Source organism: Hymenobacter terricola (assembly GCF_017921975.2).
In the GTDB taxonomy this organism is placed as follows: Bacteria; Bacteroidota; Bacteroidia; order Cytophagales; family Hymenobacteraceae; genus Hymenobacter; species Hymenobacter terricola.
The window spans coordinates 173,014-287,680 of the sequence record NZ_JAGEMO020000007.1 but is presented as its reverse complement, the minus strand read 5'-3'; the positions used below and the strand labels follow the sequence as shown (position 1 = coordinate 287,680).

The window sequence follows — 114,667 nt, the reverse complement described above, 5'->3', positions numbered from 1 at the left end:
TGCCTTTGCCGTAGGCTTTGTCCAGCTTATCCAGCGTGAGCTGGAGCGCTTTCATCTTTTCGGCCGCGACATTCATATCGCCTTTCTCAGCCTTTTCAACTTTTTCGACTTTCGGGGCCGATTTGGTAGCTAGTGCCATGTGGGGGTGTTTGAGAAAAAGGAATTAGGTTTGGTAAAGTTAACGGTTTTGGCCGGGTCGCAATCGAATAAATCTATTCCTCAGTAAAACCTCGGATTAGGCCCTTTTACGGCGGCTTTTTCTAACACAGTGCTCGGCGGTTTGGTGCCGTTGAAAGGCGAAATATATGCGGAATTATCTAAAAATATTAGTTGCCCTTGTGGGTGTGCTAATTAGAGTGGGAGAAGCGCGGGCGCAAGTGGATAATCGGGCGTTTATTGGCAGCCGCCCCGGCCAGTTAAAGTATACTTACATCTTGCGGAATCCTGATGGGCCCGATACCAAATTGGATGATTCGCTCGACAGAGAAAAAAGACAGCTCCTACTAGAGGAAACCATTTCGGCTGGCGATATGCGGCTTGCGGTGAACTCCTTCACCTTCTTTAAAGACAACGAATACTTCAACAAGATTGTGGACGGCTACACGCTGTTTGGCACGCAGCTAAACCCGGAACTGGTTTATTATCCCACCAAAGACCTGCGCCTCGAAGCCGGTGTACTCCTTTGGAAGGACTTCGGCAACCCCGTGCTGAAGCAAGTGCGGCCCACCTACCGTGCTACCTGGACGAAAGGCCACAACCAATTCATTCTGGGGAATGTCCGCGCCAATCTCAACCATAATTACATTGAACCGCTCCTCAACTTTGAGCGCGTGATACTAAACCCGCTGGAAGAAGGCTTGCAGTACCGCTACCTCGGAAATAAGCTATTTCTGGACGTGTGGGTGGACTGGCAGCGCCAGCAATACCGCTACAGCAACTACCAGGAAGAAATAACGGGCGGCCTCAGCAGCAGCTACCGCCTCAGCAGCGACGAAAGCAAGTGGCGGGTTTCAATTCCGTTCCAGTTCACGGCCCAGCACCACGGCGGGCAGATTGATACGCTCAACAAGCCCCTGCAAACGCTATTTAATGAAGCGGTAGGAATTGAAGCCCGTCGCTCGTTCAGCAGCTCTGAAATTCAGGCTTTCCGCTTCAACGGCTACGTGCTCGGCTTCAATGATAATTCCCCCACGCAGGGCCAACTGCCCTTCAAATACGGCCGGGGCCTGTACCTGAACACGACTCTCGAAACGCGCTACGCCGATGTAATGCTGAGCTACTGGCAGGGCTCGCGCTTTATTTCGCCGCTGGGGGGCGACTTGTTCCAGAGTGCCTCGCGCACGGTATCGAACCCCGATTACCTGGACCGCCAGCGCAAGATTCTGCTGGTGCGGCTGCTGCGCGACTTCCGCATCTCGGACGCGGCCGCTCTCACCGTGCGCGTCGAGCCACTCTACGATTTCAACGCCCAACTGCTGGATTTCTCGTTTGGGGTGTACCTCAACTTCCGGCAGGAGTGGCTACTGGGCAACGTGGCCCGGCGCGTGCGGGTGGGGCAGTAGTGTAGCTGCCCCCAAGCCGTTACGGATTGCAGCAGATGGTCCGGGGCGGTCCCGGAGCCTTTGTTGCAACCCGATATGCCCTCCGGGATGGTCCCGGAGCCTTTGTTGCAACCCGATATGCCCTCCGGGGCGGTCCCGGAGCCTTTGTTGCAACCCGATATGCCCTCCGGGGTGGTCCCGGAGTCCTTGTTGCAACCCGATATGCCCTCTGGGGCGGGCGCGGCAGCCGGGCTACTCCCCGTCGCGGGAGAGCCAGAAGCGGCGGATGTTGCCCACTGCGTCGGCGTTGCGGAACCAGTGCGGGCGCTTGGGCGGGGCTTCGGGCTGGAAGCCGGCGGCGCGGGCCACGGCCTGGCCGCGGGTGTTGTTGGCGTAGCAGCGAATGAGCAGACGCTGGCTGCCCACCGGCCCGAACCCAAAGCCGATGACGGCCGCCAGGGCTTCGCGGGCGAAGCCCTGGCCCTCGGCGGCGGCGGCCAGGTAGTAGCCGATTTCGGCCTGGCCCTTGGCCTGGGGCATGAGGCAGATGTCGCCGAGGTAAGCGGCCGTAGCGCGGTGCCAGATGCCAAACACGTAGAAGCGGCCGGTGCGCCAGTCGTTCGCAAAATCGTGGAGGGCCGCGTGGGCATCGGTGGGGACGCGCACGGCCTGCAGGCGGTCGGGGAAGGAGGTTTGGAACCGGGCGCGGTCGGCGTGCAGCAGGGTGAAAAACGCGTCCGCATCGGCCGTTTCGTAGGGGCGCAGGCAGAGGCGGGAGGTAAAGAGCGGAGCGCGGGGCAACATGGTTTCGTAATACGGCGAAAATGCCCGCGATGGCAGGGGAGTTTGGGAGAAAGCGTTAGTTTGGCTTAACGTGGTCAAGCTAATGCAAAAAGGCCGCTTCTGAGCTCAGAAGCGGCCTTTCGTAAAGTAACAGCCGGGTTATTTGTTCACGCCCACGTACTGGCTGGGGCTGCCCAACGACTGCTGGGTGCGCATTACGTTCACCTGCCGGGCCGCTTCGTTGAAAAATTCGAGCCGGCGAATCAGCATTTCTTTCACCAGCACGCGGCCTTCGGGGGTGCGCATGGTGCCGCGCTTGTCGGCCAGCACGCGCTGCAGGGCGGCCAGCGTCTGGCCCTCGTGCTTCATAAACTGCTGCTGAAACTCCGCCAGCCGCGCCACGCCGGTGGCGGTGAGGGCAAAGTCCTCGCCCGCGCCCTGGTTCAGCACCTCGCACAGCACGTACACCTCAATGGGCAGGCTGGTTTCGAGGGCCGTGGTACGCAGGTCGAGGCCGGCGGCCAGAGCGTCGAGGATGATGCGCACGTTGCGCTCAAATTGCTGGTAGTAGGCTTGGGCTTCCATATTGGGTAGGGGCAAAAAGAACGTCATGCTGAGCTTGCCGAAGCATCTCTACCACGAGAGTAATTCACTTGATGAGATTAGTTGCGCAGTAGAGATGCTTCGGCTAGCTCAGCATGACGTCCCCGTAAATTTCATTCTTATAACAGCTCTTTTACAATCTGCTCCACGCCGATGCCTTCGGCTTCGGCTTTGAAGTTGCGCACGAGGCGGTGGCGCAGAATGGGCACCGCCACGGCGCGCACGTCTTCAATATCGGGCGAATACTTGCCGTTGAGCAGGGCATTGCACTTGGCCCCCACGATGAGGTGCTGCGAGGCGCGCGGCCCGGCTCCCCACTCCAGCAGCTGGGTGGCGCGGGGGGCGGCGCGCTCAGTGCCGGGGCGGGTTTTGTGCACGAGGCTCACGGCGTATTCCACCACGTTATCGGCCACCGGCACGCGGCGCACCAACTCTTGGAAAGCCTGGATATCGGCCGCGTGCAGGACTTTATTAACGGTTTGCTTGCGGTCGGAAGTCGTTTGCTTCACGATGTTCAATTCCTCGGCATACGTGGGGTAGCCCAGCTCAATGTTGAACATGAAGCGGTCGAGCTGCGCCTCGGGCAGGGGGTAGGTGCCTTCCTGCTCGATGGGATTTTGGGTGGCCAGCACAAAAAACGGGCGCTGCAAGGGGTAGCGCTGCCCGGCCACCGTCACAGCGTATTCCTGCATCGATTCCAGCAGGGCCGCCTGGGTTTTGGGCGGCGTCCGGTTAATTTCATCGGCCAGAATGATGTTGGCGAAGATGGGGCCTTTCACGAAGTGAAAATCCCGCTGCTGGTTCATCGTTTCCGAGCCCACGATGTCCGAAGGCATCAAATCGGGCGTGAACTGAATGCGGTTGAACGACAAGTCCAGCGAGTCGGCAATGGTCTGAATCAGCAGGGTTTTGGCCAGGCCGGGCACGCCCACCAGCAAGCTGTGGCCTTGCGAAAACACGGCGGTGAGCACCAGCCGCACCACTTCGTCCTGCCCCACGATGACTTTGCCGATTTCCTGGCGCAGCTTCTGGAAGGAGGCGGCCAGGGCATCGGCGGCTTCTTTGTCGTTCGTCATTTGGTTGTCAGTTGTTCGTTGTCAGTTGGTAGTCAAAGCAGCTCGAAATTCAACTGTTAGAACAAACTGACAACTGACAACGAGCAACCAACAACTAATCTACTTCTCCGCCACGTCCAGCACCTTGCACTGGGCATATTCCGGGGCGATTTCGAGGTACACCGTGCCCCGGTTCTTCAGAAACCACTCATCCAGCGCCTTGTTGCGCTTCTCGTTCAGGGCAGCGGCGGCAATTTTCTGGTAGTCCTGGTTCAGGTTGGCCTGGTGGGGCGGGGTGTTCGATTTCAGCCAGAGAATGCGCATGGCGTCCTTGCCGTCGTCGGTGCGGTAGGGCAGGGGTGGCGTGATGTGGCCCACCTTCATGGTGTCGATGGTGAAGAAGATGGCCGGGTCGAGCTTGTCGAGGGGCAGGCGCGAGCCGTTGTCCTGGCGGTTCTGGAGCAGGCCGCCGTTGCTGCTGCTGCTCTTATCCGAGGAATTGTCCTTGGCCGCCTTGGCAAAGCTGATGCTGTCGGACAGGATTTGGCGGCGCAGCTTGGTGAGCAAGGTGGCCGAGGCGCCGGCATCGGCGGTGCCGGTTTCGGGCTTGAGCAGGATGTGGCGCGTCGAATACGTGTTGCCCTTGCGCTCAATAAACTGAATCAGGTGGAAGCCGAACTGCGACTGCACCACGGGCGACATCTGCCCCGGCTCCAGCTTCATCGACGCCGCTTCGTACTCCGGCACCAGCTCGCCCCGCTTGAAAAAGCCCAGGTAACCGCCTTCCTTCGCCGAGCCCGGGTCTTCCGAATTGGCCTTGGCGAGAGTGGCGAAATCAGCCCCGGCCAGCACCTGCGCCCGCAGGTCGTTCAGCTTGGCAATGGCGGCCTGTTTGGCCTTCTCATTCACCTGCGCCGGTACCACAATCTGGCCCACTTCCACTTCGGTGCTGAAGTAGGGCAGGCTGTCCTTGGGCACTTTGGTGAAGTACTGGGCCACCTCGCGCGGGGTCACCGTCACCTTGCCGGTGATGGTTTCCTGCATTTTCTGCTGCGTGAGCTGGTCCCTGATTTGCGGCCGCAAATCATCTTTCAGCGACTTAATTGGCTTGTTGTACTGCTCTTCCAGGCGTTTTTCTGAACCGATTTGCTGCACGAAATAGGCCATGCGGCGGTCAACTTCGCTGTTCACCTGCTGGTCGGTCACGGTCACGGAGTCAACTTCGGCGCGGGCCAGCATCAGCTTGTTCAGCACCAGGCTTTGCAGGATTTTGCATTTCAGGTCCGGCGGCAAGGGTTTGCCCTCCGCGCGGGCTGCTTCCTGAGCGTAGATGAGCTCCACTTCGGAGCGGAGCACAATCTGGTTGTCCACTTTCACAATAATACCGTCCAGCAGCTGCTGGCCTTTGGGCCGGCTAATGCCCAACTGGGCCCGGGACGCGGGCGCAAAGCCCAGTAGCAGCAGCAACGTAAGCAGGGCCAACGCCGCGATGCGATTCACTTTAACAAGCATAGAGTAGTTCTATATAAACCCAATGGCACGGTGCCGGAGTTTGGTCCGTGCGTGCTTAACACACAACCGGGCCCACAAATTTCACGATAAATCCGTTGGCAGACAAAAACAAGGAGCATCGCCCCGCCCGGAAGGTTGCAGGCTCAAAACAGTTAACAGTGAGCACCTATCAGTGAGCAACCCCTTTCGGCCTCTTGCTCACTGATAGGTGCTCACTGTTAACCGCAAGCTGATTACTTCGTTATCAGCTTATTCACCTCGGTTTCGTTTACCTTCACCGGGCGGGCGGCGCGCATCTGGCCAATCCATTCCTTTTCCAGATAGGTTTGGTAGTCAGAAGTGGCCTGGCCGCGGGCTTCGGCCAGCGATTTGGGGCCGGCGGGCAGCACTTTATCGATGGTTACGGCGTAGTAGCGGCCGTCTTTCTGCACATTGTACGTGCCAGGACCCTTGGTCATCAGGTCGTCCACGGCTTTGTTGTCACCTTTCTGGAAAACCTTCTGGGTGATTTGCACCGACAACGGGTTTTGCTCGTTCAGTCCGGCTTCGATGGCGGTAGGGCTGCCACTCACCAGCGCAATCTGGGCGCTGGCATCGGCGGCCGACGTCTTTTGCACCACTTTGCTGATGCGGCGGGCCGAAACGCCGCGGCGGCGCAGATAGCGCGCAACCGAATCGGCGCGGGCGGCGGCCAGGCCGGCTTTTTCGCCTTTCCTGGCCCGGCCCGTGAAGGTGACGCGGCTCAGCGTATCCTGCAGCATGCGCTTGGCCATCTCATCCAGGGCCATGTTGCCAAGCTTGCTGGGAAAGGCCGTGCCCGAGGTAAACTGTACCGCTTTCGAAACGCCTTTGGTGACCGCAAAGCGACCAGCTTTCAGCTCTTTCTGAGCGCGGGCCAGCAGCGCAGGCGTAGCGGCGCTAATGACAGTGCCCTGCACACGCTGGTCCCACTGGTACTTGGCCTGGTTGTCGGCGAAGTATTTCTTCAGGCCCACGGTGTCCTCAATGGCTTTGCTCCACACTTTCTCGTCCATCAACTGGAAGAGCAGGATGCCGTCGCGGTACTCCTTCACCAGCATGCGGTAGTCCTCGTATTTGGTTTCGAGGCTGTTCTTTTCGAACTCGGTCAGCGACTGCTCCACGTACTGGTCGTAGAGCTGCTGCATAGCGAAGCTGGGCTGGGCGCCCGTGCGGGGCCGCTGGTTCTGCTGCACATACGTCAGGTAGTCTTTTACCGAATACGGCTTGCCTTTGATGGTGAACAAGGCCGCATTGTCACTTATGGCACCTTTTGCGGGCTTGGCCGTGGCGGCCGGAGCCATGTACTTATAGCGGCCGGCTACCAGCGCGGTGTCGGCTTTGCTGAAGGCGTAGGTTTTGGCCGCCGGCACTTCCACGAACTGGTCTTCCTGGCGCACGCGCTTCAGGAAAGCCGCTTTGTTCAGCTCCGAGCGCGAATCCTTGGCTACTTTGCTTTTCAGGGATGATTCCACATCGGCGAACTTGGCCACCGGCTGGCGCTCAATCAGCTTGATGATGTGCCAGCCGTACGGCGTCTGCACCGGCGCGGCGATGTCGCCGGGTTTTTGGAGCTTAAATGCCACTTCCTCAAACGAGGGAATCATGCGGCCCGTGCCGAAGGGCGGCAATTCCCCGCCATTGGCCGCCGAGCCGGCGTCTTCCGAGAACTGCGCCACGAGCTTATCCCAGTTCTCGCCCTTCTTCAGGCGGCTGTACAACTCGTCGATTTTTTTCTTGGCGGTGAGCGAGTCGGCCTTGGCGGCGTTGGCATTCATCCGAATCATGAGGTGGGCCACCTTGATTTCGCCCTGCGCGGCCCGCTTATCATTCACCTTGATGATGTGGTAGCCGAAACGCGTGCGAATGGGGGCCGAAACCTGGCCCACCGGCGTTTTGTAGGCCGCCGACTCGAACGGGTACACCATCTGCATGGCCGTGAAGTAGCCCAGCTTGCCAGCGTTTTCTTTGGCCGAAGGGTCTTCGCTTTGGGTGCGGGCCAGCTGGGCAAAATCAGCCCCGGCCAGCACCTGTTGGCGGATTTTATCAATCTTCTGGTAGGCGGCCAGCGTGTCCTGCGGCGTGGCATCGGGTGCTACCCGGATGAGGATGTGCGAGGCATTCACCTCCTGGCTCATGCGGTCGTAGGCCTCGCGCACCAGCTGGTCGGTCACGCTTTTCTCGGTCAGGTACGGCTGAGCCAGCTGTTGGCGGTAGCCGTCCAGTTCCCGCTTAAAGGCCTGCGTGGTATCGAGGCCTTTCTGCTCTGCTTCCAGCACCTTGAGGCGGAAATTCGTGTACAGGTCCAGGTAATCGGTCACGCTTTGGCGGGTGCCGTAGTCGGCCGCAGTGCTGTTGTTCTTGCGGTACACGTAGGCAAACTCGTTGGCTGGCACCGGGTAGGTGCCCAGCGTTTCGACAGCGGGGCCGGAGGTGGTAGCGGTCGAAGCAGTGGTTGCGGCGGGTTTAGAAGCCTGGCAGCCAGCCAGCAGCGTGACGACGGCAGCGCCGGCGTACAAAATGCGTTTGTGCATATAACGATGAAGGAGACGAGCGCGCCGGGTAAGAAGAAGCAAGCGACGCGGGCATAAAATTACCGGTGCGAAATTAACTAATTTCCGGGGGGAAATAAGCAAATGAACGGTCAGATGGTCAGGCCAAAAAAAAGGACGCCCAACTGCGCACAGCCGGACGTCCTTTTGCTACTGTTCTGCTTCTGGTTTTTTTACGCCAAATGCTTGCTCAGGTGGCAAACGGTGTGGTTGCCACGCGTGAAGAATTCGACCCGGTCCATGAGTCGATTCACCAGGGTCATGCCCATGCCGCCTTTGCGGCCCTGGCGGATGTAGTCGCGCAGGTCGGGGCTTTGGTGGGCCCCTGGCAGGAAGATGGTGTCGCCGTGGTCGGCAATTTCCACGTTCAGGTCGTGCTCATTAATGGCCAATTCCAAATCCAGAAACTGGTTTTCGTCCTCGCCATTGGCGTGAATGATGAAATTGGCCACCACTTCGTCCACAGCCAGCACCACTTGGTTCACCGTCACTTCGGACAACTGCCGGCTGCTGAGGTAATTCCGCACGAAGTCCCGCACCTGCTGGAGGTGGCGACGGGAACAGGCAATGCGGAGGACCGACTTCATAGAGGAATTATGAATTATGGGGTATGAATTATAAGTTGAAAAAGGAGTTAAAGACAGCCGGTAGGCAATTTCAACTCATAACTTATAATTCTTAACTCATAATTAAATTAAGCGGCTTCGGCTTCGGTGGCGCTGGGAACAATGGTCATCAAGGCATCCAGACCCAGAATTTCGAACACGTTGAACACTTTTTCCTGCATGTTAAAAAACACCAGCTTCACGTTGGCATCCTGGAAGCGCTGGAGGTGCGAAATAAATACGCCCAGGCCCGCCGAGGAAATGTAGCTGAGCTTGGCGCAATCGATGAGCACCTTGTGGAAATTTAAAATGTCGGGTTTTGCTAATTCAGTATCAAGGACAATGGCGGAACTAGCGTCCAGCTCACCATCGAGCAAGAGGGTGAGGGTATCGGCGGAGGGTTGAGCGGTAACTTTCATAATGAGGGCGATACGTCAGGCCAACGGTGGGGGTTGGGCCGATTTGAATTTAATGACGAGCAGCGTCTGGTCGTCGTGGATGGGAAAGCCCTGCGTGAAGGCGTTCAAGTCCTCGAGGATGAAGTTTTTGATGTCATCGGCTTCCTGAAAATAACTTTCTTCGAGGCGCAGTTTGAGGCGGTCCTCGCCGTACTCGTCAGTGCCGGTGCCGCCACGGGCTTCCACGATGCCGTCGGTGTAAATCACCATCACGTCGCCGGGGCTGTAGTCGTAAAACTGGTTTTTGATGTGCTTCTCGTAGCTCTCGTTGCGGATGATGCCGAGGCCGAGGCCCTGCGATTCGAAGTAGAATACTTCCTCGCGCAGGGCGTGGTAGTAGAGCGTGTGGCAGTGCCCAGCGCGGGCAAAGACGAAGCCTCCCTGCTCATAATCAATGATGTAGAGCGAAGAGGTGATGAACGACGACTTTTCCAGGCAGTGGATGAGGGCCGTGTTGGCCTGCGCCATGAACTTGCTGGGGACCGGGAATTTGTCGCGCTCGTTCTTGGCCAGGGGATTTTCCTGCATCAGCGAGTGGAAAATTCCTTTCATCTGGGCCATGTGGAAAGCGGCCGTCACGCCCTTGCCACTCACGTCGCCGATGATGACGGCCAGCCGCCGGCCCGGCAGGTGCAGAAAGTCGTAGAAGTCGCCGCCCACTTCCTTTGCTGCCAGCGAATGCGAGCTGATGTCAAACCAGTTATCCGTCGGCAGATTCTTCGGGATGAGGCTATCCTGGACCTGGGAGGCAATCTTGAGTTCCTCCTGGGTGCGTTGGTTGGCCAGCGAGGTGCGCACCAGCTCCAGGTTTTCGATGCTGAGCACGGCCTGGCTGGTGAATGTTTGCAGAACGCTGAGGTCTTCGGTAACGAAGGTGTGCGGCTCAACTTTGAGCAGGTGCAGCATACCGTAAGTGAAGTGCATGCCGCGCAAGGGCAGCTGCAGCAGCGAACGAAATTTCTGCGGCAAGCCTTCGAACCCAGCCCGGAGGTTTAGGTCATTCGTAATGAATTCGCCCTCAGGCAGGTTGTGGAGATTGAGGAGCTTCCGCAACTCGTCGGCCTGGCCCGGCGCCAAATTGACGTATTGCGTGGCGTTGGGCGTTTCCGCTTCGGTGTGGTCGGGTGCGAGGTCGAGCCAGGCGGCATCGGCCTGCACCGTTTGCACCGCCGATTCGAGGAGAATGCGGTAAACTTCCCCCGACGTTTGGCCGCGCTGGATGATTTGGACCAGGTGCTGCAGACTCTGGATTTCGGTGCGGCGCAACGAGGTTGCCTTTTCAATTGACACCGCCGGGGGCCGGAACAGCAGCGCGGCCAGCAGGCCCAGCACGCCCAGGTCGGCGGCCAGCATCAGCCAGGTTATCCACTGGGGAGCCCCGGCGCCGCCAAGACCCAACAGGTTGACCATCACCAAGCCGCCGCTCAGCAATGCCAGCAAAAAACCAAGATACAGGAGCGGATGACGCACAGACAGAAACTAGGAATAACACAAGCATACCAGCCCGTCGCGTCGTTGCCAACGCTCAACCGGCATGCAAGATACAATCACGCGCCCAAAACCAATGAGGGGGTTACCGTCCGGTTTCAAGAAAAAACGTCAGCATTCGCTGACGTTTTTTCTTGAGAAACAGCCCGTGACGGAAGCCGCCTACCGGCTCGAATAATTGGGAGCTTCGCGGGTGATTTGTACGTCGTGCGGGTGCGATTCGCGCAGGCCGGCCCCGGTGATGCGCACGAACTGCGCGGCTTGCAGCGCCTCAATATTGGCGGCGCCCACGTAGCCCATGCCGGCGCGCAGCCCGCCCGCCAGCTGGTAAATCACCTCCGATACATTGCCCTTGAACGGTACGCGGCCCACGATGCCCTCCGGCACCAGCTTCTTCACGTCGTCCTCGGCGTCCTGGAAATACCGGTCCTTGCTGCCGTCTTCCATGGCTTCCACCGAGCCCATGCCGCGGTACGACTTGTACTTGCGGCCTTCGTAAATAATGAGCTCGCCGGGAGCTTCCTCGGTGCCGGCCAGCAGCGAGCCCACCATCACGGCGGCGGCCCCGCCGGCCAGCGCCTTCACCAGGTCGCCGGAGAATTTGATGCCGCCATCGGCCACCAGCGTCACGCCGGTGCCCTCCAGGCCGCGGGCCGCTTCGAGCACGGCCGAAAGCTGCGGCACCCCAATGCCGGCGATGATGCGCGTGGTGCAGATGGAGCCCGGCCCCACGCCCACCTTCACGCAGTCGGCCCCGGCGTCGGCCAGGGCGCGGGCGCCAGCAGCGGTGGCCACGTTGCCAGCCATCACGTCGAGGTTCGGGTAGGCGGCTTTGATGGCGCGCACGGCGTCCATTACGCCCCTGGAGTGGCCGTGGGCAGTGTCGAGGCTGACAATGTCAACCCCGGCCTCAACCAGCGCGGCTACGCGCTGAAGCAAATCGGGCGTCACGCCCACAGCGGCGCCGACGCGCAGGCGGCCCTGGCTGTCTTTGCTGGCGTGGGGGGCGCGGCGGCGCTTGCGGATGTCCTTATAAGTCATGAGGCCGGCGAGGTGGCCGTTGCTGTCCACCAAGGGCAGCTTGTCGACTTTGCTGTCTTGCAGCAGCTCCTCGGCGGCGGTTTGGTCGATGCCGGCGGGGGCGGTCACGAGGCGGGCCAGGGGCACCATTACGGTGGTTACGGACTGGGTGAGGTCGCGCTCGAAGCGTAAATCGCGGTTGGTGAGGATGCCTTCGAGGCGGCGGTCCTCAGAAATAATCGGAATGCCGCCGATGCCGTGCTTGCGCATCAGGTGGCGGGCGTCGCCCAGGGTGGCGGAGGGCGGCAGGGTGAACGGGTCCTGAATCAGAGCCGACTCGCTGCGCTTGACGCGCCGCACCTGGTCGGCCTGGGCCTTGATGGACATATTCTTGTGAATAATGCCCAGGCCGCCTTCCTGCGCCAGCGCGATGGCCATGTCGGACTCCGTGACGGTGTCCATGGCCGCCGAAATGAGCGGGGTTTGCAGCCGGATGTTGGGGGTGAGGCGGGTGCCGGTGTCGCAGTCTCGGGGCAAAACCTCGGAGTACGCTGGCAGCAGCAGTACGTCGTCGTAGGTTAGCGCCTCGAAGGCAATTTTTGGGGTTGCGGAATCCGCCATGGCAAAAGGGGTTGGGGGTTGGTGCCTTTTGCCAGTCAAAGGTACGGCGGGAAGTTGGGTTAAAAATCTGTCAATAGAAGGCGTGGGGTTATTCTTTAATGAACTTCACGGTGCTCACTTCACTGCCCGCCTCAATTCTGGACAGATACAGCCCGCGGGCCAGAGCCGGCAGCACCACGGCTTCGCCGTGGTGCACAGTCGTTTGGAGTACCGTGCGCCCCTGCACATCGCTGATGCTGAGCTGGGCCTGGGCCAGGTTTTGCGGCAAACTCACGCGCAACTCCCGGGCGACTGGGTTCGGATACAGACTCACCGCCAGGCGTTGGCTCGGGCGGGCGGCGGTGGCAGTGGCCGGGGCATACAGCCACGAATACCCGGCCGGAAACTCGCGCCGCCAGAACCATTCGGCGTGCTGGCCATCGGTGCGGGTGTTGAAGTTGAGGTTGGCCGTGGGCACGCCGCCGCGCCGCAGTGAGTCGCGCATGGCGGCCATCTGGGGCACCATGGTGGTGCTTTCGGTGGTGCCGCTCACAAAGTAGAAGCGGGTGTTGGGGTTGGCGGGGTGCTGGTGGACGTATTGAAACAGTTGGGTGTCGGCAAACCAGTAGGCCGGCGAAAACACGCCCACTTTGCCAAACACGGCGGGTTCGCGCAGGGCCGCGTAGGTGGCAATAAGTGCGCCCATGCTGGAGCCGCCGATGCCGGTATTCTCGCGGCTGGGCAGGGTGCGGTAGGTGGCGTCGATGTAGGGCTTGAGGGTCTGGACCAGGAAATCGACGTACAAATCGCCCTGGCCGCCGCCGTACTGCGGGTTGTTCCAGGGCGAGTATTCGTCGAGGCGGTTGGGGCCATTGTCCACGGCCACCACGATGCAGCCGGTGGGGTCCTGGCCGCTGGCGGCTAGCTGGTTCAGGGCTTCATCCACGCCCCACTCGCCGGCAAAGGAAGTGAGGTTGTCGAACACGTTCTGGCCGTCCTGCAGGTACAGCACCGGATAGCGGCGGCCGCTGCTGGCGTAGCCGGGCGGCAGGTACAGCCACACGCGCCGGGTGCGCCCCAGCTGCGGCATGGCAAACGTGGTAGAAATCACGCTCACGTTGGCGGCCGCCGTGGAGGTGCCGGTGGGAGTACCGCCGGCCAAATCCTCCCAGTTCAGCACCTGGCACAGCACCGGCCCGCTACTGCTCCCCACAGTGTAGCTGCGGTTGGACACCGCGCCATTGGTGGCATTGGTTTCGACGGCGGCCCAGGTGCCGCGCGTGAATTTGTATTCGATGATGCCCGTCACGCTGGCGGGCAGGGTGATGGAGTAGGTGCCATCGGTGGCATTGTAGGTGAGGGCATGGGCGGCGCTGCCGGGGGCCCAGTTGTTGAAAATGCCGGCAATGTAGAGCGTGGCATTGGCCGGCGTGTTAGCCGGCACGGCCGTGATTTTGAACGTGACCTGAGCCTGGGCGGTGAGGCCCAGTAGGGTCAGCAGCAGGGAGAAAAGCTTTCTCATCGAATAAACGGAGCAGTGGGTGGGAAGGGAAAAATTTGCGGAGCGCGAAGGTACGGCAAAGGCAGTAAGCCAATGTTTCGGGCCCAAAACGCAAACAATTTCCTGCTTCAGCCCGTCTTAGCACCTACCATTTCACAGACTGATTTTATGCCTGATTCCACTCCCCAAACCTGGTTTATCACCGGGGCCTCGTCCGGCTTCGGCGAAGCCCTGGCCGAATACGTGCTCGAAAAGGGCGGCCGCGTGGTCGCCACCTTCCGCAAAGCCGAGCAAGCCGACGAATTTACCGCCAAAGCCGACGGCCGCACTCTGGGCGTGGTGTGCGACGTGACCGACGAAGCCCAGGTGAAAACGGCCGTGGCCGATGCCCTGGCCCATTTCGGCCAGCTCGACGTCATCGTCAACAATGCCGGCTACGGCTCCATGGGCAGCATCGAAGAAGTGCCCGCCGAAGAAGTGCAGCGGCAATTCGACGTGAACGTGTTTGGCGCCTTGCACGTGCTGCGGGCCGTGCTGCCGCAGCTGCGCAAGCAGCGCTCGGGCCACATCCTCAACATCACCAGCATCGGCGGGCTGAAAACTTTCCCCGGCGTGGGCATCTACAATGCCAGCAAATTTGCCCTAGAGGCCATCGGCGAAAGCCTGAGCCAGCAGGTGGGGCCGCTGGGGATTAAGGTCACCAACATCGAGCCTAGCGGCTTCCGCACCAAATGGGCGGGGGAATCGGCGACCATCGCCAATACCAAAATCGACGATTACCAGCCCACGGTGGGCGAAAACCTGCGCGGCATTGAGGGCTACAGCGGCCGTCAGCCCGGCGACCCGGTGCGCGCCGCCCACGCCATGTACGACGTGGTGCAGATGGAAAACCCGCCCCTGCACCTGCCGCTGGGCAAAGCGGCCGTGAAAGGCGCCCGCGACAAGTTTGCCACCCTCACCAAAGAGCTGGAGCAATACGCCGAAGTGGGCAATGCGGCCGACTTTCCGGCGGGCGAATAGGAAAGCATCTTTTGTTGCCGACTACTAAAAACGGTCATGCTGAGCCTGTCGAAGCATCTTTACTGCAATAGTAAATCAAATTACTTGTGCGGTAGAGATGCTTCGACAGGCTCAGCATGACCGTTTTTTAACATTGGCTAGCCTGCCGACCGGCGTATCTTCGCCCCATGCCGCTATCCGCCAACGACTACGAAGCTACCTCTTGGGAAGACCTGCAACGGCTGCTGTTTCAGGACACCTGGGATGCGCGCATTGGGCGGTTCCGGTCGCCGTTTGTGTACCGGGGCGGCCGTTCGCGCCATTTTCAGCTCGAAACCAGCCTGCAACGCCTTGGCGGCGAGTACCACCAGCTGGAGCACCACTTGCTGCGCAACTTCCGCAAGTATGCCCGCGACACGCCCAGTCCCGTGCCCACGCAGGCGGCCAGTACCTGGGACTGGCTGGCGCTGGCCCAGCACCACGGCCTGCCCACGCGCCTGCTCGACTGGACCTACTCGCCCTACGTGGCCCTGCACTTTGCCACCGACGACCTCGACGCCTACCACGAAGATGGCATCATCTGGGCCCTGAACTACGTGAAAGCCGCCGAGCACCTGCCCCAGCGCCTGCGCCAGGCCCTGCGCCAGGAGGGCTCCAACGTCTTCACCTCCGAACTGCTGTTGCCTGTGAGCAGCAGCCTGCGCGAGCTGGAAGAGCTGCAGGCCGAGCCCTACGTGCTGTTTCTGGAGCCGCCCAGCCTCGACGCCCGCATCGTGCATCAATACGCACTTTTCTCCTTGATGAGCACGGCCCAAAGCGTGCTGCACGACTGGCTGGCCGACCGGCCGGAGCTCTACTTCCGCATCATCATCCCGGCCCGCCTGAAGTGGGAAATCCGCGACAAGCTTGACCAGGCCAACATCACCGAGCGGGTGCTGCTGCCGGGCCTTGGCGGCCTCAGCCGCTGGCTGCACCGGCACTACTCCCCGCGCAGCAACGGCCGCAGCTTCCTGGATGACAACGAGATGCGCTAACTGGTGGCGTGAGCCGCTAATCGGGCTTTTTTACAGGCGCACCAGGGCTACGTGGGTGGGAAGGGCTACTGCCACACTCAGTTGCACGGCATTGCGGGACAACGCCATTCCGGCCGCGCCAGCGGCTTGGCTTTGGTGCAGGTAGCTCATTTCCAGCATGGTGCGACGGCTGGCGCGGTAGCCCAGGCCGGCACTGGCGCGGTTTTCTTCCAGAAAGCTGCGGCCCTCCTGCCGCCCCAGGCCCGCAAAAACTTCATCGGCGGCTACTATAAATAAGCTGCCTACTGGTAGCTGGCCGCCCGAATGCAGCGGCACCACCAGGCGTAGCTGGTAGCGCAGGCGCGGGGCAAACCGGAAGGCCGTTTCTGGCGACGAGCGCAGCCACCGCTCCTCGGCGCGGAGGCGGTGGCTGGCGCGCACCGGGCCGGTGGCATCGGCAATGGCTACTTCCTGGTAGAAGCGGTGCTCAGGGGCGGTGGCGCCGTTGGGGCGGCCGCAATCGTTGGCGGCCAGCACGTAGCCGGTGGTCAGGCTAAAGCTGGGCCCTACGTGCAGGCGGAAGCCTACGCGCCCCAGGTGCTGGGCCGTTAGCAAGGCATTGCTCTGGCGGGACTCTACTTCCGAATACAGGCTCCAATGCCCGCGCAAGGGCGAATCCAGGCTCAGCTTTACCCAGCCCACGGGGGCACCCCCGCCCTGGCCATAAGCGGCAGGGCCTGAGGCACACAGCAAAGCCAGCAGCAGCAGGAAGAGGTGTTTCACCTCCTCAAGTTACGGAATTGTTACCTAGTATTATGTAATTGTTACCTTGAGTTGGCAAAACTTAACATTGGCCGGTTCTGCTGGCCCGCTTCTCTGCTACTGCCCCAGCCGCTTTTTGGTGAGTTTGGTCGGGATGTGCTCCATTGGTTTGTCGGGCCAAGGGTGGCGGGGGTAGCGGCCCTTCAAATCCTTGCGCACTTCAAAATAGCCCTTCTCCCAAAAGCTGCGCAAATCGCGCGTGACCTGGGCGGGTCGGCCGCCCGGCGACAGCAGGTGCAGCAGCAGCGGCACGCGCCCGGCAGCCACGGTGGGCGTTTCGGTGAGGCCGAATAATTCCTGGAGTTTCACGGCCAGCACGGGCGCGGCGGGGTCGCTGTAATCCAGGGTGATGTGCGAGCCGCTGGGCACTTCCAGCGCGGCCGGTGCGAAACGGTCGAGGGTTTGGCGCTGGCTCCAGCCACCGGGCAGGCGCGCTAGCAGCGGCTCGCAGAGGTCGAGGCGCTGCACCTGGTCGAGGGTTTTGAGGCCGGAGAGGTGCGGCCCGAGCCAGTCGGCTAATTCCTGAATCAGCGTCTCGTCGTCGAAGGCGGGCCAGATGTTCGTTGCTGGTTGTTCGTTGTCGGTTGTTAGGTCTGAAGAGGCCGGAGTGGGGAAGTGCTGCCGCAGAAACTCCAGCCGCTGCTGAAGCTGGCGGGCGCTGGCCGTCCAGTTTAGCTTGCTCAGGCCGGCTTCCTGCAAATAGGCCAGCAGGGCGCGGGCCACCAATGCCGGTTCAGGCTGGCCAATTACTTTTTCATCCAATAATAAAGCGCCCAAACGGCGCACGCGGCGGCCGGTCACGCGCTGGGCGCTGGGGTCGTAGCGCACTTCGTCGGTGGTCGTAATCTGGTCGGCAAAGGCCAGCTCCAGCTCCTCCTGGCCCAGTGGCGCAGCCAGCGTAGCGCGCGGCGCCGAGGCCGTGCCCGCCAAATGTGCCACCGCGAAAAACGTGGCCTGTGGGTCTACGTCGGTGGTATTCAGGCTCACCCGCTGGCCGGTTACGAGGCGCAGGCGGTCGTGCGCCTCGCGCTGGGCCAGCCGGTCGGGGTAGGCCAGGGCGGTGAGCAATCCGACAGGGGCTGTGCTGATGGATTGCGGTGTTGCGGTGCTGGTTTTCGAGCCCAGCCGGCCGGTGAGGTTGCGGGCCACGTCGCGCACGCGCTGCAAGGTGGCGTGGTGCAGGGTGAGGCCGGGCAGCGGCGGCCGGCCGCTGGCCAGTGCTTCGAGGCGCAGGCGCAGGTCGGGCGGGGCGGGGCGCGTGTCGGTGGGCGAGGCCCAGCGCACCAGGTCGCGCTCGGCCAGCAGCGCCGCCAGAGAAGCGGCCGCTGCGCCGTGGCCCAGCTCCTGCCCGCGCACTACGAGGTGGCCGAGGCGAGGCGGCAGGCCCAGCGCGGCCAGCTTCCGGCCGTGGGGAGTGGGTTTCAGTGACCAGTTAGCAGTGAACAGGGAATAGTTGCTGGATGACAACTGCTCACTGTTCACTGCTAACTGGTCACTGAACAAAGCGCCCAGGCGCAGGAGCAGTTCCCGCGCCTGGGCAAACGCGGCGGCCGGCGGCACATCCAGCCAGCGCAGGCTGGTGGGCTCGGCCGCACCCCAAAGCGCCATTTCCAGCACGAGGCTGCTGAGGTCGGCGGTGTGGATTTCGGGGGGGCGGTGGGCCGGCAGGTTGTGGTGCTCGGCTTCGGTCCAGAGGCGGTAGCAGGTGCCGGGGCCGAGGCGGCCGGCGCGGCCCCGGCGCTGGTCGGCGGCGGCGCGGGCCACGGGCACGGTTTCGAGGGTGGTGAAGCCGGTGCGCGGCACGAAGCGCGGCACCCGCGCAAAGCCGCCGTCAATCACCACCCGCACGCCCTCAATGGTGAGGCTGGTTTCGGCAATGCTGGTGGCGAGGATGACCTTGCGCCGGCCGGCTTTGGCGGGCCGCAGGGCCGCGTCCTGGGTTTCGAGCGGCAATTCGCCGTGCAGCAGGTGCAGGTCGATATTTTCGGCCAGTGAGTCCGTGAGCTTGCGGGCACTGCGCTGCAAGTCGCCCACGCCGGGCAGGAAAACCAGGATGTCGCCCGCCGGGTGCGTGTTTAGCGCGGCGCGCACCTGGGCGGGCACCAGCTCGGCCAGCCGCTCGTTGGGCTTGTTGGGCAGGGCCGAGGCGCGACGCGGGTCGAGGTAATGCGTGTCAATCGGAAACAAAAAACCGGCCGACGACACCACCGGCGCGGGCAGCCACTGGCCCAGCCGCTGGGCTTCCAGCGTGGCGCTCATGATGAGAATGCGCAGCTCGGGCCGCAGCACGGCCTGCGCATCCAGGGCCAGGGCCAGGCCGAGGTCGGCGTTCAAGCTCCGCTCGTGGAATTCGTCGAACACCACGGCGGCCACGCCTTCCAGGGCCGGGTCGTCCTGAATCATGCGCGTGAGAATGCCTTCGGTGATGACTTCCACGCGGGTTTCCTTGCTCACTTTGCTGTCGAGGCGCACGCGGTAGCCGATGGTGCGGCCCACGGGCTCGCCCAGCAATTGGGCCAGGCGGGCGGCGGCGCCGCGCACGGCCAGCTGGCGGGGTTCCAGCACCAGGATTTTATCGTCGGGCTTGCGCCACTCGGCGGCCAGCAGCTCCAGCGGCACCACGGTGGTTTTGCCCGCGCCGGGCGGGGCCTCCAGCACCACGCGGCTGTGGGCGGCCAGCGCGGCCCGCAGCGCGGGCAACGCCGCGAGGATGGGCAAATCGGGGAGGGGCGGCAGGACGAAGGCGGTTGGCATCGGGCCAAAATTACGCCCATTGCCGCCCGGCGCCGCTCAACCTTCACTTAGCCATAACGTTCGGGTGGTGCGGGCATCGTCGCTTACTGCCGACCTTTAGGGGCCGGCAGCGTTTCGGTGGCCTTATCTTGAAGCAGATAGGAGCCGCCGAACGTGCGTGCCCCGCCCCAACAAAGGATTTACGCCGTAACGAATGCAGTGGTACGAGGATGAAGTAGCGCGGCTGGCGCAACGGCCGGTGGAAATGGCCGACGCGCGGCCGAAAGTGGTGTTCTACGGCAGCTCCACGTTCACGCGCTGGCCGGGACTGGCGCAGTCCTTCCCGCAGGTACAAACGGTTAACCTGGGCTTTGGGGGTTCGACGCTGGCGGCCTGCGCCTGGTTTTTTCGGCAGCTGGTGCCCCGGCAGCAGCCCGATGCGCTGCTGCTCTACGCCGGCGACAACGACCTCGGCGACGGCCGCACGCCCGAGGAAGTGGTGCTGTTTTATGAGCACCTCATGGCCTCCATCACGGCCACGCTGGGGGGCATTCCGGTGTGCTTCATTGGCATCAAGCTGAGCCCGGCGCGGCTGCATCTGCGCGCCAGCGTCACGTACGCCAACGACTGCATTCGCCAGCGAATAGCCGCCACGGGGCCGCCCCATTATTACCTGGACGTGAATGCCGCCATGCTGGACGGGCGGGACCAGCCGCCGCTGGCCCTGTTCGAGGCCGACGGCCTGCACCTCTCGCCGCAGGGCTACGCGGTGTGGCAACGCGAAATCGGGGCCCAGCTCGACCGGCTTTACCCGCCCGCCCCGTAGCGCTGGCTCCGGCCGCCATCTTTCTCTATCACCACCCCCTGAAAACTGCTTTGCCGATGCACCGCGAATACCACGAATGGCTGAGCCCGGCCCTGGGCCGCCGAATGGAGCTGCTTGTGTTTGGGGAAGCCGGGGCGCGGGTGCTGTTTTTTCCCACCCGCCGGGCCCGCTTCTTCGACTACGAGAACTGGGGCGTGGTGGAGGCGCTGCGCCCCAAGATTGAGGCCGGCCAGCTCCAGCTTTACTGCGTGGACAGCATCGACGCGGAAAGCCTGTATTGCCCCGACAAGCACCCCGCCGAGCGCATTCAGCGCCACCTGCAGTACGAGCGCTACATTCTGGAAGAGGTGCTGCCCCTCACCCAGCGCCTCAACCCCAACATGTGCCTGATGGCCGCCGGCTGCAGCATGGGCGCCTACCACGCCGTCAACATCGCCTTTCGGCACCCGGAATTATTTGGCCGGGTGGTGGGCATGAGCGGCCGCTACGACCTGACCCAGCCCATGGCCAGCTTCCGCGATTTGTTCCAGGGCTACATTGACGAAGCCGTGTACCTGAACACGCCCAACCGCTTCATCGCCCACCTCGACCACGATTTTTACCTTTCCCACCTGCGCCGGCTCGACATCACGCTGGCCGTCGGGGCTGAGGATGCCTTCCTGGAAAACAACCTCGTGCTCAGCCAGCAGCTCTGGGACAAAGGCATTGCCAACCACCTCCACGTGTGGGCCGAAGAAGCCCACACGCCCCCGGCCTGGCAGCGCATGGTGGAGCTGTATTTGTGAAATTGAAGGGCGAGGCCAGTCCCCATGGCCCCAGCCATTATACCCGTTGCATGGGCCACAGCTCCACGCTCACGGGGCCGCCGGCGTGCAGCACGGGCGGGCCTTCGGGCGTGGGCAGGCCGTGGCTTTCAATCAGGGTCGACTCGTAGTGCAGCACCTGGGCCGAGCGCAGGGGCCACGGCGCGTGCGCCACCCGGCCCCGGTAGAGCTTGGTGTGGGCCTTGTTGCTGGCGTAGAGGCAGTACCGCTCCGTAAGGAAAAAGGCCAGCGAGCCGGGCGCCGAGGGCGGCAGTGGCGGGCCAATTTTCCAGGTGGCCCGGAACGTGGCGGGCGGGGCCCCCGCGTGGGTGCGCGCGGCGGTGAACTGCCGCAAGTCCGCGCTGGGCATGTCCAGACGCATGGTGGCGCGCAGGTAGGGCAGGTGGAAAAACGTACGGGCCGCCCACACCGCCAGCGCATTGGTGGCATCGAGGGAAAAAAACCACACGCCCGGCACGCCGTCGAGGTGCACGTAGGTGCGCACGTTCAGCTCCAGAAACTCGCTGGTGCCGCGCACCGGCGGGCTGATGCGGGTGCGCACCTTCGACATCTGGAACGGCACCACGGCCAGCCACGCCATGCCGTCGTGGGTGTCGACTTGCAGCCGGGGCGGCAGGTGCGGCTGAATGATTTCGGCCGGCACCGGCCAGTGCATAAACAGCAGCTCGCGCCAGTCCTGCCGCATAATGGGGCTGCCTGCGGGCCGCTCGCGCAGGGCCAGGCGCTGGGCCAGCGTAGGCGCGGCGGGCGCGGTCAAAAAGCTGGCGGGAACGGGGAAATCGGGCATAGTTGCTGGTTGCTGGTGGTTCGTTGTCAGCTGTTCGTTACTAGTCAATCGGGTATAAACAATTGACAACTACCGACGAGCAGCTGACGACGAACAACTAACAACGAAGCACCAGCAACTGATTTCTAATACGTCGGAAACGCCGGGTCGACTCGTGCGGCCCAGGCGGCCACGCCGCCCCGCAGGTTCAGCACGTTGGTGCGGCCCAGGCGGTGGCGCAGGTAGCCCAGGGCCTGGGCCGAGCGCACGCCGTGGTGGCAAATGAGCACCACCGGCCCTTCGGCGCGGATTTCGGGCGCCCGGCGCGGCACCTCGGCCAGGGGCACGAGCAGGCTGCCGGGCAGGTGGCAGTAGTCGAATTCTTCGGGCTCGCGCACGTCCACCAGCAGCAGGTCGTCGCCGGCTTGCAGGCGGCGGTGTAGTTCTTCGGGGCTGATTTCCAGCGTTGCGCTTTCCATTGTGGGAGGATTAGGGGACAAAAATAGGTTCGGGGCGTTTTACCTTGCGGCCCCTCACCCATGCCCGTACTTGTGTTCGCTTCCCTGCTGCTGGATATTTCCGCGTCTTTTGCCCAATACCTGCACACCACCACCCCGCTGGAGCTGGTGGCCGTGGTCACGGGCTTTGCCTGCGTGTGGCTGGCCGCGCGCGAGGCCATCTGGAACTTCCCGGTGGCCCTGGTGAGCTGCCTGCTCTATATCTTCGTCTACTACCGGGCGCGGCTCTATTCCGATTGCTACCTCCAGGTCCTGTTCATCGCCCTGAGCCTGTACGGCTGGTACGAGTGGCTGTACGGCGGGCGCGGCAAAACCGAGTTGGGCGTGACGCCCACCACCGGCCGCGAGTGGCTGGCCGGGGCCGCGTTTGCCGTGGTTTTTACGTTGGGTTTCGGCTACTACCTGCGCCACCATACCGACGCCTCGCTGCCGTACCTGGACAGCTTCACCACGGCCGGCAGCATCGTGGCCCAGTACCTGCTCACCCGTAAGCGCCTCGAAAACTGGCTGCTCTGGATATTGGTCGATATCATTTACGTGCCCGTGCTCTGGTATAAGGAATTATACCCTACTAGCTTGCTCTACGCCCTCTATCTGGGGCTGGCGGCCTACGGCTACCGGGAGTGGCGCCGCGATATGCTGACCACGCTCACCGCCTCGCCGCCAGCCACCGCCTGATACCTAAGCGGGTACTGAAAAAAATGCCTCGCAAAATCACAAACCATTACGACCTTTACCCGATTGCTCCGCTGCGAGGCACCCTCATTATCCACCCAATAATGACTCGCTGACGGTTCCCGCCGCCTTCCCTCTTTCTTTCACCTCCTTTCCGCCCCCACCCAGTTGCTGCGCGTTTCCCTTACCGGCCCCGAATCGACGGGCAAATCGACGCTGGCCATGCGGCTGGCGGCGCATTACGGCACCTCCTTTGCCCCCGAGTTTGCCCGTGAGTATCTGGCCGTTTCCGGGCCCCGCTACACTGCCGGAGACCTCGAGGAAATAGCCCGGGGCCAGTTGGCCGCGGAAGCCGAAGCCGCCGCCCGGGCCCATCGCGTGGTGTTCTTCGACAGCGACCTGCTGGTGATAAAAATCTGGGCCGAGCACTCCTTCGGCTCCTGCCCCGAATGGATACTGAAGTGTATCGACCAGCAGCACTACGACCTCGTGCTGCTCATGGGCGTAGACGTTCCCTGGCAGTCCGACCCGCTGCGCGAACACCCGCACCTGCGCCAGCAGTTCTACGACCTTTACCAGCGGGAGCTGCGGGAGCAAATGTCCAACTTTGCCGAAATTTCCGGCGATGAAGAACGCCGCTTCGCCCAGGCCTGCTTTTTGGTGGATGAGCTGCTGTATAGCGCCACCCACCCGCAACCGCTCCTTGTTGAAGAGCCCAAGGTGTCCTACCATCCCGCCCGCTACACCCTGAACACCCCGCGCTGCCGCGCCACCTTTGCCACCCACGGCGCCGAGCTCACCAGCCTGGTCACGACGGCCAACGGCCTTGAGTACGTGTGGCCCGCCGACCCCGCCGTGTGGGCCCGCCACGCGCCGGTGCTGTTTCCCCTGGTGGGCCGCCTGCCCGATGACGCCTACCAGTACCAGGGCCGCGACTACAAGCTGCCCCAGCACGGTTTCGCCCGCGACCAGGAATTTGCCGTGGTGCACCACAGCCCCACCGAGCTGGTGTTCCGGCTGCAGCACGACGAAACCACCCGCACGGTGTTTCCTTTCGCCTTCGAGCTCACCATTACCTATACCCTGCGCGACGCGCTGCTCACCGTGCGCTGGGACGTGCGCAACCCCGCCCCCGACCAGCCGCTGCTCTTTAGCATTGGCGCGCACCCGGCCGTGCGCTGCCCCCTGCTGCCCGGCGAGCTGTTCGAAGACTATTACTTTGAATTTGACCACCCCGTTACCCTGAAGCGCCACCTGCTGCACGGCGGCCTGCTCACCGGCCAAACGGCCCCGGTCCTCACCGAAGGGCGGGAGCTGCCGCTCACCTACGAGCTATTTGCCGACGATGCGCTCGTGTTCAAGCACTACGACTTCACCAACCTCACGCTGCGCTCGCGCCGGTCGGCGCATTTCGTGCGCTTTCGCTTCGATGGCTTTCCCTACCTCGGCCTCTGGACCAAAGGGCCCGGCGCGGGCTTTGTCTGCGTCGAGCCCTGGCACGGCGTGGCCAGCCCCACCGGCGAGCCCGGCGAGCTGCGCGAAAAAGAAGGCATCCTGACCCTGGAGCCCGGCCAGATTTTTACGGCCGCTTACACCATTGAAGTAGGGTAACGCCAGGCGGCACTGCAAGGAGAAGCGGCGTCAAGCCGTGCCACCCGCAGCACCCACCCCGATAACGCGCCAACCCTTCACCACCACATCAAAAAGCCCCGGCTCTCGAGCAGAGCCGGGGCTTTTTGATTCCGTATTTGGGCGCCAGCAACAGGGCGTATTAGTTCAGTTCAGCGCCGCAATGACGGCTTAAATCTCAACCCGGCGCTTATTATAATCCGGTTCCCAGTCGTTGATGGGGCGCGAGATACCAGGCGGCAGGTCCAGGTCGGGCAGGCCGGGGTCGTGCGGTTCGCCGCCGTCGTCGTCGCCGTCGGAGGGCGGCGGGGGCGGTATCACGCGCCGCCGGCGTGGCAGCGCCAGCACAAACAACAAGAAGGCGCAAAGAGCAACGGCGTAAACGAGGCTGAACATGGCGAATGCGGCTGAAGCGGTGCGGAGTATACAACGTATGGCCCCGGCCCGGCGTTGTGCCGAGCGACGTCCCTAAATTAACTGACGTTGAGCAAACCACCAAGCTGCTGCTTACTCTGTGGCCGGCCGGCTGCGAGGCATTAGGGCCGTAGCGGCCCGCGGGTGTACCTTTGCGTCCTGTTTAGGGGTGCTGATGTTGTGCACGACATCGGCTGAGATGATACCCATCGAACCTGAACCGGGTAATGCCGGCGAAGGGAATAAACAATCCGCGGACGTTTCCGCTGCCGCTCCGACCCCTGGGGCGACGGCGCGTTCCATTTTTTACCTTACTTTTTTGAAAACGAAACTCTTTGCGGGGGCGGCGCTATGTGCGTTGGCCGCCGCGCCGGCATGGGCGCAAGGCCCCGTGTCCGGCCTTGCCTTGGCCGATTTTGCGCACGTTAGCGAACCTGGCCCGGTCAACAAGGCCACCGTGGTGCTCGATGATAAAGTGGTGGGCACCACCGGTTCGGATGGGCGCTTTACTATTCCGGTGGTAGGACCCGGACAGCACCAACTGCAGGTAATCCTCCAGGGCTGGATGCCGGCGACGTTAACAGTCGCCGGTTCGCCCAGTGCTCAGCAACTGCCGGATATCTATTTGGCGACCTATTCATTGCTCACGCCCGAGGCCGTGGTAACCGCCACCCGCGCCACCGACAAAACCGGCACCGCCTACCAGAACGTGAGCCGCGAGCAGCTTCAGGCCCGCAACTTCGGCCAGGACATTCCCTACCTGCTCGACCAAACCCCGAGCGTGGTCACGACCTCCGACGCCGGCACTGGCGTGGGCTACACCGGTATTCGCATTCGCGGCACCGACGGCACCCGCATCAACGTGACCCTGAACGGCGTGCCGGTGAACGAGGCCGAAAGCCACGGCGTGTTCTTCGTCGATTTGCCGGATTTGGCCTCCTCCACCCAAAGCATCCAGGTGCAGCGCGGGGCCGGGCCCAGCACCAACGGCGCGGGCGCTTTCGGGGCCAGCCTGAACGTGGAAACCCTCGGCCTGCGGCCCAAGGCTTACGCGGAGGTCAATAACTCGGCCGGCTCGTTTGGTACCTGGAAATCGACCATCATGGCCGGTACGGGACTGATAAACGGCCACTTTACGGTGGATGCCCGCGCCTCGCGGGTGCAGAGCGAAGGCTACATCGACCGGGGCTGGTCGCGGCTGAAGTCGCTGTACCTGGCCGGCACGTATTCGGATAGCAAGACCCTGCTGCGCGCCCTCGTCCTCACGGGCTACGAGACCACCTACCAAAGCTGGTACGGCCTGGCCGACTCGCTGCTGCACAAAAACCGCCGCTACAACGAGGCCGGCACCGACTACGGCCAGCACCTGCCGGCCTATAAAAACCAGACCGACAACTACCAGCAGGACTACTACCAGTTCCTGATTTCGCGCCAGCTCACGAAAACGCTCAACCTGAGCGTGACGCCCTTCTGGACGCGCGGCGGCGGCTACTATGAGGAGTATAAGGCCAACCAGGATTTCGCCAGATACGGCATCCGCGGGCCGGTGTACCAGCCCAATTCCGCGGGTAGTCTTGATACTTTGACCAGCACTGACGTCATCCGCCGGCGCTGGCTCAAAACCGACCTCTACGGCGCTACCTACGCCTTGCAGCTGCGCCCCACCAGCGGCCGCGTGACCGAGGCCACGCTGGGCGGCGCCTTCGTGGGCTACCGGGGCCAGCATTTCGATGAGCTGACCTGGGCCCAGCGCGGCACCTTCATTCCCGAAACCGGCACCCGCTACTACGACGAGCCCAACGCCCACAAGACGGACTTCAACGTGTATGCCCGCGCCAACGTGAGTATCAATGATGCGCTGGCTGCCTTCGGCGACCTGCAATACCGCACCGTGCGCTACGAGCTGTTCGCCCCCGATGGCAGCCCCAACGGCGGCAAAAGCCAGCAGGGTATCAACTTCAGTTTTCTGAACCCGAAGGCCGGCCTGACCTACCAGGTTCAATCCGACCTGCAGGCCTACGCCTCCTTCGCCGTGGCCCGCCGCGAGCCCACCCGCACCGACTACACCGATACGCCCGCCAACCGCCGCCCCACCGCCGAAACCCTCTTCAACTACGAAGCCGGCCTGCGCCACTCGTCCGAAAAGGTGCAGGCCAGCCTGAACGGCTACTACATGCGCTACCGCAACCAGCTCGTGCTCAGCGGCCACCTCGATGACGTGGGCAACCCCATCCACACCAACGTGGCCGACTCCTACCGCGCCGGCGTGGAAGCCCAAGCGACTTGGCGGCCTGTCACCAAGCTCAGCCTCACGGGCACGGCCACGGCCAGTCGCAACAAAATTAACAACTACACCGACTACCTGACCGACTACGACCAGGGCGGCGAAAAAGCCACCGCGTTCAAGCAGACGAACATCGCCTTCTCGCCCGACCTCACCGCCGCCTACACCGCCGAGTACGAGGCCCTGCCCGGCCTGCGCCTGGCCGCGCTGGCCCGCTACGCCGGCCGCCAGTACCTCGACAACACCAGCACCGCAAGCCGTAGCATCGCGCCCTACTACGTGCAGGACGTGCGCCTGCGCTACCTCTGGCACCCGGCCGCCTTCGCCGGCCTGCGCGAGGTGGAAATGGCCGTGCTCGTCAACAACGTTTTCGCCACCGAGTACGTGAACAACGGCTACACCTACGGCTACGTGAGCGGAGGCCAGGCCCAGTATTTCAACTATTTCTACCCGCAGGCCAAAACCAGTTTCCTGGCCTCGCTGAATCTGCGGTTTTAACCCGCTGATAAGTAAAGAAGCCCCGAATCGGCAGGATTCGGGGCTTCTTTTGGGCCTTAGATTATCAATCGCACGCCGCCGAGCTCCGAAATGTGGTACGGGGCCCAGTCGCCGGTGGAGCCAATGAACATGAAGTTTTTGGGGATGTTCCACTGCTTCGAGAGGTCGTTCACCAGCTCTGGGCCGAGGTGGGCCGTCATCACCACGACGTCTACTGAAATCTGCTCGTAGGCCTGGCTCAGCACCCCGATGTCGGCGAGCAGCTCGGCGGGGTAGTCCTCATCGTACTTGAGCAGGGTCACGATTTTGAGGCGGTTGGTAAACTCGTTGGCCACCACGTAGGCCATCACCTTGTTGAGGTTGACCACGTTGTCATCCTTCGTAAAAAAGATGTATTCCTGCCGGGCCAGCGCCCGCAGCTCGCGCCACACCAGCAGGCGGGTGATGCGGGCGGCCCGGGGCAGGGGCTTGGTGAGGGTTTCGACGGCCATCATCAGCATTTGCAGCACGGTGGTGCGGTTCAGCATGAAGTAGACCAGGAACATGGAGGGCAGGAAGTATTCAAGGAACACCACCAGGTCTTCGGGGTGCAGCTTGATGTTGCCGAACAGGGCCACCAGCACGCCCGTCAGGCCCAGCCCCACGGTGATGATGCTGGCCCGAATCGGCCGGGGCAGGTGCGGCTGCTTGCTCTTGAGCAGGAAGTTGCCGTAGGCGAAAAACGACATCACCGACAGAAACGAGATGGTGTACACGCCCGCCAGCGGCCCCAGCTCGCCGTGGGTGATGAGCAGCACCGACACGCACAGCAGAAAAAAGGTGAGGAGGATGACGTAGTTGCTCTGCCGCCCGTTTTCCCGCAGAAAAAACTCGGGCAGGATGCGGTCCAGGGCCATGCGCTTCATCAGCCCGCTCACGCCCACGAAGGAAGTGAGCACGGCCCCGCTGAGTACGGCCACGGCATCGACCGAAATAAGCGTGCCCAGCCAGTGCCCGCCGGCCACGGTGCCCAGGTACGAAAGCAGCGTTTCGGCGTGCGGCCCCACGGTGGCCAGCGGCAGCACCGCAATGGCCACAAAGGCCAGCAGCGGGTTGAACACCGTGACCACCACCCACATGTTGCGCAGCGTTTTCTGGAACACGCCGGGGGCCTGTTCCTCCACGAAGTTGGCCGAGCTTTCGAACCCCGAAATGCCCAGCATGGCTGCGCTGAATCCGAAAAACAGCGCCCCCACGATGCTGCCACCCTTCGGCGGTACCTGGAAGTTGAGCGCCAGGTGCGGCATGCCGTGCGTGATGATGTACCACCCCGCCACGCCCACCAGCAGCGTGAGCGAAGCCAGGTGGGTAATGAAAATAACCACTGCCACCTTCGCCGATTCGGAGATGCCCAGGATGGTGAGCAGCAAAAACAGCCCCAGTAGCCCCAGCGTGGCCCCGATGATGGGCAGCGCCGCCCACAGCGTGTGCAGGTAGTGCATGGCCTCGTTGGCCGAAAGCACAGCCGTGGCCATGTACGAGAGGATGGTGAGGCAGCCCGCCAGCGCGGCGTTGTGCTTGCTGGTGGTGTTCAGCAGCACGTTGTAGGCGCCGCCGTTCAGGGGCAGGGCACCCACTACTTCGCCGTATATTTTGCGGAACAGAAACAGCACCGCGCCCACCAGCAGCAGGGCCAGCCAGGCGTATTGCCCGGCGTAGGAAATGGCCAGCGCCGACACGTAGAGGCAGGAGGAGGAAATGTCGTTGCCACAGATGGCGGTGGCTTCCAGCTCGGATAGTTTTCTTTTATGGCTCATGAAAGGCCGCGAGGCGGAGGAAAATCAACCGCCGGCCCAGGAGGCGCATTGTCCTCGGGGGTGAAATCCGGTGCTAATAAGTTGGCTGGCGGAATGAAAGGTAAGCCATTGGTACTGCTTATTGGAGAAGTGCCTCCCGAAACGGCACCTCGCCCCAGCCTGTTATCTTTGTGCCAACTCCCACCCCAACCCCCCACCCATGTCTTCGGAAGCCGACGTTCTCTCCCCCCAGGCCAAAGCCCACACTGCCCAGAAAGGCAGCACCAACGCCAACGGCTTCACCGATTATTTCGACCTCGACGGCCTGCTGACCGAGGAGCACCTGCTCATTCGCCAGTCCATCCGCGATTTCGTAAAAAAAGAAATCAGCCCCAACATTGAGAAATGGGCGCAGGACGCGCACTTCCCGAGCGAAATCGTGAAGAAGTTCGGCGACGTGGGCGCCTTCGGTCCCACCATCCCGCAGGAATATGGCGGCGGCGGCCTCGACTACATCAGCTACGGCCTCATCATGCAGGAGATTGAGCGCGGCGACTCCGGCATGCGCTCCACGGCCTCGGTGCAGGGCTCGCTGGTGATGTTCCCCATCTACGCCTACGGCTCCGAAGAGCAGCGCCGCAAGTTCCTGCCCAAGCTGGCCTCCGGCGAGTGGCTCGGCTGCTTCGGCCTCACCGAGCCCGACCACGGCTCGAACCCCGGCGGCATGACCACCAACATCAAGGATATGGGCGACCATTACCTGCTGAACGGGGCCAAGCTCTGGATTTCGAACTCGCCCGAGTGCCAGGTGGCCGTGGTCTGGGCCAAAAACGAGCAGGGCCGCATCAAAGGCGTCATCGTGGAGCGCGGCATGGAAGGCTTCAGCACCCCCGAAATCCACAACAAGTGGAGCCTGCGCGCCAGCACCACCGGCGAGCTGGTGTTTGAGGACGTGAAAATCCCCAAAGAGAACATCCTGCCCAACATCGACGGCCTCAAAGGCCCGCTTTCCTGCCTCGATTCGGCCCGTTTCGGCATTGCCTGGGGTGCCATCGGCGCGGCCATCGACTGCTACGAGTCGGCCCTGAAATACTCGCTCCAGCGCGAGCAGTTCGGCCAGCCCATCGGCGGCTTCCAGCTCCAGCAGAAGAAACTGGCCGAGATGATTACCGAAATCACCAAAGCCCAGCTCATGGCCTGGCGCCTGGGCGTGCTCAAAAACGAAGGCAAAGCCACCAGCGCCCAAATCAGTATGGCCAAGCGCAACAGCGTGGACATGGCCCTGCACGTGGCCCGCGAAGCCCGCCAGATTCACGGCGGCATGGGCATCACCGGCGAGTACCCCATCATGCGCCACATGATGAACCTGGAGTCGGTGATTACCTACGAGGGCACGCACGACATTCACCTGCTCATCACCGGCGCGGACATTACCGGCATTCAGGCGTTCAAGTAGAGTAAGCTTTAGTTCGTAGGTACAGACATCATTGGCTCAGCTATGAAGAACTATGTTTTTGCATGGCTAGTCCTTTGCGTTTTGTTGCTGGTCTGGTTTCGGAGTGTCGATTGGGGCTCGGGTTGCGATGGCGGCTTGTGCATCTTGCCCTATGTAGGGCTCGTGCTAGCCTGGGGCGCGGCTGGGGTTTTAGTACTAGCCATTTACGGGCTTAAAGCCAGCGCAGGTTTTCGGCGTGGCTTACCTGTTTTTTTGCTTCTGGTATTGCTTTATTGGCTGCTGAGCGGCGTTTTTTAACAGAAACAGGAGGCGCTAATCGTCGCCAGGTTGTTTATTTGCTAAAACTCAATCCTATGTCCGCCCCCGACTCCCTGCACTACCTCACCGATGCCAGCGGCAAGCCCGAAGCCGTGGTGCTGCCCATCGCCGACTGGCTGGAGCTAAAGCAATATTACCGCCAGCTGCAAGGCCGCGAATTGGTGCTCAAAGGTATGGGCGAGGCCCTGCTCGAAGTGCCCGAAATCCTGGCCGGCCGCCAGCCCGAAATCACCCTGACCGATTTCCTGGCCTCGTCCTAAATGTTCCCGGCCACTCTTATCACCACGGCCAACTTCCGCCGCGAAGCCAAGCCGCTGCTGAAAAAATACCGCTCGCTAAAATCCGAGCTGGCCCACTTGGTGGGCGTGTTGGAGCAGGATTCTACTCACGGCGAGCCCTTGGGATAGGACTGCTATAAAATCCGCCTCGCCATTGCTAGTAAGAGCCGGGGCAAAAGCGGCGGAGCCCGCCTCATCACCTACCGCCGCGTCGTGGATGCCAGTACGCAAGCGGTGAAGCTGTTCCTGCTGTCGATTTATGACAAGTCGGAAGTAGCTTCCATCGGCCGGGACGAAATAGCGCGTTTACGTCAGGAAGCGGATGAATAATAAGCGTTTTGCCCGCGAAGTCCGCCAGCTGCACAGCGGCATGGGCATCACCAGTCAGGACAACGCACGACATCCACCTGCTGATTACGGGAGCCGATATTACCAGTATTCAAGCATTCGAATAAGCCTTGCAGCATATGCTCTAGCTTGTACCGCGCAGAACGAAAAAAGGCCGCTCCAGCAATGGGCGGCCTTTTCGATGAGATAGGCAGGCAGCTCCGGGCTACTTCCGTTCCAGCACGTAGGTGGTGGTGAGCATGGCGGGCGGCGAAATGGTTTGAGCCGTTGTTTGCACAATGCTCCAGCCTTGCTGCTTCAGCGCATTGAGCTGCTTCAGCTCTGCCTGGTGCAGCACCGCCAGCGACTCCGTTACCTTTTTGGCCGAGCCGTTGCGGGCGTCGACATCCGCCACGGTTACCTTGCCCGTCGGGTCCACCACCGTCACTTCGGCCTTGCTGGTGAAGCCCGCGAACGTGGCGCTGCCAATGACCATCATGTAGCCGGTGGGCTCGGCCGCCTTCGGATAAAAGGCCCACGAGCCGGCCACGGCCAGCGCCAATGCGGCGGAGAGAAATGCTTTTTTCATAAAATGAACGGGTAAGGGGGAACTGAATACCCGCGCAACTTACGCCACTGCGTAGTCTCGTTCCACGGCCGGAGCCAATGCCGGCGTCAGCCGCTTGGTGGCCAAGCAGGCTGCTGCCAAAGAGAAGCGCCCCGGCCAGCCGGCCGGGGCGCTCACCAGAAACCATCACAACCCGCTGGCCCTAGCCCCGCACGCGCCAGCCGCCGGCGGCCAGCTCGCTGGTTTGCATCACCAATAAATACGGTGCGGTGGCGGCGTCGCCGAGGGCCGAATAGTCGGCCAGGGTCACCTTCTTGCCGTTTTTCACCAGCACGCCCTGGCCGGGGGCGGGGCGGCTGGTGGGGGTGGCGCCCAGGTAAAACACCACGTCATGGCCCCGGCCGCCGGTGTTGTAGAGGGTGGGGGTGGGCACGCTTTCGTCCAGGATATTGAAGGCCAGCTGCGGCACGTCGAACGGGGTGAGGCCCTTGGCCCGGAACTGGTGGGCGGCCGGCGTTTTGGGCAGGCGGCGCAGGGCTTCGTACTGGGCCTCCAGCGGGCCCTGCGTGAAGTGCTGGGCGTGCACCAGCCGGTCGAGGCGCACCAAATCGGTGTCTATCGCCCCAAAAAGGGGCACCAGGGCATCGGTGGCGGTTTTGGAGCCGGCCTGCAGCAGCGTGGCCGCGCCGGTGGTTTCGGCCAGGGCCTTGAGGTCGGTGGTGAGGGTGGCCAGCACGTCGGGCTGGTAGCCGGCATCTTCCAGGTCCGACTTTTCCAGGACCGCAACGGCATCTGCCACCAGCTGGCAATAGGCCCGGAACGCCTCGTCGGAGCCGTAGAAATAGCTGCCCACCGGCTTGGCCAGGGCGGCGGTCACCTTGTCGTCGGTGCTGAGCACCAGCACCAGGCCGCGCAGCACCTCGGCCTTTTCGGCGGCTTCCTGCTTCACCGCGAGGCGGGTGCGCGTCACGCCCGTGGTGAGGGCCCCTTGCAGGCCGGCCTGCGCATCGAGGATGGCCACGTCCTTTAGCACCTGCTTCGTAATCGTCCCAATCAGCTTAATGGCCAGCAGTGGCTGCCCCGATTGGACAAACCAAGCCAGCACGGTGCCATACATTTTGCGGTGGTTTTTTTGGTCTTGCGTCATCTGAATGGTAGTGAGAGCAAAGCCGCTGAAAACCAATGGGTATTGCTGCCCGAAATGTAGTGAAATAAAATGGCCCGCCGGCCCGCCCGCGCTGTTTCCCGGCGGCCCCCACCCAGCCGCCGGGCCTCCCCCGCTACCCGCTGGCCACCCCCAGCGTCCTCTTGCGCATCCCCAGGGCCCGGTTGGCACCCCCAGGCAGCTATCTGGCCTGCCCACGAGGCTACCTGGTCCTCCCGGGTTGCCCATTGGCCCTCCCAAGAAGCCACTGGGCTATCCTGAGGCGTCAGTTGGCTACCCTGAGGCGTCAGTTGGCTACCCCAAGAGGCTACCTAGGCATCCAGAGAGGCCACTTGGGCATCCCAAGTCACCACATGTCGCTGGAAACGGCCTTTTTGCCGCCCGCTACACCAGCGCGGCCAGCTCCCGGGCGGTGGCTTTGGCCGCATGGTAGCTGGGCTCGTCGCCAAACAAGTCGTCGAAGAGCATCCCGAAGGCCTCCACCTGGGTGCACACCCAGCGCAGGGTGTTCTGCTGCTGGCGGGGGTCGAGCCAGGGCGTGTCGCCGTCGGGCGTGGGGTTGAGGCGGGACATGAGCACCGGCTGCAGCTCGGCCACGAACAGCAGCGCCAGCACCTGGAGGCTCAGGTAGAGGCGGATGACGTCCGGCCCGCCCAAGTCAATCTTCGGCGCCGCTTCCGCGCCGGCGGCTTTGAAGCGCTGGGCCAGCCCAATGAGCTCGGCCGGGGTGCCCAGGGCCGCCACCGCCGGCAGGGCCCGCCCCAGCGGGTGCGGCACGGCGTAGGAAGCCGTGTGCGTGAAGTAGAGCGCCATGCTGAATAACCGAAGCTCCCGGGGCCGGGGAGTCATGGCCAGCCACACCGCGTCGTCGTCGTCGGGCGGGGAGGCGGGGGGCGGGCCGGGCGGCGCCAGGGCGGGCAGGCAGGCCACCAGCCCGTGTTTTTCCTGGGCAAACAAGGCCTGTAGCTCGGCCACGGTGTCGGCGGTGGGGGTGGGCACGCACCCCGCCAGCAGCCCCACGATGCCTTCGGTCACGGCCTCGGCCAGGGCCAGCGCATGGGGCTCGCCCACGTCGTGCAGCCGCTCCCGAACGGCCTCGCCCAGGGGGCTGTCGTACGCCAGCCAGCCCACCAGGGCGTAGTAGTAAAACCGGGCGGGCTCGTGGCGCAGGGCCTGGTCCAGGGCTTCTGCCGTATCGAACGCCGCGAACCGGCGCACGTCGTCCCGGGTGAGGCCGGTCAGCCGCGTAATGGCCTGGGGCAAGGCATCGCCGGGCAGCGCAAACAGCTGCTGAACGGCCGCCCTCGGCAGCATCAGGCCCGGCCCCAGCGTGGTCAGCAGGGTAGGCGGTTGGGCATCGGCAGGGTCGTCGGTGGGCATGGCGGAGGGGTTGCGGGGGGGAAGGGGAGGCCATAAACAGGCGTACGTCGGCGCGCGCGCGCCTACTCCGCCAGCAGCTCGGCCAGCCGGCTGATTTCGGCTTTGGCTTCGGCCACGTCCTCGTCGTCGGGGTGGTTCACTTCAATGGTTTCCACGAAGCCGGCCATCAGCAGCAGCATCAGCTCGCGGGCGTGGCGGGCCTCCTGGGCCACCTCGTCGGGCGCATCGGCTGCGTGGGCCGGGTCGTGCAGCATCATGTCTTCCAGGCTGCCCGCGCCCACCACGTTCGTGACGGTGCTCAGGGCGCACACCTGGGCGGCCTGGTACAGGCGCAGCAGCTCCGACCAGGTGAGGGCGAACGGCTCGCCGTCCCCGGCCATGGTCAGGCGGTCGGCCAGCCGTTCCAGCGCCTTTTTGCGAAACCGCCTCACCTCGGCCAACGCGCGGGCAAACGGGGTTTCGCCCAGGTTGGTCAGCAGCCAGGGCAGCCGCAGGGCCGTGCTCAGCGTCACGCGCTGCACCTCGTTGAAGTTGACGTGCACGGCGGGCTCTTCCTCATCTTCGGCCTCGTCAACATCGTCCAGGGCCCGGGCCCGGTCCTCGTCGGGCGAGTTGCCGGAGGGGTAAAAGGGCCGCAGCGTCTCGTCGAGGCGGGCAAAGATGCTTTCGGTTTGCAGGCGGCGCATGCGCAGCTCCTCGCGCAGGTCGGCATCGCCGCCGCTGAGGTACTGGCCAATGTTTTCCAGCAACGATTCGCCGGAGGTCAGCACGTACTCGCGCGGCCCCACAAATTCATCGTCGGAGGCGCTGAAGCGGCCCAGGTAAGCCCGCAGGGGCGCATCGAGGCGGCTTTCGAACACCAGCCGGGCAATCGAAATAAAATCGAACAGCTGCAGCGTGTGCCGGGCCATCACGCGGGCCAGGCTGAGGGTGTCCTTGGCATCGGTCACGTTTCTCACGGCCTCCAGGTCGTAGCCCAGCAGCTCTTCCAGGGCCCGGGGCACGGGGTCCTCGTCGTGGCCCATGAGGATGTAGTTGGCCAGGCTGCCCAGCATCAGCAGCGGTTTCATGGTTTCGAACAGCTCGGGGGGCAACAGGTCCGCCTGTCGCCGCAGCTCCGCGTCGAAGTCTTCGTTTTCGTCTGCTGACTGGTCAAAGTTGGTGGCGTCGTCGTTATCAGCCATGTTGAGTAGGCAATTGAGCGCCACACACGATGGCCGCGGTAAATTGGGGGAAAATATCGACTTGCGCCCGGCCTCACCCCAATCCCGCCGCTCATGCCGTAATTTGGCCCCATGATGAAAATCGTCCCTGCGTCCGAACCCCTCGTGCTGCTCGAATGCCTGGTGGCCGGCACCTCGCACCGCCCCAACCTGGAGAAATACGAGCCCAAGCTGAAAGTCGGCCAGGCCCTGCTGCTCACCCGCGAGGCCGATAACCACTACGACGACTGGGCCGTGCAGGTCCACACCGCCCCCGCCACCGACCCCGCCAACGTCTGGCTCGGCTACCTGCCCGAGGGCCGCAACGAAACCGTGGCCCGCCTGCTCGACGCCGGCAAGCACCTCACCGCCCGCCTCAACCACAAGTCCTGGGAAACCGACTGGCTGCACCTCGACATCGAAGTGCTGCTGCACGAGTAGAGGAGGGCGTTGAAGGAAAAAGGAAGAACGTCATGCCGAGCGCAGCCGAGCCATCTCGCGTGCTCAAGTAATCAATCCAAGCGATTGAGTCACTACCCCAAGCGAGATGCCTTGGCTGCGCTCGGCATGACGGCCTAATTATTCCTCCTCAACGGAGCTTTTTTGCCCCCAAAACAGTTACTCATTAGCTTAGCAAGCCCCGACCAATAATTTTAGTAACATTCTTATGCGCGAAGCCTTTCTTTCCGGCGGCACCGACGGCTTTGATGCCACCGACAAGGACATCGACAAAGCCCTCCGGCCGCTCAGTTTCGACGACTTCACGGGCCAGGAAAAAATCCTGGAGAACCTGAAAGTCTTCGTGGCCGCCGCCAAAATGCGCGGCGATGCCCTCGACCACGTCCTGCTGCACGGCCCCCCCGGCCTGGGCAAAACCACGCTCTCCCACATCATCGCCAACGAGCTGGGCTCGGGCATCAAGATGACCTCCGGCCCGGTGCTGGACAAGCCCTCTGACCTCGCCGGCCTGCTCACCAACCTGGAGCCGCACGACGTGCTGTTTATCGACGAAATCCACCGCCTCAACCCCGTGGTGGAAGAGTACCTGTACTCGGCGATGGAGGATTACCGCATCGACATCATGCTCGATTCGGGTCCGAATGCCCGCTCGGTGCAGATTTCGCTGTCGCCCTTCACCCTCGTGGGCGCCACCACGCGCTCGGGCATGCTCACGGCCCCGCTGCGGGCCCGCTTCGGCATCTCGGCCCGTCTGGAATATTATGATTCGAAGCTGCTGACCACGATTGTGCTGCGCTCGGCCGAAATCCTGGGCACGCCCATTCACGAGGACGCGGCCTTTGAAATTGCCCGCCGCTCGCGCGGCACCCCGCGCATCGCCAACAACCTGCTGCGCCGCACCCGTGACTTTGCCCAAATCAAGGGCGACGGCACCATCACGGTCGAAATCGCCCAGTTCGCCCTCAACGCCCTCGACGTGGACGCCCGCGGCCTCGACGACATGGACAAGCGCATCCTGACCACGATTATCGACAAGTTCAAGGGCGGCCCGGTGGGCATCAGCACCATCGCCACCGCTTGCGGCGAGGAAGGCGAAACCATCGAGGAAGTGTACGAGCCTTTCCTGATTCAGGAAGGCTACATCAAGCGCACCTCGCGCGGCCGCGAGGCGACGGAAGCCGCCTACCAGCACCTGGGGCGCCTGCTGCCAAACCATTTGCGCGGCAACAACGGCACCAGCTTGTTTGATGAGATAACCTCGTAGAGACGCATATTTGCGTCTCGGCATTCGCGCCGCTAGCTGCCTGCCCAACTCGTTCAACGACGAGACGCAAATATGCGTCTCTACATCGTTCAACTCTTGGAACGCGCCGCCCCCAGCGGCGCGTTTCCTGTTTCTTTGCAGCTCAGTTTCCCCATTGCCCATGCTCCCTCACTCCCAATGGGCTCCCTTCATCAAGCGCCGCGCGGCCGCCCTGGGCTTCATGGCCTGCGGCATTTCGAAAGCGGAATTTCTGGAGGAAGAGGCCCCACGCCTCGAAACCTGGCTCACGCGCCGCATGAACGGCAAGATGGGCTACATGGAAAACCATTTCGACAAGCGCCTCGACCCGCGCCTGCTGGTGGACGGCGCCAAATCGGTGATTTCGCTGCTGCTCAACTACTACCCCGCGCCCGAAGCCCAGCAGCCCGACGACACGCTCAAAATCAGCAAATACGCCTACGGCCGCGACTACCACTTCGTCATCAAAGACAAGCTGAAAGTGCTGCTGGCCGACATGGAGGCCGAAATCGGCGCCATTGGCGGACGCTGCTTCGTGGACTCCGCTCCGGTGCTGGACAAGGCCTGGGCGAAGAAAAGCGGCTTGGGCTGGGTAGGCAAAAACGCGAACCTGATAACGCCGGGCACCGGCTCGTTCTACTTCATCGCCGAGCTGATTGTGGACGTGGAGCTGCCCGCCGACGGGCCCATCCGCGACTACTGCGGCACCTGCACCAAGTGCGTGGACGCCTGCCCCACCCAGGCCATCACCGAGCCGTACGTGGTGGACGGCAGCAAGTGCATCAGCTACTTCACCATCGAGCTCAAGGACCAGATTCCGACCGAGGTGGCCGGGCAGTTCGGCAACTGGGTGTTCGGCTGCGATATCTGCCAGGACGTATGCCCCTGGAACCGCTTCAGCCAGCCGCACAACGAGCCGCAGTTCAACCCCGCGCAGGGCCTGAAAGACCTGACGCCCGGCGACTGGCGCGAAATCACCCACGAATTATTCACGGAGCTGTTCCGCCAGTCAGCCGTGAAGCGCACGGGCTACGAAGGGCTAAAGCGCAACATCAGGTTTGTGGCCGACGGGCAGGCCTAGGCCATAGCCGCGCACGGGCAACTAGCCGACGCCGGCAATTGGGAAGTCTTCCTGGAAGTTGCCAAACACCCGCTTCAGCACGCTCCGGTAAATGCGGGCAAACTGCTGGTAGCACCAGACGCGGAAATCCGGCACCTCAGTTGGGACCAGTACTTTGAGGGCTTTGCGAAGTTCTTTTTCGAACAGCGCCTTGTTGAAACTGACTTTCAGCAGAATCATTTTCACGTAGTCTAGCATCGGGATTGAGTACGAAGGACGGTGAAAAAATAGGTGGCGGCAGCTGCCAAATTCCAGTGAGGAGCTTGGGCGCTGCCAGGATATGAAAGATACAATAAGAAAGCAGGCCTTGGCAAGCACCCGGACTTGCTAAAAGCCGCCGGGCTGCCCCGATACGCGAAAAGAGCAGCCTGGGCCACTCTTTTGCTGGAAAAAGCCAGAATGTTGCACCACTCGGCTAGACGAACAAATTCAGGGCCGCCTGGGCCACGAAGCTGGTCACCGGCTCGTCGAAAGCTTCGGCCAGCGACGGGTCGTGAATGGCGGTATTGTCGCGGCTGAGCAGGAAGTTGTAGAACGGAATCTTAACGTTGGCCGCCCGGTACTGAACGGCATTTTCTTCGCCGCCGGTAGCGGCCGTGGTGAGGGCCTGCGCACCCGCCGGCCGCACAATGGCGGCATCTTCTTCGCTGGGCCAGGTGGAAACCACCGCGCCCCGGCCCCGGCGCAGCCCGCGCACGTGGGCCGAATGCTCGGCCTCGACCGAGTGGATGCGGAGCACGGCTTTGGACAGCTGCGAATCGTCGCTGATGACGAAGGCCTGGGCTTTGTACATGCGCACGCCCAGGTCTTCCAGCTGCTGGGCCAGCGCCAGGAAATTGTCGTAGTTGGTCAGCACGTTCGGAAACAGCACCGGGTTGGCGGCCACGTTGTGCTGCCCGCTAAAGTCGAAGGCGGGCACTGAGGGCACTGCCGCGCCGGCGCTAACCAACGCCTGCGCCAGAAAGGCCGCGTGTTGCGTCTGGTGGCTCAGCATGCGCTGGAAATCGGCAGCTTGCGCCGCCGGAATCAGACCGGTTACGGCCAGGGCCTGGGTGTAGAGCGTTAATTGCAGGCGTTCGAGCAGCAGTAATTGCGTTACGGCATCAAACGAAGTGTCTTTGGTGCCGGCGGCGGCGGGCAACGCGCCCAGGCCCAGCGGCAGCGCGGCCACGGCCGCCCGGCCCAGCTGCTGGAGCAGCGCGCGGCGCGGCGCCGGGCCAACGGCTGTAACCGAGGGCGCGGCCAAACGGTCGAGAAGGGAAATCAGCTTCATACGGGAACGGCCAGATTGGCCACGGTAATAACGTAGGGGGCGAAATAAGGCGCGAAGGCGGTCATTACCTCGGTAGGGGTTTTGGTGCGCAGCTGGCCGGCCAGGGCGCCGGTGTTTTCCACCACGTCGCTGCTGGCAAACGAGCCGGGCGTGAGCAAGTCACGCACCGTGGCCGCGTGCCGAGCCTGCACCGACGATATTTTCAGCAGCAGGGTGCGCTGTGGAATATTGGCCGAAGTAAACAGCGGCAGGATGGTGGGGTAGGCCGCCGCCGTCAGGTCTTCGAGCAGCTGGGCCGCGGCCAGCACCCCCGCCCGCGTGGTGAGCGTGAAGGAAGTGAGGTTAATCGCAAAGTCGGTGGGCAGCAGCACGGTGGCGCCGGTGGGGTCGATGACGTACTTAATCGTCTCGCGATAAATGACTTCGTGGTCGCGCAGGTCCGCGAAAATCACCCGTTCGGCCGCCGTGAGGTCAGCGGGGGGCGTGTCGGTTACTTTTTGGTAGAGCGCAGCCTGGGTCAGGGCCAGAAAGTAGGCGTAGTACAGCAGGCCGGGGTCGCCGGCGGGGAGGGTCAGCTGGTACGGGTCCACCGCGGTGGGCTCGGGGGTGGAGGTGGAGCAACCCGCGGCCACCAGGGTCACGGAAGCCGCTGAGGCTGCCGAAACGCGTAAAAACAAGCGTCGCCCCAGCGACTGCTCCCGCCAGGCGGACAAAAATGAGTGGTCAGACATTCGGTAATTATTCAGGCCAGCCGCTGGTCCGAAACCTCGGGCCCCAGCCACTACAAAGGTACTCGCTACCTTTCCAATGGTTGCAAAGCCCTCAAAAACAAAGCCGGCCCCGCGTGTGCGGAACCGGCTTTATCCAAATTAAGTGCCTCGAAAGGCCACCGATGGCAATTAGGCCAGCAGGCCACCAGCGCGCGAAGCATCAACTACTTCAGCCGCCTGCAGGTACTCGTCGAAGGCCGCGGCGGCATCGTCTGCAGTGTAAGGGGTGCCCAGGGCGGTGGCCGTGTTCACCGCCGCCGCAGCGGCTGTTGCGCCTTGCAACACGTTGCTTTCGAGTGGGCTAGGCTTGGTGGCGTCGTAGGCGGGGATGGCGAACGTGGCTCCGCCGAGGGTCAGCGAAGTACCGGTCGCATTCCTGACGCCATTAAGGTAAGCGGGGTCCGTTTTTAGGTCGTCGTTGTTATTAATCCACGGCAGCTGGCCGCGCATGGTGCGGATTTGCGCCGCGTGGCGTGCCTCCACCGAGTGGATTTGCAGCGCGATGGTCAGCAAGTCGTTGGGCGCGCCGATAAGTTCGGCGGCGCGGCCTTTGTAAGCGCGCACGCCCGTGTCTTCCAGCACTTGGGCTACCGCCAAATAGTTGGCGTAAGTAGCGCCGGCCGGCAACGCTTTGAACCGGACCCCGGTGGTGGATGTGCCCGCTACCGGCGTAACTCCCAACGTGCGAATAGTGGAAGTGAGCAAGGTGACGTGCGCATCTTCGTGCTGCTTTATTTTGGCAATGGCGGCGGCTGGAGCACCCCCGGGAATCAGCGTAGATGCGATGAACTGGCGGTAAAAGTCCGCTTCGAGCAGCTCCAAAGTCAGGGCGTAGTTCAGGACGTCGGTAGACACCGAAGCGGTGCCGGCGTAGGCTTTCTGGAACAGCGCGCCCATAAATAGTGGCGTAGCGGCCAGGGCCGACCGCCTGGCAAGGGTGCCAAGCGAATTGAATACCGCCCGGCGCGAGTCGAAACGGTCCAGCACGTCGGGGTCGACTTCCGCAAGCTGGTCAATTAGTTGAAAGAAATTCATGCCGAAAGTTGACTACAAGGGATGGAGGAGGATTAATGACCAACGGTGCTGGCGTCGAGCTTCTGGGTGATGAATGCCCCCATGATGGCGATAACCGTGCTTGGGGTCAGGGCCTTGTCGAGGCCGGTGGTGGCATCTACCTGGTCATCAGCGGCAAAGGAGCCGGGCGTAATTAAATTTCGCACGTAAGCCGCGTGGCGGGCTTCCACCGACACAATCTGGCCGGCAATCACAAGGTAAGCAGGCGATTTGATGAGCTTGCCGGCACCGTTGTAGGCCGCCACGCCCAGGTCTTCAAACGCTTTGGCGGCGTCGAGAATACCCAGTTTGGAATCGCCGGCGGCCATGGTACGCTTGGTGAAGTCGATACCCGAGAAGTTCGGGGTCAGGTCTTGCAGCAGCTTGCCGGGAGCATCGCGGTTGATGGCGGCCCTGAGGAAATCGCGGTGAATGGCTTCGTGGGCGGCTACCTGGGTGAAGTAGGTGACTTCAGCGGGCGAGAGGGGCGTAGAAGTCAGACCTTTTACCTGGGCATAGAAAGCGGCTTCGAGCTGCTCCAGAGCGTAAGCGTAGTTGAGGACGCCCACATCGCCGGTGCCCAGGCTGATGGTGGTATTGGTGCTGGCGGGCGTGGTGTCGCTGTCTTTGGAGCAGCCGGCCAGCACGAGGGCCGTGGCCCCGGCCGTGGCGCCGGCGTACATGAAAAAGGAGCGCCGCTTGATGGGCGTATAGCGTGGCTGCGCGAGCTGCGGGGCATCGGAACCAATAGGCCGAGGGGTGTCGGGCATGAGCAGGAGGAACTGAAGAAGCGTACGGAGGAATTGATTCGAAAAGCACCAGCTTTGGCCTTTCCAGAAACTCTGGGCCAGCGCACTGGAGCTGTGGGTTGAATGGGATTCCAAGCGGGGGTGCCGATGCAAAACTAACTCGTTGCAAACGCCGGGGCGAAAGCGGTATTGCGGCCCGGCACAGTACGCAACAAAGCCGGCCCCGCGTGAGCGGAGCCGGCTTTGCCAGAATTAAGCGCCTCGGAAGGCCAATAGGGCTATTAAGCGCCTACCAGGCCGCCGGCACGCGAAGCATCGAGTACTTCGGCGGCTTGCAGGTATTCGTCGAACGAAGCAGCCGCGTCGGCAGTCGTGTAAGTAGCGCCCAGGGCCGTGGTGATTGCCACCCCCGATTGCGTCGTGTTGTTCTCCGTTGGGCTGGCAGTGGTGTACGCCGGGATGCCGTAGCCGAAAGGAGTGGTGGTCGACGTGGGGCCGGTTACGCCGCTGGTATAAGTGGGGTGAAGTACTGCGTCATCACCGGGGTTCACCCAAGGCTTCTGGCCGCGCATCTGGCGGATTTTCGAGGCGTGACGGGCTTCCACCGAGTGGATTTGCAGGGCGGTGGTCAGCAGCGCAGTGCCGAGCAGCTCGCCGGCGCGGCCTTTGTAGGCGCGCACCCCGGTGTCTTCCAACAGCTGGGCAATGCCGAGCTGGCTGGTGCCATAAACCGGGCCGTTGAAGGTGGTGAGCGTAGCAAACACCGCCGCTTTGAACGGCGCAGCAGCTACCGGCGTGCCGCCCAGGCCGGTGATGGCACCGCGCAACAGGGCAACGTGGGCATCTTCGTGGCCTTTGATTTGGTCGATGGCGGCTTTGTCGGTGGCCGAAGCCCCGGCGTACTGCGACGAGGCTTTCACCTTGGCGTAGAAGTCCTGCTCGAACAGCTCCAGGGTGAGGGCGTACTGCAACACTTCTACCGGGGTAGAGGTAGTGCCGGCGTAGGCCTTCTGGAATATTGCACCCAGGAACAGGGGCGTAGCGGCCAAGGCCGTGCGCTTGGCGGCAGTGCCCAACGAGCTGAACACGGCGCGGCGCGAATCGAAGCGACCCATAACATCGGCGTCCACTTCCGAAAGCTGGTCAATTAATTTGAAGAAATCCATAACAGAAATTGATTACAAGTGAAGGGAAGGGAGGTTATTTGCCAACGGTGCTGGCGTCGAGCTTCTCCGTGATAAAGGCTTGAGCCGCTGCAATAACATCCACCGGCATCATGGCTTTGTCGAGGCCATTGGCATCAATCTGGGGCGAAGAAGAGAACGTGTTTATCGCGAGGCGCTCACGGACATAAGCCGCGTGGCGGGCTTCCACCGACACAATCTGGCCGGCGATTACCAGGTAAGCACCTGTTTTGATGAGAATGCCCGCACCGTTGTAGGCGGCCACGCCCAGGTCTTCAAACGTCTGGGCGGTCGTCAGCACGCTGAGGCGCTTCGTGAAGTCGATGCTCGTGAAGTTCGGGGTTAGGTCCTGCAACAGCTTGCCCGGAGCATCGCGGGTGATTGCGGCCTTGAAGAAGTTACGGTGAATGGCTTCGTGGGCAGCTACTTCGGTGAAATAAGCCAGCTCACCGGTCTGAAAGTCGGTGGCGGGCGTTGCCACCACTTTGGCATAGAACGCAGCTTCGAGCTGCTCAAGAGCGTAAGCGTAGTTCAACACGCCCACATCGCCGGTGCCCAGGCTGATGGTGCTGCTGGTGGGCGTGGTGTCGCTGTCTTTGGAGCAGCCGGCCAGCACGAGGGCCGTGGCCCCGGCCGTGGCGCCAGCATACATGAAGAAGGAGCGCCGCTTGATGGGCGTGTACAGCGGCTGGGCAAACGTGGTATCGTCGGCGCCGCGGGGCTGGAGGTTATCGGACATGAGAATGGAGTGGTTAGGTAAAAAAATTAAACTAACTGGGGAAAGACAATAGGGTTCCGCACGGTGCCAGTGGCCCGTTGTATTGAAAACAACCAGAACTATGTGGTGAGTTGGGGGCAGATACGGCGATTGAGGGGGATAAGGATTCATTCGGCCCTCATTTTTAATTATACACGGGTTATTTCTTTGATTGCAAGGAATTGTGATTTTGACTGAAAAGTCGATTCCAGTGTTTGGAGCTACTTTTAGGGGCCGCTAACGAGCCAGCGATTATGGGAAGACTTTTTGGGTGGATAGGGGTGCTGGTGGGGCTGTTGGGGGCAGGGCTGTGCAGTGCGCAGCAGGCCGCGCCGCCGGCTACCCAGCCCGCCCCGGCCGAGGTAGCCCTCGTGCCTGGCCCGGCCACGCTGCCCGTCACGGGCGTGTTCACGCTGGGATTTCGGCTGCGGGGCGGGGCGCTGGAGAAATATTCGGAGTTTCCGGAGCTGGAAGGCTTCAAGAAAAGCGGCAAGACCAGCACCACCACCACCCGCATTGTGCAGGGCCGCCGCTTCACCGACCTCACCATCACGCAGCGCTACATGCCCTACGGCGAGGGCGACTACGTCATCAAGCCCTTCCAACTAACGGTGAACGGCGTGGTGCTGCGCGGCGGGGGCGCCACCGTGCGGGTGAGCGCCGCGCTGCCCGCCAACCCGGGCACCTTCACCAAACCGGCCAATCCGGCCGCGCCCCTGCAAGCCGTGGGTGACCTCGACAAGCTATTTGGCAAGCCCAAGCCCGCGCTTTATCAGGAGCTGCCCGACCACGCCTTCATGGCCGTGGTGGCCGACCGGCCCAGCGTGTACATGGGCGAAGACGTGCGCGTGGGGCTGTATTTCTTCCTCAAGCCCGCCGACCAGGCCATGCTGGCGTTTCACGATTTCGATGACCAACTGCCGCCGTTGCTGCACGAGCTGCACCAGCCCACCGCCTGGCAGGAGCCCGGCCCCGAAGCCAGCGTCACGCCGGACACCATGCGCTGGGCCGGGCAGCTCTACCTACGCTTCCGGCTGGCCGAAAACCTGTATTATCCCCTCACGGCCCAGCCCCTGCACTTCCCGCCTCTGGCCCTGACCATGGTGAAGTTCAAGTTCCTGAAAAAGCCCGAGGCGGGCCAGGACAACCGCCTGGCCGGGTACAAAACGTATTATTCGGCGGGTGCCACGGTGCAGGTGCGGCCCCTGCCGCAGGCGGCCGAGCACGGCGCCGTGGCGGTGGGGAGCTACAAATTGCACGAGGCCATCAGCCGCACCGCGTTCCGGGTGGGGGAGTCGTTCACGTACACGTTTGGGGTGGAGGGGCGCGGGAATCTGTCGGCAATTCTGGCGCCGGCCATGGAACCGCGCGCGGGCCTGGAAGTGTATGGCCCCGAGGTGCGCGAGGAGCCCGCGCCGGGCGGGGGGCGCAAGCTGTTTCGCTACCGCCTGGTGGTGCAGCAGCCCGGCGTGCTGCCGCTCGATAGCCTCCTGCGCCTCGTCGTGTTCAACCCCGCTACGGCCCACTACGACACCCTGCGCCCCGGCGTGCGGCCGCTGGTGCGCGGCGTAATGGCCGCGCCCGCGCCCCTGCCCAAGCCAGAGGATGACCCCTTCTACGGTCCGGCCCTGGCCGAAGCCGATACCACCATCCAGTCGCTCGATGTGTACCGCAACGTGCGCCGCTACGCCGACTGGCTGCTGGTGGGGCTGGCGGGCGTGGCCGGCTTTGGCTGGTGGCGGGCCGGGCGGCGGGGCTAGCTTTGCGGGGCAGATTAGTTGTTAGTTGTCGGTTGTTAGTAGTCAGGAAAAAGAAGTGGCACTAACGACTAACAACTAACAACCGACAACTAACAACAGATACCATGTCCAATACTTTTGGCTCCCTCTTTCGCATCACCACGTTTGGCGAATCGCACGGGGCGGGCATCGGCGTTATCATCGATGGCTGCCCGGCGGGGGTGGCCGTGGACGCGGCCCACATTCAGACGGCGCTCGACCGGCGCCGGCCCGGCCAGTCCGACCTCACCACGCCGCGCAAGGAGGCCGATACGGTCCAGATTCAGTCGGGCCTGTTCGAAGGCTTTACCACCGGCACGCCCATCGGCCTGTTTATTCCCAACGCCGACCAGCGCTCCGACGACTACTCGCATATTGCGCACGCCTACCGCCCCAGCCACGCCGACTACACCTATGACGCCAAGTACGGCCGGCGCGACCACCGCGGCGGCGGCCGCAGCTCAGCCCGCGAAACGGCGGCGCGCGTAGCCGCCGGCGCCGTGGCCGCGCAGCTGCTGGCCCATTTCGGAATCGACACCGTGGCCTATGTTTCGGCCGTGGGCGAAGTAGAAGTGCCGCTGGAGTATGCGGAGCTGGATTTGAGTCTCATCGACAGCAACCCCGTGCGCTGCCCGCACCCCGAAACCGCCGTGCGGATGGAGGCCCGCATTCGCGAGGCGCAAGCGGCGCACGACACCGTGGGCGGCGTGATTACGGGCGTGGCGCGCCACGTACCGGCCGGCCTGGGCGAGCCCGTGTTCGACAAGTTGCCCGCCGTGCTGGGCCACGCCCTGCTCAGCATTAATGCGGTGAAAGGCTTCGAGTTCGGCTCCGGCTTCGCGGGCACCAGGCTGCCCGGCTCGGTGCACAACGACGAATTTTATACCGACGAAACCGGAGCCGTGCGCACCCGCACCAACCACAGCGGCGGCAGCCAGGGTGGCATCTCCAACGGCCAGGATATTTATTTCCGGGTGGCCTTCAAGCCCGTGGCCACGCTGCTCCAGCCCCAGCAAACCATCAACGACCAGGGCGAGGCCATCACGCTGGTGGGCCGGGGCCGCCACGACCCCTGCGTGCTGCCCCGCGCCGTGCCCATCGTGGAAGCCATGACCCAGCTGGTGCTGGCTGATTTGCTGCTGCGCGCCCGCGCTAACCAACTGTAGTTAGAATGATGTAGGTACATTTGCAACCTCTGCGGCCCCCGCGCGGTTGTACCTTTGCAGCCGCCAGTGTCGCGATTGTTCCCCTTGATTTTAAGCACCCCAGCCATGTCTGCAGTTTCCATTTATGCCGAAGCCTCTCCCAACCCGGAGAGCATGAAGTTTGTCCTCAACTCGAACCTGCTGGCCGATGGCGTGAGCGTGGATTATCCCAACCTCGAAGCCGCTGCCAACTCGCCGCTGGCGCAGGAGCTGTTCGGGTTCGACTACGTGGGCCGCGTGTTCATCGCCCAGAACTTCGTCACCGTCACCAAAAGCCAGCCCGAATTGGCCTGGACCCAGCTCATCCCGGAGCTGCGCCAGTTCCTGAAAAGCTACGTGGAGGCCGGTGGCCCCATTTTCCTGGTCGACCCCGCCGCCGAGCAGAAGGCTGCCCAGGCCGCCACCGCCGGCGACCCCACCCAGCAGGAAGGCCAGATTGCCCAGAAAGTCATCGACCTGCTCGATAACTACGTGCGCCCCGCCGTGGAGCAGGACGGCGGCAACATCACCTTCAAAAGCTACCACGAAGGCATCGTGACCGTGAACCTGCAAGGCTCGTGCTCCGGCTGCCCCTCGGCTACGGTTACTCTGAAATCCGGCATCGAAAACCTGCTCAAGCGCATGGTGCCCGAGGTGACCAGCGTGGTGGCCGAAGGCATTCTGGTGTAAGTTAAAAGGGAAGAGTTAAAAGTTGAAAAGGCCCGCCTGACGATTCAGGCGGGCCTTTTCAACTTTTCGAACGTCATGCAGAGCGCAGCGAAGCCTCTCGCGTGCTACCACTAATTTCAATCGGTTGGATTACTACCACATGCGAGATGCTTCGTTGCACTCTGCATGACGTTCTTTATTAGCATAAAGACCTATTTCAGCTGCGACTTGATGGTGAAGTTTCTCGCCACGGTGAAGCCGAAATAAATGTCGCCGTTGAAGAAATTGCCGAAAGTCTGGGGCACGAAGAATTTCTCGGTCATGCCCTGCGCGTTGGTGAAGTGCAGCTGGAAGACGTGCCCGCCGGTTTCGATGTCGACGCCCACGCCCAGGGCGTTGCGGAAGTTGTCGGCCGCGTAGCCGGGCAGCACGTAGAAATAATCGGCGGTGAGGGCGATGCGCTTGCTCACCTTCTGGCGCAGGCCCGCGCCGATGGCGTACACGTCGTTCTGCATGCCGGCCAGGGCCACGTAGTTGCGGTGAATAAGCGTGGGCATGAGCTGCACCGACAGGCCGGGGCTGAACTTGCGGGCAATGAGCACCTGGTAGGCATAATCGACCCGCGAGGCGGTGCTGCGGTCGGGCACATTCGGCACGGTGCCAAACTTGAGCGTGGTGATGGCCGACGACGCAAACAGCGTGACCGACACCGGCACGGGCCGCACGCCGGTGGTTTGCTGCAGGGCCTTGTACTTCACAAAGCCGTCAAACGTCTTCTCGATGTTGGTGCGGCCCACGCCCACGGCCAGCCGGTCGGTCAGGCCGTACTCAAAGCTGAGGCGCAGCACGGCCTGGTCGAGCCCGAAAAAGTTGTACGCACCGCTATTCAGCGTGCCGAAGCGGTGCTGAATGAGGAAGGCCAGCGTGCCCTTGCCCGGCGTCTCAATCGACTGCGAATTGATGATGTGCGTGCCCTTGAAAGTGGCCCGCACCACCTCGCGCGTGGTCGAGTCGGCGGTTTGTTTTTCGAGGTCGCTCAGCAGGTCGGTTTGGGCGTGGGCCGGGCGGGCGAAGGCACAAGCCGCCAGCAGCAGGCCCGCAAAAAAAGGCGAAGAGTACACGTTACGGCTCATGGAAAATAAGTGGGAATACGGCGGACGGAGGGACGTGAAATTAGCGCGGTTCCGTGCTGGCGCCCACTGCGCCCGCCACGGGGTCGCAGGCGAGGGCCACGCGCACGGTCACGGTTTTGGCAATGTTGTTGCGCACCAGCAGGGGGATTTCAATGTTGTAATCGGCCGAGGCCACCGGAAACGTGGCAAAGGCCAGCACTTGGTTGCCCTTCAGCTCCACGCTGGCGGGCACCTGCACGTGGCGCGTCACGCCGTGCAGGGTCAGGTCGCCATCCACTTGCACGTTGTGCGGCCCGGCGGCACCCAGCGTGGCCGCGTCGAACCCCACGAAGTGCCCCGAAAAAGTGGCCTTCGGAAATTTATCCGACTCAATGTAGTTCTCGTTGAAATGCTCCTGCATGAGGGTGCGCCTGAACACGAAGCTCTTGACGGGCAGGGTGAAGGCCAGCTGGCCGGTGCCAAAATCGAGCACGGCCGCCACCTGCTGGGTTTTGGCCTCAATGTCTTCAATCGGGGTGGCCGAAAAGAACGACACGCGGCCCGTTTTGGTCAGGTACTTGCCCTGGGCGTGGGAGTAGCTCAGTCCGGTAAGCAAGAGCAAGGTGGGCAGGAGCAGAAAAAAAGGCCGTTTCATAGCAGGAGGAGGGAGGAGAAGGGTTATTGGGGCTTGCCCAGCGCATACCAGGCCTCAATGCGTTGAATGTCGCAGGTCGAAATCTTGCCGCCGTCTTCGGGCATGGCAATGTAGCCGGGGTCGTGCCGGATGCAGCCCAGCAGGTTGTTTTGCGGGTAGCGGCTCACGGCAGTGTAGGTGCTGAAATCGTTGCCGCCGCCCAGCGTGGCCGCCACGCTGCTGCCGTGGCACCGCAGGCAATTGGCACTGAAAATGGGCGCAATAACCCCGGCGTAGGTGATGGTTTCGTGGGCCACATCGCAGGTTGGGGCGGGGTCGCCGTGCGAGTACGAGCAGCCCGCCGCGAGGCCGAGGACCAGCGCCGCCGCGCCCATGAGCCCGAGCCGGAAAGATGTAGAGAATGAATGGGAAACGAACATATCGGACGTCATCAAAAACTGGAAATGAAAGAAACGAAAGCAGCTCCGCCAGCTAATAGGGCAGCCTGACAGCATGTAAGTTAGGCGGAGGCGTGCGGCTTCGTCCCCTGGCCGTGCCCGCTGCGCCGAAATGCGCCAGCGTTAGAAGCCGTACTTCACCCCGAGGAATACGCCGGCGCTGGTCAGTTTCACCTTGCCCGCGCCCACGCCGCCCAGGGGCAGCTTGTAGTAAGGCTCGGCCTGCAGGCGCCAGTGGCTGCTCAGGCGGCGCTCGTAGCCCACCGACAGGTTGAGGAGGCTGAGCAGGTGCCGGTTTTGGTTGATGATGTCGCCACCGTCCCACACCTTGGACATGTTGTTTTCCCAGTAATCGTAGGTGTACCGTTCGCGCTGCATGAAGAACGAGGACAGGCCGATGCTGCCGAAAAGGTTGTAAGTGGGCCGCGAGAGGAGGTCGTAGCGCAGGTTCAGCGGGATGTCGAGCACGGTGCAGGTGCCGTCCACATCCTCAAAATCGTGCCTGTAAACCATGGTCTTGTAGGTGCCCCAGTCGTAATCATCGCGCCGCGCCATGTACTGCTTTTTCGCCCGTAATACCCCGGTGCTCACGCGCAGGCGGCTGGTGAGGCGGTATTCCAGCGTGATGCCCAGGTTAGGCAGCGGGCTTTCCACGCTGGCAAATTTCACGGTGGTTACATCGGGCGCGGCTACCAGGCCCACGTAAAAGCGGGGTTGCCGCACGGGCGTTGGCACCTCGGCTTTGGCAGGAGTCTCGGCTACGGCCACGGTTGCCAGCGGGGTGGGTAGAGCAGTTGCATCAGCCGGCGCCAGGGCAACGGCCCGCAACGCCGGGGCTGCAAAATCAGTGGCAGCAACGTTGTTCTCAGCGGATATAGTAGCGGATTTGCTGGTTGCGGATGAATTGGCTGCGGTTTTGGCTGCTACTTCGCGCTCCTGGTTGCGTGACCGGCCGGCGGTGCGGCGGCCCAAAGCAGCCGTGCGCACCTCGGCAGAATACGGTTTGCCGTGTGCCAATGCACCGTGGCTCGCTGCGTTTGAGGCGGACAACGCGCCCGCATTAACGGCAGCCGCGGTGGTTGCGAGCCGGGACGTCCCGGCCGCTTTGGTTTCATCCGTGGCCTGATAAAGGCGGGTACGGGTATGCGAAGCCGTCGAGCTATTACCACCCGCTGCCAACGCGGCAGCTACGGCACGGCTTTCGGCGGGGTGTTCTTTTGCCGCCGGGTGCTTGCGGCGGATGTCAGGAATAATGGCGGCAAGCAGCCGGGGCGCAGCAGCGTGCTTGTCAGGGGCAAGTGCTTCCGTAGTCGCAACCGGAGCGGGGGCAGCTGCCGTAACCACGGCCCCAGGCGTGGCCGCCCCGGTAGCTGGAGCTGCGGATGAAGCAGGAGAAACGGCAGTTTTAACTACAGCCGGGATATTTTTGGCATGGTTGACTGGCTCGATGGGGCTGGCAGTGGCGAGCGTGGTGCGGGCGCCAGTTGCCGCTGTCGCGGCTTCCTTCTCCTTGGCAGCCGGTGCGGCAGTGCCTACGGGCCACAGCAGCCAGCCCAGGGCTACCAACGCGACTATCACCACCTCGGCCGCGAAAAACCGCAGCAGCTTCTGCCGCACGGCGCGCTCAATCACTGCTTTGTCCAGCTGCGTTTCGAGGCGCAGCCAGGCATCCAGGGGGAAGGGCGTAGGCTCCGGTTCCGGCGGGTTGAGCCGTTGGAACGCGTTATCTATATCGTTATCGGACCACATAGCGGGCTTTCTCAGAAGTAGTACACTGGGCCAGCATCGTCCGTAAGTGGGCTCGGGCCTTGAATAGGTTTGATTTGGAAGTGCCCACCGAGATGTGCAGCTGCTCCGCGATTTCCTCGTGGCCGAAGCCGTCAATCACCGCCAGGTTGAATACCGCCCGGTAGGCCGGGGGCAGGCGCTGCACCAAGGCCAGCAGCTCGTCGTAGCTCAGGGTGTCGAGGGGCGTGGCGCCCTGGTCGGCCTGGTTCAGGGTCACGTCGTCGAGCTCCTGCTGGTGCTGGTGGCGCTCGTTGGCGCGGTAGTGGTCGATGGCGGTATGAATCATGATGCGCTTGAGCCAGCCCCGGAACGAGCCCAGCACATCCTCGGGATGGCGGGCCGCGTCGAAGCGGTACAGGTCGCGGAACACTTTCAGAAATCCGTCGTTGGCCGCTTCCAGAGCCTGGTCGCGGTCGCGGGCATAGCGCAGGCAAATGCCCATCGCGAAGCCGTGAAACTGCTGGTACAGACGCCGCTGAGCTACTCGCTCCTGCCGCTGGCAGGCCGCCAGCAGCTCAGGCAGCGTCGGCGGGGCAGAATGAAAGGGGGAGACGTGCAGCATAGTGCGGCTGGGGCAGTTGGCGGGCTTCTATAGACCACTCGGAAGATAAGCAAAAAGGGTTGCCTTGTCACGGATTTAGCCGGATTATTCGGATTGCACGAATGATTTGTGTGCCTGTGGGAAAGGGTTTTATGCGTGCCCATCACTCGTAGCTTCATAATAAAAAAGGCCGCCCAATGGGCGGCCTTTTTTGCATAGAATCCGAATAATCAATTAAGGCCAAAACAGCTCAGCCAACAATCCGCGAAATCCGTGATTATACGTTGGCAGTGCTCAACTTGGGAGCGTCGCCGGGCAGGCCCGAAACGTCCTCCCCGGCGGCAAGGCGCTCACGCTCCTCTTTCTTGCCGTAGGTGTCGAGGATGATGGGCGTGGCGATGAACAGCGACGAATACGTGCCGAAAATCACGCCGATAATCATGGCGAAGGAGAACGAGCGCAACGTTTCGCCGCCGAAAATGTAGAGCACCAACACCACCAGGAACACCGTCGTGAACGTAATCATCGTCCGCGAGAAGGTCGAGTTCAGGGCCGGGTTCACCACCTGGGCGAAGGTCAGCTTGGGGTTTTCGCGCAGGTACTCGCGGATTCGGTCGTAGATAACCACCGTGTCGTTCATCGAGAAGCCGATAACCGTGAGCACGGCGGCCACGAAAATCTGGTCCATCTCGTAGTTCGCACCCAAGGCGCGGGCAATCGGGAAGGCCGCGATTACCAGCAGCGCATCGTGGAACAGGGCCACCACGGCCGCCATCGAATACTGCCACTTCTCGAAGCGGAACAGCACATAGACGAAGATGCCCAGTAAAGTCAGGCCCAGCGAGAGCACCGAGGTGCGCTTGATGTCGTCGGCGATGGTGGCGCCTACTTTCGAGGTCGATTTGATGGCCGGCGCGTCGGCGCTGTACTGCTGCAAGCCCTGGTTGAGGGCGTCGGCCACTTTGGCGTCGGCGGCGGGGCTTTCGTCCTCGGCCAGGTAGCCGGTGGTGATGCGCAAGCGCTCGGGCGAGCCGTACTGCTTCACCTCAAGGCCGTTGTCCTTGAAGGCGGGACGGATTTTGTCGGCCACGTCGGAAGCGACCATGGCTTTGTTGAAGTCGACCACGTAAGCGCGGCCGCCTTTGAAGTCCACGCCCAGGTTGGGGCCGCCCTGGAAGTACATCAGCGTGAAGCCCACGATGATGACCACGGCCGAGAAGGTATAGGCAATCTTGCGCTTGCCCACAATGTCGAAGTTCAGGTTCTTGAACAGGTGGCGCGAAATGGCCGTGCTAAAGGTCATCGGGTGGTTTTCGTTGCCTTTCACCAGCCATTCGATGATGATGCGCGACACGAACACGGCCGACAGGAACGAGGTGAGCACGCCAATGCCGAGGGTAATGGCGAAGTTCTGCACCGGGCCCGTGCCGAAGAAGCCGAGGATGACGGCAATCAGCATGGTGGTCACGTTCGAGTCAAAAATGGCCGAGAAAGCGCGCGAGTAGCCTTTGTTGATGGCATCGGTCAGGCTCAGCCCGTGGTCCAGCTCCTCTCGGATTCGCTCAAAAATCAGCACGTTGGCATCCACCGACGAGCCGATTACCAGAATCAGGCCCGCGATGCCGGGCAGCGTGAGCGCCGTGCCAAACTGCGCCAGCACGCCCATAATCAGGAACATGTTGAAGAGCAGCGCCACGTCGGCCACAATACCGGCCCGGCCGTAGTAAGCGGCCATGAAAATCATGATGATAATCAAACCGGCCAGCGACGAGTACAGGCCCTGGTTGATGGCTTCCTTGCCGAGCGACGGCCCCACGACGGCCTCTTCCACAATGCGGGTAGGGGCGGGGAGCTTACCGGCTTTCAGCTGGTTGGCCAAATCCTCGGTGTCTTCCAGCTGGAAGCTGCCGGTGATGCTGGTGCCGCCGCCCGAAATCTCGCTCTGCACCACGGGGGCCGAGCACACGTAGTCATCGAGCACCATGGCTACCTGCTTGCCGATGTTGGCAGCGGTCATTTTCTGCCACTTGCGCGAGCCCGAGGGCGTCATGTTCATCAGCACTTCGGGCTGGCCGTTCGGCCCAATGTCGGAGCGGGCATCGCTCACCACTTCGCCGCCCAGGGGAGGCACGCCGTCGCGGGTTTTGCGCACCGGAATCAGCTCCAGGTATTCCTGCTTGTCGATGGTGGTCGGCTTCAGGCTCCAGAGCAGGGCCAGGGTGGGGGGCAGAGTGGCTTTGGCCTCCGGCGAACGCAGGATGGTGTTCATGGCCGAGGTGTCGCGCAGGTTCACGCCCAGGCGGCCGGGCATGGTGAAGAGCTTGGCCAGCACGCCGCCCTTGGCGGAAGTAGCCGACGAGTCAGCCGCAGCTTTGCCGTCTTTCGATTTCTTGGCCAATTGCTGGGCCAGTGAGGTAGTGGAGTCGCCTTTGGCGGTGCCAAAACCAGTAGTGTCGGCAGCGGCGGTAGCGGTGGCGGGGCCGGCTTTGTCAGCGGCGGCTTTGGCGGCTAGCTGCTTGTCGAGGGCCACGAGGTAGGGGCCGATTTCGTTCTGGTTCCACACTTCCCAGAACTCCAATTTGGCCTGGCCTTGCAGCAGTTTGCGCACGCGGTCGGGGTTGTCCACGCCGGGCAGCTCAATCTGGAGGCGGCCGGTGCCTTTCACGCGCTGGATGCTGGGCTGGTTCACGCCGAACTTATCGACGCGGGTGCGCAGGATGTTGAACGAGCGGTCGATGGCTTCCTCCACTTCTTTGTCGATGGCGCCAATCACCTTCTCATTGCTCGAGTTGATGTTGATGTTGCGGCTCTTGTTGGTGGTGTTGGCGAAGATGGTGGCCAACGGCTTGCCATTGGCGTTCTGCTGGTAAGCCTGCGCAAACAGTGCCGTAAACGGCGTGCCCGAGTTGGTTTTCTGGGCTTCCTGGGCCTGCTCCAGCGACTTCACGAACGCGGGGTCTTTGCTGTTGCCGCTCATGGCGCGCACGATTTCCACCGGCGAAACTTCCAGCGTGACGTGCATGCCGCCTTTCAGGTCGAGGCCGAGGCCGAGCTCGCTCTGGCGCACTTCGCGGTAGGTGAAGGGGCCGAACACGGGCGCCCGCCACACCGAATCGAGGTAGTGCTGGCGCTGGCCTTCGTTGAGCTTGCCATCGTGCGTGGCATAGGTGATGGCCTTCTGCTGCACCCCGCGCGAGACGTAGGTGAAGAACAGGAAGTACGCGCACAACGCCGTGACGACGAGGGTGAGCGCGATGATTAATCCTTTGTTACGCATTGTAAAATCAGTTATCAGTTAACAATTGTCAGTGTGCAGTGAAAACGAGGGAGTGGCAAACAAGCAGCCCTCAGCCAACAGCCCCGGACTATGCCTATGAACTGTTCACTGCTAACTGCTAACTGCCAACTGAAACTAAGGAGCCTGCGGCGACAGCGCCACGGCCAGCAGCCGCGCCCGGAAAACCTCTCCCGCCCGCACACCGGCCCGAAGGCGCGGCACCGCCAAGGCCCGGCGCAGGGCCGGGAGCCACATCGCCGGCACGGCGGCCGGCAGCCAGGCTTCCACCGCCGGCGGGGCCACGAAGTGGTCGAGCGCCGTGGTGGCTTCCAGCAATACTTTCTGCTTCACGACGGTGGCCCGCGTGGGCAGGTTCAGACGCGTTTCGCCCTGGCCCACGGGGCGCAGCACGCTCACGGCACGCTGGTTCAGGCCCAGCACCAGCAGCACCGTGGCGGTGAGCAGGGCAAAGCGGAGCGAGAACCAAAAACGGGCGAGCAAAACCAGCATGGGGATGGACGGGGTCTGCAAAGATACCATTTTGGACGAAACCGAGGCAAGAGCCGCGCCCGTGACCAGGGAAACGGCCGTCGCAAGGCAATAAAGGCCGCTCGCAACCCTATAAATCGAAGTCGCAGCCCTGTAAAGTCCGCTCGCAGACCTATAAACCGAAGTCGCAAGGCTATAAAGTCAGCTCGCAACCCTATGAAGGCTACTCGCAGGCCTATAAACCGAAGTAGCAACCCTATAAACCCAACTCGCAAGGCTATAAACCGAAGTCGCAACCCCATAAACCCAACTCGCAAGGCTATAAATCGGAGTCGCAGGCTGGGAGCAGCCGGTCGCAATGCCAACCGGCATCCCCACGCATCAAAAAAGGCCAGTAACGCATCGTTAGTGGCCTGCTTAGGTAAAAAAACGGGTTAGGAAATCAGTTCTTTTCGACCCGAAGGGTTTGGATGGTGTTGCGACGCGGGTCGGTGACTTGCAGAAGGTAGAGCCCGGCGGGCTGCCCGGCCAGCGAGAGGCGGCAAGAGGCTAGGCCGGGCAGGGTACCGGTCTGCACGGCGCGGCCTAGTAGGTCATACAGCACCCAGTGCCCGGCAAGCAAGTGCGCGTCGGCGGCCATCAGCGTGAGTTCGTCGGCGGTGGGGTTGGGGTAGGCGGCCAGTTGGGCCAGACCTGCGGACTGGGCCGTGCGGGTGGGCAGCAGGCGGTCCCAGTTGCGGTAGGCGAACAGGATTTGGTCGGTTCCGCCGATGGGACCGGGGGCGCTACCCAGGGCCACGACGTAATTGCCGGTCGGCGTGAGGGCCACGCCGGCCACGTTCTCGTCGCCGCCGCGTACGAAGAGCGTGTCGCGCAGACGGGTGCCGTTGCGGTCCACCACCACGAGGCCCACGTCGTGGGTCGGGCCGTTGGCGCGGGTGCCAGCGGCCAGGTAGCGGCCGTTGGGCAACTCCACGAGCCGGCTCAAGGATAGCAGAACGCCGTACTGCTGGTAGGAATGGGTCCAAAGCGAGTCGCCTTGCACGGTAAGCTTGGTGAGGCCGCCCCCGATAGCCAACACGTTTCCCTGCGTATCCAGCTGTAGGCGCACCGGGCCATAGAAGGAAGCAAGCCGTTCAAACCGGTAGAAGCCGACCTCATCGACGGAGATGTACTTGCCCCGGATATTGGTATTGGACGACGCGAATAGCAAATACCCGCCGGGAACGGCGACGAGATTTTGCAGGTACCCCAGTATGCTATTGTTGTACGGCACAAGTTGGGTCCAGAGCAACGCGCCGGTTGGGGAATATTTGAAGAGTGCCGGTAGGGTAGCGGCCAAATTGCCGATGGCGACGTAGTTGCCGTCATTGCCCAGCACGAGCACGTCGAGGGCGGCGTTGCTGGCTGCCTGCACCGTGCGCGTCCAGAGCGTGTCGCCGGTGGGCGTGAACTTAACCAGCCGGCCCCGTGAGACCGGTTGCCTGGTGGGGTTGGCCAAGGGGTTGGACGTGATGACGGTAGCGACGAGGTTGCCACTACGGTCCTCAATGAGGCCCCTGGGATAGAGGATGTCGGCTTGGTTCAGGACCCAACGCTTGGTCCACACCGTGTCGCCGGCGTAGTTGACCTTGCTGAGGTATAATCCTTCGCCAAACTGCTGACCCGACGGATGGAACTTGCCCAGCGTGACGAAGCCGCCGGCGACGGGCACCATGAACTCGGCCGTTTCGTCGCGAGTGGCCGTGCCCACGGCCCGCTGCCAGAGGAACTGCGCGGCGACCGGGGCGGGGCGGCCCAGCAGCAGGGCCAGGCAAGTGAGCGCAGGAAGCAGGAAACTGTAAAATCTTTTCATAGGGATAGTCAAAAGGTTGGATGAGGGAAAATGGCTTGGAAAAACGGCGGGCAATTCGTCCGCCAATTATCGCAGTTGGTGAGCATGAAGAGCCCATGCCCCGGACAAATGAGGTAGCACAGCACAAGTAGCAGCCCAAAAAAGGAAACGTTACGGGTCGGAAGCCGACAGGCAGCGTGCAAACAGTGGCACGAACGCGGAGGGACCTGCCAGTTGCAGGTAAGCCCAGAGCTCGGTAGAAAAACTCAGCAAGGCAAGCGGGCCGTGGAAAGACCCTAGGGGGCAGCCGCAGCGGTGGAGGCGCGCAGCTGAACAGCGCGTCAAATGTAGAATCCAACGGTAATTATCCGCTATACTTAGGTGTTAAGATTTGCGCAGGCAAGCTTTATCCCGTCAAGTCCGGATAAAAGCGGTAACCTTGACGGCCGGCGGCCATTCTACCGGTGCCATCGTTCTAACCCCTTCATTTTTATGGATGCCCGCGAAGAGAAACAATACGCCATGACCACCGTGCTGGTCAAGTTCGTCGCCGACAACGCCGAGGCCATCGGCGCCAGCGAAGTGGCCGCCGCCGAAGCCGCCGACATTGCCCCGGCCTACCAGCTGCTCACCACGGCCGTGGGCACGGCCCCGCTCAGCACCGCCGCCGTCACGCAACGCGCCGCCGACCTGCGCGCCGAGCTGCTGGACGTGCTGCCCGCCGTACTGGGCCCGCTGCGCTCCATTGCCACCAAAACCAACGATACCCCCCTGCTGGCCCGCGCCACCCTCAGCAGCACCCAGCTCCGGAACATGAAGCCCGAAGAGCTGCGCGACGTGGCCGCCGGCCTCTTCCACGATGCCGATGCCCACGCCAAGGCCCTGGCTCCTTACGGCCTTTCGGTCCCCACGCTGGCCCTGCTGCGCGGCAAGCAAACGGCCTTTGCCGCCACCGTGCGCGGCACCAGCTCCCTTATCGACCAGCGCAGCGAAGGCAACCAATCGGCCTCCGACCTGCTGCTCGTGCTCATGCAGCAGGTGTATGAGCTCGACAAGCCCATGGCCGTGTTCCGCTTCCTGAACAAGCCGCTTTACCGGGCCTACAAAAAAGCCCGCCGCGTGGGCAGCACCGGCGGCGGCCAAGGCAGTGCGGCCGGCCCGGCCGTGCCACCCAATGTGTAGCTTTGTGTATGTAGGGTACGTCCCCGCACCCTACATACACAAAGCTGGGAATTGCCCTAAAACCACAAAAAAGCCCTGGTCGCCTGTGCGGTCAGGGCTTTTTTGTGGCTGTGCTTGGAGGCTACTTCAGCGCCTCAAACGCATATTGCGCATCCGCCCAGAACGCATCGAGGGCAATGAGGCGGGGCTTGAAGAACGAAATCAGCGCCGGCCAGTCGTCGCGGCTGAAGAGGTTGGCCGGGCTCAGCTCGGTGTAAATCCGGCTGTAGGGCAGGCCGTGGGGGTCGGTGGCGGCGGCTTCCCAGGTCCAGGTTTCGCTCAGGGCTTCGTGCAGCAGCGGGCGCAGCTCCAGAAACTGCTCCCAGAACAGCTCCCGAATACCGGCGTCCGGGTGGTTCAGCTCGATGGCGATGGTGGCCCGGCGGTTATCGGCCTGCATCCGGAAATACACGTTTTTCAGGCCCGTCTTATAGTTAATCCAGTTCGTCGTGTCGCCCTCGGCCGAGGGCACCGGGGCCATGTACTGCCCAAAGGCCGTCCAGAACGCCTGGCGGAGCTGGGTTACTTCTGCTTTGCTATACATTCAATAGTAGGGTAAAAAAGACGTCATGCTGAGCGGAGCCGAAGCATCTCTACCGCGCAACTAATCCTTTTGACTGGATTACTCCTGCGGTAGAGATGCTTCGGCTCCGCTCAGCATGACGTTCTGAATAAGTGCTGTCCCCAATTAACCGCTACAGCGGGGTGGCCCACCAGCCGGCCTCGTTATTCTGAATGGCCACGCCCCCGGCGGTGTGGTAGTATTCTTCCACGCACTCCCGGAAGCCGGGGTTATTGATGCTGGCGAAGCACACGGCGTGGTCGGCGGTGGGCAATGGGCCGGTGTGCACGGCAAATACGCTGCCCCGCTCGGCCTTGGTGATGATGAGGTAGGTCGTATCGCTGAGCTTGTTGAGCGAGGCGTCGAACACCTCGCTATACTCCTTATCGGGCGTGACGGCCACGCGCAGGGCCGCGCTGCCGGCCGGGTGCTGCAGCACGCCGGTCTGGCCGTTTTTATCGCAGCTCGTGAGCCCTGCCAGCCCCGCGAAGGCCATTACCGCAACCCCTAGAATCGTGCGCTTCATAAGAAATAATGCCGAACAAAAAGTAACTGCCTCCCCCAGACCAAGCACTACTTACGCCGCCCCAAGGCGGGCGGTTCTTCAAGCTTGGTGGTCCAAGATAATCCGTATTTACTCACATTATTATGAAGTTCCCCCAAAAATACGCTTCGGCTCACCCCCGATGAAGTGACCGCGAAGGCCGCCGCCGCCCCACTTCCCTGAGCAGCAGCCCGCTATTTTTCGGCCGTTACCTTGGTTTGCAGAAAGCCAATCAGCACTTCCAGGCCCTTTTCGAAGTGGCGGTTGTTGGGCACCACAATGTCGGCGTAGTGCTTGTAGGGTGCGATGAACTGCTCGTAAGTAGGCGCTACGTGGTGGGTGTAGCGGTACAGCACGTCGGCCAGGTCGTAGCCCCGCTCGTCCCGGTCCCGGATGATGCGGCGGTGCAGCTTCACGTGCTCCTGGGCATCGATGTACACTTTGAGGTCGAGCAGCTTGGCGATTTCCTCGAAGTGAAACACAAAAATGCCCTCCACCACCACAATGGGAGCCGGCCGAAACACCAGCTCCTTCGGCGTGGCCGCCGCGTTATTGAACGTGTACTCCTTGCGCCGCACCTCGTGGCCCTGGCTGATGCTCAGCACGTCGGCGGCATAAGCCGCCGCGTCGATGCTGGCGGGCAGGTCGAAGTTCTCAACCCCTTGGTCGTCGCGGAGCTGCTTTTCGCGCGGGTGGTAATAATTGTCCTGCGAAATGAGGCAAATCTGCTCTTCGGGAAAAGCCGCCAGAAGCCGGCGCAGAAACGTGGTTTTGCCAGAGGCGCTGCCGCCGGTGATGCCAATTAGATACGGGGTTTGCATAGCTGGCAAAGTTAACGCTGCGCTTAATGAAGAATTAATAATGGGGAATGAAGAATCGGCAGAGGTGCCCGAAATCCCTCATCTCTCAGTCCTCATTCAAAAAGGTCAGGAGTCCCGCCACCGCTCGCGCCCGGTGGCTGATGAGGTTTTTTTCGGTGCCGCTCATCTCGGCAAACGTGCGCCCGTCGCCTTCCGCCGGCACAAACACGGGGTCGTAGCCAAAGCCGCCCGTGCCCCGGCCGTGTTCGGCAATGTGGCCCGCCACTTCGCCGGCGAACTCGTGCACTGTGCCATCGGCCCCGGCCAGGGCCACCACCGTCCGGAAGCGGGCCGAACGGTCGGCCGAACCGGCCAGCTCTTGCAGCAGCTTGGCCACGTTGTCTTCGGCCAGCCGCTGGGGGCCGGCGTAACGGGCCGAGTACACGCCCGGCGCGCCGTCAAGGGCCGTTACTTCCAGCCCCGTATCGTCGGCAAAACAGGCCACGCCGTAGTGTTGGCGCACGTATTCGGCTTTTTGGCGGGCGTTGCCTTCCAGCGTGTCCTGGGTTTCGGGCAACTCTTCGTGGCAGCCGATGTCGGCCAGGCTCAGCAGGGCGAGGCTGGGCGGCAGCAGCGGCCGGATTTCATCCAGCTTGTGGGCATTATTGGAAGCGAAGCAGAGCTGGGTGGGAGCCGGCATTTTTGTCAGACGTAAGTTTTAGGGTGCAAAAGAACGTCAGGCAGCGCGCAGCAAAGCTCCGCGTTCTTTTATCCTACTTGCTGCCGGCCTACCGAAACATCGACTTAATGGTGCCCCAGGAGCGGAGCACGGCGCTGGGCGTGCCGGCCAGCACCGTGAGGTAGCTCTGGTCGCCGCCGGGGCCGCGCACCGTGAGGCGGTAGGTGTAGGGGCCGCTGGCATTGGCCGGGACGGGGGCGCTGCCGGCCGTGGTCCGGTACACGTTGGTATCGAGGTACTGGTAGCGCCGCTGGCCGGTGGGCGTCACGCTGTTCACCGTGGTGTAGGTGGTTTCGGAAGCGGCTTTGCGGGCCAGCTCGAAGCCGGTAACGTCGGTTTCGCTGTTTACTTCCCACTCCACCCGCACGTTGGCGCCATCGTAGGCGGCGGTGAACAAGGTGAGCGTGGCGGCATACGCCACGGCAACGCTCCACAGCACCAGCGCCAGCGTGGCAAGGCCGGAACGACGGAACAGACGGCGGATGAGTACAAATTTCAGCACGCGCGACGGACCGGCCCCGAATGAGGGTCGGATTCAAATGTACAACCTTTTCATAGAGTCAACAAGCTCAGCCGCACGCCGTGGCCGCGCGCACTGCCCGGAAAATATTGGACCCATAGTTGGGTATTTCCGAGCTAAGCTGTACTTTTGCAGTCCCTTCCGCAAAATCGGCAGGGTTCAACTGGTAAAACAGGCCCTCGATATGAAAAAAGACACGCACCCCGAGTATCAGGAAGTAGTATTCCAGGATACTTCTTCGGATTTCAAGTTCATCACCCGCTCCACGATGAAGCCGACCGACACCATCACGATGGAAGACGGCAAGACGTATCCGCTGGTGAAAATCGAAGTAAGCTCTGCTTCGCACCCCTTCTACACCGGCAAAAACATGTTCATCGACACGGCCGGTCGCGTGGAGAAATTCCGCAGCCGCTACGCCAAGAAAGAGCAGGCCAGCGCCAACAAAGAATAGCCAATTTAGTTGTCAGTTGCTCGTTTTCAGTTGTTAGGCTGAAGACATGACAACCGAAAGCTCCCGGTAGCCCAGCTGCCGGGAGCTTTTCTTTTTACGATACCCGAACTTTGCAGTCGGCGCTATCTCAGCCTGGTCGTGGGTTTGACCAGACTACCAACAATTATCAACTGACAACTAAGTAGATGCACATCCTGCTTTTCGATGACCCCGCCATCCGGCCGCACTTGTTGCCTTTTACCTTCACGCGGCCGGTGGCGGCGTTGCGCTGCGGCATTCTCACGCTGGCCGAAAAGTGGCAACGGCACCTGGCCGCGCCCACCGTGGGCTACCTCACCCAGCCGTATTTGCAGGCCAAGTTTCCGGTGTGCGCCGACGGCCTGGTGACCGGTCCCGCGCTGGTTATCAACGGGGCCGTGTGCCCCGATGACGTGCTGGTGCGGCAGGTGCAGGCCCTGCGGCCGGGCCAGGGCCTGTATTGCGACGAACTGCTGGTAGCAGCCCACCTGGCCGATGCCTCGCTGATTGCGGAACTGGTGCAGGATGGCCTGACGGAGGAAATCCAGGTGGCGGAGCCGGTCACGGTCATCGACCGGCCGTGGCAGTTGTATCTGCGCAACGGGGTCGAAATCCGTCGCGACTTCGCCCTGCTCACCAAAGGCCGCATCTCGCAGCCGGTCAATGATGCGCACACCATCGTGTACGGGGCCGAAAATATCTTCATTGAACCTGGGGTAAAAATCCGCGCCGCCATTCTCAACGCCGAGGACGGCCCGATTTACCTGGGCAAAAACTCGCAGGTGCACGAGGGCGCCATCATCAAAGGCCCGCTGGCCTTGTGCGAAGGCTCGCACATCAACGCCGGGGCCAAAATGCGCGGCGATAACACGGTAGGGCCGTTTTGTAAAGTGGGCGGCGAAGTCGGCAACAGCATTCTGCTGGGCTACTCCAATAAGGGCCACGACGGCTACCTCGGCAATTCCGTTATCGGGGAGTGGTGCAACCTGGGGGCCGATACCAACACCTCGAACCTCAAAAACAACTACGCACCCGTCAAAATCTGGAGCCACGCCACCCACCGCTTCGTGGACACCGGCCAGACCTTCTGCGGCCTGATGATGGGCGACCACAGCAAGTGCGGCATCAACACCATGTTTAATACCGGCACGGTGGTGGGCGTGGGGGCCAATATCTTCGGAGCCGGCTTCCCGCGTACCTTCATCCCAAGCTTCAGCTGGGGCGGGCCGGCGGGCTTCGAAACCTTCAAGCTGCCCAAGGTGAACGAGGTGGCCGAGCGCGTGATGGCCCGGCGCAACCTGCCGTACGATGCCGTGGAGCAGGCAATAATGAAGGTGGTTTTTGAGGCCACCGAGGCGGACAGGATTTGGGAAAAGGTGAAGTAAGATGAAATCCTACCGCGTCGAATATGTGCAACTAGCTGGTTGGGAAACCGACGTGGTAGGTTTGTGGCTGGCTGAAAACGAGGATTGGCTATTACTACATCATATTCCCGTTGATTATGTAGTAGATGGTTATGTGCTGATTGCGAAGGCGCACATAGTGTCGCGCAAGCCGCATCGCAATCGAAAGCAAGTCGAGCAGGTTTTAAAGCTCAAGAATATCGAAGCAAATGTGCCATCCGGTTTTGCTTTTCTGGACTTGCTGGGAATGATGCGATGGGTGGAGCAGCGATATGGACTGATAGAATTCACTGATAAGGAAGACTGCACGTTCTTTGGTTGGATTAACGAGGTCGATACTGTGCATTTGTGGGTCGATACACTGTCGCCCAATTGCACGGTACGGGTGCGCGACAATGGCAAGCCACCCTTTGTGCTGTCAGAAGTTCAGCTTATTAGTTTCGATAACGATTACTTCAACTCCCTCAAGTTGCTCTGGCAGCATAAGTCGCGTCAGAAACTTTTGAAACCAAGCGACAACTAACTGCCGTGCTTTTCAACGACATCCCCAACCAGTCCGCCGTCAAGCAGCTCCTGCGCCAGTCGGTGCAGCGGCAGCATGTGGCGCATGCCCAATTATTCCGGGGCCAGGAAGGCGGTGCGGCGCTGGCCCTCGCCCTCGCCTACGCGCAGTATCTGAACTGCGAGGCCCGCGCCGCCGACGCCGAGGACAGCTGCGGCCACTGCCCGGCTTGCACCAAGACGGCCAAGCTGGCCCACCCCGATTTGAACTTCATCGTGCCCGTGACCACCACCAAAACGGTGGCCAAGGACGCGGTCAGCAGCAAGTTCATGGCCGAGTGGCGGGCATTCATTCTCGACAACCCCTACAAGGGCCTCAACGACTGGATGCAGCACATCGGGGCCGAAAACAAGCAGGGCAATATCTCCAAGGATGAGGCCGGGCAAATCCTGAAGCTGGTGAGCCTGAAAGCGTTTGAGGCGCGCTTCAAAATCGTGATTCTCTGGCTGCCCGAGCTCATGCACCCCGCCGCCGCCAACGCCGTGCTCAAGCTGCTAGAGGAGCCGCCGCCCGCCACCATTTTCCTGCTGGTGAGCCACGCGCCTGAGCAGCTGCTGCCCACCATCATCAGCCGGGTGCAGCCGGTGGTGGTGCGCCCGTTTTCGGAGGACGACATCACCGCCTACCTGCGCGACGAGTACCAGGTGCCCGAAGTGAAAGCCCGCCAGGTAGCCCAGCTGGCCGACGGCAGCCTGGGCGCCGCCCTGGCTAGTCGCGACGCCAATGCCGACCACGACTACTTCGAGTTCTTCAGCGGCTGGATGCGCCTGTGCTTCAACTACGGCAGCAAAGCGGCCGACATCCTGAGGAAAAGCGAGGAATTCCAGAAGCTGGGCCGCGAAAACCAGAAGGAAATGCTGGCCTACTCCCTGGGCCTGGTGCGCAAAGTATTATTGTTCGGCATCGACCCGAAATTTGTGCCCCACCTCGCCAACGGCGAGCAGCAATTCGTGGCCGGCTTCGCCAAATTTGTGACGCCCCGCAACGCCGATTTGCTCACCAAAGAGCTGACCGACGCCCACTACCATATCGAGCGCAACGCCAACCCCAAAATGGTGTTCGTGGATAGCTCGCTCCGGCTGGGCAGCCAGCTCCGCCTGGCCCAGAGCTAGGGCCACAGGGTTGTTAAATATTAAATGTTACTTGCTAAATGACCTTCCCCATCCGCCTCGCCACCCGCGCCAGCCGCCTCGCCCTCTGGCAAACCGAACACGTGGCCAGCCTGCTGCACGTGGCCGGTTTCGCCACCGAAATCGTGCCCATGCAAACCACCGGCGACGCGGTGCAGGACCGGTCCCTGGCCAAAATCGGCTCCAAAGGCGTGTTCACCGAAGAGCTGGAAGCCAGCCTGCTGCGCGGCGAAACCCACCTCGCCGTGCACTCGGCCAAAGACGTGCAAAGCAGTATCCCGCGCGAGCTGGAGCTGCTGGCCTTCCTGGAGCGCGAGCAGGTGAACGACGTGGTGCTGAGCCTGGACGAGCATTTTTCGCTTACCAAACCCGGCATCGTGCTGGGCACCAGCAGCACCCGCCGCAAGGCCCAGCTGCGCCGCTTCTATCCCCTTGCCGAAACGGCTGAAGCCCGGGGCAACCTCCAGACCCGCCTCCGCAAGCTGGAAGAGGGCCAGTTTGATGCCCTGGTGCTGGCCTACGCCGGCGTGCACCGCATGGGCTACGGGCAACTGGTGCGCCACACGCTGCCCGCCAACCAATTTGTGCCCGCCACCGGCCAGGGCAGCATCGCCATCGAGTGTGCCGCCGACCTGGACGACGACCTCAAAGCCCGCCTCAAGGCCGCCCTCGACCACCCCGCCACCCACACCTGCCTGCTGGCCGAGCGCGCCTTTCTGCACACCATGGAAGGCGGGTGCAGCATTCCCTCATTCGCGCTGGCCACGCTCGATGGCCACGGCCTGCGCCTGCACGGCGGCCTCATCAGCCTGAGCGGCGAGGAATACGTGGAGGAAATTCAGGCCGTCGAAACCGTGGCCGAAGCTCATGCTCTGGGTGTTTCGGTGGCTGATGCTGTGCTGGCCCGCGGCGGCCGCGAGATTCTGGCCAGCATCCGCGAGCACCGAGGGTAAGGACTTCGCCGCGTGGCGTGCGGCCCGTTTGCGACTGGTAAGTGAATCCGCGTAGTTTTGCGGGCATTCCGTTTCACTCGCTTTTCTTCAAATGAAGTTCTATTTTCCTCGCCTCGGGTGGGCGCTGCTGGCCCTGTTATGGCTGGTCAGCCCCGCCTTTGCCGCCGACAAACCCGGCAAACGCCTTAAAAAAAGTCACAAGGACGAAGTCGTCACCCTCACCACTGCCCAGGGTGTCATTCGCCTGGTTTTGTTCGAAGACACCCCGCTGCACAAGGCTAACTTTCTGAAGAAAGCCAAAAGCGGTTTCTACGACGGCACCACGTTTCACCGCATCATCCCTGGCTTCATGATTCAGGGCGGCGATGCCAACTCTAAAGATGCCGACCCCGGCAACGACGGCCTGGGCCAGCCCAACGAAGGCACCATTCCGGCCGAGCTGACTCCCGGCCATAAGCACGAATACGGCGCCGTGGCCGCCGCCCGCATGGGCGGCCCGGCGGGCACCCCCAGTAGCATCACCCAGTTTTATTTGGTCGAAAACCACGACGGGGCTCATTTTCTTGATGGCCAGTACACTGTTTTCGGCCAGGTGATTCAAGGCCTCGACGTCATCGATAAAATTGCCAAGCAGCCCAAAGACGGCCGCGACCGCCCCCTAGCCGACCTCAAAATGACCATGAAAGTGGAGAAGCTGAAGTGCAAGAAAATTGCCAAGCTCTACGGCTACACTTACCAATAAACCGGTGAAAATTCTGCTCACCGGTTCCAACGGCCTGCTGGGCCAGAAGCTTGTGGCCCTGCTCCGGCAGCAGCCGGAGGTTGCCGTGGTGGCTACTTCACGCGGGGCCAACAAGCTGGCCGGCCTCTACCCCGACCTGCAGTTCCGGCCGCTCGACGTTACCGATGCCGCCCAGGTGCGCCGGGTGCTGGCCCAGGAGCAGCCCACTCACCTCATCCACACCGCGGCCTTGACCAACGTGGACGAGTGCGAACTCAACCAGGAGGCCTGCTGGCTGCAAAACGTGACGGCCGTGGAAAACCTCGTGCTGGCCTGCGCTGCCCAGAATATCCACCTCACTCACGTCAGCACGGACTTTGTTTTTAGTGGCGAAGCCGGCCCGCTGTCCGAAGAAGCGGAGCCCGGCCCCATCAATTTCTACGGCGAAAGCAAGCTGGCCGCCGAGCGCCTGGTGCAAGCCAGTGCCGGCCGCTGGGCCATTGCCCGCACGGTGCTGGTGTACGGCGTAGCGCACGAATACGGCCGCACCAACATCGTGCTTTGGGTGCGCGACTCCCTGCGCGCCGGCAAAGCCATCAAAGTAGTGGACGACCAGTGGCGCACGCCCACCCTGGCCGAAGACCTGGCCCAGGGCTGCTGGCTAGTGGCGCAGCAGGCCGCGCAGGGCATTTACCACCTCAGCAGCGACGAACTGCTCACTCCCTACGCCATGGCCCTGCGCGTAGCCGACTATTTCGGCCTCGACCGCAGCCTGATTGCGCGGGTCAATGCGCACACGTTTTCGCAGCCGGCCCGGCGGCCTGCCCGCACCGGGTTCCTCATCGACAAGGCCCGGCGCGAACTGGGCTACCGCCCGCACACTTTTGCCGAAGGCATTGGCGTGGTTGGGGAGCAAAGCAAAACGGCAGCGGGCTAAAAAAAACCCGCCGGGGTAGACGGCGGGTTAAACTCAACAGGGGTAGCCGGTGAGCGGTAGATACAGAATTGGGGGTAGAGTATTACGCCAGATAGAACAGTGTTGGTGGTAGATTAAGGAGCAGGAGAATAGAAAATACGTGGAATAGAAAGGAGGGAAAGCAGGTGCGTGATTTTTAGGATTGGGGCCAGATTCCCACCAACAAGCCGCCTACCAGCACGGCGGTGCGGCCCAGCAAAGCAGCTTCGCCCAAGGCGCGCGGAACAACTGTGCCATCCGGCGTCACAAAATCGATGCCCACAGAAACGGGACGGACCAGTCGGTTTAGCGCTTTGGGGCGGCGAGGGGTACTTAATGAAGGGTAAATGAGTAGATACATACTGGGTTAGGTAGAGGTAAGGAGTTGAAATAGCCACAGCGCAAACAGAAGTTCCGCTAAGGCAATACAATGTTACGGCCCCTCTTTACCTGAAAAAAAGGACACAACGCTTCAGATTAAGACATCAGAAATCAGCCAATCTTAGAGGAAAAGCACAAGTAATTGCCCGTAAAAATCTTTTTTGCAGAATAATACTACAGGAAGAATGGCATTCATTGATTTGATAATCAATGAATTGATTCGTTTAGGTCGTCGAATAATGGGGCTTCTGGTTTTCGAAAAAAAACCCGATTTGCGACATCGGGAACATTCGATTTCCCTGATAATTTCGGCCGAAAACAGGCCATCTCCTGAAGGGCGCGGGAGTGACCAAATCAGCCCAAGATACGCCTTTGGCGCCCCAATGCATTGAGGCTTAACATGCTTATTATTAATAAAATACTCGGGAATAAAAATATCCACCAAGCGGTCGGCTCCTCTCGCGCGGTTGCCAGGAGACGTCCCCAGCTAGCCACATCCGGAGGCAAGCCAATGCCCAAAAACGATAAGGTGCTTTCCAGCGCCAGCAGCCCGGCTATGCTGAGGGGAAGCGTGGTGCGTAGCGGCTGCAATGCCTGTGGCAGGGCATGGCGCAGCCAAATCTGACCAGCGGGAACCCCGGCGGCTCGGGCTGCTTCGATGAAAGGCAGGGCACGCACCCGCAGCATTTGGGCACGCACCAGTCGAGCCGGGTACGGCCACGAGGTGAGGGTGAGCAGTGCCAATAAGACCGGCTGTGATACGGCCGTACTGGCCGCCAAAGCCACCACCAGCACCAGGCGCGGAATGGTGTCGAGGGTGGTTGCCGCGCCCATTACCACCGCATTGATGGGCACTGGCCAAGCGGGCACGGGCCGACGGTACAGCCGGGTGGCCAGCGTCAGGCCCAGTCCGAGCGCCGCCACCACCAGCCCCAGCAAGGGAACGGGCAGCCGTAGCGCCCACCAGGTGCTGCCCACTCCCAATAGCCACCAAGGAGCGGCCAGCCGGGTGGTATTGCCCCAATACCCCGCGGCCCCGCCCGCCGCCGCACCCAGCAGGCCCGCCATTACGGCGGCGGGCAACGTGAGCAGCATGGCGGTGCGTGCACCAAAAACCAGCACGCTTAACACGTCGCGCCCCTGCGGGTCGGTGCCGAGCCAGTGGCGCCCCGGGCCAAAAGGGGCTTGGGCCAGATGAGCTAAATCGGGCACGCCGGGCCGGTAGGGCAGCGGCAATACCGGGGCCAGCCCAGCGGCCAGCACCACCAGGCCTAGCCACAGTAGCGCCAGCTTTTGGGCCCAGGAAAGTGGGGCGAAAGTCAGGATTGCCAACGGATGCGGGGGTCGGCCCAGAAATATAGAAGGTCGGCCAGGAGCAGGGCCAGCAGGCGCGCCGCGCCCGTCAGCAGCACCCCGCCCACCAGCACGGGGTAATCGCGGGCAGCGGCGGCTTCGGCCAATAGCCGCCCCATGCCGGGCAGCGCAAATACCACTTCAACCACCACCGCCCCGGCCACTAAAGCGGGCAATAATTCGGTGACCTGGGCGATGGTGGGCAGCAAGGCATTGCGCAGGGCATGGTGCCTGATAACCGCGGGTTCGGCCAGCCCCTTGGCGCGGGCCGTGGTGGCATAGCCGGTGCGCAACTCCCGCGCCAGGGCCGCATCGAGCTGGAGGGCAAGCTCGGGCATGGCCGTGAGCGTGAGGGCCGCCACCGGCAACACCAGGTGCAGCAGGTAAGTGGCGAGGTGCCCCCATGCACTCGCCTCAACCTCAGGGGATTGGTCGAGCCCATAGGCTGGGAACCACGCCACTACTTCAGGATTGGCAAAGACCAGCAGCAAGGCCAGCGCCACCACGAACAAGGGCAGGGCGTGGACCGCGGTCAGGAGCACTCGCAGGGGCTGCTGCCACCACGGTGCGGCGGCCAGGCGTTGGGCCAGGGCCAGGGCCGCCAGCACCGCCAGCACCGCTGCCGCGCCCGTGAGCGGCAATGTGTAGGCAAGCGCAGCGCGCAACCGGGCCGGTACCGCCTGGCCGGTGCGGAACGACGTGCCCCAGTCGCCATGCAATAGCCCCGCCGCCCAGCGGTGGTACTGATTGCGGCGGCCATTCCAGTGCCATTGCACCCGGCCGATGCGCGGGTTGGCGTTGCGGCTCAAGTAGAAAAGGGGCCGGTCAAGGCCCAGCCGCTGCTGCACGGCGCGTTGGGCCGCCAGCTGTTGGGCCGGGGTAGCGGCGGTGTGGGTGGCCCCCAGGTCGAAAGCAGTTGGGGCCGCCAGCAGCAAGGCCGCGCTGGCGTCCCGGTGGCTCAGCAGGAACACTGCCGATGCCAGGGCCCACACCGCGAGCCCCGTGCGGGCCAGGCGCCAGAATACTAATCGGACCATGCGCTACGGGGTTGGCGAAGAGGATGGGCCGCGCTCCAGGGTAGCAGCAGAATACCCCGGCTTGAGGCTGCTGGCGTGCAAGCCGCGCAGCCGCCGGTCGGCCGCAATGCGATTGGGCAAAAAGAACAGCGGCACCAACGGGGCTTCTTGCTGCATCAGGGCTTGAAATTGGCGCAGGAGCCGCGCCCGGTGCACTCTGGTGTCGGCCGTTGTAATGGCCTCGATAAGCCGGTCGCTGGCCGGAGTGCTGAACCCGGTCGAATTGCTTATTCCGACGCTTGAGGAATGGAGGACCGGCGTAAAATTAAACATGAACGGGTTGCCCTTCAGCACGCGCACGTACATGTCGAAATCGCCGGTCCGCAGCGCCATCGTAAAGGCCCCAGATTCGGTTGGTTGGAGAATTACCGGAATGCCAATTCCCGCAGCGGTAGCCTGAAACTGCAGCGCAATGGTGGCAAATAATGATTCGTCGGCGCGGTATCGCAGCACCAGCCGCAGCTGCTGGCGCCCCCCGTGCAGGCCGGCCGAGCGGAACCAGCCGCTGTCGGCCTGCCCCGCTCGCTGCCAGCCCGCCTGGCGCAGTAGCCAGGCGGCGCCAGGCGGGTCGAACGGCAACAGCGCTAAGCTGTCGTTGTAATTGAGGCTGTCGGCTGGGCTGATGACGCCGGTGCTGCGCTGCCCCGCGCCCAGCTGCGTAGCCCGTAGCAAGCCCGCGGCGTCGAAGCACCGGCTCAGGGCCCGGCGCGTGGCCGCATCGGCCAGGGCCGGATGGCGGGTGTTGAAACCAGCCGTCACGACATCGTAAGAAGGCGTGGAATAAAAGCTCAGGGACGCGCGCGCCGCAGGCGACGCCTGCAGGCGGGCAAATTCGTGGGCGGGCATTTGCGGGTACACGTCCAGGTCGCCGCGTCGCAGCGCCAGGGTTGCGGTTGCGGCATCGGGAATGATGACGTAGCGGAGCAGCCGGGGCCGGGCCTGCAACACAAACGGCACCGGCCGCAGCTGGTCGGCCCACCAGTGCGGCTTGCGTTGAAAAGTGAGGTACCGGTCTTTTTCCCAAGCCACCAGCCGGTAGGGCCCGCAGCCCGGCAATTGACTGGAAATGTGACCGGTGGTAGCGGCCACGTAGCGCCGCGCCAGGGCCTGCAAGGCCGAATCCGGGGGCGCAGCGGCTGGGCGATTCTGCAGGTCGGCCAGGGCAAACCGGCGAAGCTGCCCGCGGGGGTCCAGAGCAGCTTCGGATAAAACGAAGAATTCCCCGGAGGCCTTCTGGTATTCGATGGCTTGCCCCTGGCATACCAGCGCAAAACGCCGCGGGTCCCTGGCGTCAGCCAGCACTGCCCGGATGAAGCGGTACTGGTTGCGGGCAACCTCGTTGGATAGGCCCGGGCAAAACATCAGCTTCAGCGTGAATTCGACGTCGCTAGCCAGCACGGGGCGGCCGGTATCCCAGGCGGCGGCGGGCTTTATCCGGTAGCCAAGCTTCATCAGCGAATCCCCAACAAGCTGAATGGCGGGGAGGGCTTCGGCTAAGGCCGGTGCCAGCTCCTTGGTGAGTACATCTGCCTGAAGCAGGCTGATATTTAATAAATTATTAGCATCAAAGGCTGCCTGATTAGGCAACAGCATCGGGTCCAATGTTTCGGGGTCGTGAACCCAACGAATGCGGATGGAATCCGATTTGTTGGGATTAGACGTGCAGCTGAATATCAGCAAGATAATTGCTGTATAGAGTAATATTCCAACTGCAGGATTTTGCTTCACGCGGCACACCTAAATTGCCCTGTCACAGAGGGCAGGCAATATAGGTATGAAATTTTGCCGCTTGCTTAAGCGGCGATATCGCCACCCCAACCGCCGCTGCCACCAAGCGAAGCAACATCCCCGCCCCAGCCGCCGCTGCCACCTAAAGCAGCCACGTCCCCGCCCCAGCCGCCGCTGCCACCGAGCGAAGCAACGTCACCGCCCCAACCGCCGCTGCCACCGAGCGAAGCAACATCTCCGCCCCAGCCGCCGCTGCCACCAAGAGCAACATCTCCGCCCCAGCCGCCGCTGCCACCTAAAGCAGCCACGTCCCCGCCCCAGCCGCCGCTGCCACCAAGCGAAGCAACGTCACCACCCCAACCGCCGCTGCCGCCAAGAGCAACGTCACCACCCCAGCCGCCGCTGCCGCCAAGCGAAGCAACATCCCCGCCCCAGCCGCCGCTGCCACCAAGAGCAGTCATGTTCGTACCTGCGCTGATTGTAACAACCGGTGCCTTCGAAGCAACACTTTCTTGGGAGGCGCTAGAAGCGAGGCTAGCAAATTGTAACAGGGCGATGGCGAGGATATTTAGCATGATGCTTAGCGATTAAAAGGTGTGTCAGATGTTTGAGTGACACAAAGTTGACGCTTCACGCTCCTGTTCAAAAGGACAATATTTGCCTAAAGTTGACCTGTATAATTTTTATGAGAATAGTAACTATATTGATAAATTGAATTAAAAAATAACCTTATTAGCATCCAGATGGAGTTTTTTTTTGAGTGGTTTGAGAAAAAATAACCAATTTGTGACGTCAAACCATTGAATTGCCCATAAAAAACCACAATACAAAGATTGACGGGATGACACCGATGGAAAAAGGAAACAATACCCATTTTTGTGACGTAGCTTTTACGACCTGCTTTTTGGGGTAAAACGCCATAAACGCATCAATAAGCCGTTTTTGAGATGAATGAAATTGCGAATTTGGCGCGAATTGTGACATCTCGTAGCTTGGCTTCTTTGCCGGTATTGGACCTGCGCAGCCGCCAAGCCAACAAGGAGAATCAATTTGTCGCGGCCCTGACCGATTCTCCCGAGGCTACCCAACTGCAGGTGGTGAAGGCACTGTATGGCAAAGCCACGGCGGCCAACGTGCGGGCCTTGCAAAAACTGCAGTCGCGGGTGCGCACCAAACTGCTCAACCAGCTGTATTTCCTGGACCATTCGGACTCGCGGCATCTGGTGTCGCGCCGGTACGAGCTGGAGTGCCTGGACTTGCTGCATAAAGTAAGCATTCTGTACGCTGAGCGCGAATACAAGATGTCGGAGCGGTTGCTACAGCGTTGCCTGCGGCTGGCCGAAACGGGCGAGTTTACGCAATACGCGGTGCAATGCGCCCGCATGCTGCGCAACCTGTACGCCGAGCAGCGGCAAGTTATTCCATACAAGAAAGTGGTGAAGGTGCTGCTGCGGGCGCAGCAAGTGCTGGCGTGGGAAGACGAGGCCGAGCAGCTGTACACCGATACGCAGCTGGCGCTGAGCGGCACCGTGGCCGCCCGCCGCACGGTGCTGCCGCTGCTGCCCGACCGCATAGCCCACCTCGAAGCCTTGCACCGCAAGGCCCGCAGCTTTACTACTTATAGTGCTACCTACCGGGTGCGGCTGGCTTTTGAAGAGCTGCAGGGAAATTACCAGGAAATTATCCGGGTGACGGCGGCGGCTTCGCGGCGGCTGCGCGACGGCAAGCTCAACGCGCGGCGGTTTGATATCCGCTTCAACCATTTTATGAGCATCTACGCGTACTTGCGCAGCCGGCAGCCGGTGCAGGGGCTGCGGCTGGCCGAGGAGTATTCCCGCGACTTCCACCCATCGTCCAGCAACTGGTTTTATTTTCAGGAGCACCACGTGTTGCTGGCGTTGCACGCCGAGCAGTATGAGCGGGCGCAGCAGCTGATGAGCCTCATTACCAAAAATCCGGCGTACCTCATCCAGCGGGAGGCGGCGCTGCAGCGGTGGGACTTATATAAGGCTTACATCGAATTTGTGCTGCCGCCGCAGCGCCTCACCACGGCCCGCCAGCGGCAAATGGCCCAATGGGTGCTGCAACTGCCCGAATACAGCCGCGACAAGCGCGGCCACAACGTGGCCATTCTGGTGCTGCAGCTGCTCTATTTCCTGCGCGAGCGCAACCTGGAGGCCGTGCTGATGCGCCTGGAACGCCTGCGCAAGTACCAGCAGCGGCACTTACATGAACCGGCGACGCTGCGGAGTCGGCTGTTTTTGCGGCTTCTGCAAGTTATCGTAGAAAAGAACTTCGACGCGCCCAAGGCGGCAGAGCGGGGCAAAACCCTGTTCCAGCAGCTACGGGACACGCCCCCGCCCGGCGAAGCTTTTGCCGAAGTCGAAATTATCCCTTATGAGCAGCTGTGGAACCTGGTGCTGGGCTTGCTGCGCGAAGGGGCGCCCGTGGCAAATGAGCTGGGAAGCTGATGGATAACGAGCCAGGGTCATGACTGCCAGCACGATGCGCTGACGGCCGGGGCCCTGCTCGTTGCGTAGGGCTAGGGTTCTACCACGATTTCACGCGAAACACAATGGCTGGCCACGCAGGCCTTGGAGCCGTAGCCGCGCATGCTCAACCGCACGGAATAAGTGCCCGGCCGGCGAAAAACGTGCTGTGCCGTGCGGCCCTGAAATCGCGAAAATCCCAGATATACTTCACGTTCTGGCCGTCGAGGTCGACGCACAGCATGCGGGCGAGTGACAGGCCGCAGTGCACGCTGGTGGTGTCGCCGGCCTGCTGGGCATGCGCGCCGGGGCCGGCCGCAAGCACCAGCACTGGAGCCGATAGCGAAAAATTGCCGCGGACAAGGGTCAGGAGGAAGCGCATGAGGGGATTATCAGAAAGAAGCAATCGGGGAACAGGAAGTTGGGCGGGAGTTAGAACTTGTTGAGGCGTTGCAGCACGTCGCGCAAGTAGGTTTGGCCGACGGGAATGTATTTGCCTTCGACAAGCACCGAATTATCTTCCAGCGCTTGAATGCGGTTGATGTTGACGATGAACGAGCGATGGACGCGCACAAAGCGGCTGGCGGGAAACTTCTCCTCGACGGCCTTCATGGTGCTGTACACGATGAGCTTGCTGGTGCCGGTGACGATGTGCACGTAGTCGCCGAGGGCTTCGACGTAGCGCACTTCATCGAACCCGACCCGGACCAGCTTGTTATCCACTTTCACGAAGGTGAAATCGGCACCGGGGGCGGCGGCTTCGATGGCATCGGCCCCGGCGGGTGGGCGCTGGGCCATTTCGAGGGCCTTTTGGGCGGCTTGCAGGAAGCGGGCGTAGCTGATGGGCTTCACCAGGTAATCAACCACGGCGTGCTCGAACGCCTGCACGGCGTAGTCTTTGCTGCTGGTGATGAGCACAACGAGCGGCGGGTGCTGCAAGGTGTGCAAAAGCTCAATGCCGGACAGCAGGGGCATTTCGACGTCCAGAAACAGCAGGTCAACCGGCTCGGTGCGCAGGGCTTCGGCGGCTTCGACGGGGCTGGTGTAACTGCCAGTGGCCGTCAGAAACGGCGTATTAGCAATGCAATTGAGCACTACCTGAACCGAAAGGGGGTCGTCGTCGACGACCAGGCAGCGCAGGGGAGCAGCGTGAGAATTGATTGGCATAGTGGTGAATATATAGGAAATTAAGCTGGCCAGTGCCTGCGGGGTACGTGCTGATTAGGTGTCGGCCCGTTCTTCCAGCTGCGGATAAAGCTCGGCCAGCTGCTTACGAATACTGTCGAGCAACGGCTCGCAGTAGGGCAAGGCCGGGTGGCGGGCAGCGCGCTCCAGCTCGTCGAGCTGGGTGTGGAGCACCGGCACGCCAAAGTAAGCGACCTGGCCCTTCAGCTTATGGGAAGTGCTGGCGAGGAGTTCCGGGTCGTGCGGGCAGGCAGCCACCAGCAGGGCTTCCAGGGCCGGGGCTTCGGTCAGAAAGGTGTTGATAATTTGGCGCAGGAAGCCTTCGTTGCCGCCAGCCAGCTCTTCCAATAGGTGCCAGTCGGGTTTCAGGGTAGTAGGGTGGTGGGCTGAGAAGGTGGGAGTTGACTCAGTCAACTCGGCCGCAGTACCCTCAGGCTCCTCTAGCCTCTTTTCCGCGTGCCCTGATTCTGCCCGGCCGGTGAAGTGCGCCAGCCGGGCATATAGCACGGCGGGCTCAAAAGGTTTGGCCAGCGTGTCATTCATGCCGGCGACCAGGGCCAGCACCCGGTCTTCGGGCAGCACCGAGGCCGTGAGGCCGATGATGGGCAGCTGGCTCGCGTCGGGAAACTGCCGGCGGATGTGACGGGTGGCCTCGTAGCCATCCATTTCGGGCATTTGCACGTCCATCAGCACGGCGTCGAAGGGCGGCGCGGCCCCGGTGACGGCTTCCACGGCCAGGCGGCCGTTTTCGGCAATTACGACCTGCACGTTCCAGGCTTCCAGGGTTCTGCGGGCTACCAGCTGGTTGAGGGCGTTGTCTTCGGCTACCAGCACGCGCAGGGCGGGCTCAAAGGGGGCGAGCAGGCCGGCGTGAGCTTCGGGCTGGGCGGCGCTGGCATCGGCCACTTCGTAGGGTATTTCGAAGAAAAACTCGGAGCCCTGGCCTTCCTCACTGGTCACGCCGAGCTGGCCGCCGTGCAGCTGCACGAGGTTGCGGGCAATGCTCAGGCCCAGGCCGGTACCGCCAAACTCGCGCGTGGTGGACGTATTGGCCTGCGAAAAATCCTCGAAAATGGCCCCCAGCTTGTCGGTCGCAATGCCAATGCCGGTGTCGCGCACCGCAAACCGGATGAGCGCATGCGTGGCGGAGTGGCCGGGCGAATCAGCCGGCGGGGGTACTGCTTGGGCCGTGAGGGTGACGCCCCCGGCGCGGGTGAACTTGATGGCGTTGCCGACCAGGTTGACCAGGATTTGGTTGAGGCGCACCGAGTCGCCGAGCACGGCGGCGGGCACGTTGCCGGCCACCTGCACCTTCAAATACAGGCCCTTGCTCTCGGTGGCAAACTTGAACATGGCCGACAGCCGGCGCACGGCCTCGGGCAGGCGGAAGGGCACCTGCTCCAGCGAGAGCTTGCCGGCCTCCATCTTGGAGCTATCAAGGATGTCGTTGATAATGACGAGCAGGTTTTGCGATGACGACTCGATGGCCGTGAGGTATTCGCCCTGCTCCTGCGTGGGCCGCGTGGCCTGCAGCAGGTTGGTAAGGCCGATGACCGCGTTCATCGGCGTGCGGATTTCGTGGCTCATGTTGGCCAGGAACTGCGCCTTGGCCCGGCGCGACGCCTCGGCCGCGTCGCGGGCCACCACCAAATCGGCGTTGATGTCCTCGATGTGGGCTTTTTGCCGGCGCAGCTCGGTGGTGCGCTCGCGCACGGTGCGCTCCAGCACGTACTGGGTGCGGCGCAGCGTGCGCTCCCGAAACCGCACCAGCCCGTAGGCGAGGCCGCCCAGCACCAGCACCGCCATCAGCCGGAACCACCAGGTGCGCCAAATTGGGGTGGCCACGCCGAACCTGGTAGTGGCCACCGGGCTCCATGGGCCGGCCGCGCCGCGCCGCACCCGCGCCTCAAATTCGTACCGCCCGGCATCAAGACCGGGAAACTGGGCCTCGCCCGCGCTGCTGGGCCGGCTCCATTCATCGGAAAGCCCCCGTAGGCGAAACTGGTAGCTAAGGGCTTCGCCCGTGGTCAGGCTAATTCCCTGAAAGGCAAAGCTGACGCGGTGGCGGGTGGCCGAGAGCCGGCCCAGCGCGGCCACGGGGCGCATTTCGCCGTCGACTTCGGCGCTGGTGAGGGCCAGGCCGGGCGGGCGGGCGGCCAGCTGCCGCAGCGCCGGCGCCACTTCCAGACGCAGCAGGCCGGCGCGGGTACTCAGCCAGGCCACGGGCTGGGCCCGGGTTTCGGTGCTGAGGGCCGCCGGGCCCAGGCAGTCGCGCACCAGGGGGTCGTCGGGCGTGGTCAGCGGGATAAAACGGGCCGTGCGAGCCGCCAGCACGGTCAGGCCCTGGCGGTGCACCAGCAGCAGGCGCGGCTCGGGCTGGCCGGAAATGGCGGGCAGCAGGTGCAGGCCGGAGGTGTAGTTGGACGGCAGCCCGTTGGCCGTATCGAAGTGCTGCCACCGGCCAGTGGGCTGACGGCAGAAAATGCCCTGGCCTTCCGTCCCAATCCAGAGGCGGCCATCGGAGTCTTCGGCGAAGCTGCTGACGTCGAGGCCAGTAGCGGTGAGGCGGTGGTAGGTGAATTTGCGGAGGGCGGGCTCGTACACGGCCAGGCCGGTGCCGTGGGTGCCCACCCACACGCGGCCGGCATGGTCGGCCAGCAGGGCCGTGATGGTGTTGTGCAGCAGCCCATTGGCGGTGGTGAAGTGGCGCACGGCCAGCGAGGTATCGGAGGGCAGCAGGTAGAGGCCATCGGCGGCGGTGCCCATCCAGAGGCCTTGCCGCGGGGCCTGGGCCAGGGCGGTGATGGCCAGGCCGGCGGGGAGACGGCGGGCGAGGCGGGCGGGCGTAGCAAAGCCGGTGGTAGCCCACAAGCCGGCCGCCGTGCCCAGCCAGAAGCCGCCGGGCCGGGCCAGCAGCACCGCTACCGAAGTGTTGCCCAACGGCAGCGGCGCCAAACGAGGATTGCCGAAAACCTGCGGCGTGAGCGTGGCCGGCTTCAGCTGAAAAAACTGGTTGCCAAACGAAGTGGCCCAGGCCTCGGTTTTGGCGGGTTTGTCGACCGTGGCCAGCGCCGGCACCGCCGAAACGTCCCAGTTTTTGGCGTAGTCCAGCCGCAGGTAGCGGTCCGAATGCCGCCACAGGCCCTGGCCGGCGGTTCCCAGCCAGGCGTTGCCTTCGCGGTCTTCGAGGAGGCAGGTGGGCACGGTGCCGGCGGGCAGGTGCAGGTGGTAGCGACGCAGGTAGCGGCCAATGGCGGCGCTGTCGACCGGGGGCGCCCCGTTGGCGGGCAGGTGCAGGGCGGCGGGCACGGTGGCTTGGGCGGCGGGCGCGAAGGGACCAGCGGCCACTCTTTTTACCGAAATACCGCCCTGATAGTGGCCCACCCAGAGCCGGCCGTCGGCGTCTTCGCGCAGCGACACCACAAAGTCCTGGGCCAGCCCGTCTTTTTTGGTGAAGGTGCTGAAGTGGCTACCGTCGTAGCGCACCAGGCCCTCGCCGGTGCCCAGCCAGAGGTAGCCCTGCCGGTCCTGAAGCAGCGCGTACACGAAGGGCGGCTGAAACCCTTCCGTGGGCCCAAACTGGCGCAGGTAGGCCTGCTGGGCGCCGGCGGGCTGCGCCCAGAACAGCAGCAGCCCGAGCAGTGCCAGCAGCAGGCCCAGCCGCCGGGTGTAAAGAAAGTGGAGAAGTATTTTCAAGCAGGAAAAGCCGGCCGCCCGGTCGGGCAGTTGGTTGACGCTGCAAGGTAGAGCGGGCCGTGTGGCGGCGGGCCGGATTTACGATTATTGACGGGCGTGGCCCGTTGAAATTGAAGTTTTTCTCGATTGTAGCGTGGCCGCCGGGTGCCGGTGCTCCGGAAGTCCGGTTTGGATGCTCCTAGAACCGAAACCGGCCCTCGAAGAACCGAAACCGGCCCTCCGAGAACCGAAACCGGCCCTCGAAGAACCGAAACCGGCCCTCCGAGAACCGAAACCGGCCCTCCGAGAACCGAAACCGGCCCTCGAAGAACCGAAACCGGCCCTCGGAGGTGGGGTTTCGGTTCTCGGAGGTGGGGTTATGGCAGGTTATGCTGACAATTTGACGATAAAACTACTCGGCATTCACTCCTAGCGGCTTCCTCACTGCATCCAACCACCCGTTTGCGCCCTGTGCGACAAGCCGCTACTTGGCCGTGACCTTAAACTCGGTGCGGCGGTTGAGCTGGCGGTTGAGCCTGGAAGTGTTGGGCACTTCCGGCTTGGTTTCGCCGTAGCCCATGGCAGTGAGGCGGGCCGCCGCGATGCCGTGCTGCGTGAGGTAGGTGACCACGGCCTGGGCCCGGCGCTGGCTGAGGTCCTGGTTCATGGCGGCTTCGCCCACGTCGTCGGTGTGGCCGGCCATTTCGAGCTTCAGGGCGGGCGTTTCAACCAGGAGCTTTTGCAGGCGCTCCAGCTCGGCGGTGCTTTCGGGGCGCAGGGTGGCCTTGCCGGTGTCGAAGAAAATGTTGCGCAGCACGATGGTGGTGCCGATTTCCAGGCGCTTCAGCGGAATGTCCTTCACCACTTCGGCGTAGGCCGCGCCGGCGGGCAGGTCGAAGTTTTCGGAGTGAAACAGGTAGCCTTCCTGCCGCACCACAATGCCGTAGTTGGTGCCCGAGGGCAGGCTGACGAGGTACTTGCCCGAGGTGGCGTTGCTGCGGAAGTTGGCAATGGTCTGGCCGCTGGTGTTGTCAATCAGGTCGATGGCGGCTTCGAGCGGCTGGTGGGTGGCATCGTCCGTCACGGTGCCTTTGAGGATGGTGACCTGGGCGGTGGCCACGGCCACGGCGGGCGCCAGCACGGTTTGCTTCACCGGGGCCAGGCGCGAGGCCAGCAATTGGTCCTCCTCGCTCAGCAGCGGCTGTTTTTCGGGGCCGAGGAAGGTGATGCGGTAAATGTCTTTAGCCCCGAGCCCACCGGGCCGGTCGCTGCTGTAGTAGCCGTGCCGGCCCGACGCCGAGGTCACGAAAAACACGTCATCATCGGGCGTGTTGATGGGCCAGCCCAGGTTTTCGGGCTCGCTCCATTTGCCGTTCTCCAGCACCGATTTGAAGATGTCGTAGCCGCCCATCGAGTTGTGGCCTTCCGAGGAAAAGAACATAGTTTTGCCATCGGGCTGCATAAAAACGCCTTCTTCGCCATACGCCGTGTTGATGGTGGAACCCAGGCTCACGGGGTTGTTTTTCCCCTCCAAATCCACTTTGTAGATGTCGGAGCCGCCCGCGCCGCCGGCCCGGTCGCTCACGAAATACAGGTAGCGGCCATCGGGCGAGTAGCTGGCCGAGGTTTCGTGGCTGTTGGTGTTAATGCGGCTGTTGAGCCGGTGGGGCTTGTCCCAGGCGCTGCCCCCGAGGGTGGTTTCGAGGAAGTCGCCGCCGTTGGTGCCCACGTACACCAGCATGCGCTGGCCGTCGGGCGTGAGGCCCACGGTGGCGTTGTGGTCGTCGGTGTTCACGGGCGCGCCCAGGTTGGTGGCCTTGCTCCAGGCCTTGCCGCGCCAGGTAGCCTGGTAAATGTCTTCGAAAAAACCGTTGCCCTCGGGGTCCTTTTTGCCGCCCGTCGAGCCCTCGCGGCGCGAGGTGATGAAGATGGTGGCTTCATCGGCCGACACCACCGGGCCGTAGTCGGAAGCCGACGAGTTCAGTTCCGACCCGGCGTTGTCGATGAACACGCGCGTGGGGTGGGCCATGAGCTTCAGGCCGTTGCGGCACTCCAGGATGCGGCGCTGCAAGTCGTTGGCCGTGAGGGTTTGCGCGTCGCCGTTGCGGGTGTTGCTGCCCACGGGCTGGGCCTTTTGGTATTCGGCAATGGCCTCGTTCCACTTGGCGCTCAGGTGCAGGGCGCGGGCCAGCAGGTAGTGGGTGCGGGCATCGGCGGTGGCATCGAGCCGGGCGGCTTTTTGCAGGTAGGGCAGCGCGGCGGTTTTGGTGGCCGAGTTGAGGTAGCAGTCGCCGATTTTCACGTTCAGCGCGGCGTTGTTTGGGTTAAATTCCTGCGCCGCCAAAAAGTGCGGCAGCGCCTGGGCGTAGCGCGGCGGGTCGGCGCGGTACTCTTCGTCGCCGGCTTTCAGCTCGCGCAGGGCGTCTTTCAGCCCGTCTTTATTGTCGCCAAAGTTGTCTTTGGTGAAGGCCGTGCTTTGCGCGGCGGCCGGTAGGGCGGCGCCGGCGAGTAGCAGGAGGAATAGCAGGCGATTGAGGAAGGGCATCGCAGTGAAGTGATAAGAATGTAGGATAAGTCAACGGTCATGCTGAGCGCAGCCGAAGCATCTCTATCGCTTCGTTGCAAGAGTCTTGATTACTTGCGCGGTAGCGATGCTTCGGCTGCGCTCAGCATGACGTGCTGTATAAAACAATTGACTGCCGATTTACTCGGCCGCCTCGCCCGCGCAGCCAGCAGCGGCGGCGTAGTTGTTGCCCACGGCAATGCCCAGCGCGGCGGCTTTGCGCCAGTCCTGGCAGGCCTCATCGGCCTGGCGGAGCATTTCGCGGGCGTGGCCGCGATTGAGGTAGGCCTCGGCGTACTCGGGTTTCAGCTTGATGGCCTCGGAGGCATCGGCGGCGGCTTCGGCGTATTTCTCCAGCTTGAGCTGGGCGGCGGCGCGGTTGTTCCAGGCGTAGGCGTAGGCCGCGTCGAGCTTGATGGCCTGGCTGAAATCGGCGATGGCACCGGCGTAATCCTTGTTTTCGAAGCGGGCGCTGCCCCGGTTGTTGAAGGCCAGCGGGTTGTCGGCTTTTTTGGCGATGTAGGCGTCGTAATCCTTCAGGGCCTGGGGCAACTGGCTGCTGCGGCGCTCGGCGGTGGCGCGGTTCAGCAGAGCGGGCAGCAAATCCGGCTGCAAGGCCAGGGCCTGGGTGTAGTCCTGAGCGGCGGCGGGGTAGTTGCTGAGCTTCTCGTTGGCGCTGCCGCGGTCGTGGTAGGCGTAGGCCATTTTCGGGTCGGCCTTGATGGCGCCGTCGAAATCGTCTCGGGCGGCCTGGTAGTCGCCTTTTTCGAAGCGCAGCACGCCGCGGTTGTACCAGGCCGGGGCGTAGTCGGCCTTGGCTTTCAGGGCTTCGGAATAGTCCTGGTCAGCCTCGTTAACATGGTTTTGGGCCTCTTGGGCGCGGCCCCGGCCAAAAAATCCGGCGTAGCTGCCGGGCTCCAGCTTCAGGGCCTGGTCGTAGTCGGCCACGGCTTGCGGGTACTCTTTCAGCTCGTAGCGGGTAGCGGCGCGGTTGGTGTAGGCGGCCGCAAAATCGGGCTTGGCCATAATGGCCTGGTCGAAGCTGCGCAACGCGGCCGGGTAGCGCTGGGCGTTGAAGCTGGCGAGGCCGCTGTTGTAGGCTTTCTCGGCCAGCTGCGGGCCGGGCAGGGTGCTGGCCCGCACCGTGTCGACTTGGGCACGGGCTACAAAAGAGCCGCTCAGCAACACGAAGAAAAGTAGAGTCTTTTGTATCATAGCAAGAAGATAAGTCGATAGTAGCGCGTAGTAGACGAAGATATTGGATTTTTTGTTTTCGGCCAAGAAATAAAAGAACGTCATGCTGAGCTTGCCGAAGCATCTCTACCGGAGAAGTAATTATTTACTCTCGCGGTAGAGATGCTTCGGCAAGCTCAGCATGACGTTCTTTTATTTGCTTTTTCTCCGGTTACTTGCTTTTTTCCGGCTTCACTTTTCCGAAAATGCTCTTGGGCATCAGCATGTGCGCCCCGCGCGTGCCGTCCACCACCTGGGTCACGTCGAGGTCGCCGGCCACGCTGCACAGCATGTAGGCGTCGTCGCGGCTGAGGTGCTTTTCGGCTACCAGGAAGGCAATCATTTCGCGCACCGCGTCCTTGGCGGCCAGGGTCAAATCCCCGTTCAGGCCCATGCTGATGTAGGCGGTGGGCGTTTCGGCGCGGGGCCAGGTCTGGTGCAAATCCTTGCGCACAATGAACTGCAGCGTGCCGGTGAGCGAGGTTTCGAGGGCCGTGATATCGACTTCGCCGTTGCCTTGCCCGGCGTGGCCGTCGCCCACAAAAAACAGCGCCCCGGCCGCGTGCACCGGCAAATACAGCGTGGTGCCGGCCACCAATTCCTTATTATCCAGGTTGCCGCCGTGAATGCCGGGCGGCGCGCTGTTGATACGGCCCGAAGCGGCCGGCGGGGCCACGCCCATGCTCCCAAAAAATGGCCGCAGCGGCACGTCAATGCCGGGCAGAAAATGCGCCACCATCTTCTTCTCGTCGAGCGGGATGACGCGCATCTTGGCGTAGCCAAAATCTTCCGGGATGAAGCCGCTTTTGGCCCCAAAAGCATTGTAGGCGTAGGCAATGGCCAGTTTGATGGCTTGAATGCGCACTTCCAGCACATCGCCGGGCTCGGCACCCTCCACGAAAATGGGGCCGGTGAGGATGTGCCCGCCCGGCCCTTTATTAGTGACGTGCTCGGTGATGTCGCGCAGGGCGGGCTCTACCTGGGCCGGTGCTACGCCCGCGCCCTCCAGCCGGGCAGGAGTGGAGGTGATGAGCGTGTGGACGGTCACGGTTTCGCCGGATTTGATGCGCAGCACGGGCGGCGCGGCGGCATCGTAGTAGCCCCAGGCGGCAGTGGCGGGCGTGATTTGCAACTCGTGCTGGGCGCGCTGGGCCTGGGCGGCGGGTGCAAAACCCAGGCAAAGCACTAGCGCCGCGAGTGGAAAAAGGAAGGAGCGGTTTTTCATGCCGGTAAGTTCGGACCGGAAGCGAACTATCAAGCCGTGGCCAGAAAAACTTTTATCAATAAAGACCAAAACCCGCGATTTGGCGAATCAGGGCATATTTTAAGCCATTTATTTATTATGTTAAACAAGTGTGCTGATAGTAGCCCACTTTCCAGGGCCGCTTGAGTAGCTTCTGAAGCGGGCAAATGTAGCTCATCGGTCAGGCCAAAAGCAACGCAGTAGTTGGGCACACAGGAGGCCAGGGGAGCTGTTGCCGAGATGCTGGCAGGAATGCCTTCCCCAATGAATGCCCGGCATTAACTCGAAATTGCGGCCGTAATCATGCCAACGGGGCCGCAAACCTGTTTAGCCACAACGGCATTTTCCCAGTGCCCCGCCCAATGAACCCGACCGAACCGACCCTCTCCGCTGCCGAAACCAACCGCTACAGCCGCCACCTGCTGCTCCCCGAAATCGGCGTGGCGGGCCAGCAGAAGCTGAAAGCTGCCCGCGTGCTGGTGGTGGGCTGCGGCGGCCTGGGCTGCCCCGTGCTGCAATACCTGGCCGCCGCCGGCGTGGGCACGCTGGGCCTGCTCGATTTTGATGCCGTGGACGACAGCAACCTGCAGCGCCAGGTGCTCTACGCCACCGCCGACGTGGGCCGACCCAAAGCCGTGGTGGCCGCCGAAAAGCTGCGCGCCCAGAACCCGTTCATCGCGCTGCGCCCGCACCAGGTCGTGTTGTCGGCCGATAACGCGCTGAGCCTGTTTGCCGGCTACGACCTGGTGGTGGACTGCTCTGATAATTTTGCCACCCGCTATCTCGTCAACGACGCTTGCGTGGTGCTGGGCAAGCCGCTGGTGTTCGGGGCCATCTTCAAGTTTGAAGGTCAGGTTTCGGTGTTCAATTACCAAAACGGCCCCACCTACCGCTGCCTCTACCCCGAGCCCCCGGCCCCCGGCGATGCCCCGAACTGCGCCGAAACCGGCGTACTGGGCGTGTTGCCTGGCCTCATCGGCACCATGCAGGCCAACGAAGCCCTGAAAATTATTCTGGCGCTGGGGGAGGTGCTGAGCGGATGCCTGCTATTGGTCGATGCCCTCAGCATGCGCTTCCAGACCATTCGCTTCCGGGCCGTGGCCGCCAACCAGCAGCTCACGGCCCTGGCCCCGGACTACGCCGCCTTCTGCGGGGAAGCCCCACTGCACGCCGCACCGGCCCGGGCCCCCGAAATCACTGCTGATGAATTGAAAGCCTGGCAGCAGAGCGGCCGGCCGCTGCAATTGCTGGATGTGCGCGAGCCGCACGAGCACGCCCGGCGCAGCATTGGCGGGCTGTTGCTGCCGCTTGGGCAGCTGCCCGCAAGCCTGGCCCGCCTGCGGCCCGACGTGCCCGTGGTGGTGCATTGCGCCAGCGGGGTGCGCAGCCAGAAAGCCGCCCTGCTGCTGCTGGCCAATGATTTTGCCGAAGTGTATTCGCTCCGCAACGGCCTGGCGGACTACTAGCGGCGGGCGCGGCCGCGCCCGCGCTCAGCGCAGGAGCATGCCGGTAGCCGCCGAATCTGCGTCGGGCGGCCAGGTGGCCAGGAGCGTCCGGATATGGTCGAGCCGCGCCTGTTTGGGGGCTGCGCGCCGCGCCAGGGCGGTGGCCGTCCAGTAGTGGTGGTGGGCCAGGAAACCGGCTTGCAGCTCAAACCAGGCCCGTTCGTTGGCGATGAGCTCGTGGGCCGTCAGCTCATGGAACAGGCTGGTGGAAATGGGCACAAAATCGGTTCGGCCGAGGTAGTCCAGGTCGGCATCGCACAGGATTTGGGCCAGGTGGCTTTGCGGGTCCTGCGGGTATTTGGTGGCCATTATCAGCGCACAGATTTGCTCGATTTGGGGGGGCGTATACCCGAACTCCGGCAGGGTGGCGCGGGCCAGCTCGCAGCCCCGCGCCTCGTGGCCCTGATAGGTGTGCAGGAAGCCGGCATCGTGGTAGAAAGCGGCCGTGCGCAGCAGGGCGAGGGCATCGGCGTCGGTTACGCCCTCGGCGGCGGCCAGCTCCTGGGCGGCCTGCACCACGTCGAGGGTGTGGAGGAAGCCGTGGTAGTAGAGCGTGGGCGAGAGGCCGCGCTGCAGCTCCGCAACAATAAAATCTTCGGCGGCTTGGGCGTGCATGGGAACGGGCGCGGGCAGCGGCAGGTGGCCCCGCTCAAACGCAAAGCAAGCAAGTAAAAATCAAATCATAACGTAAGTGGGGGCGCCGCTGGTGCCGGCGCGGGCCCAAGGAGCCCGCTTGTTCTGCCGGGGCCCGGAGCTCCCGCCCCAGGCCCCGGTTTTGCTGCTGAAGCGGGCCGGCCGGGCGGTGGTTTTGCGGCCGTGGGCGAGCCATTGCGGGCCGCATTATAACACGGTTGTTGCAAGCTGACGCGTGGCGGCAGCGGCTGAATTTGTGCGTGTTGGGTGGGGCAACGGCAGGCGAATCTGCTTGTCTTTTACCACGCAATATGTGCGGCGGCCCGGCGTTGCAGTACTCCGACGGCAGCTGGTACCTGGCCTCCTGAACCAGGCAGCCGCACCAGCCGAAGTAACTTGCCGGCGCGGGCGGGCCATTATGGCAAGTATATCCGCTAATACAGCCAGATGCCCCGGAATTAATTCATCTTTACGGGCTGAAAACCTGCGGTTCTCAACTCATTGAACCGGTGCCTGAGGCGAGCTGTTAGGGCAACCTTGAGCGCACAGGATTCTTTCCATGTTCTACCTGCCATGATTTTCAGTAACTAAGCTCCTCCGTACGGGGAGTAAAGTTTCGGTTGGTCGGCGTAGATTTCTACTTTAAGCTCTGGTTCTGCCCATGAAATGGATTTTTACGGTGTTGGCTGTTTGGCTGCTGAGCGGGCCGCTGCTGGCCCGGCAAGGCTACTGGGACGCGGACTACGATTCGCTGGCCCGTGCCCTGCCCCGGCAACGCACCGACACGGCCCGGCTGCGCATGGTGGTGCACCTGCTCGACCTGCACCCGACCAACCCGCAAGCCCTGCCGTTACTCGACCAGCTGCTGGCCCTGAACCAGCGCCTGCAAGTGCTGAACGATGAGCCCTACCGCCGCCTGCGCGCGGGCCTGACCCTCTGGCGGCGCGGCACGGCCGATGCCGAGGCCCTCGACTCGATGAAAACCGCGGTGGCGGCTTTCGACCGCATGGGCCGGCCCATTCCCTGGCTGCTGATTGACCTGGTAACCCTCTACAACCGGCTGAACCGCATGGCGGCCCGCAAGCAGTACTACGAAGAAAAATTGGCCTACTACAAGTTTCACGGTCCCGCCGAAAACGTGGCCGCCTGCTACGTGTCGCAGGGCGGCTACTACCGGCGCACGGGCGACTACAACCGCACCCTGAACGCGCTGCTGCGCGCCGCCGACCTGGTGCAGGGCTTCGACCACCGGCTGTATGTGCGCGAGCTGCTGGTGGCCGGCGACGTATACGCCGACTGGGGCAACCGCGCCAAGGCCGTGCACTACCTGCGCCTGGCCCAGGGCTTGCCCGAATTCCGGCGCTTGCAGGGCCTGGAGCGCGTGTTTACCTTCCTGGCCCTGTCGCGGCTCTACACCGAAGGAGGCAACTACCCGGCGGCCCTGCGGCAGGCCGATTCTGCGCTGGTGGCCCGCGTGGCCGACCCCTACGAGCAGCAGGTGGGCCGTGCCTACGGGCTGGTGCAAAAGAGTGCGGTGCTGCTGCGCATGCGGCAGGTAGCCCCCGTGGGCCCGCTGCTGAAGCGGGCCCAGCAGATGGACGATTCGCTCGGCCTGCCCATGTCGGGCAAGCCCGGCGAATTTGAGATTGACGCCGCCTGGGCCCGGTACTACGAGGCCCGCCACGACGATGCCCTCGCCGAAACCCACTGGCTGCTGGCGTACAAAAAAGCCACTGCTGCCCGCCTCGACCGCCTGCGGCCCCAATATTTGCAGCAGTTGGCCACTTTTTACGACGCCCATGGCCAGCCCGCCGAGGCCCAGCGCTATTCCCGCGCCTACATTGCCCTGGCCGATACCTTCAACACCGCGCAGGCTAACTTCCACGTGGCGCAGTATGAAAGCGAACGGGTGGAGCAGGCCCAGAACAACCAGATTAGCGACCTGCGGCAGGCGCAGGCCGTGCAGGCCGAGCGCCTCCGCCTGGGCAACTGGCTGCTGGGCGGGGCCGTGCTGGCCGTGCTGCTGGTGCTGGCGCTGGTGGTGTTCATCTACCGGCAGCTGCAGGTGAACCAGCGCACGCTGGCCCAGCTGCGGCAAACGCAGTCGCAGCTGGTGCAGGCCGAGAAAATGGCGTTTCTGGGCGAGCTCACAGCCGGTATCGCCCACGAGCTGCAAAACCCGCTCAACTTCATGAAAAACTTCGCCGAAGTCAGCACCGACTTGGTGGACGATATTCACGGCGAGGGCGTGCGCCGCGACGGCGGGCTGGAGGGCGAGATTCTGATTGGATTGAAGCAGAATTTGCAGCAAATCAGCCAGCACGGGCAGCGGGCCTCGTCCATCATCAAAGACATGCTGGAGCACTCGCGCAGCGGCACCGGCCAGCGCGTGCCCTGCGACCTCAACGCCGTTGCGGAGGAGTCGCTGACGCTGGCCTATGAGGGCGTGTGTACCAGCGACAAATCGTTCCGCGCCACGCTCGGCCGGGAATTTGACCCCAAGCTGGGCACCGTGGCCGTGGTGACGCAGGACATGGGCCGCGTGCTCCTCAACCTGTGTACCAATGCCTTGTATGCGGTGCGCCAGCGCCAGCTGCTGGCCGCCGCCAACACGGACGCGGAAGATTCCGAAGCCGAGTACGAGCCCACCGTGACGGTGAGCACCTGCCGCCCCACCGGCAAGGTGGTGGAAATCCGGGTGCGCGACAACGGCACCGGCATGTCCGAGGCCGTGCGGGAAAAGGTGTTTCAGCCCTTCTTCACCACCAAGCCCGTGGGCGAGGGCACAGGCCTGGGCTTGTCGCTGAGCTACGACATTGTGACCAAAGGCCACGGCGGCACCCTCACGGTAGAAAGCGAAGAGGGCGTGGGCACTGAATTCATCATTGTTCTGCCAGCCTAGCCGTGGAGAAGCCGAGGAAACCAAAAGCAGCTGCCAGCGGCTGGGCCGGTGGCTTGCAGCGGCTGGGCCGGTGCCTGGGCGTGGCCGGCTGCCTGCTGGTGCTGGGTTGCTCCACGCCGGCACGGGCCCAGACCCGCGCGGCCGACAGCCTGCGCGCCGAAGTGCGCGCCCACCCCCGGCCCGATACGGCCCGCGTCAACCGCCTCAACGCCCTGGCCCTGGAGCTGCGCACCAACGCCCCCGACGAGTCGGCCGGGCTGTTTCAGGCGGCGCGGCAGCTGGCGCAGCAGCTGGGCCATACGGCCGGCGCGGCCGAGGCGCAGCTGGGGCTGGCGTTCTATTTCCGGCACCGCAGCGAGTACGGCCCGGCCGAAAGGTACTCGGAGCAGGCCCGGCGCGGTTTCGAGCAGGTGGGCAACCGCCTGGGCCAGACCCGCAGCCTCTACAACTTGTCGTGCGTGTATTCGGAACAGGGGCTCTACGCCAAGTCCTTGCGCGCCAACCTGCGGGGCTTGGCCCTGGCCGAAGCGCAGCACAGCGAAAAGTGGCTGGCATTTCTCAACACCCAGCTGGGCATCACGAGCACCTACCTGGGCGAGTATGCCAACGCCCGCCAATACCTCGACCAGGGCCTGCGCTGGGCGAAGCTGTCGGGCGACCAAACCGGCATTGGCCACGCCTACGCCGGCCTCGGCGACCTGGCCCGGATGCGGGGCCAGTGGGCCGTAGCCCAGCGCAACTACGAGCAGGACGCCACCATTTTCCGGCAGCTAAAATACGAAGCGGGCCTGCTGTTTGAGGAAATTAACATCGGGGACATGGAGGAGCGGCAGGGCCAGTACGCGCAGGCGTTTGCCAGCGCCCGCAGCGGCCTTCGGCGGGCCCGGCGCCTGCAGGCCGTGGGCGAAGCGCCGCGGGCGCAGCTGGTGCTGGCCCGGACGTTCCTGCACACTGGCCACCCCGACAGCGCCCTCGTGTATGCGCAGCGGAGCCTGCGCGCCACCCAGCGCAGCGGCGCCAAGGAATACAGCCGCGACGCCAGCCAGGTACTGGCCCAGGCCGCCGCCCGGCTCGGCCGCTTTGCCGACGCCTACCGCTACGAGCAGCTGTTTGGAGCGTACCGCGACAGCCTCAACAGCAGCGATTTGAAGCGCCAGGCCGCCGTGCTGGAGTACCGCGCCGAACTGGCCAAAAAGCAGGTGCAGATTGCCCTGCTCACCAGAAACAGTGAGCTGAGCCAGGCCCGGAACCGCCAGCAGCGCTGGGTGCTGCTGGGAGCCCTGCTGGCGCTGGCCGCCGTGGCCGGCCTGAGCGCGGTGCTGTGGCGCAACAGCCACGAAAAGCAGCGCGCCTACGCCTTGCTGAAGCAGCAGCAGGACGAGCTGCGCGCCGCCCAAAGCCAGCTGGTGCAGGCCGAAAAGTGGGCCTTGGTGGGCGAGCTGTCGGCCGGCATTGCCCACGAGCTGCAAAACCCGCTCGCCTTCATGCAAAACTTTGCCGAAGTGAGCGTGGCCCTGCTCGATGCCGACCCGGCCGCGCCCGCCGGCCCCGCCAGTCTGGAGCAGGAAATCATGGCCGGCCTGCGCCAGAACCTGCAGAAAATCAGCCAGCAGGGGCAGCGGGCTTCGTCTATTATCAGCGACATGCTGGCCCATGCCCGCACCGGCACCGGCCCGCGCGTGCCCACCAACCTCAATGCCCTGGTTGCGGAAGCCGTGGCGCTGGCCTATCAGGGGGCCGGCGCCCGGGAGGCCGGTTCCGCCCCCGCCCTGGTGCAGGAGCTGGACCCGCAGCTGCCGGCCGTAGCCGTCGCGCCCTCGGACCTGACCAGGGTGCTGGTGAACCTGTGCACCAATGCCTTGTATGCCGTGCGCCAGCGGCCGGCCGGCCCGGCCCCGTACCAGCCCACCATTGTGGTGAGCACCCGACAGCCCACCCCCGATACCGTGGAAATCCGGGTGCGGGACAACGGCACGGGCATGAGCCCGGCGGTGCGCGACCAGATATTCCGCCCCTTCTTCACCACCAAGCCCGCCGGCGAAGGCACGGGCCTGGGCCTCTCGCTGAGCCGCGACATCGTGACCAAGGGCCACGGGGGCAGCCTGACCGTGGAAACCCGCGAGGGCGAGGGCACCGAGTTCGTGGTGACGCTGCCGGCCTAGCCGCCGGGGCCAGATAGCCGCGCCAGTAGTACATTTCCGGCGTTTGGCGGAACCCAGGCAGGGCTTTGGCCAAAATGAGCGACTTTGCGGGCCATCCGGCTTTTGCTTCCCCTAAACTATCCCGTCCTGCTACACTTTTGCTATGGCTCATTCGGCTGATTCTGGCCTGCTTTTCGTTCTGGCCCCGGCGGCCACGCTCCTAGTGCGGTCAATGAGCAAGTTTCTGGACTTGCCGCAGCGCCTGCCCCGCTGGCAATGGGCATTGCGCTACATCTGGGTGCCGGCGGCGATGCTTTTTGGGTTCACCGCCTTGCTTCACATAAGAGTCCCGCTGCTCACCGACTATTACTTCCTGCTGGTGCTGCTGGTCATGTTGGCGGTGCTGTTTGCCGTGCGCGGGTACCGGCCGTCGCGCACCCTGCTTTTTGCGGCGCTCCCTTTCGTGCTCTACAAAGTGATTGAGCTGGTGCTCGAAGACCCCACCGGGAAAATGCCGAAGAGCTACGACTCCTTCATGGATGCCACGCAGGGATTCGCACTTATCTGGTTGTTTACGTTCATTTTTATCGCCCGCAGCCAGAAAAAAAACCTGGAAAAAGAGCGGGTGCTGCGCGAGGAAGAAGAAAAAGCCAAGCGCCTCATCGCGGCCCAGAACGTGGAGCTGGAGCGGCTGGTGGCCGAGCGCACCGTGGCCCTCACCACCCAGGCCGAGGAGCTGCGCGGGGCCCTCACCGAGCTGCGCCAGACGCAGGCCCAGCTGGTGCAGTCCGAGAAAATGGCCAGCCTGGGCGAGCTCACGGCCGGCATTGCCCACGAAATCCAGAACCCGCTCAACTTCGTCAACAACTTCGCCGAGGTGAGCGCTGAGCTGGTGGCCGAGCTGGAAGAGGAGCAGGACAAGCCCACCCGTGACCCCGAGCTGGAAGCCGACCTGCTGGCCGACCTCAAGCAGAACCTGGTGAAAATCAGCCAGCACGGCGGGCGGGCGGCCAGCATCGTGCGCGGCATGCTGGAGCACTCGCGCACCAGCACCGGCGAGCGCACCCCCACCGATATCAACCAGCTGGCCGACGAGTACCTGCGCCTGGCCTACCACGGCCTGCGCGCCAAAGACAAGTCCTTCAACGCCACCCTGAAGCCCGATTTTGACCCCGCCCTGCCACCCGTCGAGGTCATTGCCCAAGACCTGGGTCGGGTGCTGCTCAACCTGCTCAGCAACGCCTTTTACGCGGTGCGCCAGCGCCAGCTGCGCGGCGAGGCCGGCTACGCGCCCACCGTGAGCATCAGCACCCGGCAGACGGGCGAGAAAGTAGAAATTCGGGTGCGGGACAATGGGCTGGGCATTCCCGAAGCGGTGCGGGCCAAGATATTCCAGCCGTTTTTCACCACCAAGCCCACCGGCGAAGGCACCGGCCTGGGCCTGTCGCTGAGCTACGACATTATTACCCAGGGCCACAGCGGCACGCTCGCGGTGGCCTCTGAGGAAGGTAATTACACTGAGTTTCTGATTAGCTTGCCACTTAATCAAGCTGGCTAGTTGCTGGTCCGCGTGCCGGTTCGCTTCCTCTGCGCGCCCTGGGCCAGTTCGTAACCCAACGCCTTCCTGGCCAGAGGGCTAGGGCGGGGGTATTGGCCGGGGGCGAGGTGCCGGGGGCATTTTCGGCGGGCCGACCGGCGGCCTTGGCAGCTGTGGCAATGCCGCCATTTCCTGCTTCCTGGTTTTCCGCATGCGCCCATCGCCCAATTTGCTCACTGCCCCCAGCCACCCCTGAGTGCATTGCCGTGGCGGAAACCCAAACGCGGCTGCCCCAATTGCCTGCCGACATTGCCTGCGAGCCGCAGAAACTGTTCGATGGCGCCAGGAATTTTGCAGGCGCCGGCATTGGCCGGGAGCAACAAAAAATTCTCCAATCTTACTTCACCACCAAACCAACCGGGGATAGTACAGGTTTGGGTCTATCGTTGCGTTTTCATATCGTCGATAAAGGCCATAGCGGCACGCTGGCCGCGAGCCATGCCAGGGGACTGGAACGGATTCTATATATTCGCCTGCCTCAGGCCTAGTGCATTGCTGATATTCCATACCCGCTATTCTGTTTTCCGTGTGCTTGGCCAGGTTGGCTGGTTGCTGGCGTTACTGCTCCTGGCCGGCCCGGCGGTGGCCGCTGCCGGCGCAGGGCCAAAACCAGCCCCCAGCATTGCCGTGGATAGCCTGCGCCGGCTGCTTACCTTGCCCCAAACCGATTATGACCGGGTGCTGCTGCTGTGCCAGGTCAGCGACCAGCTCTGGACCCAGAACACCGATTCGGCGGCCGTGTACGCCCGCCGGGCCCTGGCGCTGGCCCAGCGCATTCACTTCCGCAGCGGCGAGGGCGAGGCCCTGAACCGACTGGGCGCGGCCCTGCGCGAAAGCAACCTGGCCCGCGCGCTGGAGGTGTTTCAGCAGTCGCTGCGCATTGCCGAAACCATCCACGACCGGGCCCTGATGGCCCAGAACCTGCGCAGTATCGGTATTATTTACGTGTACCTGCGCGACCAGCGCCAGGGCCTGGCCTACTATTTCCGGGCCTTAGAAATTGGCCAGCAGCTGCACGATGAGCACCGCGAGGTGATTGAATTGAGCAATATTGGGCTGGCCTACGACCTGTTTGGTCAGCTCGATTCGTCGCGCATTTTTCAGGAGCGGGCCTATGCGCTGGCGCACCGCCTGCACACGCCCACCAACTACATTCTGTACGGCTTGGGCAATGTGGCCCGCAAGCAGGGCCACATTGCCCAGGCGCGCATTTTTTACCGCGAAAGCATCGTTGAGTCGAAGAAAGTCCACCACTTGCGCAGCCTCAACTTCGCCTACGTGGGCCTGGCTACGCTCTACCAAACCATCGGGCGCACCGATTCCAGCATTTACTACGCCCGCCTGGGCTGCGAGGCCGCCCAGAAAAACGGGTTCCTGCGGGGCGTGCTCAACGCCAGCACCCTGCTCACCCAGGATTTCAAGCGCCGCGATTTCCCCGACAGCGCCCTGAAATACCAGAGCCTGATGCTGGTGATGAAGGACACGCTGTTTGGGCAGGAAAAGGTGATGCGCCTGCAAAGCCTGAACTACCGCGAGCAGCAGCGGGCGCAGGCCGCCGCCGCCAGCCAGGCGGCTCTGCGCTCGCGCTACCGCACCTACGCCCTGCTGGCGGGCGTGGTGGGGCTGCTGGCCCTGGCGCTGCTGCTGGGCCGTCACGCCCGCCAGCAAGAGCGCGCCAGGGAAGCGCTGGAACAATCCTTATCTGAACTGAAAACGGCGCAGGAGCAGCTGGTGCAGCGTGAGAAAATGGCGTTTCTGGGCGAGCTCACGGCCGGCATTGCCCACGAGCTGCAAAACCCGCTCAATTTCGTGAAAAACTTCGCCGAAGTCAGCACCGACCTCGTGGACGAGATTACCGGAGACCCCCGCGACCCCAGCCGCAGCACCGGCCTGGAAGCCGAAATCCTGGCCGGGCTGAAGCAGAACCTCCAGAAAATCAGCCAGCACGGGCAGCGGGCCACCTCCATCATCAAGGGCATGCTGGAGCACTCGCGCACCGGTACCGGCCACCGCGTGCTCACCAACGTCAATACGCTGGTGGAGGACAGCCTGCGCTTGGCCTACCAGGGCCTACAGGCCAAAGAAAAAGGCTTCACGGCCCAGCTCACCACGTCGTACGCGCCGGGCCTGCCGCACGTATCGGTGGTGCCGCTGGATATGGGCCGGGTGCTGATAAACCTGCTCACCAACGCGTTTCATGCCGTGCAGCAGCGCCAGCGGCAGGGCACCGACCCCGCCTACGTGCCCGAGGTGACCGTGAGCACCCACTCTGGGCCGGGCCGGGTCGAAATCCGCATCCGGGACAACGGCACGGGCATGAGCGACAAGGTGAAGGCCAAAATCTTCCAGCCCTTTTACACCACCAAGCCCGTGGGCGAGGGCACCGGCCTGGGCCTGTCGCTGAGCCATGACATCGTGACCACCGGCCACGGCGGCACCCTCACCGTGGAAAGCGAGGAAGGCCAGGGCACCGAGTTTATCATTAGCTTACCGGTCTAGAACACCATTCTTCCGAGTATTAATTATAATCACTGGCGGTAGGTTGTTGTGCGGGGCCTGCTGTTGCCGATGCGCTACCTTCTACTGCTTGCAGCCGTACGGCTGCTGGCCGGCCCCGCCGGGGGCCCTCGGCCGAATGCTGCTCAACCTGTTCAGCAATGCCTTCTGCGCCGTGCAAAAGCGCCAGCAAGCGGGCGCGGCGGGGTACGTGCCCACAGTCAACGTGAGCACCCGGCGCACCGCGAACACGGTCGAAATCCGGGTCACGGACAACGGCACGGGCATCCCCGAGAGCGTCAAGGCGAAAATCTTCCAGCCCTTCTTCACCACCAAGCCCACCGACGAAGGCACGGGCCTGGGCCTGTCGCTCAGCTACGGCATCATCGCCAAAGGCCGCGGCGGCACGCTGGCCGTGCGCAGCACCGAAGGCCAGGGCACCGAATTTGTGGTGGCCCTGCCGGTCTAACCCGTGCCGCGCCCTAACTTTGGTGCAGCCCAATTCCTGAAAAATCTATCCATGCAAATTCTGGTTGTTGACGACGAAACCGATGTGCGCGACTTGTTTCAGCAGCGGTTTCGGCGCGAAATCCGCAACGGCGAGATGAGCTTCAGCTTTGCCTTTTCGGGTGAGGAGGCCATGACGTTCCTGCGGGCGCACCACTCCGAAGTGCTGATTATTCTCTCCGACATCAACATGCCGGGCATGAGCGGGCTGGACCTGCTCGGCCACGTGAAGGAAGAGTTCGACATGCCGCCCACCACCATGATGATGATTACGGCCTACGGCGACGAGGAAAGCCACCGCCGGGCCCTGACCCTGGGCGCCAACGACTTTTTGACCAAGCCCCTGGATTTCGCCGTCCTCAAGAATAAATTGCTGCATTTGCGGCCGTAACAGCCATTCCTCAGAGCCGCAGACCAATTCTCTACTTCGCCATTTTATGAAAACGAAAATCTTGGTGGTCGACGACGAAACCGACCTCGAATTGCTCATCAAGCAGAAGTTTCGGCGCAAAATCCGTGAAAGCACCTACGAGTTTGTCTTCGCCACCAACGGCGAAGAAGCCCTGGCCCGCATCCTGGAACACCCGGATACGGCCGTGATTCTGAGCGACATCAACATGCCCGTGATGGACGGCCTCACGCTGCTCACGCGCACCCACGCCGAGCACCCGGCCATGAAAACGGTCATCGTGTCGGCCTACGGCGACCTCGGCAACCTGCGCACCGCCATGAACCGCGGGGCGTTCGACTTTGTGGTGAAGCCCGTGGATTTTGCCGACCTGGAAGTCACCATCGAAAAAACCGCCGACCAGGTGCGCCAGCTGCGCGAAACACTCCACGCCATCCAGGAAAACAACATCCTGAAGATGTACGTCGACGAAACCGTGCTCAATTTCATGACCCGGCCCGACTTCGAAAACACGCTCATGGCCAGCGAAACGGTGGAAGCAACCATCGTTTTTCTCGACATCTGCGGCTTCACGGCCCTCTCGGAAAAGCTGGCGCCTACCGACGTCGTGAGCCTGCTCAATACCTACTTCGACCTGATAGTGAAGGAGGTAATCGCGCAGGGCGGGCACGTCGATAAGTTTATGGGCGATGCCGTGATGGCCGTGTTCCGCGGCGAGCACCACCTTGACCGGGCCATCGACGCGGCGCTGTCGGCCCGCGTGGCCCTGCAGCAGAACAAGACCCCGCTGCCCCCCGGCTTCGAGTACCGCCCCGAAGTCAGCATCGGCGTGAACACCGGCGAAGTCGTATCCGGCAACATCGGCTCGGCCTCGCTCAAACGCCTGGACTACACCGTTATCGGCGACGTGGTGAACGTGTCGCAACGTTTGCAATCCGCCGCCAAAGCAGGCCAGATTATCATCAGCGAAGCCGTGTACCTGAAAGTAAAAGAGTCTTTCAGCTGCCAGTATGTGAGCGAAGTCACGCTGAAGAACAAGGCCCAGCCCGTGAAGATTTACGAGGTAGTGGAGTAGGGGCGGGGCGCAGGCGAAAGCTTACTTATTGGGCTTTTCAGTAATGACAAACCCGTAGTCGGGAGCCGAGGTGGGGCCATCGGTGCCCAGCGCCACCAGGGGCGGGATGGGCACTGTCAGGCGCCCGCGTGTGGCGGTTAGCGTCACGGCCAGATTGGGGAGAAACCCACCGTCATCCGGGTTGCCGTTGCCGTCCACATCGGTTCCCGGATAGGGATAAAACCACTGCACGGTGTAGGTGCCCCGGCGTTTCAGGTGGGTGATGGTGAGCTGCTGGCCCCGCAGCGGCGTGATGGTTTGGGGCGCGGTTTTCAGGCCGGGGTTGGCGTAGCAAGTGTCGCAGAAGCCGTTGTGGTCGTGTGGGAAGTTGAACCAGTAGTGCGTTTTGTTGTGCACCCAGCCCGTAATCTGGGTCGGATTTTTCAGCGCGAATACTTCAATCAGGCCGTCCTCGCTGGTGGTAATGCCATCCACCAGATACTGCCGCTGGTTGCCCTTGTACCCGTTCGTGGCCAGGCCCACGCTGGCATAATACGGCGGCGGGCAGCTGCGGTCGCAGGCCGAAGAATAGGCGGGGTTGGCGGTGGCCGGAATCTTCATCAGCAGGAGCGGGTCGGCGGCCAGGGCGGCACGGTACCGGCCGTATAGTGCCGTGGCGGTGCCCGCTGCGTTGCCAATGGGCTTGTTGTCGGCCGCACTGCTGAACTGCGTAGCGGCCAGGAACCGGGCCAGCGGCTGGTAGTAGCTGTAGGCCGGCCAGCACGGGTGATGCAGGTTGGCAAAAGCCGACAGCTGAAGGGCGATGCCAAAAGAGCCGTTGAAGGCAGTGGCCCAAGGCGTAACGTGGAATTTTACTTCATACGGCGCGCTGATGTACGGAGTGTAGTCATACTCCTGCAGCTGGTAGGGCTTGTGGTGCAGCTGCGTCATGACCTGGGCTCGAAAACTCCGTTGCACCTGCGCGTGAAAGCTGCTGGTGTAATCATGAGAAACCGAGTAATCGAACAACCGGGGGTAGCCATTAATAAATTCTTCCGCATTTTCGGGACCATACGCCAGGGTTTGCAAGTGCCGTGGGTCCAGGGTTTTAAGGTACCGGGCCATTTCGATAGTCCAGGCGCGTAAGGGCTCAAAATCGGGCCCGGAAGGCCCATACGTTTGCAGAAATGTTTGGCCAGCGTCCGTGAAATCACCTTCGTTTATGAGCTCATAAGAAACGATGGAAGGGCTGTAGCCCCACCGCGCGATGACGTAGCGAATGCGGTTTTTGAAAAAATGCCGTGCCTGAGGGTCCGTAAAAAACTCCACGGGCTGGGACAGGCCCAGCCCTACCTTATAGGGAAATCCCGGCCAATTGGGCTTGTCCCCAACGCTCCACAGCCAAAATCCGTTTAGCAGGCTCAGGTGCAGGTAGATGCCGTGCTGCCGCGCCGACGTTAACAGTCGGTCAAAGTCGTACAAGCGGTTCTGGTGAGTTGTGTAGTAGCCCAGCGTATTCATTCCCGAAGCCGGGTCGTAGGTTTCCATATCCCAGTTAAATCTTTGTAGCCAGACCCGGGCAAAATTGCCCCCATTGGCCTGAAGCTCCCGGAATACTTGGTCATAAGCGGCATAGCTAAAAGTGGAAAACCCCAGCGGCTGTGATTCGGACAGAGTCAATAAGGGAATTTCGGCTTGCGGGCCCGGGCCGCAGTACGAGAGGTTTGGAGAGCCCGGGGCGGGCGGTGGAATGCCCGGCGGCGCCTTTATCGTGGAGACACCCCAGTAGTCGACGTTGCTGCCGATGGCGAAATACGGTGCGCCGTTGTCGAAAATGAAGTTCCGGCGGTTTGGCGCCACCTTCAGGAAGCCGCGGTTAGCGGAGGGCACGCACGTAAAGGTGCGGGCCGGCAGCGTTTCGGTGGTGCCGTCCCGGTACCGCACCGTGAGGGTGTAACGCCACGTTCCCGGCTCATCGGGCGCGAAACGGATGCGCCAGGGCTGTGGCGTGGCCAGTGCGCGCCAATAACGGGCGTCGTTGGCCTGCAGGTATTGGTCGTCAATGGCGAAATCAGCATAATAAAAGCCGTAGCGAACGGGTCGTTCCTGCCCGCCGGGGCTGGTAAAATGGCCTTCCACCGACACATCGTCCGGCTCGTACGGGTTGTTGTCGGGTTCGCTGCTGGTGAAGGACCGGTCGAGCGCCAGGGCTACCTCAAATTTCTCGTATTGCGCGATGCCGTCTGGCGTCATCACCGCCACCGCTGTGATGTGCTGCCCGGCCGGCTGGGCCCCAGCCGGTCCCGGCCCCAGTGCTAGCAGCACAGCGCTGATAATCAACATTTTACAATTTCGGATAAAGGCTGGCTTTCTATTCGACACTTCGCGGATTTCTAACAAGTAAGATTTAGGCACTCAACAACAACTGGAAAGTCGCATTTGGCCCGGCGGGGTTTTGGGAGCGAATGCCACTTGTAGCGCATTGTTCACCAATTATTTACCCCGCCAGCTCGCGCATCTTCTCGTTTTGCTGCCGGATGCGCTGGCACAGCATGCGCAGGATGTTGCGCAGCACTTCGGCCCGCTCTTCCATCACGTCATAAAAATCTTCCTGGTCGAGGCGGAAGGCCAGCACCTGGCTCAGCGCGGCGGCCGTGGCCGAACGCGGCTCCGTATCAAGCAAGGCCAGCTCGCCGAAGAAGTTGCCGGGGCCGAACGTGGCCAGCTGTTGGGTGCCGTTGAAAATGCCCACCTGCCCGTCGTGGACAATGAACAGCGACGTGCCGATTTCGCCTTTGGCAAAAATCTCCTCGCCTTCGTGAAACGTCACTTCCTTCATAATGGGCACGATGCTGCTCAGCACGTTTTCGGGCGTGTGCGCAAACAGGGAAGTGCCCTGGAGCACTACCACCCGCTCCAGGGCGGAAATGCGGGCTTCGGTGGCTGGGGAATGACTCATAAATGGGCGTTGAAAATCGTAAGCGGCGAGCTGCCGGACCAGCGGGGCCGGCAGCGCGGCCACCGCCAGCCGGGCGCTTTCGCGCAGCAGCTCGTTGGGAGATTGCAGGTAATCGACCAGTATTTCGGTTATTTCTACGTCATTTTCAGCAGGCTGCCAGTGGCGCAGGGCCACGCTCAGGCTCCAGGAAGTGAAGGCGTTGTGGCCCCGCTCCAACAGCAGCCGGGGCAGGTTCACGGCCAGCGGCGCGGCCTTGGGGTAGGCCGATGCCCCGGCGCTACCGGCCGCGGTGCCGGTGCCGGCCAGGGCCGGTACGTGGGCGTGGGCTGCGGTTTCGGGCACGACAAGGGCCGCGAACAGCCGCACTTTTTCGGGCAGCGGCGTGTCGTCCAGCAGCGCCTGCAAGCCCTGGTACATGGGCCGCGGAATCAGGTTGTCGAGGATTTCGAGCGCGTTGGCCTGGCGCTCGCGGGCGGCGTGGGCCACGTTGCGTTGCGCGGTGGCCACCAAATCGGCGTCGTAAAGCTGTTGCAGCAGCCCAAACACGCGCTGCTGCAACAGCAGCAACTCGTACCCGACGGTGGCGTGCAGAGCGGGCCGGTCGTCGGCCGCGAGGCCGCTGAGCAGCTGGGCCGCCAGCCGAAACTCCTCGCGCAGCAGCCGCTCAAAGGCGGGCGCATCGGCGGGCAGGGCCGGAAAGCGGCGCAGGGCCCGCAACGCAATGGCCCGCGAAAACAGGTTGGGATGCTGCGCCAACCCCACCAGCACCGCACGGCTGGCAGGGGTGTCAAGGCGTTCGAGCACGGTGGCCAGGCGGTACGTAAGCGCGTTGCTGTGCTCGTGGGCCAGCACTTCTTCGCTCACCAGCGGCACCACGGCCGGGCCCAGCGCCACGAGGCTGTCGGCGGCCGGTTGCCAGCGCCGCTTGTCGTCGAGAGCCGCGAGCAGGTAGTGCGCCAGCTGGATGTGCCCCACCGTGCCGATGGCCGCCAGGGTGGCGCGGGCCACATCGGGCTCGGGGCTGGCCAGGCCGGCTTCGATTAGCTGGGTTTGGGTTTCGAGGGGAAAGAGCGCCAGCAGCGCCAGCACCGTTTGGCTGGCGGCGGGGTCGCTCACCAGCGCCTGCAGGCTGGCCCGGGCCATTTCGTGCCCAGGGGCGGTTTCCAGGCTGCCGCGGATGGCGCCCTGACGGGCCGCAAGGTCGGGGCCGGTCAGCAATGCGGCCACGGCCGGCGCATCGGGGGCGGCGCTGGCCAGTTGCCGGGCGGCGGCCTCGCGCACGGTAGGAGAGGAGTCGTGCTGGGCCAGCTTTTCTACTGCGGCAGTGGGCAGGGGGCGGATTGCGGGCGTGGCCAGCAGGGCCAGGCGCACGCGCTCCTCCGGGTGCGCGAGCAGAGCGGGAACGTGGCGGGCGAGAGCGGCGGGCTCGCGCTGGCGCAGCCAGGCCACGGCGTTCAGCACTTCGGTGGGGCGCGGGCTCAGCAGCTGGGCCAGCACCACTTGCCGGGCCACGTCGGGCAGGGCCAGCTCGGCGGTTTCGGTGAAGCGGCGGCCCAGGCCCTGCTTCAGTTCGGCCAGATAGCTGAAGTAGGTGCGCCGCAGAAACAACAGCGCCAGCAGCAGCAGCGCGCCCATCCAAATGAGCGGCAAGGCCCCATCGAGCCGGCCGGAATAGCGCAGCGCGAAGAACAGCAGGCCCGTCAGGCCCATGCCCAGTGGCTCGTAAAAGCCCTTGGCCAGCGTGTGGGCGGCCAGCCGCTGCGGCGGCGCCAGGGGCTGAAACAGCACCAGAAACACGGGGTCGAACACCGCACGGCGCAGCACTTCCAGCAGCAGGTACAGGCCGCAGTAAAAGGCCAGCTGCCCCGCCGAAGAATAGCCGCTGGCCACTTTCAGGCCGCCAAAAACCGCCAGGCACACCAGGGCCACCGCCGGCAGCAGCCGCAGCGACCATTGCACGCCGTAGCGGTCCAGTGCCTGCCGGCTCACCAGCAGCTTGAAGAACGTGGCGGCTAAGTACGTGGCGCCCAGTATCCAGCCCACCGAGCGGGTGATGTCGTCCGACTCGTGAAACTTGTGCTTCACGTTGAGGAAAAACATGTACTCAACCCCCGTAATCACCGCCGCAATGGCCACCAGGCTCAGGCACATGGCAAACACCAGCTCGCTGCCGCCAAACAGCTGCCGCACCAGCTGGCCCGGGGCCCGCTGGGGCCGCCGCACCGGCCGTTCCACGGCTTCCACTACGTGCGAGGCCAGGGTGGCGCGCAGCGTAAACAGCGCGCCGATGTACGCCACAAACGACACGCCCAGCAGCACCGGCAGCTGCGCATCGCCGTGAATAAGCGCCGCCAGAATGGCCCCCAGTGCCTTGGCCGGCATGTCGCCCGAGCTGATGATGCTGAACAGCCGCTTGCTCTGGCGCACGTCAAACACGACGGCGGAAATGCCCCAGAATTCCAGATTCGTCAGCAGGTATATAACCCGGTAGCCCGCCATGATGGCCACGGCCGCCGCCACCGAGTGGCCCACGCTCACCAGCACGCCCAGCACGCCCACGAGGGCTACCACCGCCAGCAGCACGCGCACAGCCAGTTTTTTCAGCAGCAAGTGGTGCTCGAAGTGGGTGTAAACCCGGCCCACGGCCATCATGGCCAGGGCGCCGACGAGGTAGCCCAGCGGCAGGCTGTGCTCGGGGTTATGCTCCAGCAGCAGCACGTTGGCTGCCACGTACACCAGCACTGAGCCGATGCCCAGCAGGAAATTGTGCAGCAAAAACAGCCCCACGGTGCGGGTTTCGCTGGCTTTGATGCCGAACAGATTTTGCAGAGAGGTGGCCGAAATCATGCGGAAAGGAAGCCAGCGCCACCGGGCGCGGCTATTGCCAAAGATAAGGGAGCCGCAGAACCTCACCCCCTGGCCCCTTCTTTTTTGGAGAGGGGGCCAGGGGGTGAGGTTCCACCCGGTCTACAGCATTATCCGCTCCACTATTGGCTCGCGCGTAGCGGTGTTCAGGCCCTTGAATTCGATGTATTTAACGTTCGGCACCCAGAACGTGCCGCCTTCGATGCGCAGGAAAACCCGCTCCACTTGAATCTGCTTGTTGGCGATGGTGGCGTACACGTGAAAAGCCTTATCCGCCGGCGATTTTAGCAGGAAAAACCGGACTTTGCTGTAAGCGGCAAACTTCAATTCGTACTTGTCGGCCGCCAGCTTCTGGGCGGTGAGGCCGTAGGCGAACTTGCGCTGAATGAAGTTCAAGTCCTTGTGCTCGCCGTGCTCGCCGTAGCGTATCCAGAAAATATTGATGGGCTCAGCGTCATTTAGTTGGCCCGCGCTGTTTACGTTCAGCTGGTATATCACCGTGTTGGTATTGGGGTCGCGCTGCAGGTAGAATAACTGATTGGTTACCCCGCTCGGGACTGGAAAAGGCGTGCCGGGCAATCTAGCTCCAACGGTTGAAAACGGGTTGTTGAAAAACAACCCGAACACTAGCAAAACAGTCGTAGCCGACATCTTTCTCCGGGGCAAATACAGGCCTGAAAACCACGCTCACCGGTAGCGGCGAGCAACGACAAAAGCCCAAAATTAACTGGTAAAGGGCGGTTGTCGCCCCTGCTGCCGCCGACATAACCCCGCCTCCGGCGTAATGTTCCCAAGCGCCCACCGTGGCTACTTCATCATCAGAAACTTCCGCTTCATCACCTCCTGCACCGACACGTTCGAAATCTTGCTTTCCAGCCACGAAATGATGTCCAGGTACAGAAATGGCCGGCTCTCGAACGGGTTGGCCGCTATCACAATCAGCTTGTCCCGCAGGGCCGTGAAGGCCTCGCGCATCTGGTGCGGCGCAATGCTGCCCACGTTGCGCAGGAACCGGAAAATCTCGACCTGCATGGGCTGCTGGTCGTCCATCGTGCCCAGAAATCGGTACACCGAGCGCACCTGGTACTCCAGGCTGGCGTCGTCGCCGGCCTCGTAGTGCGCAATCAGGTTCAGGATGCGGGCGAAGCACTGCAGGTCCTCGCGCAGGCTCAAATCCTTGTGCTGAATAATCAGGTTCAGGTACTCGATGGCCTTCGCATACTCGCCGCTGCCGAAGTACAGGCTGGCAATTTTGTAGTAGAACACCAGCGTGCGGTGCATGTCGAGCTGCGACTTGAAATGCTCCAGCTGTTCCAGCAGCTCCGGAATAATTTCCAGCCCCTCCGTGAAGCGCCCTTCCAGAAAATAAGCGTTGATTTTGTTGGTGTAGATGTACTGGAACAGCAGGATTTCGGTGTTGGGGCTGCTGCGCCGGGTCTGGTTGGCGGCAAACTCCTCCAACGTGCGCAATACTTCCATAAACCTGCTGTAGTACAGCATGTTATACAGCGTGGCCAGCAGGTTGTGCAGGCCTTTGATGTAGAGCATGGCCTGTAAATCCTTCATGTGCGGGGCCTGCTCAAACAGGTCCACCCACTTCTGCGCATACCGGTAGCTGGCCCGGAAATCCTGGTCGAGCGTGTGGTACCACACGTGCGCCTGGTAGAAATACAGCTTCTCGAAAAAGCCCGCCTGGCGGTCCTCCACCGCCGGCAGGTTTTCCCGAAAAAACGCCGTGATGCGCTCGTGGTCAGCGCGGTTGCGGGCGTGGCCGGCCTTCAGGTACAGCCCGTACAGGCGCAGCGAGGCGTTGCTCAGCGAGTGGATTCGGGCCAGCTGCTCCACCGTTTCCACCGCCTCCGTGGTCAGGGTTTCGGCCCGGTCCTTCAGGCTGCGGGTGATGTACTGCGACTCAATCAGCTTCTCAAAATCGAGGGCCAGCAGCACGATGTGCGGCATTTCGACCTGCCGGGCCGCCTGCTTCACTTTCTCCAGCATCCGCAAACTCTGCTGGTAAAAGCCCTTGTTATAAAGTACGCGGGCGTAGTCGAGCTGCTCGTGCAGCTGAATATCGGGATTCTGGCCGGCGTGGTACACCCGCAGGCTGGACAGTACCTGCTTGTATAAGTTGGCTTTCAGATTGGCCAGCTGCACGCGCTTGAGGGCCGGCACCTGGGCCAGCACGTGGGCCTCGTCGTAGGTTTCCAGCGTGTCGAGGGCATCGAAAAGCTGCAGAAACTTAAGGTCTTCCGTAGAGCCCTGCCGGTTGGTAAACAGCCGGAAATGGCGCTTTTCTGACCGTGTCAGGGACTTTATTAGCTGAAAAACCGGCTCCGGACTCTTATTTGGCATTGTACTAAATTATTTGATAAAGTTCTGATGGATAGGTTTTTGGTTTGATTAAATGGTCGGTTGGAAATAGTAGAAATAACGAAATCGTGGTTTTTGTGCCGCTGTGCCGGGTAGTACTTACATCCAGATTCAATTTCCGATGCAGTTACCAGGTCCGGTCATACAGGCTATTCTAGCATGGCGCAGCAGCAAATCCAAATCTTCGATACCACGCTCCGCGACGGCGAACAGGTGCCGGGCTGCAAGCTAAACAAGGACGAGAAGCTTCTCATTGCCCAGCAGCTGGAGCTGCTCGGCGTTGACGTGATTGAGGCCGGCTTCCCGGTTTCCAGCGCCGGCGACTTTGCCGCCGTGCAGGCCATCGCCGCCCAGACGGTGAATGCCACCGTCTGCGGCCTCTCGCGGGCCGTCGAAAACGACATTCGCGTGGCCGCCGAGGCCCTGCGCCCGGCCCGCTACCCGCGCATCCACACCGGCATCGGTACTTCCGATGTGCACATTCAGCACAAGCTCTGCACCACCCGCGAGGACGTGCTGGCCCGCGCCATCGTCGCCGTCAAGCTCGCCAAAAGCTTCGTGGAGGACGTGGAATTCTACGCCGAAGACGCCGGCCGCACGGATAACGAATTCCTGGCCCGCGTCTGCGAGGCAGCCATTAAGGCCGGGGCCACGGTCCTCAACATCCCCGATACTACCGGCTACTGCCTGCCCGGCGAGTACGGGGCGAAAATTAAATTCCTGCACGAAAACGTAACCGGCATCCACAACGTGCGGCTTTCCACGCATTGCCACAACGACCTGGGCCTGGCCACCGCCAACTCCATTGCCGGCGTGATGAACGGCGCCCGCCAGATTGAATGCACGATAAACGGCGTGGGCGAACGCGCCGGCAACACGGCCCTGGAAGAAGTGGTGATGATTCTGCGCCAGCATCCTTACCTCAACCTCCACACCAACATCAACACCCGCCTGCTGGCCGAAACCTCGGCCATGGTGTCGCACCTGATGACCATGCCCGTGCAGCCCAACAAGGCCATTGTGGGCGCCAACGCCTTCTCGCATTCCAGCGGCATTCACCAGGACGGCATCATCAAGCACCGCGAAACCTACGAAATCATCGACCCCAAGGAAGTCGGCGTGGCCGATTCGTCCATCGTGCTCACGGCCCGCTCCGGCCGCGCCGCGCTGGCCTACCGCCTCCAGAAAATCGGCTACGATTTCGAAAAAGTGGCGCTGAATAAGGCCTATGCCCGCTTTATGGAACTTGCCGACCGCCAGCGCGAGGTCGTCGATGAAGACTTGCACGCCTTGGTCGAACAGGAAAAACTAGTAACTGCCAACTAATTATGGTACCGATATGAATATCCCGCAAGAACAGCCAGTCGGCCCGGCCGGCGCCCCCGAAAATAACAGTCAGCAAGAGCAGCGCGAGCCTAATAAAATCCCGCGCCATGCCGACTGGATTAGCTACGCCGTGGCCGTAACGCTGCAAGCGCCGTCCGACGGGGCCGATTCACCCTCCGATTCTGAGTTCTGAACGAAACGATTACTGGCGGTCATGCTGAGCTTGTCGAAGCATCTCTACCGCTTCGTTGAGTCAATTGAATGACGGTTGCGGTAGAGATGCTTCGGCTACGCTCAGCATGACGTTCACCTTTTCCCCCGATATCCACCCCACCCAATGGCTACGTCTTTGTTCGATAAAATCTGGGACGCGCACGTGGTGAAAACCGCGCCGGGCGGCCTCGACGTGATTTATATCGACCGGCACCTCATTCACGAAGTGACCAGCCCGCAGGCGTTCGACGAGCTCGAAGCCCGCGACCTGCCGCTGTACCGCCCGGCGCGCATCCTCGCCACGGCCGACCACAACGTGCCCACCCGCAACCAGCACCTGCCCATCGAGGAGCCGCTGAGCCGCTCGCAGGTGGACAAGCTGACTGCTAACTGCGCCAAATACGGCGTGGAGCTGTACGGCCTGGGCCACGCCCGCCAGGGCATCGTGCACGTTATCGGGCCGGAGCTGGGCCTCACGCTGCCCGGCACCACCATCGTGTGCGGCGACAGCCACACCTCCACGCACGGCGCGTTTGGCGCGGTGGCCTTCGGCATCGGCACCAGTCAGGTGGCCCAGGTGATGGCCACCCAGTGCCTGCTGCTCAGCCGCCCCCAGCGCATGCGCATCACCGTAGACGGCGAACTACGACCCGGCGTCACGGCCAAAGACCTTATTCTCTACGTGATTTCGCAGCTCGGCACGGGTGGGGCCACCGGCTATTTCGTGGAATACGCCGGCAGTGCCGTGCGCGCCCTCAGCATGGAAGGCCGCATGACAGTCTGCAACATGAGCATCGAAATGGGGGCCCGCGGCGGCCTCATCGCACCGGATGAAACGACGTTTGCTTACGTTGAAGGCCGGCCTTACGCCCCCAAAGAAGCTGCCTGGGACCAGGCCGTGGCTTATTGGAAAACGCTGTTTTCGGACAAAGACACGGTTTTTGATGCCGAGCACCGTTTCGATGCCGCGGCCATCCCGCCGATGATTACCTACGGCACCAACCCCGGCATGGGCATCGCGCTGAACGGCCACATTCCCAGTGAAGTGCCCGCCAGCGAAGCCGAAAGTTTCGATAAGTCGCTACAATACATGGGTTTTCAACGGGGCGAGTCGCTGCTGGGTAAGGAAATCAACTACGTTTTCATCGGCAGCTGCACCAATTCCCGCATCGAGGATTTGCGGGCCGTGGCGGCTTACGTGCAGGGCAAGCAGAAGGCCCAGCACGTCGAGGCCATCATTGTGCCCGGCTCGAAGCAGGTGGAGCAGCAGGCTATTGCCGAAGGGCTGGATAAGATTCTGGCCGAAGCCGGCTTCGAGCTGCGCGAACCCGGTTGCAGCGCCTGCCTGGCCATGAACGAGGACAAGATTCCGGCCGGCGCTTACTGCGTGGCTACCTCGAACCGCAACTTCGAGGGGCGGCAGGGGCCGGGCTCGCGCACGCTGCTGGCAAGCCCGCTGGTGGCGGCCATCACGGCGGTGCAGGGGCGCATTGTAGACATCACGCAGTACTTGAATTAGGGCCATGGAAAAGTTTCAGACCCTGCACTCGGCCGCCGTGCCGCTGCCCTTCGAAAACATCGATACGGACCAGATTATTCCGGCCCGTTTCCTGAAAGCTACGACGAGGGAGGGCTTCGGCGAGAATTTATTCCGGGACTGGCGCTGCAACGCCGACGGAACGCCGAAGCTCGACTTCGTTCTCAACGACCCGCGCTACGCCGGCCGGATTTTGCTGGCGGGCAAGAATTTCGGCTGCGGCTCCAGCCGGGAGCACGCTGCCTGGGCGCTGTACGACGCCGGTTTTCGGGTGGTGATTTCGAGCTACTTCGCCGATATTTTCCGGGGCAATGCGCTGAATACCGGACTGCTGCCCCTGCAAGTGACCGATGCCGGACTGAGCCAGCTTTTCGCCTGGGTGGAAGCGGATGCTGACACGCAATTCGTGGTGAACCTGCCGGAGCAAACACTCCATGTGCCGGCCCACAACGCTACTATCGGCTTCGAAATCGACCCCTACAAGAAGGAATGCCTGATTAACGGCTACGACGATATTGATTATTTAGTGAGTCAAAAACCGGCCATTGAGGCCTACGAATCAAACCGAACCTGGACCTGGTAAGCAACTAGCAAGACGATGGTAAGCAAGAAAATAGCCGTGTTGCCCGGCGATGGCATCGGGCCCGAAGTCTGTCGGCAGGCCGTGAAAGTGCTGGAGGCCGTGGCCGAGCGGTTCGACCACCGCTTCGGCCTCAGCTCCCACCTGATGGGCGCCTGCGCCATCGACGCGACCGGCAACCCGTTGCCCGACGAAACCCTCGACGCCTGCCGCGCCGCCGATGCGGTACTGCTCGGCGCCATCGGCGACCCGAAATACGACAACGACCCCAGCGCCAAAGTGCGCCCCGAACAGGGCCTGCTGCGCCTGCGCAAAGAGCTGGGCCTATTCGCCAATATCCGGCCCGTGAAGGCCTACGACGTGCTGCTGGCCCATTCGCCCCTGAAAAAGGAGCGCATCCAGGGCACCGACATGGTCATCTTTCGCGAGCTTACCGGTGGCATTTACTTCGGCGAAAAGGGCCGCACTGCCGACGGCGAAGGCGCCTACGACCACTGCACCTACAGCCGCCACGAAATCCGCCGCGTCGCGCACCTGGCATTTCAGGCCGCCGCCGGTCGCCGCCGGCACCTCACGCTGGTCGACAAAGCCAACGTGCTGGAAACCTCCCGCCTCTGGCGCGAGGAAGTGCGTGCAATGGCCGCTCAATACCCCGAAGTGACGGTGGATTACCTCTTCGTGGACAACGCCGCGATGCAGGTTATTCTGAACCCCACGCAGTTCGACGTGATTCTAACCGAGAATATGTTCGGCGATATTATATCGGATGAGGCTTCGGTCATTGCCGGCTCCATGGGCCTGCTGCCCTCGGCTTCGGTGGGCGAACAGGTGGCCTTGTTCGAACCCATCCACGGCTCGTACCCGCAGGCCAAGGGCAAGGGCATTGCCAATCCCATCGCCGCCATTTTGTCGGTGGCTCTGCTGCTGGAACACTTGTCGCTGAACGAGGAAGCCGCCCTGGTGCGCGAGGCCGTGGACGAGGCCTTAAACAACGGCATTCTGACCCGCGAATTGAACACGACCGCGCCTTATACCACCGAGGAAGTAGGCAACTACATCGCCTTCTGGATTGCTGATTCCAACGAGAAGCAATGGAATAAAAACAACGTGGAAATCGGCATCAGCACGATTATTTGATTGAATGCTGGCCGATTGAAACAAATGAGGCCGTCATGCTGAGCGCAGCCGAAGCATCCCGCGTGTGGTAGTAACTCAATCGATTGGTTTACTGTCCCGAGCGAGATGCTTTGACTCTGCGGACGCCAGATGAGCATGCCGTTTTAACACCGCTTTGACACCCATGAAAAACCTCTTTACACTAGTCATTACGGTCATTACTCCTTGCCTGGCGGGCGCCTAGGAACAGCTTGTTGCACGCTGCAAAAGCCTTTCTAAGCTCCGCGCTCAGGAAGGCTTTTTTAGATATACTCTCTTCTCTTTCAAGTTTTAAGCAAGCATGTATTTCAATCCCGATACCCTCGCCTTCGTTGACGGCGAGTTTGTGAAAGCTGAGGCGGCCCAGGTGGGCGCTTATGCGCAGTCGCTGCACTATGGCTATGCCGTTTTTGAGGGCATCCGGTCCTATGCCACGCCGGCTGGTACCCAGATTTTCAAGGCCCGCGAGCATTTCGAGCGGCTGCAGTATTCGTGTCAGAGCATCGGCCTGCCCTTCGCCTACTCGGTGGAAGAGCTGACCGATATTACCTACCAATTGCTGGAGAAAAACGGCCTCGCCGACGCCTACATCCGCCCGCTGGTGTATGCCGGCACGCCCAACATGACCCTGAAATGCGCCAGCAGCAGCAACCTGCTCATCGCCGTCTGGGACTGGGGCAAGTACCTCGGCGACCAGAGCCTGCGCCTCAGCATCTCGCCCTACCAGCGCCCTAATCCCAAGGCCGTGCCCATCGAGGCCAAAGTTTCGGGCCACTACGTCAACTCCATCATTGCCAGCTCTGAAGCCAAGGGTCGCGGCTTCGACGAAGCCCTGTTGCTGGACATGAACGGCTATGTGGCCGAAGGCCCGGGTGCCAACTTCTTCTTTGAGAAAAACGGGGAGCTGTTCACCGCTCCCGCCGGGAGCATCCTGCGCGGCATCACCCGCAACACGATTATTGACCTGGCCCGCGAGGCCGGCATCAGCGTCACCGAAAAGTTTTTCACGCCCGATGAGCTGCAAGGTGCCACCGGGGCCTTCTATACCGGCACGGCCGCCGAAGTCGTGGGCATTGCGGCCATCGATGAGCTGGAGTTCAACGTGCCTTTTTCCGAGACGCTGGGGGCCCGGCTGGGTGAGCGCTACCGGGCGCTGGTGACGGGCGCGCTGGTGGCGCAAAACGCCTAGCTGAACGACATAAAAGAACGTCATGCTCATCTGGCGTCCGCACAGCGAAGCATCGCTACCGCTTCGTTGCAATGGCATCGATTAGTTGAGCAGTAGAGATGCTTCGACAAGCTCAGCATGACATACGATTTCCAATCCACCCCAAATCCTGCCATGATTCTCAATAAATACAGCCGCATCTACACCCAGGACGACAGCTTGCCGGCCTCGCAGGCCATGCTCATCGGTTCGGGCTTGTCGGATGCGGATTTGCGTAAGCCGTTCGTGGGCATCTGCTCCACGGGCTTTGAGGGCAACACTTGCAACATGCACCTGGACGCGCTGGCCGACGGCGTGAAAATCGGGGTGCAGGCCCAGGGGCTGGTGGGGCTGCGCTTCAACACCATCGGGGTGAGCGACGGCATCACCAACGGCACGCCGGGGATGCGGTTTTCGCTGGTGTCGCGCGAGATTATCGCCGACTCGATTGAGGCCATGGCGGGCGCGCACAACTACGACGCCCTGGCCACCGTGGTGGGCTGCGACAAAAACATGCCCGGCGCGCTCATCGCCATGGCGCGGCTCAACCGGCCCTCGCTCATGGTGTACGGCGGCACCATCAAGGGCGGCACGTTCAAGGGGCAGCAGCTCAACATCGTGTCGTGTTTTGAGGCGTATGGGAAGAAGCTGCAGGGGCAGATTTCGGACGAGGACTACAGCGGCATCATCCACAATGCCTGTCCTGGGCCGGGGGCCTGCGGCGGCATGTACACGGCCAATACCATGGCCGCCGCCATCGAGGCGCTGGGCATGAGCGTACCGTTTTCGTCGTCGCTGCCCGCCGTGAGCGTGGAGAAAAACCAGGAGTGCCTGGACGCGGGGGCCTACCTGCGGCTTTTATTGGAGCGCGACATCAAGCCCCGCGACATTCTGGTGCGGGCGGCGTTCGAGAACGCGCTGGTGGTGGTGACGGTGCTGGGCGGCTCCACCAATGCCGTGCTGCACCTCATCGCCATTGCCCACGCGGCCGGCGTGCACCTCACCATGGAGGATTTCCAGGCCGTGAGCAACCGCGTGCCGGTGCTGGCCGACCTCAAGCCCAGCGGCCGGTACCTCATGGAGGAC

Annotated in this window: 99 protein-coding genes and 1 riboswitch (2 of these 100 running past the window's edge); of the genes, 42 read left to right on the top strand and 57 right to left on the bottom strand. The window is 62.5% G+C overall.

Annotated elements, in window-relative coordinates; genetic code table 11:
* Positions 1-76 carry the beginning of a recombinase RecA gene (gene recA, locus J4G38_RS07920; protein ID WP_210514075.1) on the bottom strand. Its footprint begins 977 nt before the window's first position, so only the first 76 of its 1,053 coding nucleotides appear in the window; the start codon lies at positions 74-76; the stop codon falls past the left edge of the window.
* A 454-nt stretch (positions 77-530) separates the two neighbouring features.
* Here recA and J4G38_RS07915 point away from each other — a divergent pair, with 454 nt between their 5' ends.
* On the top strand, positions 531-1,562 hold the full coding sequence (locus J4G38_RS07915; protein ID WP_210513714.1) for a hypothetical protein: 1,032 nt from the start codon (positions 531-533) through the stop codon (positions 1,560-1,562).
* 231 nt (positions 1,563-1,793) lie between these two features.
* Here J4G38_RS07915 and J4G38_RS07910 read toward each other — a convergent pair whose 3' ends face one another.
* The 10 genes from J4G38_RS07910 to J4G38_RS07865 form a co-directional block, all read right to left on the bottom strand.
* The gene (locus J4G38_RS07910; protein ID WP_210513715.1) at positions 1,794-2,345 is read right to left on the bottom strand and encodes a GNAT family N-acetyltransferase; all 552 of its coding nucleotides are present in this window, start codon (positions 2,343-2,345) and stop codon (positions 1,794-1,796) included.
* Between the two features lie 138 nt (positions 2,346-2,483).
* Positions 2,484-2,909 carry a hypothetical protein gene (locus tag J4G38_RS07905; RefSeq protein ID WP_210513716.1) on the bottom strand — a complete coding sequence of 142 codons (426 nt, stop codon included), beginning with the start codon at positions 2,907-2,909 and terminating at the stop codon, positions 2,484-2,486.
* 137 nt (positions 2,910-3,046) lie between these two features.
* The gene (locus J4G38_RS07900; RefSeq protein WP_210513717.1) at positions 3,047-4,003 is read right to left on the bottom strand and encodes an AAA family ATPase; all 957 of its coding nucleotides are present in this window, start codon (positions 4,001-4,003) and stop codon (positions 3,047-3,049) included.
* Between the two features lie 99 nt (positions 4,004-4,102).
* Positions 4,103-5,494 carry a peptidylprolyl isomerase gene (locus J4G38_RS07895; RefSeq protein ID WP_210513718.1) on the bottom strand — a complete coding sequence of 464 codons (1,392 nt, stop codon included), beginning with the start codon at positions 5,492-5,494 and terminating at the stop codon, positions 4,103-4,105.
* Positions 5,495-5,727: 233 nt separating this feature from the next.
* Positions 5,728-8,046 (bottom strand): peptidylprolyl isomerase, encoded by a 2,319-nt coding sequence (locus tag J4G38_RS07890; RefSeq protein WP_210513719.1) that lies wholly within the window; start codon positions 8,044-8,046, stop codon positions 5,728-5,730.
* A gap of 191 nt (positions 8,047-8,237) precedes the next feature.
* The gene (locus J4G38_RS07885; protein ID WP_210513720.1) at positions 8,238-8,651 is read right to left on the bottom strand and encodes an ATP-binding protein; all 414 of its coding nucleotides are present in this window, start codon (positions 8,649-8,651) and stop codon (positions 8,238-8,240) included.
* Positions 8,652-8,758: 107 nt separating this feature from the next.
* On the bottom strand, positions 8,759-9,088 hold the full coding sequence (locus tag J4G38_RS07880) for an STAS domain-containing protein (RefSeq protein WP_210513721.1): 330 nt from the start codon (positions 9,086-9,088) through the stop codon (positions 8,759-8,761).
* Positions 9,089-9,103: 15 nt separating this feature from the next.
* Complete coding sequence (locus J4G38_RS28940; protein ID WP_210513722.1) at positions 9,104-10,597, bottom strand: PP2C family protein-serine/threonine phosphatase; 1,494 nt, start codon at positions 10,595-10,597, stop codon at positions 9,104-9,106.
* Positions 10,598-10,777: 180 nt separating this feature from the next.
* Positions 10,778-12,256 carry an IMP dehydrogenase gene (gene guaB / locus J4G38_RS07870; protein WP_210513723.1) on the bottom strand — a complete coding sequence of 493 codons (1,479 nt, stop codon included), beginning with the start codon at positions 12,254-12,256 and terminating at the stop codon, positions 10,778-10,780.
* Between the two features lie 88 nt (positions 12,257-12,344).
* Positions 12,345-13,757, bottom strand: coding sequence for an alpha/beta hydrolase-fold protein (locus J4G38_RS07865; RefSeq protein ID WP_210513724.1), 1,413 nt, complete (start codon positions 13,755-13,757; stop codon positions 12,345-12,347).
* Positions 13,758-13,904: 147 nt separating this feature from the next.
* Between J4G38_RS07865 and J4G38_RS07860 the strand changes: the two genes are divergently transcribed.
* Entirely contained in the window at positions 13,905-14,756 is an 852-nt protein-coding gene (locus J4G38_RS07860; RefSeq protein ID WP_210513725.1) for an oxidoreductase, read from the top strand.
* 167 nt (positions 14,757-14,923) lie between these two features.
* Entirely contained in the window at positions 14,924-15,769 is an 846-nt protein-coding gene (locus J4G38_RS07855; RefSeq protein ID WP_210513726.1) for an FRG domain-containing protein, read from the top strand.
* A gap of 30 nt (positions 15,770-15,799) precedes the next feature.
* Here the strand turns inward: J4G38_RS07855 and J4G38_RS07850 are convergent, their stop codons facing one another.
* Positions 15,800-16,531 (bottom strand): DUF2490 domain-containing protein, encoded by a 732-nt coding sequence (locus tag J4G38_RS07850; RefSeq protein ID WP_210513727.1) that lies wholly within the window; start codon positions 16,529-16,531, stop codon positions 15,800-15,802.
* Positions 16,532-16,627: 96 nt separating this feature from the next.
* Entirely contained in the window at positions 16,628-19,324 is a 2,697-nt protein-coding gene (gene hrpB, locus J4G38_RS07845) for an ATP-dependent helicase HrpB (protein WP_210513728.1), read from the bottom strand.
* Between the two features lie 193 nt (positions 19,325-19,517).
* Between hrpB and J4G38_RS07840 the strand changes: the two genes are divergently transcribed.
* Entirely contained in the window at positions 19,518-20,129 is a 612-nt protein-coding gene (locus tag J4G38_RS07840; protein ID WP_210513729.1) for a GDSL-type esterase/lipase family protein, read from the top strand.
* A gap of 56 nt (positions 20,130-20,185) precedes the next feature.
* Complete coding sequence (locus tag J4G38_RS07835) at positions 20,186-20,914, top strand: esterase family protein (RefSeq protein WP_210513730.1); 729 nt, start codon at positions 20,186-20,188, stop codon at positions 20,912-20,914.
* 37 nt (positions 20,915-20,951) lie between these two features.
* Here the strand turns inward: J4G38_RS07835 and J4G38_RS07830 are convergent, their stop codons facing one another.
* Both J4G38_RS07830 and J4G38_RS07825 read right to left on the bottom strand, forming a co-directional pair.
* On the bottom strand, positions 20,952-21,740 hold the full coding sequence (locus J4G38_RS07830; protein WP_210513731.1) for a YqjF family protein: 789 nt from the start codon (positions 21,738-21,740) through the stop codon (positions 20,952-20,954).
* 125 nt (positions 21,741-21,865) lie between these two features.
* Positions 21,866-22,198, bottom strand: coding sequence for a rhodanese-like domain-containing protein (locus J4G38_RS07825; RefSeq protein WP_210513732.1), 333 nt, complete (start codon positions 22,196-22,198; stop codon positions 21,866-21,868).
* A gap of 60 nt (positions 22,199-22,258) precedes the next feature.
* Between J4G38_RS07825 and pnuC the strand changes: the two genes are divergently transcribed.
* Both pnuC and J4G38_RS07815 read left to right on the top strand, forming a co-directional pair.
* Complete coding sequence (gene pnuC, locus J4G38_RS07820) at positions 22,259-22,915, top strand: nicotinamide riboside transporter PnuC (RefSeq protein ID WP_210513733.1); 657 nt, start codon at positions 22,259-22,261, stop codon at positions 22,913-22,915.
* A gap of 165 nt (positions 22,916-23,080) precedes the next feature.
* Positions 23,081-24,523: an aldose epimerase family protein gene (locus tag J4G38_RS07815; RefSeq protein ID WP_210513734.1), complete on the top strand. Its 1,443-nt coding sequence runs from the start codon at positions 23,081-23,083 to the stop codon at positions 24,521-24,523.
* Positions 24,524-24,712: 189 nt separating this feature from the next.
* On the opposite strand, the gene J4G38_RS07810 is transcribed toward J4G38_RS07815, so the two are convergent.
* The gene (locus J4G38_RS07810) at positions 24,713-24,937 is read right to left on the bottom strand and encodes a hypothetical protein (protein ID WP_210513735.1); all 225 of its coding nucleotides are present in this window, start codon (positions 24,935-24,937) and stop codon (positions 24,713-24,715) included.
* 173 nt (positions 24,938-25,110) lie between these two features.
* Positions 25,111-25,216: riboswitch (TPP riboswitch) on the top strand.
* A 58-nt stretch (positions 25,217-25,274) separates the two neighbouring features.
* Between J4G38_RS07810 and J4G38_RS07805 the strand changes: the two genes are divergently transcribed.
* Positions 25,275-27,737, top strand: coding sequence for a TonB-dependent receptor (locus J4G38_RS07805; protein WP_210513736.1), 2,463 nt, complete (start codon positions 25,275-25,277; stop codon positions 27,735-27,737).
* A gap of 56 nt (positions 27,738-27,793) precedes the next feature.
* Here J4G38_RS07805 and J4G38_RS07800 read toward each other — a convergent pair whose 3' ends face one another.
* Positions 27,794-29,533 (bottom strand): APC family permease, encoded by a 1,740-nt coding sequence (locus tag J4G38_RS07800; RefSeq protein ID WP_210513737.1) that lies wholly within the window; start codon positions 29,531-29,533, stop codon positions 27,794-27,796.
* 199 nt (positions 29,534-29,732) lie between these two features.
* Here J4G38_RS07800 and J4G38_RS07795 point away from each other — a divergent pair, with 199 nt between their 5' ends.
* The 3 genes from J4G38_RS07795 (at position 29,733) to J4G38_RS07785 (ending at position 31,693) form a co-directional block, all read left to right on the top strand.
* Positions 29,733-30,968 carry an acyl-CoA dehydrogenase family protein gene (locus J4G38_RS07795; protein WP_226163273.1) on the top strand — a complete coding sequence of 412 codons (1,236 nt, stop codon included), beginning with the start codon at positions 29,733-29,735 and terminating at the stop codon, positions 30,966-30,968.
* Between the two features lie 353 nt (positions 30,969-31,321).
* Positions 31,322-31,546 carry a hypothetical protein gene (locus tag J4G38_RS07790; protein ID WP_210513738.1) on the top strand — a complete coding sequence of 75 codons (225 nt, stop codon included), beginning with the start codon at positions 31,322-31,324 and terminating at the stop codon, positions 31,544-31,546.
* On the top strand, positions 31,547-31,693 hold the full coding sequence (locus J4G38_RS07785) for a hypothetical protein (protein WP_226163272.1): 147 nt from the start codon (positions 31,547-31,549) through the stop codon (positions 31,691-31,693).
* Between the two features lie 424 nt (positions 31,694-32,117).
* Here the strand turns inward: J4G38_RS07785 and J4G38_RS07780 are convergent, their stop codons facing one another.
* The 4 genes from J4G38_RS07780 to J4G38_RS07765 all read right to left on the bottom strand — a co-directional run bounded on the left by J4G38_RS07780 (position 32,118) and on the right by J4G38_RS07765 (position 36,188).
* Positions 32,118-32,480 carry a hypothetical protein gene (locus J4G38_RS07780; RefSeq protein WP_210513739.1) on the bottom strand — a complete coding sequence of 121 codons (363 nt, stop codon included), beginning with the start codon at positions 32,478-32,480 and terminating at the stop codon, positions 32,118-32,120.
* 181 nt (positions 32,481-32,661) lie between these two features.
* A complete protein-coding gene (locus J4G38_RS07775) occupies positions 32,662-33,606 on the bottom strand; it encodes a hypothetical protein (protein ID WP_210513740.1) in 945 nt (314 codons plus the stop codon).
* 402 nt (positions 33,607-34,008) lie between these two features.
* Positions 34,009-35,004 carry a hypothetical protein gene (locus J4G38_RS07770; RefSeq protein WP_210513741.1) on the bottom strand — a complete coding sequence of 332 codons (996 nt, stop codon included), beginning with the start codon at positions 35,002-35,004 and terminating at the stop codon, positions 34,009-34,011.
* Between the two features lie 62 nt (positions 35,005-35,066).
* Positions 35,067-36,188 (bottom strand): hypothetical protein, encoded by a 1,122-nt coding sequence (locus tag J4G38_RS07765; protein WP_210513742.1) that lies wholly within the window; start codon positions 36,186-36,188, stop codon positions 35,067-35,069.
* 111 nt (positions 36,189-36,299) lie between these two features.
* Between J4G38_RS07765 and J4G38_RS07760 the strand changes: the two genes are divergently transcribed.
* The 3 genes from J4G38_RS07760 (at position 36,300) to queG (ending at position 39,028) form a co-directional block, all read left to right on the top strand.
* On the top strand, positions 36,300-36,647 hold the full coding sequence (locus J4G38_RS07760; RefSeq protein ID WP_210513743.1) for an HIRAN domain-containing protein: 348 nt from the start codon (positions 36,300-36,302) through the stop codon (positions 36,645-36,647).
* 226 nt (positions 36,648-36,873) lie between these two features.
* The gene (gene ruvB / locus J4G38_RS07755) at positions 36,874-37,929 is read left to right on the top strand and encodes a Holliday junction branch migration DNA helicase RuvB (RefSeq protein WP_210513744.1); all 1,056 of its coding nucleotides are present in this window, start codon (positions 36,874-36,876) and stop codon (positions 37,927-37,929) included.
* 160 nt (positions 37,930-38,089) lie between these two features.
* Complete coding sequence (queG, locus tag J4G38_RS07750) at positions 38,090-39,028, top strand: tRNA epoxyqueuosine(34) reductase QueG (protein WP_210513745.1); 939 nt, start codon at positions 38,090-38,092, stop codon at positions 39,026-39,028.
* Between the two features lie 21 nt (positions 39,029-39,049).
* Here queG and J4G38_RS07745 read toward each other — a convergent pair whose 3' ends face one another.
* From J4G38_RS07745 to J4G38_RS07715, 7 genes are all read right to left on the bottom strand, one after another.
* A complete protein-coding gene (locus tag J4G38_RS07745) occupies positions 39,050-39,265 on the bottom strand; it encodes a hypothetical protein (protein ID WP_210513746.1) in 216 nt (71 codons plus the stop codon).
* Between the two features lie 217 nt (positions 39,266-39,482).
* A complete protein-coding gene (locus tag J4G38_RS07740) occupies positions 39,483-40,340 on the bottom strand; it encodes a ferritin-like domain-containing protein (protein WP_210513747.1) in 858 nt (285 codons plus the stop codon).
* Positions 40,337-41,071, bottom strand: a complete 735-nt coding sequence (locus J4G38_RS07735) for a ferritin-like domain-containing protein (RefSeq protein ID WP_210513748.1) — start codon at positions 41,069-41,071, stop codon at positions 40,337-40,339. The genes J4G38_RS07740 and J4G38_RS07735 overlap by 4 nt, the downstream gene beginning before the upstream one ends.
* A 168-nt stretch (positions 41,072-41,239) precedes the next feature.
* Positions 41,240-42,145: a ferritin-like domain-containing protein gene (locus tag J4G38_RS07730; RefSeq protein ID WP_210513749.1), complete on the bottom strand. Its 906-nt coding sequence runs from the start codon at positions 42,143-42,145 to the stop codon at positions 41,240-41,242.
* 32 nt (positions 42,146-42,177) lie between these two features.
* The gene (locus J4G38_RS07725; protein WP_210513750.1) at positions 42,178-42,933 is read right to left on the bottom strand and encodes a ferritin-like domain-containing protein; all 756 of its coding nucleotides are present in this window, start codon (positions 42,931-42,933) and stop codon (positions 42,178-42,180) included.
* Between the two features lie 260 nt (positions 42,934-43,193).
* Entirely contained in the window at positions 43,194-44,078 is an 885-nt protein-coding gene (locus J4G38_RS07720) for a ferritin-like domain-containing protein (protein ID WP_210513751.1), read from the bottom strand.
* 34 nt (positions 44,079-44,112) lie between these two features.
* A complete protein-coding gene (locus J4G38_RS07715; RefSeq protein WP_210513752.1) occupies positions 44,113-44,835 on the bottom strand; it encodes a ferritin-like domain-containing protein in 723 nt (240 codons plus the stop codon).
* A 272-nt stretch (positions 44,836-45,107) separates the two neighbouring features.
* On the opposite strand from J4G38_RS07715, the gene J4G38_RS07710 reads away from it, so the two are divergent.
* The 3 genes from J4G38_RS07710 (at position 45,108) to J4G38_RS07700 (ending at position 48,505) form a co-directional block, all read left to right on the top strand.
* The gene (locus J4G38_RS07710; protein ID WP_210513753.1) at positions 45,108-46,613 is read left to right on the top strand and encodes a BatD family protein; all 1,506 of its coding nucleotides are present in this window, start codon (positions 45,108-45,110) and stop codon (positions 46,611-46,613) included.
* A 104-nt stretch (positions 46,614-46,717) separates the two neighbouring features.
* Positions 46,718-47,797, top strand: coding sequence for a chorismate synthase (aroC, locus tag J4G38_RS07705; RefSeq protein ID WP_210513754.1), 1,080 nt, complete (start codon positions 46,718-46,720; stop codon positions 47,795-47,797).
* A gap of 105 nt (positions 47,798-47,902) precedes the next feature.
* The gene (locus J4G38_RS07700) at positions 47,903-48,505 is read left to right on the top strand and encodes a NifU family protein (protein ID WP_210513755.1); all 603 of its coding nucleotides are present in this window, start codon (positions 47,903-47,905) and stop codon (positions 48,503-48,505) included.
* 191 nt (positions 48,506-48,696) lie between these two features.
* Here J4G38_RS07700 and J4G38_RS07695 read toward each other — a convergent pair whose 3' ends face one another.
* The 8 genes from J4G38_RS07695 to J4G38_RS07660 all read right to left on the bottom strand — a co-directional run bounded on the left by J4G38_RS07695 (position 48,697) and on the right by J4G38_RS07660 (position 58,638).
* Positions 48,697-49,617, bottom strand: a complete 921-nt coding sequence (locus tag J4G38_RS07695; protein ID WP_226163255.1) for a DUF5777 family beta-barrel protein — start codon at positions 49,615-49,617, stop codon at positions 48,697-48,699.
* 40 nt (positions 49,618-49,657) lie between these two features.
* Positions 49,658-50,251, bottom strand: coding sequence for a YceI family protein (locus J4G38_RS07690; RefSeq protein ID WP_210513756.1), 594 nt, complete (start codon positions 50,249-50,251; stop codon positions 49,658-49,660).
* Between the two features lie 23 nt (positions 50,252-50,274).
* Entirely contained in the window at positions 50,275-50,670 is a 396-nt protein-coding gene (locus tag J4G38_RS07685; protein WP_210513757.1) for a hypothetical protein, read from the bottom strand.
* Positions 50,671-50,811: 141 nt separating this feature from the next.
* Positions 50,812-52,437, bottom strand: a complete 1,626-nt coding sequence (locus J4G38_RS07680; protein WP_210513758.1) for a hypothetical protein — start codon at positions 52,435-52,437, stop codon at positions 50,812-50,814.
* Positions 52,424-53,038 carry an RNA polymerase sigma factor gene (locus J4G38_RS07675; protein ID WP_210513759.1) on the bottom strand — a complete coding sequence of 205 codons (615 nt, stop codon included), beginning with the start codon at positions 53,036-53,038 and terminating at the stop codon, positions 52,424-52,426. Before J4G38_RS07675 ends, J4G38_RS07680 begins: the two co-directional genes overlap by 14 nt.
* Before the next feature lie 256 nt (positions 53,039-53,294).
* Positions 53,295-56,294: a protein translocase subunit SecDF gene (secDF, locus tag J4G38_RS07670; RefSeq protein ID WP_210513760.1), complete on the bottom strand. Its 3,000-nt coding sequence runs from the start codon at positions 56,292-56,294 to the stop codon at positions 53,295-53,297.
* Positions 56,295-56,429: 135 nt separating this feature from the next.
* On the bottom strand, positions 56,430-56,804 hold the full coding sequence (locus tag J4G38_RS07665; RefSeq protein ID WP_210513761.1) for a hypothetical protein: 375 nt from the start codon (positions 56,802-56,804) through the stop codon (positions 56,430-56,432).
* A gap of 421 nt (positions 56,805-57,225) precedes the next feature.
* Positions 57,226-58,638, bottom strand: coding sequence for a T9SS type A sorting domain-containing protein (locus tag J4G38_RS07660; RefSeq protein ID WP_210513762.1), 1,413 nt, complete (start codon positions 58,636-58,638; stop codon positions 57,226-57,228).
* A gap of 471 nt (positions 58,639-59,109) precedes the next feature.
* On the opposite strand from J4G38_RS07660, the gene J4G38_RS07655 reads away from it, so the two are divergent.
* Complete coding sequence (locus tag J4G38_RS07655) at positions 59,110-59,799, top strand: hypothetical protein (RefSeq protein WP_210513763.1); 690 nt, start codon at positions 59,110-59,112, stop codon at positions 59,797-59,799.
* 121 nt (positions 59,800-59,920) lie between these two features.
* Here J4G38_RS07655 and J4G38_RS07650 read toward each other — a convergent pair whose 3' ends face one another.
* From J4G38_RS07650 to J4G38_RS07630, 5 genes are all read right to left on the bottom strand, one after another.
* A complete protein-coding gene (locus tag J4G38_RS07650; protein ID WP_210513764.1) occupies positions 59,921-60,382 on the bottom strand; it encodes a DUF4268 domain-containing protein in 462 nt (153 codons plus the stop codon).
* A 151-nt stretch (positions 60,383-60,533) separates the two neighbouring features.
* On the bottom strand, positions 60,534-60,926 hold the full coding sequence (locus J4G38_RS07645; protein WP_210513765.1) for a hypothetical protein: 393 nt from the start codon (positions 60,924-60,926) through the stop codon (positions 60,534-60,536).
* A gap of 212 nt (positions 60,927-61,138) precedes the next feature.
* Positions 61,139-61,765, bottom strand: a complete 627-nt coding sequence (locus J4G38_RS07640) for a uridine kinase family protein (RefSeq protein WP_210513766.1) — start codon at positions 61,763-61,765, stop codon at positions 61,139-61,141.
* A gap of 85 nt (positions 61,766-61,850) precedes the next feature.
* Positions 61,851-62,444, bottom strand: coding sequence for an RdgB/HAM1 family non-canonical purine NTP pyrophosphatase (gene rdgB / locus J4G38_RS07635; protein WP_210513767.1), 594 nt, complete (start codon positions 62,442-62,444; stop codon positions 61,851-61,853).
* An 88-nt stretch (positions 62,445-62,532) separates the two neighbouring features.
* Positions 62,533-62,985, bottom strand: coding sequence for a hypothetical protein (locus J4G38_RS07630; protein ID WP_210513768.1), 453 nt, complete (start codon positions 62,983-62,985; stop codon positions 62,533-62,535).
* A gap of 202 nt (positions 62,986-63,187) precedes the next feature.
* Here J4G38_RS07630 and J4G38_RS07625 point away from each other — a divergent pair, with 202 nt between their 5' ends.
* The 7 genes from J4G38_RS07625 (at position 63,188) to J4G38_RS07595 (ending at position 69,181) form a co-directional block, all read left to right on the top strand.
* Positions 63,188-63,457: a type B 50S ribosomal protein L31 gene (locus tag J4G38_RS07625; RefSeq protein ID WP_191003933.1), complete on the top strand. Its 270-nt coding sequence runs from the start codon at positions 63,188-63,190 to the stop codon at positions 63,455-63,457.
* A 185-nt stretch (positions 63,458-63,642) separates the two neighbouring features.
* Complete coding sequence (locus tag J4G38_RS07620; RefSeq protein ID WP_210513769.1) at positions 63,643-64,860, top strand: GlmU family protein; 1,218 nt, start codon at positions 63,643-63,645, stop codon at positions 64,858-64,860.
* 1 nt (position 64,861) lies between these two features.
* The gene (locus J4G38_RS07615; RefSeq protein WP_210513770.1) at positions 64,862-65,401 is read left to right on the top strand and encodes a hypothetical protein; all 540 of its coding nucleotides are present in this window, start codon (positions 64,862-64,864) and stop codon (positions 65,399-65,401) included.
* Positions 65,402-65,406: 5 nt separating this feature from the next.
* Positions 65,407-66,552 (top strand): DNA polymerase III subunit, encoded by a 1,146-nt coding sequence (locus tag J4G38_RS07610; RefSeq protein WP_210513771.1) that lies wholly within the window; start codon positions 65,407-65,409, stop codon positions 66,550-66,552.
* Positions 66,553-66,590: 38 nt separating this feature from the next.
* Positions 66,591-67,523, top strand: coding sequence for a hydroxymethylbilane synthase (hemC, locus tag J4G38_RS07605; RefSeq protein ID WP_210513772.1), 933 nt, complete (start codon positions 66,591-66,593; stop codon positions 67,521-67,523).
* A 91-nt stretch (positions 67,524-67,614) separates the two neighbouring features.
* On the top strand, positions 67,615-68,265 hold the full coding sequence (locus J4G38_RS07600) for a peptidylprolyl isomerase (RefSeq protein ID WP_210513773.1): 651 nt from the start codon (positions 67,615-67,617) through the stop codon (positions 68,263-68,265).
* Between the two features lie 4 nt (positions 68,266-68,269).
* The gene (locus tag J4G38_RS07595; protein WP_210513774.1) at positions 68,270-69,181 is read left to right on the top strand and encodes an SDR family oxidoreductase; all 912 of its coding nucleotides are present in this window, start codon (positions 68,270-68,272) and stop codon (positions 69,179-69,181) included.
* Positions 69,182-69,356: 175 nt separating this feature from the next.
* On the opposite strand, the gene J4G38_RS07590 is transcribed toward J4G38_RS07595, so the two are convergent.
* The 5 genes from J4G38_RS07590 to J4G38_RS07570 form a co-directional block, all read right to left on the bottom strand.
* A complete protein-coding gene (locus J4G38_RS07590) occupies positions 69,357-69,560 on the bottom strand; it encodes a hypothetical protein (protein ID WP_210513775.1) in 204 nt (67 codons plus the stop codon).
* Positions 69,561-69,934: 374 nt separating this feature from the next.
* Positions 69,935-70,912, bottom strand: coding sequence for an ABC transporter permease (locus tag J4G38_RS07585; RefSeq protein ID WP_210513776.1), 978 nt, complete (start codon positions 70,910-70,912; stop codon positions 69,935-69,937).
* Positions 70,900-71,970 carry an ABC transporter permease subunit gene (locus J4G38_RS07580; protein WP_210513777.1) on the bottom strand — a complete coding sequence of 357 codons (1,071 nt, stop codon included), beginning with the start codon at positions 71,968-71,970 and terminating at the stop codon, positions 70,900-70,902. Before J4G38_RS07580 ends, J4G38_RS07585 begins: the two co-directional genes overlap by 13 nt.
* A 3-nt stretch (positions 71,971-71,973) precedes the next feature.
* On the bottom strand, positions 71,974-73,602 hold the full coding sequence (locus tag J4G38_RS07575; protein WP_210513778.1) for an ABC transporter substrate-binding protein: 1,629 nt from the start codon (positions 73,600-73,602) through the stop codon (positions 71,974-71,976).
* Between the two features lie 200 nt (positions 73,603-73,802).
* On the bottom strand, positions 73,803-74,312 hold the full coding sequence (locus J4G38_RS07570) for a hypothetical protein (protein ID WP_226163253.1): 510 nt from the start codon (positions 74,310-74,312) through the stop codon (positions 73,803-73,805).
* Positions 74,313-74,738: 426 nt separating this feature from the next.
* On the opposite strand from J4G38_RS07570, the gene J4G38_RS07565 reads away from it, so the two are divergent.
* Positions 74,739-76,208, top strand: a complete 1,470-nt coding sequence (locus tag J4G38_RS07565; RefSeq protein ID WP_226163251.1) for a hypothetical protein — start codon at positions 74,739-74,741, stop codon at positions 76,206-76,208.
* Between the two features lie 145 nt (positions 76,209-76,353).
* Here J4G38_RS07565 and J4G38_RS07560 read toward each other — a convergent pair whose 3' ends face one another.
* The 6 genes from J4G38_RS07560 to J4G38_RS07535 all read right to left on the bottom strand — a co-directional run bounded on the left by J4G38_RS07560 (position 76,354) and on the right by J4G38_RS07535 (position 86,107).
* The gene (locus J4G38_RS07560; RefSeq protein ID WP_210513781.1) at positions 76,354-76,608 is read right to left on the bottom strand and encodes a hypothetical protein; all 255 of its coding nucleotides are present in this window, start codon (positions 76,606-76,608) and stop codon (positions 76,354-76,356) included.
* A gap of 50 nt (positions 76,609-76,658) precedes the next feature.
* On the bottom strand, positions 76,659-77,393 hold the full coding sequence (locus J4G38_RS07555; protein ID WP_210513782.1) for a LytR/AlgR family response regulator transcription factor: 735 nt from the start codon (positions 77,391-77,393) through the stop codon (positions 76,659-76,661).
* 54 nt (positions 77,394-77,447) lie between these two features.
* On the bottom strand, positions 77,448-81,107 hold the full coding sequence (locus tag J4G38_RS07550; RefSeq protein ID WP_210513783.1) for a hybrid sensor histidine kinase/response regulator: 3,660 nt from the start codon (positions 81,105-81,107) through the stop codon (positions 77,448-77,450).
* A gap of 463 nt (positions 81,108-81,570) precedes the next feature.
* The gene (locus J4G38_RS07545; protein ID WP_210513784.1) at positions 81,571-83,631 is read right to left on the bottom strand and encodes an OmpA family protein; all 2,061 of its coding nucleotides are present in this window, start codon (positions 83,629-83,631) and stop codon (positions 81,571-81,573) included.
* Between the two features lie 159 nt (positions 83,632-83,790).
* Entirely contained in the window at positions 83,791-84,864 is a 1,074-nt protein-coding gene (locus J4G38_RS07540; RefSeq protein ID WP_210513785.1) for a tetratricopeptide repeat protein, read from the bottom strand.
* Between the two features lie 190 nt (positions 84,865-85,054).
* Complete coding sequence (locus tag J4G38_RS07535) at positions 85,055-86,107, bottom strand: acetamidase/formamidase family protein (RefSeq protein WP_210513786.1); 1,053 nt, start codon at positions 86,105-86,107, stop codon at positions 85,055-85,057.
* A gap of 380 nt (positions 86,108-86,487) precedes the next feature.
* Between J4G38_RS07535 and moeB the strand changes: the two genes are divergently transcribed.
* A complete protein-coding gene (gene moeB, locus J4G38_RS07530; protein ID WP_210513787.1) occupies positions 86,488-87,591 on the top strand; it encodes a molybdopterin-synthase adenylyltransferase MoeB in 1,104 nt (367 codons plus the stop codon).
* A gap of 24 nt (positions 87,592-87,615) precedes the next feature.
* On the opposite strand, the gene J4G38_RS07525 is transcribed toward moeB, so the two are convergent.
* Positions 87,616-88,245: an HD domain-containing protein gene (locus J4G38_RS07525; protein WP_210513788.1), complete on the bottom strand. Its 630-nt coding sequence runs from the start codon at positions 88,243-88,245 to the stop codon at positions 87,616-87,618.
* A 679-nt stretch (positions 88,246-88,924) separates the two neighbouring features.
* Here J4G38_RS07525 and J4G38_RS07520 point away from each other — a divergent pair.
* From J4G38_RS07520 to J4G38_RS07485, 8 genes are all read left to right on the top strand, one after another.
* Positions 88,925-91,165, top strand: coding sequence for an ATP-binding protein (locus J4G38_RS07520; protein ID WP_226163249.1), 2,241 nt, complete (start codon positions 88,925-88,927; stop codon positions 91,163-91,165).
* 2 nt (positions 91,166-91,167) lie between these two features.
* Positions 91,168-93,327 (top strand): ATP-binding protein, encoded by a 2,160-nt coding sequence (locus J4G38_RS07515; RefSeq protein WP_226163248.1) that lies wholly within the window; start codon positions 91,168-91,170, stop codon positions 93,325-93,327.
* 142 nt (positions 93,328-93,469) lie between these two features.
* Positions 93,470-94,864, top strand: coding sequence for a sensor histidine kinase (locus tag J4G38_RS07510; protein ID WP_226163246.1), 1,395 nt, complete (start codon positions 93,470-93,472; stop codon positions 94,862-94,864).
* A gap of 245 nt (positions 94,865-95,109) precedes the next feature.
* Entirely contained in the window at positions 95,110-95,391 is a 282-nt protein-coding gene (locus J4G38_RS07505; protein WP_210513789.1) for an ATP-binding protein, read from the top strand.
* A 40-nt stretch (positions 95,392-95,431) separates the two neighbouring features.
* Positions 95,432-97,402, top strand: a complete 1,971-nt coding sequence (locus tag J4G38_RS28935) for a tetratricopeptide repeat-containing sensor histidine kinase (protein ID WP_226163244.1) — start codon at positions 95,432-95,434, stop codon at positions 97,400-97,402.
* Between the two features lie 88 nt (positions 97,403-97,490).
* Positions 97,491-97,868: a sensor histidine kinase gene (locus J4G38_RS07495; RefSeq protein WP_317198183.1), complete on the top strand. Its 378-nt coding sequence runs from the start codon at positions 97,491-97,493 to the stop codon at positions 97,866-97,868.
* A 51-nt stretch (positions 97,869-97,919) separates the two neighbouring features.
* Positions 97,920-98,297 (top strand): response regulator, encoded by a 378-nt coding sequence (locus tag J4G38_RS07490; RefSeq protein WP_210513790.1) that lies wholly within the window; start codon positions 97,920-97,922, stop codon positions 98,295-98,297.
* 46 nt (positions 98,298-98,343) lie between these two features.
* The gene (locus tag J4G38_RS07485) at positions 98,344-99,390 is read left to right on the top strand and encodes an adenylate/guanylate cyclase domain-containing protein (RefSeq protein WP_210513791.1); all 1,047 of its coding nucleotides are present in this window, start codon (positions 98,344-98,346) and stop codon (positions 99,388-99,390) included.
* 21 nt (positions 99,391-99,411) lie between these two features.
* Here J4G38_RS07485 and J4G38_RS07480 read toward each other — a convergent pair whose 3' ends face one another.
* The 4 genes from J4G38_RS07480 to J4G38_RS07465 all read right to left on the bottom strand — a co-directional run bounded on the left by J4G38_RS07480 (position 99,412) and on the right by J4G38_RS07465 (position 107,545).
* Entirely contained in the window at positions 99,412-101,712 is a 2,301-nt protein-coding gene (locus J4G38_RS07480) for a DUF5060 domain-containing protein (RefSeq protein ID WP_210513792.1), read from the bottom strand.
* A 154-nt stretch (positions 101,713-101,866) separates the two neighbouring features.
* Positions 101,867-105,175: a cyclic nucleotide-binding domain-containing protein gene (locus tag J4G38_RS07475; RefSeq protein WP_210513793.1), complete on the bottom strand. Its 3,309-nt coding sequence runs from the start codon at positions 105,173-105,175 to the stop codon at positions 101,867-101,869.
* A 120-nt stretch (positions 105,176-105,295) separates the two neighbouring features.
* Positions 105,296-105,772, bottom strand: a complete 477-nt coding sequence (locus J4G38_RS07470; protein ID WP_226163243.1) for a DUF4833 domain-containing protein — start codon at positions 105,770-105,772, stop codon at positions 105,296-105,298.
* A 228-nt stretch (positions 105,773-106,000) separates the two neighbouring features.
* On the bottom strand, positions 106,001-107,545 hold the full coding sequence (locus J4G38_RS07465; RefSeq protein ID WP_210513795.1) for a hypothetical protein: 1,545 nt from the start codon (positions 107,543-107,545) through the stop codon (positions 106,001-106,003).
* A 177-nt stretch (positions 107,546-107,722) separates the two neighbouring features.
* On the opposite strand from J4G38_RS07465, the gene J4G38_RS07460 reads away from it, so the two are divergent.
* From J4G38_RS07460 to ilvD, 7 genes are all read left to right on the top strand, one after another.
* A complete protein-coding gene (locus J4G38_RS07460) occupies positions 107,723-108,889 on the top strand; it encodes a 2-isopropylmalate synthase (RefSeq protein ID WP_210513796.1) in 1,167 nt (388 codons plus the stop codon).
* Between the two features lie 13 nt (positions 108,890-108,902).
* Entirely contained in the window at positions 108,903-109,082 is a 180-nt protein-coding gene (locus J4G38_RS07455; RefSeq protein WP_210513797.1) for a hypothetical protein, read from the top strand.
* 144 nt (positions 109,083-109,226) lie between these two features.
* Positions 109,227-110,621 carry a 3-isopropylmalate dehydratase large subunit gene (leuC, locus tag J4G38_RS07450; protein ID WP_210513798.1) on the top strand — a complete coding sequence of 465 codons (1,395 nt, stop codon included), beginning with the start codon at positions 109,227-109,229 and terminating at the stop codon, positions 110,619-110,621.
* A 4-nt stretch (positions 110,622-110,625) separates the two neighbouring features.
* Entirely contained in the window at positions 110,626-111,222 is a 597-nt protein-coding gene (gene leuD / locus J4G38_RS07445) for a 3-isopropylmalate dehydratase small subunit (RefSeq protein WP_210513799.1), read from the top strand.
* A gap of 15 nt (positions 111,223-111,237) precedes the next feature.
* The gene (gene leuB, locus J4G38_RS07440) at positions 111,238-112,356 is read left to right on the top strand and encodes a 3-isopropylmalate dehydrogenase (RefSeq protein ID WP_210513800.1); all 1,119 of its coding nucleotides are present in this window, start codon (positions 111,238-111,240) and stop codon (positions 112,354-112,356) included.
* Positions 112,357-112,675: 319 nt separating this feature from the next.
* The gene (locus J4G38_RS07435) at positions 112,676-113,563 is read left to right on the top strand and encodes a branched-chain amino acid transaminase (RefSeq protein ID WP_210513801.1); all 888 of its coding nucleotides are present in this window, start codon (positions 112,676-112,678) and stop codon (positions 113,561-113,563) included.
* 153 nt (positions 113,564-113,716) lie between these two features.
* On the top strand, positions 113,717-114,667 hold the 5' portion of the coding sequence (gene ilvD, locus J4G38_RS07430) for a dihydroxy-acid dehydratase (RefSeq protein WP_210513802.1). Its footprint extends 777 nt past the window's final position; 951 of the gene's 1,728 nt are visible here — the first part of the coding sequence; it begins with the start codon at positions 113,717-113,719; the stop codon falls past the right edge of the window.

Excerpts from the sequence above, each read along its gene's own strand:
- J4G38_RS07915 (WP_210513714.1), top strand. The coding sequence starts at position 531 with ATGCGGCTTGCGGTGAACTCCTTCACCTTCTTTAAAGACAACGAATAC.
- J4G38_RS07910 (WP_210513715.1), bottom strand. The coding sequence starts at position 2,345 with ATGTTGCCCCGCGCTCCGCTCTTTACCTCCCGCCTCTGCCTGCGCCCC.
- J4G38_RS07905 (WP_210513716.1), bottom strand. The coding sequence starts at position 2,909 with ATGGAAGCCCAAGCCTACTACCAGCAATTTGAGCGCAACGTGCGCATC.
- J4G38_RS07900 (WP_210513717.1), bottom strand. The coding sequence starts at position 4,003 with ATGACGAACGACAAAGAAGCCGCCGATGCCCTGGCCGCCTCCTTCCAG.
- J4G38_RS07895 (WP_210513718.1), bottom strand. The coding sequence starts at position 5,494 with ATGCTTGTTAAAGTGAATCGCATCGCGGCGTTGGCCCTGCTTACGTTG.
- J4G38_RS07890 (WP_210513719.1), bottom strand. The coding sequence starts at position 8,046 with ATGCACAAACGCATTTTGTACGCCGGCGCTGCCGTCGTCACGCTGCTG.
- J4G38_RS07885 (WP_210513720.1), bottom strand. The coding sequence starts at position 8,651 with ATGAAGTCGGTCCTCCGCATTGCCTGTTCCCGTCGCCACCTCCAGCAG.
- J4G38_RS07880 (WP_210513721.1), bottom strand. The coding sequence starts at position 9,088 with ATGAAAGTTACCGCTCAACCCTCCGCCGATACCCTCACCCTCTTGCTC.
- guaB (WP_210513723.1), bottom strand. The coding sequence starts at position 12,256 with ATGGCGGATTCCGCAACCCCAAAAATTGCCTTCGAGGCGCTAACCTAC.
- J4G38_RS07865 (WP_210513724.1), bottom strand. The coding sequence starts at position 13,757 with ATGAGAAAGCTTTTCTCCCTGCTGCTGACCCTACTGGGCCTCACCGCC.
- J4G38_RS07860 (WP_210513725.1), top strand. The coding sequence starts at position 13,905 with ATGCCTGATTCCACTCCCCAAACCTGGTTTATCACCGGGGCCTCGTCC.
- J4G38_RS07855 (WP_210513726.1), top strand. The coding sequence starts at position 14,924 with ATGCCGCTATCCGCCAACGACTACGAAGCTACCTCTTGGGAAGACCTG.
- hrpB (WP_210513728.1), bottom strand. The coding sequence starts at position 19,324 with ATGCCAACCGCCTTCGTCCTGCCGCCCCTCCCCGATTTGCCCATCCTC.
- J4G38_RS07840 (WP_210513729.1), top strand. The coding sequence starts at position 19,518 with ATGCAGTGGTACGAGGATGAAGTAGCGCGGCTGGCGCAACGGCCGGTG.
- J4G38_RS07835 (WP_210513730.1), top strand. The coding sequence starts at position 20,186 with ATGCACCGCGAATACCACGAATGGCTGAGCCCGGCCCTGGGCCGCCGA.
- J4G38_RS07830 (WP_210513731.1), bottom strand. The coding sequence starts at position 21,740 with ATGCCCGATTTCCCCGTTCCCGCCAGCTTTTTGACCGCGCCCGCCGCG.
- J4G38_RS07825 (WP_210513732.1), bottom strand. The coding sequence starts at position 22,198 with ATGGAAAGCGCAACGCTGGAAATCAGCCCCGAAGAACTACACCGCCGC.
- pnuC (WP_210513733.1), top strand. The coding sequence starts at position 22,259 with ATGCCCGTACTTGTGTTCGCTTCCCTGCTGCTGGATATTTCCGCGTCT.
- J4G38_RS07810 (WP_210513735.1), bottom strand. The coding sequence starts at position 24,937 with ATGTTCAGCCTCGTTTACGCCGTTGCTCTTTGCGCCTTCTTGTTGTTT.
- J4G38_RS07800 (WP_210513737.1), bottom strand. The coding sequence starts at position 29,533 with ATGAGCCATAAAAGAAAACTATCCGAGCTGGAAGCCACCGCCATCTGT.
- J4G38_RS07795 (WP_226163273.1), top strand. The coding sequence starts at position 29,733 with ATGTCTTCGGAAGCCGACGTTCTCTCCCCCCAGGCCAAAGCCCACACT.
- J4G38_RS07790 (WP_210513738.1), top strand. The coding sequence starts at position 31,322 with ATGTCCGCCCCCGACTCCCTGCACTACCTCACCGATGCCAGCGGCAAG.
- J4G38_RS07785 (WP_226163272.1), top strand. The coding sequence starts at position 31,547 with ATGTTCCCGGCCACTCTTATCACCACGGCCAACTTCCGCCGCGAAGCC.
- J4G38_RS07780 (WP_210513739.1), bottom strand. The coding sequence starts at position 32,480 with ATGAAAAAAGCATTTCTCTCCGCCGCATTGGCGCTGGCCGTGGCCGGC.
- J4G38_RS07775 (WP_210513740.1), bottom strand. The coding sequence starts at position 33,606 with ATGACGCAAGACCAAAAAAACCACCGCAAAATGTATGGCACCGTGCTG.
- J4G38_RS07770 (WP_210513741.1), bottom strand. The coding sequence starts at position 35,004 with ATGCCCACCGACGACCCTGCCGATGCCCAACCGCCTACCCTGCTGACC.
- J4G38_RS07765 (WP_210513742.1), bottom strand. The coding sequence starts at position 36,188 with ATGGCTGATAACGACGACGCCACCAACTTTGACCAGTCAGCAGACGAA.
- J4G38_RS07760 (WP_210513743.1), top strand. The coding sequence starts at position 36,300 with ATGATGAAAATCGTCCCTGCGTCCGAACCCCTCGTGCTGCTCGAATGC.
- ruvB (WP_210513744.1), top strand. The coding sequence starts at position 36,874 with ATGCGCGAAGCCTTTCTTTCCGGCGGCACCGACGGCTTTGATGCCACC.
- queG (WP_210513745.1), top strand. The coding sequence starts at position 38,090 with ATGCTCCCTCACTCCCAATGGGCTCCCTTCATCAAGCGCCGCGCGGCC.
- J4G38_RS07745 (WP_210513746.1), bottom strand. The coding sequence starts at position 39,265 with ATGCTAGACTACGTGAAAATGATTCTGCTGAAAGTCAGTTTCAACAAG.
- J4G38_RS07740 (WP_210513747.1), bottom strand. The coding sequence starts at position 40,340 with ATGAAGCTGATTTCCCTTCTCGACCGTTTGGCCGCGCCCTCGGTTACA.
- J4G38_RS07735 (WP_210513748.1), bottom strand. The coding sequence starts at position 41,071 with ATGTCTGACCACTCATTTTTGTCCGCCTGGCGGGAGCAGTCGCTGGGG.
- J4G38_RS07730 (WP_210513749.1), bottom strand. The coding sequence starts at position 42,145 with ATGAATTTCTTTCAACTAATTGACCAGCTTGCGGAAGTCGACCCCGAC.
- J4G38_RS07725 (WP_210513750.1), bottom strand. The coding sequence starts at position 42,933 with ATGCCCGACACCCCTCGGCCTATTGGTTCCGATGCCCCGCAGCTCGCG.
- J4G38_RS07720 (WP_210513751.1), bottom strand. The coding sequence starts at position 44,078 with ATGGATTTCTTCAAATTAATTGACCAGCTTTCGGAAGTGGACGCCGAT.
- J4G38_RS07715 (WP_210513752.1), bottom strand. The coding sequence starts at position 44,835 with ATGTCCGATAACCTCCAGCCCCGCGGCGCCGACGATACCACGTTTGCC.
- J4G38_RS07710 (WP_210513753.1), top strand. The coding sequence starts at position 45,108 with ATGGGAAGACTTTTTGGGTGGATAGGGGTGCTGGTGGGGCTGTTGGGG.
- aroC (WP_210513754.1), top strand. The coding sequence starts at position 46,718 with ATGTCCAATACTTTTGGCTCCCTCTTTCGCATCACCACGTTTGGCGAA.
- J4G38_RS07700 (WP_210513755.1), top strand. The coding sequence starts at position 47,903 with ATGTCTGCAGTTTCCATTTATGCCGAAGCCTCTCCCAACCCGGAGAGC.
- J4G38_RS07695 (WP_226163255.1), bottom strand. The coding sequence starts at position 49,617 with ATGAGCCGTAACGTGTACTCTTCGCCTTTTTTTGCGGGCCTGCTGCTG.
- J4G38_RS07690 (WP_210513756.1), bottom strand. The coding sequence starts at position 50,251 with ATGAAACGGCCTTTTTTTCTGCTCCTGCCCACCTTGCTCTTGCTTACC.
- J4G38_RS07685 (WP_210513757.1), bottom strand. The coding sequence starts at position 50,670 with ATGTTCGTTTCCCATTCATTCTCTACATCTTTCCGGCTCGGGCTCATG.
- J4G38_RS07680 (WP_210513758.1), bottom strand. The coding sequence starts at position 52,437 with ATGTGGTCCGATAACGATATAGATAACGCGTTCCAACGGCTCAACCCG.
- J4G38_RS07675 (WP_210513759.1), bottom strand. The coding sequence starts at position 53,038 with ATGCTGCACGTCTCCCCCTTTCATTCTGCCCCGCCGACGCTGCCTGAG.
- secDF (WP_210513760.1), bottom strand. The coding sequence starts at position 56,294 with ATGCGTAACAAAGGATTAATCATCGCGCTCACCCTCGTCGTCACGGCG.
- J4G38_RS07665 (WP_210513761.1), bottom strand. The coding sequence starts at position 56,804 with ATGCTGGTTTTGCTCGCCCGTTTTTGGTTCTCGCTCCGCTTTGCCCTG.
- J4G38_RS07660 (WP_210513762.1), bottom strand. The coding sequence starts at position 58,638 with ATGAAAAGATTTTACAGTTTCCTGCTTCCTGCGCTCACTTGCCTGGCC.
- J4G38_RS07655 (WP_210513763.1), top strand. The coding sequence starts at position 59,110 with ATGGATGCCCGCGAAGAGAAACAATACGCCATGACCACCGTGCTGGTC.
- J4G38_RS07650 (WP_210513764.1), bottom strand. The coding sequence starts at position 60,382 with ATGTATAGCAAAGCAGAAGTAACCCAGCTCCGCCAGGCGTTCTGGACG.
- J4G38_RS07645 (WP_210513765.1), bottom strand. The coding sequence starts at position 60,926 with ATGAAGCGCACGATTCTAGGGGTTGCGGTAATGGCCTTCGCGGGGCTG.
- J4G38_RS07640 (WP_210513766.1), bottom strand. The coding sequence starts at position 61,765 with ATGCAAACCCCGTATCTAATTGGCATCACCGGCGGCAGCGCCTCTGGC.
- rdgB (WP_210513767.1), bottom strand. The coding sequence starts at position 62,444 with ATGCCGGCTCCCACCCAGCTCTGCTTCGCTTCCAATAATGCCCACAAG.
- J4G38_RS07625 (WP_191003933.1), top strand. The coding sequence starts at position 63,188 with ATGAAAAAAGACACGCACCCCGAGTATCAGGAAGTAGTATTCCAGGAT.
- J4G38_RS07620 (WP_210513769.1), top strand. The coding sequence starts at position 63,643 with ATGCACATCCTGCTTTTCGATGACCCCGCCATCCGGCCGCACTTGTTG.
- J4G38_RS07615 (WP_210513770.1), top strand. The coding sequence starts at position 64,862 with ATGAAATCCTACCGCGTCGAATATGTGCAACTAGCTGGTTGGGAAACC.
- hemC (WP_210513772.1), top strand. The coding sequence starts at position 66,591 with ATGACCTTCCCCATCCGCCTCGCCACCCGCGCCAGCCGCCTCGCCCTC.
- J4G38_RS07600 (WP_210513773.1), top strand. The coding sequence starts at position 67,615 with ATGAAGTTCTATTTTCCTCGCCTCGGGTGGGCGCTGCTGGCCCTGTTA.
- J4G38_RS07590 (WP_210513775.1), bottom strand. The coding sequence starts at position 69,560 with ATGTATCTACTCATTTACCCTTCATTAAGTACCCCTCGCCGCCCCAAA.
- J4G38_RS07580 (WP_210513777.1), bottom strand. The coding sequence starts at position 71,970 with ATGGTCCGATTAGTATTCTGGCGCCTGGCCCGCACGGGGCTCGCGGTG.
- J4G38_RS07575 (WP_210513778.1), bottom strand. The coding sequence starts at position 73,602 with ATGCTGTTGCCTAATCAGGCAGCCTTTGATGCTAATAATTTATTAAAT.
- J4G38_RS07570 (WP_226163253.1), bottom strand. The coding sequence starts at position 74,312 with ATGCTAAATATCCTCGCCATCGCCCTGTTACAATTTGCTAGCCTCGCT.
- J4G38_RS07560 (WP_210513781.1), bottom strand. The coding sequence starts at position 76,608 with ATGCGCTTCCTCCTGACCCTTGTCCGCGGCAATTTTTCGCTATCGGCT.
- J4G38_RS07555 (WP_210513782.1), bottom strand. The coding sequence starts at position 77,393 with ATGCCAATCAATTCTCACGCTGCTCCCCTGCGCTGCCTGGTCGTCGAC.
- J4G38_RS07545 (WP_210513784.1), bottom strand. The coding sequence starts at position 83,631 with ATGCCCTTCCTCAATCGCCTGCTATTCCTCCTGCTACTCGCCGGCGCC.
- J4G38_RS07540 (WP_210513785.1), bottom strand. The coding sequence starts at position 84,864 with ATGATACAAAAGACTCTACTTTTCTTCGTGTTGCTGAGCGGCTCTTTT.
- J4G38_RS07535 (WP_210513786.1), bottom strand. The coding sequence starts at position 86,107 with ATGAAAAACCGCTCCTTCCTTTTTCCACTCGCGGCGCTAGTGCTTTGC.
- moeB (WP_210513787.1), top strand. The coding sequence starts at position 86,488 with ATGAACCCGACCGAACCGACCCTCTCCGCTGCCGAAACCAACCGCTAC.
- J4G38_RS07525 (WP_210513788.1), bottom strand. The coding sequence starts at position 88,245 with ATGCACGCCCAAGCCGCCGAAGATTTTATTGTTGCGGAGCTGCAGCGC.
- J4G38_RS07520 (WP_226163249.1), top strand. The coding sequence starts at position 88,925 with ATGAAATGGATTTTTACGGTGTTGGCTGTTTGGCTGCTGAGCGGGCCG.
- J4G38_RS07510 (WP_226163246.1), top strand. The coding sequence starts at position 93,470 with ATGGCTCATTCGGCTGATTCTGGCCTGCTTTTCGTTCTGGCCCCGGCG.
- J4G38_RS07490 (WP_210513790.1), top strand. The coding sequence starts at position 97,920 with ATGCAAATTCTGGTTGTTGACGACGAAACCGATGTGCGCGACTTGTTT.
- J4G38_RS07485 (WP_210513791.1), top strand. The coding sequence starts at position 98,344 with ATGAAAACGAAAATCTTGGTGGTCGACGACGAAACCGACCTCGAATTG.
- J4G38_RS07480 (WP_210513792.1), bottom strand. The coding sequence starts at position 101,712 with ATGTTGATTATCAGCGCTGTGCTGCTAGCACTGGGGCCGGGACCGGCT.
- J4G38_RS07475 (WP_210513793.1), bottom strand. The coding sequence starts at position 105,175 with ATGATTTCGGCCACCTCTCTGCAAAATCTGTTCGGCATCAAAGCCAGC.
- J4G38_RS07465 (WP_210513795.1), bottom strand. The coding sequence starts at position 107,545 with ATGCCAAATAAGAGTCCGGAGCCGGTTTTTCAGCTAATAAAGTCCCTG.
- J4G38_RS07460 (WP_210513796.1), top strand. The coding sequence starts at position 107,723 with ATGGCGCAGCAGCAAATCCAAATCTTCGATACCACGCTCCGCGACGGC.
- J4G38_RS07455 (WP_210513797.1), top strand. The coding sequence starts at position 108,903 with ATGAATATCCCGCAAGAACAGCCAGTCGGCCCGGCCGGCGCCCCCGAA.
- leuC (WP_210513798.1), top strand. The coding sequence starts at position 109,227 with ATGGCTACGTCTTTGTTCGATAAAATCTGGGACGCGCACGTGGTGAAA.
- leuD (WP_210513799.1), top strand. The coding sequence starts at position 110,626 with ATGGAAAAGTTTCAGACCCTGCACTCGGCCGCCGTGCCGCTGCCCTTC.
- leuB (WP_210513800.1), top strand. The coding sequence starts at position 111,238 with ATGGTAAGCAAGAAAATAGCCGTGTTGCCCGGCGATGGCATCGGGCCC.
- J4G38_RS07435 (WP_210513801.1), top strand. The coding sequence starts at position 112,676 with ATGTATTTCAATCCCGATACCCTCGCCTTCGTTGACGGCGAGTTTGTG.